Origin of the sequence: Domibacillus tundrae (assembly GCF_000970675.1) — a bacterium.
Classification (GTDB): Bacteria; Bacillota; Bacilli; order Bacillales; family Domibacillaceae; genus Domibacillus; species Domibacillus tundrae.
On the sequence record NZ_LAJA01000006.1, the window covers coordinates 1 to 115,343 of the forward strand.

General features: G+C 43.4%; 116 protein-coding genes and 6 pseudogenes. 28 read left to right on the forward strand and 94 right to left on the reverse strand.

Annotated elements, in window-relative coordinates; all coding sequences use genetic code 11:
- Window positions 1-500: 500 nt before the first annotated feature.
- The 5 genes and pseudogenes from VQ00_RS18055 to VQ00_RS18530 form a co-directional block, all read right to left on the reverse strand.
- A pseudogene (locus VQ00_RS18055) lies at window positions 501-1,152 on the reverse strand (cation transporting ATPase C-terminal domain-containing protein); the annotation flags it as partial.
- Window positions 1,143-1,274, reverse strand: a pseudogene (locus VQ00_RS19345) (cation-transporting P-type ATPase); the annotation flags it as partial. The pseudogenes VQ00_RS19345 and VQ00_RS18055, both read right to left, overlap by 10 nt.
- A gap of 227 nt (window positions 1,275-1,501) precedes the next feature.
- Window positions 1,502-2,008: a LysR family transcriptional regulator substrate-binding protein gene (locus tag VQ00_RS18520; RefSeq protein WP_156154002.1), complete on the reverse strand. Its 507-nt coding sequence runs from the start codon at window positions 2,006-2,008 to the stop codon at window positions 1,502-1,504.
- Between the two features lie 9 nt (window positions 2,009-2,017).
- Window positions 2,018-2,173: a hypothetical protein gene (locus tag VQ00_RS18525; RefSeq protein ID WP_156154003.1), complete on the reverse strand. Its 156-nt coding sequence runs from the start codon at window positions 2,171-2,173 to the stop codon at window positions 2,018-2,020.
- Between the two features lie 21 nt (window positions 2,174-2,194).
- The gene (locus VQ00_RS18530) at window positions 2,195-2,365 is read right to left on the reverse strand and encodes a LysR family transcriptional regulator (protein ID WP_156154004.1); all 171 of its coding nucleotides are present in this window, start codon (window positions 2,363-2,365) and stop codon (window positions 2,195-2,197) included.
- A gap of 119 nt (window positions 2,366-2,484) precedes the next feature.
- Between VQ00_RS18530 and VQ00_RS07020 the strand changes: the two genes are divergently transcribed.
- On the forward strand, window positions 2,485-3,207 hold the full coding sequence (locus VQ00_RS07020) for a class I SAM-dependent methyltransferase (protein WP_046179452.1): 723 nt from the start codon (window positions 2,485-2,487) through the stop codon (window positions 3,205-3,207).
- Window positions 3,208-3,251: 44 nt separating this feature from the next.
- On the opposite strand, the gene VQ00_RS07025 is transcribed toward VQ00_RS07020, so the two are convergent.
- From VQ00_RS07025 to melA, 30 genes and pseudogenes are all read right to left on the reverse strand, one after another.
- Window positions 3,252-4,418: an iron-containing alcohol dehydrogenase gene (locus VQ00_RS07025; protein ID WP_046179453.1), complete on the reverse strand. Its 1,167-nt coding sequence runs from the start codon at window positions 4,416-4,418 to the stop codon at window positions 3,252-3,254.
- Between the two features lie 291 nt (window positions 4,419-4,709).
- Window positions 4,710-5,167 (reverse strand): annotated as a pseudogene (locus VQ00_RS07030) (ABC transporter permease subunit); the annotation flags it as partial.
- A gap of 133 nt (window positions 5,168-5,300) precedes the next feature.
- Entirely contained in the window at window positions 5,301-5,486 is a 186-nt protein-coding gene (locus VQ00_RS07035; protein ID WP_046179454.1) for a hypothetical protein, read from the reverse strand.
- Between the two features lie 24 nt (window positions 5,487-5,510).
- On the reverse strand, window positions 5,511-7,016 hold the full coding sequence (gene arfA, locus VQ00_RS07040) for an arabinosylfuranosidase ArfA (protein WP_046179455.1): 1,506 nt from the start codon (window positions 7,014-7,016) through the stop codon (window positions 5,511-5,513).
- Between the two features lie 64 nt (window positions 7,017-7,080).
- A complete protein-coding gene (locus VQ00_RS07045) occupies window positions 7,081-7,746 on the reverse strand; it encodes a YesL family protein (protein ID WP_046179456.1) in 666 nt (221 codons plus the stop codon).
- Between the two features lie 18 nt (window positions 7,747-7,764).
- Complete coding sequence (locus tag VQ00_RS07050) at window positions 7,765-8,016, reverse strand: hypothetical protein (protein WP_046179457.1); 252 nt, start codon at window positions 8,014-8,016, stop codon at window positions 7,765-7,767.
- Entirely contained in the window at window positions 8,009-9,493 is a 1,485-nt protein-coding gene (locus tag VQ00_RS07055) for an alpha-N-arabinofuranosidase (RefSeq protein ID WP_046179458.1), read from the reverse strand. The genes VQ00_RS07050 and VQ00_RS07055 overlap by 8 nt, the downstream gene beginning before the upstream one ends.
- 29 nt (window positions 9,494-9,522) lie before the next feature.
- Window positions 9,523-10,359: a carbohydrate ABC transporter permease gene (locus VQ00_RS07060; RefSeq protein WP_046179459.1), complete on the reverse strand. Its 837-nt coding sequence runs from the start codon at window positions 10,357-10,359 to the stop codon at window positions 9,523-9,525.
- A 3-nt stretch (window positions 10,360-10,362) separates the two neighbouring features.
- Complete coding sequence (locus tag VQ00_RS07065; RefSeq protein ID WP_046179460.1) at window positions 10,363-11,295, reverse strand: carbohydrate ABC transporter permease; 933 nt, start codon at window positions 11,293-11,295, stop codon at window positions 10,363-10,365.
- Between the two features lie 69 nt (window positions 11,296-11,364).
- Complete coding sequence (locus tag VQ00_RS07070) at window positions 11,365-12,717, reverse strand: ABC transporter substrate-binding protein (protein WP_046179603.1); 1,353 nt, start codon at window positions 12,715-12,717, stop codon at window positions 11,365-11,367.
- 248 nt (window positions 12,718-12,965) lie between these two features.
- Window positions 12,966-13,952, reverse strand: coding sequence for a LacI family DNA-binding transcriptional regulator (locus VQ00_RS07075; protein WP_046179461.1), 987 nt, complete (start codon window positions 13,950-13,952; stop codon window positions 12,966-12,968).
- 142 nt (window positions 13,953-14,094) lie between these two features.
- Window positions 14,095-15,168: a sn-glycerol-1-phosphate dehydrogenase gene (locus VQ00_RS07080; protein WP_046179462.1), complete on the reverse strand. Its 1,074-nt coding sequence runs from the start codon at window positions 15,166-15,168 to the stop codon at window positions 14,095-14,097.
- A gap of 3 nt (window positions 15,169-15,171) precedes the next feature.
- Window positions 15,172-16,191, reverse strand: coding sequence for an aldose epimerase family protein (locus VQ00_RS07085; RefSeq protein WP_046179463.1), 1,020 nt, complete (start codon window positions 16,189-16,191; stop codon window positions 15,172-15,174).
- Window positions 16,192-16,254: 63 nt separating this feature from the next.
- Window positions 16,255-17,727 (reverse strand): L-arabinose isomerase, encoded by a 1,473-nt coding sequence (gene araA, locus VQ00_RS07090; RefSeq protein ID WP_046179464.1) that lies wholly within the window; start codon window positions 17,725-17,727, stop codon window positions 16,255-16,257.
- A 122-nt stretch (window positions 17,728-17,849) separates the two neighbouring features.
- Window positions 17,850-19,460, reverse strand: a complete 1,611-nt coding sequence (locus tag VQ00_RS07095; RefSeq protein ID WP_046179465.1) for a xylulokinase — start codon at window positions 19,458-19,460, stop codon at window positions 17,850-17,852.
- 68 nt (window positions 19,461-19,528) lie between these two features.
- Window positions 19,529-19,693: a hypothetical protein gene (locus VQ00_RS18535; RefSeq protein WP_156154006.1), complete on the reverse strand. Its 165-nt coding sequence runs from the start codon at window positions 19,691-19,693 to the stop codon at window positions 19,529-19,531.
- A gap of 6 nt (window positions 19,694-19,699) precedes the next feature.
- Entirely contained in the window at window positions 19,700-20,392 is a 693-nt protein-coding gene (gene araD, locus VQ00_RS07100) for an L-ribulose-5-phosphate 4-epimerase (RefSeq protein WP_046179466.1), read from the reverse strand.
- Window positions 20,393-20,529: 137 nt separating this feature from the next.
- Window positions 20,530-21,660, reverse strand: a complete 1,131-nt coding sequence (locus VQ00_RS07105) for a GntR family transcriptional regulator (RefSeq protein ID WP_046179467.1) — start codon at window positions 21,658-21,660, stop codon at window positions 20,530-20,532.
- A 231-nt stretch (window positions 21,661-21,891) separates the two neighbouring features.
- The gene (mmsB, locus tag VQ00_RS07110) at window positions 21,892-23,055 is read right to left on the reverse strand and encodes a multiple monosaccharide ABC transporter permease (RefSeq protein WP_046179468.1); all 1,164 of its coding nucleotides are present in this window, start codon (window positions 23,053-23,055) and stop codon (window positions 21,892-21,894) included.
- Window positions 23,056-23,060: 5 nt separating this feature from the next.
- Complete coding sequence (mmsA, locus tag VQ00_RS07115; protein ID WP_046179469.1) at window positions 23,061-24,590, reverse strand: multiple monosaccharide ABC transporter ATP-binding protein; 1,530 nt, start codon at window positions 24,588-24,590, stop codon at window positions 23,061-23,063.
- An 86-nt stretch (window positions 24,591-24,676) separates the two neighbouring features.
- A complete protein-coding gene (gene chvE / locus VQ00_RS07120; RefSeq protein ID WP_046179470.1) occupies window positions 24,677-25,762 on the reverse strand; it encodes a multiple monosaccharide ABC transporter substrate-binding protein in 1,086 nt (361 codons plus the stop codon).
- A 250-nt stretch (window positions 25,763-26,012) separates the two neighbouring features.
- Complete coding sequence (locus VQ00_RS07125) at window positions 26,013-27,218, reverse strand: response regulator transcription factor (protein ID WP_046179471.1); 1,206 nt, start codon at window positions 27,216-27,218, stop codon at window positions 26,013-26,015.
- Window positions 27,219-27,224: 6 nt separating this feature from the next.
- A complete protein-coding gene (locus VQ00_RS07130) occupies window positions 27,225-29,039 on the reverse strand; it encodes a cache domain-containing sensor histidine kinase (protein ID WP_046179604.1) in 1,815 nt (604 codons plus the stop codon).
- Window positions 29,029-30,024 (reverse strand): substrate-binding domain-containing protein, encoded by a 996-nt coding sequence (locus VQ00_RS07135; protein ID WP_046179472.1) that lies wholly within the window; start codon window positions 30,022-30,024, stop codon window positions 29,029-29,031. Before VQ00_RS07135 ends, VQ00_RS07130 begins: the two co-directional genes overlap by 11 nt.
- 335 nt (window positions 30,025-30,359) lie before the next feature.
- The gene (locus VQ00_RS07140) at window positions 30,360-31,274 is read right to left on the reverse strand and encodes an aldo/keto reductase (RefSeq protein ID WP_046179473.1); all 915 of its coding nucleotides are present in this window, start codon (window positions 31,272-31,274) and stop codon (window positions 30,360-30,362) included.
- Between the two features lie 207 nt (window positions 31,275-31,481).
- On the reverse strand, window positions 31,482-32,312 hold the full coding sequence (locus tag VQ00_RS07145; RefSeq protein ID WP_046179474.1) for a carbohydrate ABC transporter permease: 831 nt from the start codon (window positions 32,310-32,312) through the stop codon (window positions 31,482-31,484).
- Window positions 32,312-33,241: a carbohydrate ABC transporter permease gene (locus VQ00_RS07150; RefSeq protein WP_046179475.1), complete on the reverse strand. Its 930-nt coding sequence runs from the start codon at window positions 33,239-33,241 to the stop codon at window positions 32,312-32,314. Before VQ00_RS07150 ends, VQ00_RS07145 begins: the two co-directional genes overlap by 1 nt.
- Window positions 33,242-33,307: 66 nt before the next feature.
- Window positions 33,308-34,570 carry an ABC transporter substrate-binding protein gene (locus tag VQ00_RS07155; protein ID WP_046179476.1) on the reverse strand — a complete coding sequence of 421 codons (1,263 nt, stop codon included), beginning with the start codon at window positions 34,568-34,570 and terminating at the stop codon, window positions 33,308-33,310.
- Window positions 34,571-34,616: 46 nt separating this feature from the next.
- Window positions 34,617-35,675 (reverse strand): LacI family DNA-binding transcriptional regulator, encoded by a 1,059-nt coding sequence (locus VQ00_RS07160; RefSeq protein ID WP_046179477.1) that lies wholly within the window; start codon window positions 35,673-35,675, stop codon window positions 34,617-34,619.
- A gap of 103 nt (window positions 35,676-35,778) precedes the next feature.
- The gene (gene melA / locus VQ00_RS07165; protein WP_046179478.1) at window positions 35,779-37,104 is read right to left on the reverse strand and encodes an alpha-glucosidase/alpha-galactosidase; all 1,326 of its coding nucleotides are present in this window, start codon (window positions 37,102-37,104) and stop codon (window positions 35,779-35,781) included.
- A 129-nt stretch (window positions 37,105-37,233) separates the two neighbouring features.
- Here melA and VQ00_RS07170 point away from each other — a divergent pair, with 129 nt between their 5' ends.
- Window positions 37,234-38,127, forward strand: a complete 894-nt coding sequence (locus tag VQ00_RS07170; RefSeq protein WP_052728398.1) for an AraC family transcriptional regulator — start codon at window positions 37,234-37,236, stop codon at window positions 38,125-38,127.
- Window positions 38,128-38,164: 37 nt separating this feature from the next.
- Here VQ00_RS07170 and VQ00_RS07175 read toward each other — a convergent pair whose 3' ends face one another.
- Together VQ00_RS07175 and VQ00_RS07180 are read right to left on the reverse strand one after the other, a co-directional pair.
- Window positions 38,165-40,822: an MMPL family transporter gene (locus VQ00_RS07175; RefSeq protein ID WP_046179480.1), complete on the reverse strand. Its 2,658-nt coding sequence runs from the start codon at window positions 40,820-40,822 to the stop codon at window positions 38,165-38,167.
- The gene (locus tag VQ00_RS07180) at window positions 40,819-41,271 is read right to left on the reverse strand and encodes a MarR family winged helix-turn-helix transcriptional regulator (protein WP_046179481.1); all 453 of its coding nucleotides are present in this window, start codon (window positions 41,269-41,271) and stop codon (window positions 40,819-40,821) included. The genes VQ00_RS07175 and VQ00_RS07180 overlap by 4 nt, the downstream gene beginning before the upstream one ends.
- Window positions 41,272-41,365: 94 nt before the next feature.
- Here VQ00_RS07180 and VQ00_RS07185 point away from each other — a divergent pair, with 94 nt between their 5' ends.
- The 3 genes from VQ00_RS07185 to VQ00_RS07195 all read left to right on the forward strand — a co-directional run bounded on the left by VQ00_RS07185 (window position 41,366) and on the right by VQ00_RS07195 (window position 44,061).
- Window positions 41,366-41,956, forward strand: a complete 591-nt coding sequence (locus VQ00_RS07185) for a uridine kinase family protein (RefSeq protein WP_046179482.1) — start codon at window positions 41,366-41,368, stop codon at window positions 41,954-41,956.
- Between the two features lie 87 nt (window positions 41,957-42,043).
- Window positions 42,044-42,838 (forward strand): TIGR00266 family protein, encoded by a 795-nt coding sequence (locus tag VQ00_RS07190; protein WP_046179483.1) that lies wholly within the window; start codon window positions 42,044-42,046, stop codon window positions 42,836-42,838.
- A gap of 269 nt (window positions 42,839-43,107) precedes the next feature.
- Window positions 43,108-44,061: an L-lactate dehydrogenase gene (locus VQ00_RS07195; protein WP_046179484.1), complete on the forward strand. Its 954-nt coding sequence runs from the start codon at window positions 43,108-43,110 to the stop codon at window positions 44,059-44,061.
- An 83-nt stretch (window positions 44,062-44,144) separates the two neighbouring features.
- Here VQ00_RS07195 and VQ00_RS18540 read toward each other — a convergent pair whose 3' ends face one another.
- From VQ00_RS18540 to VQ00_RS07205, 3 genes are all read right to left on the reverse strand, one after another.
- The gene (locus VQ00_RS18540) at window positions 44,145-44,306 is read right to left on the reverse strand and encodes a hypothetical protein (protein ID WP_156154007.1); all 162 of its coding nucleotides are present in this window, start codon (window positions 44,304-44,306) and stop codon (window positions 44,145-44,147) included.
- A 144-nt stretch (window positions 44,307-44,450) separates the two neighbouring features.
- Window positions 44,451-44,642 carry a YwbE family protein gene (locus tag VQ00_RS07200; RefSeq protein ID WP_046179485.1) on the reverse strand — a complete coding sequence of 64 codons (192 nt, stop codon included), beginning with the start codon at window positions 44,640-44,642 and terminating at the stop codon, window positions 44,451-44,453.
- Window positions 44,643-44,743: 101 nt separating this feature from the next.
- Window positions 44,744-45,355, reverse strand: coding sequence for a flavin reductase family protein (locus VQ00_RS07205; protein ID WP_046179486.1), 612 nt, complete (start codon window positions 45,353-45,355; stop codon window positions 44,744-44,746).
- A 204-nt stretch (window positions 45,356-45,559) separates the two neighbouring features.
- Between VQ00_RS07205 and VQ00_RS07210 the strand changes: the two genes are divergently transcribed.
- Window positions 45,560-45,832, forward strand: coding sequence for an acylphosphatase (locus VQ00_RS07210; RefSeq protein WP_046179487.1), 273 nt, complete (start codon window positions 45,560-45,562; stop codon window positions 45,830-45,832).
- A gap of 29 nt (window positions 45,833-45,861) precedes the next feature.
- Here VQ00_RS07210 and VQ00_RS07215 read toward each other — a convergent pair whose 3' ends face one another.
- Both VQ00_RS07215 and VQ00_RS07220 read right to left on the reverse strand, forming a co-directional pair.
- On the reverse strand, window positions 45,862-46,251 hold the full coding sequence (locus VQ00_RS07215) for a sporulation protein (RefSeq protein ID WP_046179488.1): 390 nt from the start codon (window positions 46,249-46,251) through the stop codon (window positions 45,862-45,864).
- Between the two features lie 269 nt (window positions 46,252-46,520).
- A complete protein-coding gene (locus VQ00_RS07220; RefSeq protein ID WP_046179489.1) occupies window positions 46,521-47,834 on the reverse strand; it encodes an NAD-dependent malic enzyme in 1,314 nt (437 codons plus the stop codon).
- A gap of 184 nt (window positions 47,835-48,018) precedes the next feature.
- On the opposite strand from VQ00_RS07220, the gene VQ00_RS07225 reads away from it, so the two are divergent.
- The gene (locus VQ00_RS07225) at window positions 48,019-49,125 is read left to right on the forward strand and encodes a CAP domain-containing protein (RefSeq protein ID WP_046179490.1); all 1,107 of its coding nucleotides are present in this window, start codon (window positions 48,019-48,021) and stop codon (window positions 49,123-49,125) included.
- Between the two features lie 217 nt (window positions 49,126-49,342).
- On the opposite strand, the gene VQ00_RS07230 is transcribed toward VQ00_RS07225, so the two are convergent.
- From VQ00_RS07230 to VQ00_RS07270, 9 genes are all read right to left on the reverse strand, one after another.
- On the reverse strand, window positions 49,343-49,543 hold the full coding sequence (locus VQ00_RS07230) for a cold-shock protein (protein ID WP_018395257.1): 201 nt from the start codon (window positions 49,541-49,543) through the stop codon (window positions 49,343-49,345).
- Window positions 49,544-49,711: 168 nt separating this feature from the next.
- The gene (locus VQ00_RS07235; RefSeq protein ID WP_046179491.1) at window positions 49,712-50,584 is read right to left on the reverse strand and encodes a DMT family transporter; all 873 of its coding nucleotides are present in this window, start codon (window positions 50,582-50,584) and stop codon (window positions 49,712-49,714) included.
- Between the two features lie 194 nt (window positions 50,585-50,778).
- On the reverse strand, window positions 50,779-51,015 hold the full coding sequence (locus tag VQ00_RS07240; RefSeq protein ID WP_046179492.1) for a ferredoxin: 237 nt from the start codon (window positions 51,013-51,015) through the stop codon (window positions 50,779-50,781).
- Window positions 51,016-51,066: 51 nt separating this feature from the next.
- Window positions 51,067-52,455: a UbiD family decarboxylase gene (locus VQ00_RS07245; RefSeq protein ID WP_046179493.1), complete on the reverse strand. Its 1,389-nt coding sequence runs from the start codon at window positions 52,453-52,455 to the stop codon at window positions 51,067-51,069.
- Window positions 52,456-52,472: 17 nt separating this feature from the next.
- Window positions 52,473-53,324 carry a R2-like ligand-binding oxidase gene (locus VQ00_RS07250; protein ID WP_046179494.1) on the reverse strand — a complete coding sequence of 284 codons (852 nt, stop codon included), beginning with the start codon at window positions 53,322-53,324 and terminating at the stop codon, window positions 52,473-52,475.
- Between the two features lie 56 nt (window positions 53,325-53,380).
- Complete coding sequence (locus VQ00_RS07255; RefSeq protein WP_046179495.1) at window positions 53,381-54,532, reverse strand: iron-containing alcohol dehydrogenase; 1,152 nt, start codon at window positions 54,530-54,532, stop codon at window positions 53,381-53,383.
- Window positions 54,533-54,552: 20 nt separating this feature from the next.
- Window positions 54,553-56,010 carry an aldehyde dehydrogenase family protein gene (locus VQ00_RS07260; RefSeq protein ID WP_156154008.1) on the reverse strand — a complete coding sequence of 486 codons (1,458 nt, stop codon included), beginning with the start codon at window positions 56,008-56,010 and terminating at the stop codon, window positions 54,553-54,555.
- A 15-nt stretch (window positions 56,011-56,025) separates the two neighbouring features.
- Entirely contained in the window at window positions 56,026-57,375 is a 1,350-nt protein-coding gene (locus VQ00_RS07265) for an MFS transporter (RefSeq protein WP_082091502.1), read from the reverse strand.
- A 93-nt stretch (window positions 57,376-57,468) separates the two neighbouring features.
- Complete coding sequence (locus VQ00_RS07270; RefSeq protein ID WP_046179496.1) at window positions 57,469-58,056, reverse strand: UbiX family flavin prenyltransferase; 588 nt, start codon at window positions 58,054-58,056, stop codon at window positions 57,469-57,471.
- 467 nt (window positions 58,057-58,523) lie between these two features.
- On the opposite strand from VQ00_RS07270, the gene VQ00_RS07275 reads away from it, so the two are divergent.
- The 3 genes from VQ00_RS07275 (at window position 58,524) to VQ00_RS07285 (ending at window position 61,895) form a co-directional block, all read left to right on the forward strand.
- Entirely contained in the window at window positions 58,524-59,936 is a 1,413-nt protein-coding gene (locus VQ00_RS07275; protein WP_052728399.1) for a sigma 54-interacting transcriptional regulator, read from the forward strand.
- A 75-nt stretch (window positions 59,937-60,011) separates the two neighbouring features.
- Entirely contained in the window at window positions 60,012-61,409 is a 1,398-nt protein-coding gene (locus tag VQ00_RS07280; RefSeq protein WP_052728400.1) for a sigma-54 interaction domain-containing protein, read from the forward strand.
- A 24-nt stretch (window positions 61,410-61,433) separates the two neighbouring features.
- A complete protein-coding gene (locus VQ00_RS07285) occupies window positions 61,434-61,895 on the forward strand; it encodes a hypothetical protein (RefSeq protein WP_046179497.1) in 462 nt (153 codons plus the stop codon).
- 111 nt (window positions 61,896-62,006) lie between these two features.
- On the opposite strand, the gene VQ00_RS07290 is transcribed toward VQ00_RS07285, so the two are convergent.
- From VQ00_RS07290 to VQ00_RS07310, 5 genes are all read right to left on the reverse strand, one after another.
- Window positions 62,007-62,834 (reverse strand): STAS domain-containing protein, encoded by an 828-nt coding sequence (locus tag VQ00_RS07290; protein WP_046179498.1) that lies wholly within the window; start codon window positions 62,832-62,834, stop codon window positions 62,007-62,009.
- A gap of 119 nt (window positions 62,835-62,953) precedes the next feature.
- Window positions 62,954-63,580, reverse strand: coding sequence for an FMN-dependent NADH-azoreductase (locus tag VQ00_RS07295; protein WP_046179499.1), 627 nt, complete (start codon window positions 63,578-63,580; stop codon window positions 62,954-62,956).
- A 92-nt stretch (window positions 63,581-63,672) separates the two neighbouring features.
- The gene (locus VQ00_RS07300) at window positions 63,673-64,098 is read right to left on the reverse strand and encodes a MarR family winged helix-turn-helix transcriptional regulator (RefSeq protein WP_046179500.1); all 426 of its coding nucleotides are present in this window, start codon (window positions 64,096-64,098) and stop codon (window positions 63,673-63,675) included.
- Between the two features lie 28 nt (window positions 64,099-64,126).
- A complete protein-coding gene (locus tag VQ00_RS07305; RefSeq protein ID WP_046179501.1) occupies window positions 64,127-65,965 on the reverse strand; it encodes an adenylate/guanylate cyclase domain-containing protein in 1,839 nt (612 codons plus the stop codon).
- A 26-nt stretch (window positions 65,966-65,991) separates the two neighbouring features.
- Window positions 65,992-67,116: an HD-GYP domain-containing protein gene (locus tag VQ00_RS07310; protein ID WP_046179502.1), complete on the reverse strand. Its 1,125-nt coding sequence runs from the start codon at window positions 67,114-67,116 to the stop codon at window positions 65,992-65,994.
- 116 nt (window positions 67,117-67,232) lie between these two features.
- Between VQ00_RS07310 and VQ00_RS07315 the strand changes: the two genes are divergently transcribed.
- Window positions 67,233-67,577: a DUF3307 domain-containing protein gene (locus VQ00_RS07315; protein ID WP_046179503.1), complete on the forward strand. Its 345-nt coding sequence runs from the start codon at window positions 67,233-67,235 to the stop codon at window positions 67,575-67,577.
- A 31-nt stretch (window positions 67,578-67,608) separates the two neighbouring features.
- Here the strand turns inward: VQ00_RS07315 and VQ00_RS07320 are convergent, their stop codons facing one another.
- The 13 genes and pseudogenes from VQ00_RS07320 to VQ00_RS19350 form a co-directional block, all read right to left on the reverse strand.
- Entirely contained in the window at window positions 67,609-67,884 is a 276-nt protein-coding gene (locus VQ00_RS07320) for a hypothetical protein (RefSeq protein WP_046179504.1), read from the reverse strand.
- Between the two features lie 69 nt (window positions 67,885-67,953).
- Window positions 67,954-68,496: an MFS transporter gene (locus VQ00_RS07325; protein ID WP_046179505.1), complete on the reverse strand. Its 543-nt coding sequence runs from the start codon at window positions 68,494-68,496 to the stop codon at window positions 67,954-67,956.
- Window positions 68,493-69,923 carry an FAD-binding oxidoreductase gene (locus VQ00_RS07330; RefSeq protein ID WP_046179506.1) on the reverse strand — a complete coding sequence of 477 codons (1,431 nt, stop codon included), beginning with the start codon at window positions 69,921-69,923 and terminating at the stop codon, window positions 68,493-68,495. Before VQ00_RS07330 ends, VQ00_RS07325 begins: the two co-directional genes overlap by 4 nt.
- A 100-nt stretch (window positions 69,924-70,023) precedes the next feature.
- Complete coding sequence (locus tag VQ00_RS07335) at window positions 70,024-70,347, reverse strand: MGMT family protein (RefSeq protein ID WP_046179507.1); 324 nt, start codon at window positions 70,345-70,347, stop codon at window positions 70,024-70,026.
- Complete coding sequence (gene ade, locus VQ00_RS07340; protein WP_046179508.1) at window positions 70,344-72,068, reverse strand: adenine deaminase; 1,725 nt, start codon at window positions 72,066-72,068, stop codon at window positions 70,344-70,346. Before ade ends, VQ00_RS07335 begins: the two co-directional genes overlap by 4 nt.
- Window positions 72,069-72,259: 191 nt before the next feature.
- The gene (locus tag VQ00_RS18060) at window positions 72,260-72,436 is read right to left on the reverse strand and encodes an SDR family NAD(P)-dependent oxidoreductase (RefSeq protein ID WP_082091504.1); all 177 of its coding nucleotides are present in this window, start codon (window positions 72,434-72,436) and stop codon (window positions 72,260-72,262) included.
- A 17-nt stretch (window positions 72,437-72,453) separates the two neighbouring features.
- Window positions 72,454-73,282, reverse strand: a pseudogene (locus VQ00_RS07345) (FAD-dependent oxidoreductase).
- A gap of 156 nt (window positions 73,283-73,438) precedes the next feature.
- The gene (locus VQ00_RS07350; protein ID WP_046179509.1) at window positions 73,439-73,660 is read right to left on the reverse strand and encodes a hypothetical protein; all 222 of its coding nucleotides are present in this window, start codon (window positions 73,658-73,660) and stop codon (window positions 73,439-73,441) included.
- A gap of 98 nt (window positions 73,661-73,758) precedes the next feature.
- Window positions 73,759-74,148, reverse strand: a complete 390-nt coding sequence (locus tag VQ00_RS07355) for a tautomerase family protein (protein ID WP_046179510.1) — start codon at window positions 74,146-74,148, stop codon at window positions 73,759-73,761.
- Window positions 74,149-74,395: 247 nt separating this feature from the next.
- Window positions 74,396-74,542, reverse strand: a complete 147-nt coding sequence (locus VQ00_RS18805) for a hypothetical protein (protein WP_172645550.1) — start codon at window positions 74,540-74,542, stop codon at window positions 74,396-74,398.
- Window positions 74,543-75,035: 493 nt separating this feature from the next.
- A pseudogene (locus tag VQ00_RS19505) lies at window positions 75,036-75,267 on the reverse strand (hypothetical protein); the annotation flags it as partial.
- A 2-nt stretch (window positions 75,268-75,269) separates the two neighbouring features.
- A complete protein-coding gene (locus VQ00_RS07360; RefSeq protein WP_046179511.1) occupies window positions 75,270-75,830 on the reverse strand; it encodes a maltose acetyltransferase domain-containing protein in 561 nt (186 codons plus the stop codon).
- Between the two features lie 46 nt (window positions 75,831-75,876).
- A complete protein-coding gene (locus VQ00_RS19350; protein WP_281175911.1) occupies window positions 75,877-76,005 on the reverse strand; it encodes a hypothetical protein in 129 nt (42 codons plus the stop codon).
- Window positions 76,006-76,121: 116 nt separating this feature from the next.
- Between VQ00_RS19350 and VQ00_RS07365 the strand changes: the two genes are divergently transcribed.
- The gene (locus VQ00_RS07365) at window positions 76,122-77,264 is read left to right on the forward strand and encodes an MFS transporter (RefSeq protein ID WP_046179512.1); all 1,143 of its coding nucleotides are present in this window, start codon (window positions 76,122-76,124) and stop codon (window positions 77,262-77,264) included.
- A 23-nt stretch (window positions 77,265-77,287) separates the two neighbouring features.
- On the opposite strand, the gene VQ00_RS07370 is transcribed toward VQ00_RS07365, so the two are convergent.
- Window positions 77,288-78,253: an EAL domain-containing protein gene (locus VQ00_RS07370; RefSeq protein WP_046179513.1), complete on the reverse strand. Its 966-nt coding sequence runs from the start codon at window positions 78,251-78,253 to the stop codon at window positions 77,288-77,290.
- A gap of 219 nt (window positions 78,254-78,472) precedes the next feature.
- Between VQ00_RS07370 and VQ00_RS07375 the strand changes: the two genes are divergently transcribed.
- On the forward strand, window positions 78,473-78,865 hold the full coding sequence (locus VQ00_RS07375) for a thiol-disulfide oxidoreductase DCC family protein (protein ID WP_046179514.1): 393 nt from the start codon (window positions 78,473-78,475) through the stop codon (window positions 78,863-78,865).
- Between the two features lie 23 nt (window positions 78,866-78,888).
- On the opposite strand, the gene VQ00_RS18810 is transcribed toward VQ00_RS07375, so the two are convergent.
- Window positions 78,889-79,101 (reverse strand): hypothetical protein, encoded by a 213-nt coding sequence (locus VQ00_RS18810; protein ID WP_046179515.1) that lies wholly within the window; start codon window positions 79,099-79,101, stop codon window positions 78,889-78,891.
- A 122-nt stretch (window positions 79,102-79,223) separates the two neighbouring features.
- Between VQ00_RS18810 and chrS the strand changes: the two genes are divergently transcribed.
- Window positions 79,224-79,700: a chromate efflux transcriptional regulator ChrS gene (chrS, locus tag VQ00_RS07385; RefSeq protein ID WP_046179516.1), complete on the forward strand. Its 477-nt coding sequence runs from the start codon at window positions 79,224-79,226 to the stop codon at window positions 79,698-79,700.
- A gap of 121 nt (window positions 79,701-79,821) precedes the next feature.
- Here chrS and ggt read toward each other — a convergent pair whose 3' ends face one another.
- Together ggt and VQ00_RS07395 are read right to left on the reverse strand one after the other, a co-directional pair.
- Window positions 79,822-81,402, reverse strand: coding sequence for a gamma-glutamyltransferase (ggt, locus tag VQ00_RS07390; protein WP_046179517.1), 1,581 nt, complete (start codon window positions 81,400-81,402; stop codon window positions 79,822-79,824).
- Window positions 81,399-82,631, reverse strand: a complete 1,233-nt coding sequence (locus tag VQ00_RS07395; protein WP_046179518.1) for an MFS transporter — start codon at window positions 82,629-82,631, stop codon at window positions 81,399-81,401. Before VQ00_RS07395 ends, ggt begins: the two co-directional genes overlap by 4 nt.
- Before the next feature lie 236 nt (window positions 82,632-82,867).
- On the opposite strand from VQ00_RS07395, the gene VQ00_RS07400 reads away from it, so the two are divergent.
- Together VQ00_RS07400 and VQ00_RS07405 are read left to right on the forward strand one after the other, a co-directional pair.
- On the forward strand, window positions 82,868-83,437 hold the full coding sequence (locus tag VQ00_RS07400; protein ID WP_046179519.1) for a chromate transporter: 570 nt from the start codon (window positions 82,868-82,870) through the stop codon (window positions 83,435-83,437).
- On the forward strand, window positions 83,434-83,964 hold the full coding sequence (locus tag VQ00_RS07405; protein ID WP_046179520.1) for a chromate transporter: 531 nt from the start codon (window positions 83,434-83,436) through the stop codon (window positions 83,962-83,964). Before VQ00_RS07400 ends, VQ00_RS07405 begins: the two co-directional genes overlap by 4 nt.
- Window positions 83,965-84,195: 231 nt before the next feature.
- On the opposite strand, the gene VQ00_RS07410 is transcribed toward VQ00_RS07405, so the two are convergent.
- Window positions 84,196-84,414, reverse strand: a complete 219-nt coding sequence (locus VQ00_RS07410) for a hypothetical protein (protein WP_046179521.1) — start codon at window positions 84,412-84,414, stop codon at window positions 84,196-84,198.
- Between the two features lie 95 nt (window positions 84,415-84,509).
- Between VQ00_RS07410 and VQ00_RS07415 the strand changes: the two genes are divergently transcribed.
- From VQ00_RS07415 to VQ00_RS07430, 4 genes are read left to right on the forward strand one after another with little or no spacing between them, the layout of a single operon-like run.
- Complete coding sequence (locus tag VQ00_RS07415) at window positions 84,510-85,319, forward strand: formate/nitrite transporter family protein (protein ID WP_046179522.1); 810 nt, start codon at window positions 84,510-84,512, stop codon at window positions 85,317-85,319.
- A gap of 32 nt (window positions 85,320-85,351) precedes the next feature.
- Window positions 85,352-88,342, forward strand: a complete 2,991-nt coding sequence (fdhF, locus tag VQ00_RS07420) for a formate dehydrogenase subunit alpha (protein WP_046179523.1) — start codon at window positions 85,352-85,354, stop codon at window positions 88,340-88,342.
- Window positions 88,302-88,811: a helical membrane plugin domain-containing protein gene (locus VQ00_RS07425; RefSeq protein WP_046179524.1), complete on the forward strand. Its 510-nt coding sequence runs from the start codon at window positions 88,302-88,304 to the stop codon at window positions 88,809-88,811. The genes fdhF and VQ00_RS07425 overlap by 41 nt, the downstream gene beginning before the upstream one ends.
- 5 nt (window positions 88,812-88,816) lie before the next feature.
- Window positions 88,817-89,080: a heavy-metal-associated domain-containing protein gene (locus VQ00_RS07430; protein ID WP_046179525.1), complete on the forward strand. Its 264-nt coding sequence runs from the start codon at window positions 88,817-88,819 to the stop codon at window positions 89,078-89,080.
- A 322-nt stretch (window positions 89,081-89,402) separates the two neighbouring features.
- Here VQ00_RS07430 and VQ00_RS07435 read toward each other — a convergent pair whose 3' ends face one another.
- The 5 genes and pseudogenes from VQ00_RS07435 to VQ00_RS07455 all read right to left on the reverse strand — a co-directional run bounded on the left by VQ00_RS07435 (window position 89,403) and on the right by VQ00_RS07455 (window position 93,504).
- Complete coding sequence (locus VQ00_RS07435; RefSeq protein ID WP_046179526.1) at window positions 89,403-89,825, reverse strand: DUF1801 domain-containing protein; 423 nt, start codon at window positions 89,823-89,825, stop codon at window positions 89,403-89,405.
- Between the two features lie 379 nt (window positions 89,826-90,204).
- Window positions 90,205-91,050 (reverse strand): Cof-type HAD-IIB family hydrolase, encoded by an 846-nt coding sequence (locus tag VQ00_RS07440; protein WP_046179527.1) that lies wholly within the window; start codon window positions 91,048-91,050, stop codon window positions 90,205-90,207.
- Between the two features lie 117 nt (window positions 91,051-91,167).
- Window positions 91,168-92,112, reverse strand: a pseudogene (locus VQ00_RS19425) (sugar phosphate isomerase/epimerase family protein).
- Window positions 92,113-92,114: 2 nt separating this feature from the next.
- Window positions 92,115-93,125: a Gfo/Idh/MocA family protein gene (locus VQ00_RS07450; RefSeq protein WP_046179528.1), complete on the reverse strand. Its 1,011-nt coding sequence runs from the start codon at window positions 93,123-93,125 to the stop codon at window positions 92,115-92,117.
- 13 nt (window positions 93,126-93,138) lie between these two features.
- Window positions 93,139-93,504 carry a Gfo/Idh/MocA family oxidoreductase gene (locus tag VQ00_RS07455; RefSeq protein WP_052728404.1) on the reverse strand — a complete coding sequence of 122 codons (366 nt, stop codon included), beginning with the start codon at window positions 93,502-93,504 and terminating at the stop codon, window positions 93,139-93,141.
- Window positions 93,505-93,583: 79 nt separating this feature from the next.
- Between VQ00_RS07455 and VQ00_RS19510 the strand changes: the two genes are divergently transcribed.
- Complete coding sequence (locus VQ00_RS19510; RefSeq protein ID WP_245618083.1) at window positions 93,584-94,321, forward strand: helix-turn-helix transcriptional regulator; 738 nt, start codon at window positions 93,584-93,586, stop codon at window positions 94,319-94,321.
- A 173-nt stretch (window positions 94,322-94,494) separates the two neighbouring features.
- On the opposite strand, the gene VQ00_RS07465 is transcribed toward VQ00_RS19510, so the two are convergent.
- The 5 genes from VQ00_RS07465 to VQ00_RS07485 all read right to left on the reverse strand — a co-directional run bounded on the left by VQ00_RS07465 (window position 94,495) and on the right by VQ00_RS07485 (window position 99,941).
- Window positions 94,495-95,787 (reverse strand): ABC transporter substrate-binding protein, encoded by a 1,293-nt coding sequence (locus VQ00_RS07465; RefSeq protein WP_046179530.1) that lies wholly within the window; start codon window positions 95,785-95,787, stop codon window positions 94,495-94,497.
- A 15-nt stretch (window positions 95,788-95,802) separates the two neighbouring features.
- Complete coding sequence (locus tag VQ00_RS07470; protein ID WP_172645551.1) at window positions 95,803-97,479, reverse strand: alpha-glucosidase; 1,677 nt, start codon at window positions 97,477-97,479, stop codon at window positions 95,803-95,805.
- A 182-nt stretch (window positions 97,480-97,661) separates the two neighbouring features.
- Complete coding sequence (locus VQ00_RS07475; RefSeq protein WP_046179532.1) at window positions 97,662-98,654, reverse strand: LacI family DNA-binding transcriptional regulator; 993 nt, start codon at window positions 98,652-98,654, stop codon at window positions 97,662-97,664.
- Between the two features lie 127 nt (window positions 98,655-98,781).
- Window positions 98,782-99,153, reverse strand: coding sequence for a hypothetical protein (locus VQ00_RS07480; RefSeq protein WP_046179533.1), 372 nt, complete (start codon window positions 99,151-99,153; stop codon window positions 98,782-98,784).
- Between the two features lie 17 nt (window positions 99,154-99,170).
- The gene (locus VQ00_RS07485; RefSeq protein WP_046179609.1) at window positions 99,171-99,941 is read right to left on the reverse strand and encodes an alpha/beta hydrolase; all 771 of its coding nucleotides are present in this window, start codon (window positions 99,939-99,941) and stop codon (window positions 99,171-99,173) included.
- 193 nt (window positions 99,942-100,134) lie between these two features.
- Between VQ00_RS07485 and VQ00_RS07490 the strand changes: the two genes are divergently transcribed.
- Both VQ00_RS07490 and VQ00_RS07495 read left to right on the forward strand, forming a co-directional pair.
- Window positions 100,135-100,599, forward strand: a complete 465-nt coding sequence (locus VQ00_RS07490; protein ID WP_046179534.1) for a DUF2243 domain-containing protein — start codon at window positions 100,135-100,137, stop codon at window positions 100,597-100,599.
- Window positions 100,589-101,371 (forward strand): cytochrome c oxidase assembly protein, encoded by a 783-nt coding sequence (locus tag VQ00_RS07495; RefSeq protein ID WP_046179535.1) that lies wholly within the window; start codon window positions 100,589-100,591, stop codon window positions 101,369-101,371. Before VQ00_RS07490 ends, VQ00_RS07495 begins: the two co-directional genes overlap by 11 nt.
- 212 nt (window positions 101,372-101,583) lie before the next feature.
- Here VQ00_RS07495 and VQ00_RS07500 read toward each other — a convergent pair whose 3' ends face one another.
- The 7 genes from VQ00_RS07500 to VQ00_RS07530 all read right to left on the reverse strand — a co-directional run bounded on the left by VQ00_RS07500 (window position 101,584) and on the right by VQ00_RS07530 (window position 108,360).
- Window positions 101,584-103,998 (reverse strand): heavy metal translocating P-type ATPase, encoded by a 2,415-nt coding sequence (locus VQ00_RS07500; protein ID WP_046179536.1) that lies wholly within the window; start codon window positions 103,996-103,998, stop codon window positions 101,584-101,586.
- Window positions 103,999-104,078: 80 nt separating this feature from the next.
- Complete coding sequence (gene copZ / locus VQ00_RS07505; protein ID WP_046179537.1) at window positions 104,079-104,285, reverse strand: copper chaperone CopZ; 207 nt, start codon at window positions 104,283-104,285, stop codon at window positions 104,079-104,081.
- 17 nt (window positions 104,286-104,302) lie between these two features.
- Window positions 104,303-104,623 carry a metal-sensitive transcriptional regulator gene (locus tag VQ00_RS07510; RefSeq protein ID WP_046179538.1) on the reverse strand — a complete coding sequence of 107 codons (321 nt, stop codon included), beginning with the start codon at window positions 104,621-104,623 and terminating at the stop codon, window positions 104,303-104,305.
- A gap of 60 nt (window positions 104,624-104,683) precedes the next feature.
- Complete coding sequence (locus tag VQ00_RS07515) at window positions 104,684-104,896, reverse strand: hypothetical protein (protein WP_156154009.1); 213 nt, start codon at window positions 104,894-104,896, stop codon at window positions 104,684-104,686.
- On the reverse strand, window positions 104,883-106,292 hold the full coding sequence (locus tag VQ00_RS07520; RefSeq protein WP_046179540.1) for a sensor histidine kinase: 1,410 nt from the start codon (window positions 106,290-106,292) through the stop codon (window positions 104,883-104,885). Before VQ00_RS07520 ends, VQ00_RS07515 begins: the two co-directional genes overlap by 14 nt.
- On the reverse strand, window positions 106,289-106,993 hold the full coding sequence (locus VQ00_RS07525) for a response regulator transcription factor (protein WP_046179541.1): 705 nt from the start codon (window positions 106,991-106,993) through the stop codon (window positions 106,289-106,291). The genes VQ00_RS07520 and VQ00_RS07525 overlap by 4 nt, the downstream gene beginning before the upstream one ends.
- A 77-nt stretch (window positions 106,994-107,070) precedes the next feature.
- Window positions 107,071-108,360, reverse strand: a complete 1,290-nt coding sequence (locus VQ00_RS07530; RefSeq protein ID WP_046179542.1) for a cell wall-binding repeat-containing protein — start codon at window positions 108,358-108,360, stop codon at window positions 107,071-107,073.
- 122 nt (window positions 108,361-108,482) lie between these two features.
- Here VQ00_RS07530 and VQ00_RS18065 point away from each other — a divergent pair, with 122 nt between their 5' ends.
- Entirely contained in the window at window positions 108,483-108,587 is a 105-nt protein-coding gene (locus VQ00_RS18065) for a four-helix bundle copper-binding protein (protein ID WP_082091505.1), read from the forward strand.
- 42 nt (window positions 108,588-108,629) lie between these two features.
- Here the strand turns inward: VQ00_RS18065 and VQ00_RS07535 are convergent, their stop codons facing one another.
- Window positions 108,630-108,944: a YnfA family protein gene (locus VQ00_RS07535; protein ID WP_216595826.1), complete on the reverse strand. Its 315-nt coding sequence runs from the start codon at window positions 108,942-108,944 to the stop codon at window positions 108,630-108,632.
- A 27-nt stretch (window positions 108,945-108,971) separates the two neighbouring features.
- Complete coding sequence (locus VQ00_RS07540) at window positions 108,972-109,868, reverse strand: cation diffusion facilitator family transporter (protein ID WP_046179543.1); 897 nt, start codon at window positions 109,866-109,868, stop codon at window positions 108,972-108,974.
- Between the two features lie 132 nt (window positions 109,869-110,000).
- On the opposite strand from VQ00_RS07540, the gene VQ00_RS07545 reads away from it, so the two are divergent.
- The 4 genes from VQ00_RS07545 to VQ00_RS07560 all read left to right on the forward strand — a co-directional run bounded on the left by VQ00_RS07545 (window position 110,001) and on the right by VQ00_RS07560 (window position 114,027).
- A complete protein-coding gene (locus tag VQ00_RS07545; RefSeq protein WP_046179544.1) occupies window positions 110,001-110,369 on the forward strand; it encodes an ArsR/SmtB family transcription factor in 369 nt (122 codons plus the stop codon).
- A complete protein-coding gene (locus VQ00_RS07550) occupies window positions 110,366-112,480 on the forward strand; it encodes a heavy metal translocating P-type ATPase (RefSeq protein WP_046179545.1) in 2,115 nt (704 codons plus the stop codon). The genes VQ00_RS07545 and VQ00_RS07550 overlap by 4 nt, the downstream gene beginning before the upstream one ends.
- A gap of 99 nt (window positions 112,481-112,579) precedes the next feature.
- Window positions 112,580-113,491 carry a superoxide dismutase gene (locus tag VQ00_RS07555; RefSeq protein ID WP_052728405.1) on the forward strand — a complete coding sequence of 304 codons (912 nt, stop codon included), beginning with the start codon at window positions 112,580-112,582 and terminating at the stop codon, window positions 113,489-113,491.
- Between the two features lie 233 nt (window positions 113,492-113,724).
- Window positions 113,725-114,027: a DUF3817 domain-containing protein gene (locus tag VQ00_RS07560; protein WP_046179546.1), complete on the forward strand. Its 303-nt coding sequence runs from the start codon at window positions 113,725-113,727 to the stop codon at window positions 114,025-114,027.
- Between the two features lie 38 nt (window positions 114,028-114,065).
- Here the strand turns inward: VQ00_RS07560 and VQ00_RS07565 are convergent, their stop codons facing one another.
- Entirely contained in the window at window positions 114,066-115,271 is a 1,206-nt protein-coding gene (locus VQ00_RS07565; protein ID WP_046179547.1) for an MFS transporter, read from the reverse strand.
- Between the last annotated feature and the right edge of the window lie 72 nt (window positions 115,272-115,343).

Genomic DNA, 115,343 nt, shown 5'->3' on the forward strand with positions numbered 1-115,343 from the left:
ATTGTTTCTATGTAAGATGACAAGCATCTCACATGGAAGTTTCTTGCTTAAAACGTTGACGTTTTTATTGATTTTGTTCAGTTTTCAATGTTCAATTGGCTATTCCGTCTCTTCGACAGCTATAACATCATATCATTAATGCAGTTAAGATGTCAACAGCTTTTCGGAAAATGTTTTTTTCGAAAAGTTCGCTTCCAGATCTCTTCTCTTCCACTTCTTCATTCCAAATGAAGCAGCTTCTTAATGACAGGATTTTAATATATCACGCTTCTCAAAAGCAAGTCAATGTTTTTTTAAACAAAATTATTAATGTAATTCGTTTCAAAAATCATTATGACTTTCGCTTGTTGTTTCAGCGACGTTTACTAATATATCATCCTTGTGCGCTAAAGGTCAACACTTTTTTGAAAAAAGCCAAAAATTTTTTTCGGAATGATTTTTAAAGTTGGAACCGTCATAGGAATCCTTCCTTGAATAAAAACAACTTGGCCAAGTTGTTCTTATCTTTTATTTTGAAGAAGCTTTATCCCCTCCATCATGACAACCGATGCAAATGCAAAACCTGTCGCGATAAGCCATTCACTCAAGCCAAACGAAGCAGGGATAGAAAAAATGCTTCTAACGCCTGGCAGCACAGCAAAACCACATAGTAAAAAGCATAGACCGACAGCGCCGAGGAAGTATTTGTGTCTGAAAAGTCCTGCTCCGACTACGGTTTGTGTATTAAGCGAGCTGCAAAGGTTCGAAGTGTACGGGTAAGGATCAGCGTCGTGAACGCCGTTGCAATCCCCGTTTCTTCTGATATTTGCAATCCCATGTAATGAGAGATAATAACAGCTGTCCCGATGAGCAATCCCCGCGTGACGACTGCTTTTAATGTCTCTCCTGAAAAGATGCCTTCTTTTAAGTCGCTTGGCACCCTCTTCATCACGCCCGGTTCTTCTTTTCCATTCCAAGAGCCAGCGCCGGAAGCGAGCCGTTAATTAAATTAATAAACAACAGCTGCAGCGCAGTGAACGGATTTGGAAAATTGAAGAAAACAGCAAATAAAATGGCGATAATTGTGCCGAGATTTCCAGCGAATAAATAATCGATTGCTTTTTTAATGTTGTTAAATACGGTACGACCAACGCCGACTGCATTTATAATAGAAGAACAAGAAAAATAATGATCGATTCAACAACTTCGCCAAACCCGAACTGGATGCCCGCTGCCACAAGCAGCACGATCACCATAGCGTCTTTAAACGCAGCTAAAAAAGCTTCCAAAGCGGATCCTTTTTCTTTCCTTCAAGCTCATTGTAGCCGTGCTCCCTACACGTTTTTGCGCTTCCGAGCCCTTAATCCTTGTCTGGAGGTTTGAAGTTCTTCCGTAACAGCGTCTGTGCTTTTACGGTCTGTTTCCAATGAATCATCCCCCTTCTTTTATTTGTATCCCTTCCTTTATCCCCCTAAAAGCTAGGGTAAATAGTCAGCATTCTCCCTTTTTTGTTCCCAACTGATCAATCTTTTTCATCGTGCTGTAGAAAAAAACGTTTAAATAATTTTGCTTCATCTGTTACTACCTTCTCAATTAAATAGGTGGTAGACATTTGCTTTTTAGCCGCCGCAGATGGGTAGATGTTTAGTTTTCTATTAAGAAGCTCTCCCTGCACCATCGATTTTGGCAAATATGAAATACCGAGTCCCGCTTCAATAAACCGTTTTGTTACTTCGATCTGACTGACTGTCATCGTTTTTAAATGCGAATTTTCCTGTTTTAATTTTTTTAACAGGGCTTCCCAATAGCCCGGATGATTGTGCGTAAGGAGGCGGTAGTTTGCCAGAAGGAATGCTTCGTCTGCCCTCTCCACAATCGGACCTGCAAGCACAATGGGTTCTTCATCGACGACGATGCTGGCTGTATTCGCGTAAGCAGATGGCATTCGCGCAAGACCGATGTCGACAATACCACTGCTTACTTTTTCGCCAATATCGTATGACTTGGCAATATCAACATGAACATCAATATGGGGGAATTAGCTTACAAACCGATTAAGCAGCTGTGGCAAAAAAGATGATGCAATTTGCGGAGCGCAGGCAATGGACAGCTTTTTTGTGCCGCCCTGCTTCCATGCATTAAAATCTTCCATGTTGCGATCAAACGAATCGATTATCTCTTTCGCACTCGGCAAAAAGAACAAGCCGGCTGGCGTTCATTTCACTGATTTTCCTGTACGCTCAAATAATTGAATATTGAGCTCGTCTTCAAGCCGCTGAATATGTTTTGTGACTGCCGGCTGAGTGATATACAGCACTTCTGAAGCTTGTCGAAAATTTTCCGTTTCGGCGGCTTTTATAAATGTTTTAAGCCAATGTATATTCATTCCGCATCCCCTTATTCCGTTTCGTTATCAATATTTTTCATTATTTGTTAATTTTAATTATATATAAACAACACTATAATGACTAAGAGGAGGGGAAAATAATGAATTGAAATGCGCAATTGTACGATGGAAAACACCGATTCGTATCAGAATTCGGGCAGGATGTGGTAAAGCTGCTGGCTCCATCTGCTGAAGAGCGGATTTTAGATATAGGCTGCGGCACGGGTGACTTGGCATCTGCTTTATTTCACGAAGGAGTGCATGCTGTTGGCGTGGATCAGTCAGCATCAATGATCGACGAGGCAAAACAAAAATATCCGGATGTCCCTTTTTTCGTACGGGATGCACACGATTTGCAATATGAAGAAGAATTTGACGCTGTTTTTTCAAATGCGGCCATTCATTGGATGAAGCAGCCGGATCACGTATTAAAAAGTATTTGGAAAAGCTTGAAACCCGGAGGCCGGTTTGTAGCGGAGTTTGGCGGAAAAGGAAATGTCGCGTTTATTTCCCAGGCAATTATTCATCAAATCGATGGTTATGATACTAGTACATATCCATGGTATTTTCCGTCAATCGGTGAATATACGTCATTAATGGAGCAGATAGGATTCCACGTTTCGTTTGCGGAGCACTTTGAACGGCCTACTCGCCTGGATGGTGTGGATGGAATGCGAAACTGGATTAAGATGTTCGGCGATGTTGTCATGGGTGAGCAGACACCCGGAGAAAAAGAGCGGATTACAAACGGTGCGGTGAACGAATTGAAAGAAGTATGTTTTAATGGGGATCATTGGATTGCAGATTACTGGCGGATTCGTGTGGCCGGGATCAAGAAATAAAAAAAACGGGATTCCTGTTGTTAAACATGAAATCCCGTTTTTTATTAGAATGTTACTTTTTCTCCGTTGAAAGCAGCGATATAAAGCTTTTTCATTTCCTCTACAGATACTTCACGTGGATTCGATGGCGTACAAGGGTCTTCTATTGCACCTGCAGCCATTTGATCGAGCTGGCGGTTAAATTCCTGCTCATTAACGCCGAATTCCTTCAATGTTAATGGAAGATTTAGTGATTTATTTAATCGGCGAAGCAAATCAGTTAACGCATCGGTAAGTTCGTCTTCCGTATTTCCGGCAAGTCCAAGCATTTTCGCGATTTCTGCAAATCGGGAGCTGTCCGCTTTTTTATTAAAATCAATAACGTACGGCAAATACAACGCATTCGCAAGACCGTGTGGAATATTAAAAATCGCGCCACTCTTATGGGATAAGCTGTGAACAATCCCTAAAAACCCGTTTGAGAACGCCATACCTGCAATGGCCTGGGCATAATGCATATCTGCTCTTGCCTGCTTGTCGCCGGTAACTGATTTTTCGATATTGTCTACAGCCATTTTAACCGACTGCAGCGCAAGAGGATCGGTGAATACGTTGTGCATTGTTGATACGTATGCTTCGATTCCGTGCGTCAGCGCATCCATTCCTGTATAAGCCACAATGTCAGCCGGCATTGAATAAGTGAGCTCCGGATCGATAATTGCGACATCCGGGGTAATGTCGTAACCGAATACCGGATACTTTGTGCCCGTTTCATGATCTGTGATGACCGAGAATGGTGATACGTCCGTCCCTGTACCGCTTGTAGTGGAAATGGCCACAAAACGTGCTTTTTTGCGTAACACAGGCAATGCATTCGGTGCTTTGATTTTGTCAAATGGCAAGTCAGGGTTTTCGTAAAAAATCCACATCAATTTAGCCGCGTCAATTGGTGAACCGCCGCCAGCTGAAATAATCCAGTCCGGCTGAAATTCCTCCATCTTTTTCGCGCCTTCTTTAGCTGTTTTAGCAGATGGGTCATTTTCAACTCCATCAATCAGCTGTATTTCAAAACCGGCTTCCTTCAAATACGATTCCATTTTATTTAAATAACCCGATTTTTTAATGGATTGACCTCCGATAACGATGGTGGCTTTTTTTCCTTCCAACGTTTTTAATGTTTCCAGGGCGCCTTCCCCATAATAAACATCTCTGGGAATTGTAAATCGATTCATTGTTGTATTCTCCTTTCAAAATAACGTTTCTTGCTGTAAATCAAGCTAGTTGGTGATTTATTGCTCGGATGTCTATTATAGTGCCCCGCTTTGTTTTCATTAATCGGTTTGCACTAAACTGCACATAAAACATTTATCACTTTAGGTATATATTAAACACTTAAAAACAAAATTAAAAGTACGCACTTTTTTATCATATAGTGTATAAAAGTATACTGTTATAAAATTGAACAATAAAAAAGCTGCCTTAAAAGCTAAATTCCATTAGCTTTTCAAGGCAGTTTTTTCTTATTAACCCACTTTATTTTTATTGTAAATATCGAATGCAACCGCAGCGAGAAGGACGAGTCCTTTAATGCCCTGCTGCCAATCAATGCCAAGGCCCAGAAGCTACATACCATTATTCATGATCCCCATAACTAAGCCGCCAATGATTATTGCACCCGGCACGGTACCAATGCCCCCGTATGCAGATGCGCCGCCGATAAAGCAGGCCGCGATGGCGTCAAGCTCGAACAGGTTGCCGGCTTTTGGTGTTGCGGCGTTCAGGCGTGCTGCAAAAATCAATCCGGACAGCGCAGATAGAACACCCATGTTGACGAACACCCAGAACGTCATTTGCTTTGTTTTAATATCAGACAGCTGGGCTGCTTTTTCGTTGCCGCCAATCGCATAATGTGCCGGCCGGCTTTTGTTTTCCTCATCACGTACGTATAGACAATAATTAAAATCCCAAGCAAAATCAATACGTTCATACATGCGATGCTGGAATGTTTTATGTTCCGGATGCGCCGCTTCACTCGGCGCTGCGGCAAAATAGATGTACCACTTTTCTTCTATATAATGCAGCTCCGGCGCCCAAATAAGGCTGCTTAACGGACCTTATTTGGACTTGGCCCAGATCGTTATAGCTTGCGCTTCCCGGAGGCCATCAATGGTTTTTGCACGGCGCAGGTCAATCCGGTCAAACTCTGGGGCGGAGGCGTTAAAGTAATAAAAGCCGTCTGTATGCTTATAAATAAATGGATCTGCTTGCTTTAAAAGCAACGGGTTATGGTAAGGTGCCATATGCGCATCCTTCCTTTTTTATTTTTACGCTTTTGCGAGACGGATCACGTTCCAGGATAATTTCGGCAATTGAGCAGATAATTGTCCATTGTCCACTTTTGCATCTCCGTTATTATGAGGAACAACATTTGAACGATTATGTTGATTTGTCGCTTTTACATTATCGTTTTCAAGAACGATATGCTCTTTTACTGTGTAACCTTCAAAACTCCTTACGTCGGCATCAAGACTTAGCGCTTCTTCTTGATGACGATTTACTGCAAAAATGGTAACCGTTTCTTCTTCTTCGTTGTACACAGAAACTGTATCTAAATAAGGGACGTCGGTAAAATCCTTACAGTCATACTTCGGAGAAGATACATTCGCATGCAATGCTGTTCCTCTTCCAAAAACAGATGCATGCATATATGGATAAAAAATCGGCTGCTTCCAAGCTTCCCCGCCTTTTTCTGTCATGATCGGTGCAATGACATTAACAAGCTGAGCAAGGCAGGCAATTTTTACACGGTCTGCACGGCGCAGCATAGAGATTAGCATGCTTCCAACCAGCAAGGCATCTTCAAATGTATAAATATCTTCAAGCTGTGGCGGCGCAATCGACCATGGTTCAATCTGCTTATCCGCTTCATTAGAGTGAAACCAGACGTTCCATTCATCAAATGACAGATTGATTGTTTTCTTGCTGCGCTTTTTCGCTTTAATATAATCGGCAATGGAAATAACGGAATAAATAAATTGATCCATATCCATTGATTGCGCTAGATAATTCGCTAAATCACCATCACGATTTCCATAATAAGTATGGAGAGAGATGTAATCGACATGCTCATACGTATGGTCTAAAACAGTTGCTTCCCATTCAGCAAATGTAGGCATATGGCGGTTTGAACTTCCGCAGGCAACTAGTTCAATAGAAGAATCTACCCATTTCATTGATTTTGCTGTTTCAGCAGCAAGACGTCCATATTCATGAGCTGTCTTATGGCCAATTTGCCACGGACCGTCCATTTCATTTCCTAAGCACCACGTCTTAATTTTATGCGGCTCTTTGTACCCATGGGAAATACGCAAGTCACTCCAGTAAGAACCTGATGTATGGTTGCAGTACTCTACCAGATTGCGTGCTGCATCAATACCACGTGTACCTAAATTAACCGCCATGTTTACTTCAGCGTTAATTTTTTTCGCCCAGTCCATAAATTCATTTGTGCCGATTTCATTCGTTTCCGTCGTCCGCCAGGCAAGGTCAAGCCGACGCGGTCGTTCTGCAACAGGCCCTACCCCGTCTTCCCAATTATATCCTGAGACAAAATTGCCTCCTGGATAGCGGACAAGCGGCACTTTCAACTCTTTTACGAGTTCAATAACATCTGTCCGGAATCCTTGTTCATCAGCAGACGGGTGATCCGGCTCGTAAATTCCTTCATAGACAGCACGCCCTAAATGTTCAATAAATGATCCATAAATACGCTCATCGATTTGGCCGATTACAAATTCTTTATCAATTGTCATTTTCGCTTTTTGTGTCATAATTATTTTCTCCTTTATCGTGTACGTACACGTTTTTTTATAAGGGAATCCGTAACTTCCGGATTCACGCAGTATATGTTTTATGGACAGGCGGTGCGGCTTTTTTTGCTCTCAATGCTTCAGCTTTTCTTTCTACTCGGTTAAATGAATGCTGCACAAGCCAAAGCTGAATCATCACCAGTATGCTGCTAAGAAAAAAAAGCGCCGCTGAAGGATATGAAAAAAGCAAATAATAAATAGCAGATTGACTAACGAGAACAGCAATCGCAATAGGCAGATTCACGATACTCATAATAAAAGCTGTTTTCCATGTATGAAGAAATGACTCTTTTCTCACTACATACAATGGCAATAGATGTGTGCCTGTTATAGCCAGAAAGAACACAGCCAGATAAAATGCCGCAATCATAGCAAGCCCGGCTCCGTTTTCCTGAATCACTAGAAAGTTTAAATATAAAACGAGTGCCGCCACCATATAGGCAAGACCTATTTGATTGGAAGATAAAAATGATGAACGATAGGAAGCCCAAAATAAACGGAATACTGGCACGCTTTCTTCTCCATCAAGCCACTTTCTGCAGACCGTCATTAAAGCAGCTGTTGCCGGAAAAATACCAAAAACAACAAGACCTGCCGCGCTAAAAAGCATCCAAAGAAAGTGGACATAAGCTAATTTGGCCGTCCAGGAAAAAACGTTTGTCAGCTTTTCCATAAATAAACTGGGTTTCATGTTGATTCCTCCTGTGCTTCACCATTTTGTTTCTGCCGGGTGCGGACATTTTGCTTCTATTAAGCCTGCACGGTATGAAACAAGCATGCCTGATTGGCCACATGTTGTTCCATATTGCAAAAACTCACATTTCGTGCAAAATTCAAGGCGCCTTTTTCGTCTCAATAATTCTTCTTTTTCTAACAAGGAATCATCTGTAAAGAAAACGTGCGGCTGCTTTTCTACTGATACACTTCCCGTACATCCTTTACAAGAAGAAATCTTACTCATTTTCTTTCAGTTCAAGAACAACAACGGACATTGGCGGCATTTTCACAGTTAATGACGTGCCTAAGAGAGAGAAGTCTTGAAACGATGCCGGTTTTACATGATCCGGCTGATCAAATGTGTTATGGGCATCCATTTGTTCTCCTGTCAAAATGGTTCCTGTCACGTGAAGAGATTCAACAGCCATTCCACGTAAATCAACAGCGACCTCCGCTTCGTTTCCATAGTCAATGTTGCACAAGCTGATGTGAATCGCTCCTTCTGTATTTTTTGAAGCAGACAGGCTGACCTGGGGCATTGACTCATAGTCTCCCACATTGGCTTCAAGTGACAATTTCACAGCATCGTGATGCACTTTAAACAAATCAAACACGTGGTACGTAGGCGTTAAAATCATGTCACTTCCTTCTGTTAAAATCATTGCCTGAAGCACGTTAACTGTCTGGGCGATGTTCGCCATCTGTACCCGCTCGTGGTGATCCTGAAAAATGTGAAAATGGATTGCTGCGACAAGCGCATCGCGAATCGTGTTTTGCTGGTATAGAAACCCTGGATTGGTTCCCGGCTCTACATCAAACCACGTGCCCCATTCATCCACAATAATCGCCACTTTTTTCTCCGGATCATATTTATCCATTATGGTGCTGTGCTTTGTCAGCAATTCGTTCATACGATACGCTTTTTGCATTGTGATGGCCCACTCATCTTCCGGAAAACCAGTTGCAGCTCCTTTGCCCGTCCAAAATTCACCTGGAATCGTGTAATAATGTAAGCTTAATCCATCCATAAAGCGGGCTGATTCTCTCATCAGCACTTCTGTCCAATTGTAATCATCTATATTTGCGCCGCCGGCAATTTTGTAAATTTGGTTGCCATCATAGTTACGCACATATGTCTGATAGCGACGGTATAAATCAGAATAATATTCGGGACGCATATTACCGCCGCAGCCCCAGTTTTCATTTCCAACACCAAAGTATTTTAGTTCCCACGGCTCGTCCCTTCCATTTTCCCGGCGCCAGTCTGCCATCGGAGATTCACCTTTAAACGTCATGTATTCAACCCATTCAGACATTTCTTGAACCGTTCCACTGCCAACGTTGCCGCATATATAAGGCTCGCACTCCAGCATTTCACAAAGCATCATAAATTCATGCGTGCCAAAGTGATTGTTTTCCACAACTCCGCCCCAATGGGTATTCACCATATGCTTGCGGTTTTCACGCGGCCCAATGCCGTCTTTCCAATGATATTCATCGGCAAAACAGCCGCCCGGCCAGCGGAGAACCGGCACTTGAACGTTTTTCAGCGCTTCAAGCACATCTGTCCGAATGCCTTTTTCATTCGGGATCGGTGAATCTTCCCCTACCCAAATGCCTTCGTAAATACAGCGGCCTAAATGCTCGGCGAAGTGACCGTAAATGTTCTTGTTAATTTTTCCTTGCTCAATATCAGTATTTAATACAGCTGTATGCTTCACTTTATCATTCCTTTATCAATAAATTTTCCTTATCCTTTTACGCCGCCTACTGTCAATCCTTCGATAAAGTAACGCTGGAAGAACAAGAACAGGATGACAACAGGAAGAATCGTCATAACAGATCCCGCAATTAAAATATCATAGTTATTACCATATGGCGTTAAAAGAGTTGCTAAGCCGACCGGGAGGGTAAACATCGTATTAGAACGAAGCACAACGAGCGGCCATAAGAAATTATTCCAGCTCGAAAGCCCTTGCAAAATCGCCATTGCCGCAAACGATGGCAGCATAAGCGGTGCCATAATGCGAAAGAAAATCCCGTATTCTGTACATCCATCCATTCTGGCTGATTCCATAAGATCTTTCGGCAGGCCTGATGCATACTGGCGAAAGAAAAAAACGGCAATCGGCGCCACCATCATCGGTAAAATGACCGCTAAATACGTATCAATCATTTGCAGCCCAACCATCAGCTGGTACAGCGGAAGCATCAATATTTCAAATGGAACCATGAGGATCAGTAAAACAAGGATAAAGATAAAACGGTTCCCTTTAAACTCGTAAACAGCCAGAGCATATCCGACCATCGAAGAGAAAAACAGGCAAAGGATAATACTCGCTGCGGAAATCAAAATACTGTTTATATACCAGCTCCAATAATTTCCAGCTTCCGTAAAAATATACGTATAGTTGCTGAAATTCAATTGTTCAAACGGTATAGAAAGCGTAATCCCGTTTCTCATTAACTCTGAAGACGGCCGTAAAGAAGAGATCATGAGAGAAAACAACGGGAAGAGAGCCAAAATCGCAATAAGTGCGATAACGATCGTGATAATAATTGTGAAAAACTTGTCTCGTGCTAACATGTTTTACTCTCCTTTCTTTAACGTGCCAGACAGTGCAAGCTGAAGAATACTAATAATGAAGATAATCAGCATTAACACAACACCGATTGCTGCACCAAAACCAAGATCATTCATACGGAAACCTTGCTGGTATATGTAGCCGACAATTGTTAAACCAATATTACCCGGTGAACCTTCAGGCCAGAATACGTATGACTCTTCATACATCCGGAAGCCGGCAATAATCGTGATCGTTACAACATACACTGTAATCGGTTTCAGCATTGGAAGTGTAATATGGCGGAACTTGTGAATAATACCCGCTCCATCCATTTCTGCTGCCTCATATAACTCTCTTGGTACATTTGCAAGGCCCGCCATAAAGTAGAGAATGTTCACACCGAGCCACTTCCACGTAGCAAGAAGCACCATTAAAAACATCCCTGTTGCTGCCCCAAACTTCCATTCCAGCGGTTCAATACCGAAAAACCCGACAACGGTATTTGCAAGAGAAGCCTCAGATTCTCCAAACATGAGCCTGAACACAACACCCGCTACAATAGTGGATGTCAATGCTGGAATAAATAAGGAAGCACGAAACACATTGGAGAAACGGACAAACTTAGAATTGAGCATCGTTGCCAAGATCATGGGCAGTATCGTTAAAATGACAGTCGTCAAAATAACATAAACCGTTGTATTAGACAACGCTTTAAAAAAAGTTGGATTCAAAATGCGTTCGTAATTGCTTGCCCCAACAAACGTTGTCTGGCCGGGCAATATGGTTTGAAAGCTCATGATAAAGCCGCTGATGAGCGGATACAAAAACAAAAGCAGGAAAGAAATAATGAAAGGCGATACAAAAACGTAGGGAACCACTTTTCTCGACAGAAAGAAGTCTTTTATGGACCGTTTCGACCGACTGCTATCGGTTGTTGATACAGCGCGTTCACTCATAACAATCCCCTTTCTTTTCACTTATTTGTATAGAAGGCAGGAATTTCTCATCCTGCCTTCCTATTACGATTAATTGTTTTTGATAGCAGCTTCCGCTTCTTTCAACGCTTCTTCTGCCGACTGGGATTGAGATCGTAAGACATTATTAAATACATTTGTTGACAGCTGTTCCTGCACAAGCGGATTTTTCTCCGTAATATTGATCGAATCAATTTCTTCTCTTATACTAAGGAGCGTATCAAAAATGTCTGTTCCGAAATATTGATAATATTTATTGTCTTCTCGAATTTCAGGTTTTTCCCAAACTGTCCACATCGGCGGATCAAATCCCATTACTCTCCACAAGGCTATGTTTCCTTCTTCAGATAATTTTGCGTAGGCAAGAAACTCTTTTGCTAATTCAGGATGCTCGGTTTGATTGGTTACGGCTGTACCTGTACCTCCCGCTCCTGCTGAACGGTTTCCATCTTCTGTCCATTTCGGCATTGGACGGATCACCATTTTCCCTTTTAAATCTGGCATGTAGTCTGTGAAACGCCCCATGTACCACAATGGCATTATTACAGATGCAGCACCGCCGTCGTTCATAAATCCGTAGTATTCTTCTTCGTGATGTCCGCCGCCTGGTGTAATCTCAGCAATTTTTTCGTCATAAATTAAGCTGCGCATAAATTCAAGTGTTTCAACGTTTGTCTCATTTGAAATGGTAACCTCACCATTTTCATCAAAAAAATCAGAACCTTGCTGCTTAATCAATGGCCAATAAGACCAATAATCATTCGTTTCCAGTGTCGTCATAGTAGCGTCTGTGTTTTCCACTACTTTTTTGCCAGCTGCTACATAATCGTCCCATGTTTGAATAGAATCGATGTCTACGCCTGCTGCATCCATGATTTCTTTGTTGTAATAAGCAACGGTTGCCCCAACGTGAGTCGGAAGACCGTAATTTTTTCCATCTTTCGAATAAATATCAAAACGCGATTCAATAAATTTATCCTTAACAGGCTCCACATATTCATTCATCGGAAGAAGCTGTGGCTCTCCCTGCAAATAGTTTGGAAAACGTCCCAGCTCAATATCAACAATATCAGGCGCTCCGGTGCCGGATTGCAGCGCTAACAGCAAATTATTGTGCATGTTATCGTAAGGATATGCTTCTGCTTTCAATTTAATTGGGCGATCAGGAAACTCTTCGTTCCAGCGACTAACGGCATCTTTGTAAATATCAATGTGGAGTGCATTAAATGTCCAAAATTTCAATTCTGTAGCATCTTTAGATTCGCTTCCGATTACCTCTACAGCTTCCGCGCCTTCAGCATCCTCTGAACCGTCTCCGCCTCCGCCTCCGCCGCCTTTTCCGCATGCTGCCAGAATGACAAACAACATACTAAAAAGCATGACGTACAAGCTTCTTTTTTTCATTTCCTTCTCCCCTTTGCTTAAATAGTTTTCAAGCAGAACATTCATCAACACTGTTGTTGAACCTTTTCCGTGTACGCACACGGAAAGACTAAATAAGATAACCTTTCTATTCGTGTACGTACACGTCCTTACTTAAGAAAGACCTTTTAAGATAACGCTTACATTTAGTTCAGCAACACTGTTGATAAATTAAATTTTATCACCCTCAACTTGTACGGTCAACCTATTTTTTAGAATATTCGGTTAAATTATATGGATTCTCCTCTAATAATCTCGTGACCTAAAAGCGGTATGGATATATAGGCATCTCCCTCAATTTTATTCACGATACTTTCAACCGCTTTTTCTCCAATTTGCACAATCGGATATTTCACCGTCGTTAGGCGCGGCGAAATGTACTTTAGCATATCAATATCATCAAATCCCATGACTCCTGCCTGTTCTGGAATTGCAATGTTTCTTTCTTTTAACAAATTCATCACTTCCAGCGCATACAAATCTGTAGAACAGACAATGGCTGTTTTTTCAGCCGGATCAAACGAATAAGTTTTCAGTTTTTCTAAATAATCCGCGTCTTTTAATACGAGGGGGATAAGGGCTTTATTCAATTGGATACCTTCCATAAATCCAATAAAACGCTCTTCTTGTGTGTAAATATTTGATTTTCCCGCGTATGCCAGAGGAGGACTTACATAAACGAATTGTTTATACCTCTTTGATACAATATAATCAACCGCTTCTTTCATCGCTTGGCGCTCACGAATTCCGACATATTCCCAATTACTTGATATGTAATTGAAAATGGTCACGATCGGTGTATGAAACTTGCTTAAATAAGTGTCAAACTCTTTTCCCTGATTTACTGTAAATAAAATGATTCCATCCACTTTGCGATTGACTAAATATTCAATACACGTCCGCTCATTTTCAGGGTTTTTATCCGTTAGTGTAATATAAACAAAATAACCAAGCTCCCTCGCTTTCTGTTCAATGGCATTCATAAGCTGGGCGAATGAACGATTGTACAAATCAAATAACACAACACCAAGTGTCATTGTTTTTCCCATGACAAGGCTTCTCGCGGTAAAGTCCGGCTGATAATTCATTTCCTCCGCCACTTTTAGTACTTTGTTTCTGGTTTTTTCACTAATGCCTGTCCGGTTATTAAGCGCTCTATCTACAGTACCGGCAGAAACGCCGCAAATGGCTGCAATATCTTTAATCGTAACGCGCATTTTTTATTCCCCCTTCGACTGATGCTTTACTTCAATTGTAATAAAGATTTCTAATACTTTATTATACTTCACTTGAACGGTCAAATTGTATCTTTTTGGTTTATAAAAGAAAACATGGATGCGAATTGCACCCATGTTTTCTTTAAATCCCTTGTTCATTTATGTAGCGAAGCATTGTATATCGGTCTCGCAGCGTATGTGCTTCACGCAAACTTGTTTCTACCAATTCAGACCCAATGCCCAAGTCTGCCGGCGCAATAGGGGCACCAACTTTTTTAAGAAGCCTGGTGATTTCAGCGGGATCCGGAATGAATTCAATACCAGCTTGAGTTGGAAGTTGCGCTGCTTTCTCCTTGTACGTACGAGCAATAAGAGCAGTAGCCGCTGCCACTTTAGCACCATGGAGTACTTGAGGACGCCCTTCTCGAATAAAGTTCATTTCCCAATAATGAGAAAGATGGTGCTCTCCTCCAGAAGCCGGATGTGACTGTCCGAACATGAGCATAGCGATGCCCGATTCAATAAGCGCATCCATTAAAATACGGATACCTTCTTCTTCTTTTCCAGAAATTTGGTCGACATTTTCAACGCACTGATTCAGCACACGCTCAGTGATAGCAGCTGCTTCTTCTGAATATGGCTCTCCGGCCGTCGCATGGCCAAATTTCCAATCTGCCAGTGAAGTGAACTTAGCCAGCATATCACCAAATCCGGCTGCGATCATCTCATCCGGCGCATTCATTAAAACAGATATATCCGCAAATAAAGCATGCGGGGACACAGCTTTAAACGTTTTCTTCATCCCACGTACAATAAGGGGTGCCCCGACAGAGGTGAAACCGTCCACGGATGGAGCCGTCGGAATTGAAACAAACGGAATGCCGGTCTTGTCACTGCAAAAGCGAGTAATATCATGAATAGTGCCGGAGCCGACCGCAATTAAAACGTCCGTTTCTTTGTTGATATCAATCAATGCCTGCATGATGGACACTTCGTCCGCTTTTACATCTCCGTTCTGGTCAGGTTCAATCAAGCATGTGCGAACTGCAAGAGATTTTGCATGTAATTGCTCGGTTAATGAATCTCCAGCTGCCTTTTGTGTTTTTTCGTCAGCAACAATTAGGATGTTTTCCCATTTTTTATCCGCAGCATAATTCGCGCATTGCTTAAAAGCGTCCCGTTCAATGATGATCTTTTCAATAGCAGAATAAGTCATTTCTCATTCACCTTTCCTTGTCGAAAATCGGTATACAGTCCTTGATACGTATCGTTCGTCTTTTGTGAGAGTGCTTTGCGGAAATTGCGGATGATGAATGGAATCCGGCAGCCCTTGTGTTTCAAGACATAGTCCGGCATATTTATAGGACTCTCCTCCATTTAGCGGCACACCTTCTGTGATCTGTGTTCCAGCATATAAAACGACACAGTTCTGATCTGTTTTGATGCTGAGTACACGGCCGCTCGGTTCATCTGACAGCGTAATGTCTCCGTTTCCGCTCAAGACAAATGGATGGTCGTATCCTTCGCCTGCCAGCTTGTTTTGCGGGTCATCAGATTCCACACCTGTTTGAATAGGCTGGCCGCGCCGGAAATCAAAGGATGTGCCTTCAACAGGCTGAAGCGTGCCTGTCGGCAGAAGCTGATCATTTAGTTCCGCGTACTGATCGCTGTCGATCTGAAGTACGTGATCTGTAATGTCCCATTTTAAGCCGCCGCTTAAATTAAAGTACGTATGATTTGTCATATTTAAAAGAGTCGGCGCATCCGACACGGCTTCGTACTGAATGGCAAACTCATTTTCATCGTTTAATGTATACGTGACAGCTACTTTCACATTTCCGGGATATCCGCCGTCTCCATCCGGGCTTTCATAGGTAAACCGAACACCGCCAGCGATGCATTCAGATTGCCAGATGGCCTTATCAAACCCTGTTTTTCCGCCGTGCAGGTGATTGTTTCCATCATTTTGTTCAAGTGCATACGTTTGGCCGTCCAGCTCAAATGAACCACCGCTAATCCGCCCGGCAAAGCGGCCAATGACGGCACCCAAATACCAAGGATTGTCTGCATATTGATCAATGTTTTCATAACCGAGTACAACATTTTCAAGATGCCCTTCACGATCCGGCACGATGATTTTTGTAATAATGCATCCGTAATCAAGAAAAGACACTTCCATGCCATTTTTGTTTCTTAAAGTAAATTCTTTAATATTTGTTCCATTTATCTTTCCTGCCATATTCTCCACTCCTTTTAGTAGAAGAAAAGGCCGGCTCACGAATGAGACAGCCTTTTCCATTGATTATTTCCAGATTGCTTCTCCCCACTTCAATTCGTTACGCAGCTGGGACGTTTTCGTGTCGTTATCAATAATGACACATTCAATTCCCGCCATCTCCGCAAAGTCATACAGCTGTTCCGCACTGACGGCGAATGACAGAACCGTATGATGAGCCCCTCCGGCATAAATCCATGATTCTGTTGCGGTTTTTAAAGACGGCTGCGGTTTCCAGAGCACTTTAGCAACCGGAAGATTTGGTGTTTCTTTCGGTGACTCAACCGCGTCAACCACATTCACAATTAATCGGTAGCGCCCGCCCATTTCCACAAGAGACGCATTGACAGCTTGTCCGCTCATGCCGTCAAACACAAGACGTGCCGGATCTGCTTTGCCGCCGATTGACAGTGGATTAACGACGATACGCGGCTTAGAAGCAGCAACAGTCGGACACACTTCAAGCATATGCGAGCCGAGAATCATTTCGTTGCCTTCTTCTAAATGGTATGTGTAATCTTCCATAAATGACGTTTGCTTATTGCCGGCCGCGATTTTCATCATGCGAAGAAGTGCCGCTGTGCGCCAGTCGCCTTCACCCGCAAACCCGTAGCCATCTGCCATTAGGCGCTGCGCCGCAAGACCCGGCAGCTGCTTCATGCCGTGCAGATCTTCAAAATTTGTTGTAAAGGCGTTGTAGTCCCCTTTTTCCAAGAAAGAACGCAAACCGATTTCAATGCGCGCCTGCTCTTTAATGGCCGCACTGATTTCATCACTTTCTTCAAAATCATATTGTTGTTTGTATTCTGCATAGACAGACTCGACCTGGTCATCTGTGATCGCGTTCATTTCCTCAACAAGATCCCCAATGCCGTAATAGTCGACGACCCAGCCGAATTTAATTTGCGCTTCTACTTTATCGCCGTCTGTTACCGCAACGTTCCGCATGTTGTCACCAAAACGGGCGACTCGAATATTTGGTCCTTCCGTCACAGCAACAGCGACCTTCATCCAGTCGCTAATGTCTTTCTTGACGGATTCATTTTGCCAGTGGCCGACGATCACTTTGCGGCCGATCTGCATACGGGTGCCGATAAATCCGTACTCCCGGTCACCGTGCGCCGCCTGATTTAAGTTCATGAAATCCATATCAATGCTGCTCCACGGGATGTCACGGTTAAATTGTGTATGCAAATGAAGAAGCGGCTTTTGAAGGGCTTTTAAGCCGGCAATCCACATTTTCGCCGGTGAAAATGTATGCATCCATGTAATGACACCAGCACAATTTTCATCGCTGTTTGCCCGTTGCATAAGCTGATGAATATGAGCGGATGTTGTCAGTACTTCTTTAAACACGACCGGATAAGAAAGCGATCCTCCTTCATTTAAACCGTTCACGACTTCTTCTGAATTTTTTTGCACCTCTTTTAGTGTTTCTTCACCGTACAGGTGCTGGCTTCCTGTAACAAACCAAAATTCTTTCTTATCTGTTGTTAACATGCTTCTCACTCCCTTGATTTATTTCTGCCCATAATAGGCACTTTTACCATGTTTGGGTAATCCAAGCTTGGCTTGAAAAACTTCTTCTTTAATCCGTTCTAACAAAGCTGCTCTACCTTCTTCTAAATTATTAAACTATCAATAGCTGCTTGCTCGATTGTAAGTCCTTGTTTATAACGATTGATAAAGACTTCAAAGCCTTCAACATCTTTTTCGTCTGCATCTACTTTCACACCATCATTGTAAACAAATACCTTTTTATCAAGATATTCTTCCAATGATTCATTTTCTTCTCTATTGTTCATAAAGGATGCAAGCAAAGCAATCCCCCATGCACCGCCTTCACCAGCAGTTTCCATAACAGATACAGGCGCATTCATAGCTGCGGCCATTATCTTCTGTCCAGCACCTTTGGTCTTAAACAGACCTCCATGTCCCAATATTTTATCGATCTCAATATTTTCTTCATTTAACAGAATATCCATTCCGATTTTCAGAGCTCCAAGTGCTGAGAATAAATGTACGCGCATAAAGTTTGCAAGATTGAAATTACTTTCTGGTGAACGTACGAATAATGGCCGGCCTTCTCTCATCCCTGTAATATTCTCACCAGAATAATAGCCGTAAGACAATAGTCCTCCGCAATCCCTATCCCCTTCAAGAGCCTTATTGAATAAGATTTCAAATATTTTTTCTGTATTTACTTTACAACCCAGAACTTCTGAAAACTCACGGAAAAGCTTTATCCAAGCATTTATATCAGAGGAACAGTTATTCGCATGAACCATACCGACTAAACTTCCAGAAGGCGTGGTAACCAGATCGATTTCTGGATGAATCTTTTTCAATTCTTTTTCCAGCACGATCATAGCAAACACTGAAGTTCCTGCTGAAACATTTCCTGTACGTTCAGCAACGCTGTTGGTTGCGACCATACCAGTTCCTGCGTCGCCTTCTGGAGGACAAAGTGGAATGCCAGCTTGAAGGTTCCCGCTCACATCTAATAGCTTTGCTCCTTCTTCTGATAATTGCCCAGCTTCACCGCCAGCTAGTATAGCCTGTGGTAAAATCTCTTCTAATTCCCATGGATAATTCTTTTCACTGATCAAATCATCAAAATCTTGAATCATCCTTGTATCATAATTCTTTGTTTTCACATCAATTGGAAACATGCCGGAAGCATCTCCAACTCCTAAAACTTTTTTTCCAGATAACTTCCAGTGAATATAGCCAGCTAGTGTTGTGAAGAAATCAATATTTTCTACATGTTCTTCTTCATTTATAATTGCTTGATACAAATGAGCAATACTCCATCTTTGTGGGATATTATAATTGAAAAGCTCTGTTAATTTTTTTTCTGCTTGTTCAGTGATCGAATTCCTCCAGGTACGAAATGGAACCAACGACTCTCCATCTTTGTTAAACGCCATATAGCCGTGCATCATCGCACTAAAGCCAATTGCGCCAACCTTTTGAAGAGTTACACCATACTTTTCTTTCACTTCAGCTGCCATCTCTTGATAACTTATTTGCAGACCCTTCCAAATATCACCAAGAGAATATGTCCATATCCCCTCTTCCAAGCGATTCTCCCATTCGTAGCTTCCAGAAGCTATTGGTGAATGATCAGAATCGATCAAAACTGCCTTGATACGAGTAGAACCAAATTCAATACCTAAAGCTGTTCGACTGTTAGCGATATCAGCTTTTATTAGATCCAGCTTATTAGTCATTCAGCCACTTCCTTTTGATCAATAATTTATGATTCTTCATTATAATCTGCTCGATGCTGAAGCGCCCATTAATGGCCAAGCTTTACACTTGAACCTGGAAGCTCCTTATCAATGACGCCATGCCGGTAAGGTGTTACGTGGTCTGCGACTTCGCGTCCATCTTTTAATAACACAAGCACTGCACGTCCTGACTGCGTTCCATAGTCAACACCAATCGTATATTTTTCTGTCATATTGGTTTATCCTTTCTGCCCGTAATAGGCGTTCGCTCCGTGTTTCCGTAAATAATGCTTATCGAGTAAAAATTGATCAATCGGCTCAATACCTGCATTTAATTGGAAAGTATTTAAGCCCATTTTTGCGACTTCTTCTAAAACGACGGCGTTATGAACGGCTTCTTTCGGGTTTTTTCCCCAGTTAAACGGCGCATGTCCGTACACGAGAACACCTGGCAATGCCCGTGGATCAAGATTCATAAACGTTTCAACGATGACATTCCCTGTTTCCACTTCATAAGCCCGCTCAATTTCCTCTTTCGTAAGCGGACGGGTACATGGTACTTCACCATAATAATAGTCAGCGTGCGTTGTGCCGAGAGCCGGAATGGCACGTCCCGCCTGTGCCCAGCTCGTTGCCCACGGCGAATGCGTATGGACAACGCCGCCAATGCCGGAAAAATGCTTATATAAAATTAAGTGAGTGGCTGTGTCAGAAGACGGGTTTAAATGGCCTTCTATCAAATTCCCCTCCAGATCCACAACGACCATATCGTCTGCAGTCAGCTTGTCGTACGCCACACCGCTCGGTTTAATAACCACCAGCTGTTCTTTTTCATCGAAACCGCTTACATTCCCCCATGTAAAAGTCACGAGTCCGTATTCTGGGAGGGCAAGGTTCGCCTCTAAAACGTCTTGCTTTAATTGCTCCAGCATAAAAATCCTCCTCACTTCAACTTGTACGTATATTTAATCCTTAAAATAAATAATAGTATAATATGTACGTATAATCAATCATTATCACCACAAAATTAAAAATAACTTTTTCAGAGATAAAAAAGCTCATAAACAAGTTATTGTTTATGAGCTTCCGCCATCATTTTTACCGAAGACCGAATTCGAATATTCGGTTCGAACAAGATCGATTCCTGCTTTGTTTCTTTTTTGGCCGCCGAGCCTTTCTTTTCTTTAACGAGCTCCATAATAAGGCGAGCCGCCGTTTCTCCGAGGCCACTTTTCGGATGCTCGACAGTGGTCAGCTTTACTTCTGATACGTCCGCTAAAAACGAATCATCATATCCAACCATTGCGATATCGTCCGGCACACGAATGTTTTCGCTGCGTAAAATGTTCAGCAGGCTAAGCGCCATCTGGTCATTGTAACAAACGAGTGAATCCGGTACGTCTTTTTCCGGCAGCGCCAGCAATTCTTTTAATTCAAGAGCCGGTTTATCCGCTTTTTCTTCCGTGTAGTATGTAACAATATTTCGGGGTTCAATCGGAATGCCGTATTTCCGATGTGCTTTTAAAAATCCCTTCATTCGTTTCACACCTTGCAGGTCATCGGTTTTGAAAAAGCCGGCAATTTTTCGGTACCCTTGCTTAATTAAAAATTCCGTTTGCAAGAAACCGCCTTTTTCATCGTCCATGGCCACATAAAGTGGCTCGAGCTCATCATAATACGCATTGATCATGACATATGGGACGTTTTGCCGCTCTAAATTTAAATAATAATTAAGGTTTGGATTGCTGATGGCGCTTTTTGTCGGCTCTACAATGACTCCATCGAATGAACTTGATAATATCTTCTCAAGAATTTCCCGTTCTGTTTCGTGATTATTATTCGTGCTGAAAAGGGTCACATGGTATCCTTGTTCACTTAATACGGACTCTGCACCTCGAATAATAGAAGGGAAAATATAGTCTGAAATATACGTTGTAATAAGCGCGATGTTTTTTTGTGTACGTGTATCGGACGCTGAACCATTCGCCTGACGGTCGGCGCAAAACGTGCCGGCGCCCTGTTCACGGTAAAGCCATCCTTTGCTGACAAGGTCGCCGATTGCCAGCCGGACCGTGTGGCGGCTTACCCCAAACTCTTTCATCAGCTCACTCTCTGAGCTTATTTTTTGATGTGGCAAAAACGTGCCGTCTAATATGCGCGATTGGATTGCCTGCTTGACCATACTATGCTTTGTTTCCAATCGATCACCTCCTCCAAATCCCACTTATACGTATATATTATCATATTCGAAAACCAGACAAGCGGAATTGTGTACTAATTTTATTACAATACATAACAAAACATATTTTATAAACTCTATTAGTCTTTTTAGAAAATAAAAAAAGCTGTCCTATATTCAATAGGACAACCTTTTTAGAAAGTTTAATTACTACATTTTTCATGAAGATACATAATATATACAGTCCAGCAATTATAAAGCTTTATTTTTATTGTAAATGTCGAATGCAACAGCAGCTAAAAGAACAAGTCCTTTAATCGCCTGCTGCCAATCAATTCCCAAACCTATAATTGACATACCATTGTTCATTATTCCCATAACAAGCCCGCCGATAATGGCACCCGGCAACGTACCGATCCCACCATACGCTGAAGCTCCCCCAATAAAACATGCTGCAATGGCATCAAGCTCAAAAAGGTTGCCTGCTCTTGGTGTAGCCGCATTAAGACGAGCAGCAAAAATTAATCCTGATAGTGCAGAAAGAACGCCCATGTTAACAAAAACCAAGAAAGTGACCTTTTTTGTTTTAACACCCGACAATTGAGCAGCTTTTTCGTTCCCGCCAATTGCATAGATATGACGTCCAACGACTGTTTTTCTCATTACAAATGTATAAACGATAATTAATATACCTAAAATAATTAAAATATTTGGAATTCCTTCGTATAAAGCAAGAATATACGCAAATACATTTATAATTGCAAAAAATGCAATTAATTTTGTTATAAAAATACCTGACGGCGTCACTTCAAAACCATACTTCAATTGTGTTCTTCTATTTTTCACTTCATTAAAAATAAGAATAAGCGATAACAATAACCCAATTATTATGGTTAAAATATGCAGCGAACCACCTGCAGAAATATCTGGGATAAAGCCTGAACTCATTTTTTTGAAACTTTCAGGAAACGGCGCAATAGACTGCCCTTCAAGCACAATCATGGTTAATCCTCTGAATAATAACATTCCTGCCAGTGTAACAATAAATGCTGGAATTTTGACATATGCAATCCAAAAGCCTTGCCATGCACCAATTAAGGCGCCAATAAGCAAAGAAATAATAACAGCCAAAAATGTTGGCACATTATATGTTACCATCAGCATCCCTGAAATTGCTCCTACAAAAGCAGCGATGGACCCTACAGACAAGTCAATATGCCCTGTAATAATGACCAGCACCATGCCAATTGCCAAAACTAAAATATAGCTGTTCTGCAAAATGATATTCGTGATATTCAATGGTTCTAATAATATTCCATCTGTTAAAACTTGAAACAGCAACATGATAAAAACTAATGCAATAATCATACTGTATTGTCTCATGTTATTCCTAGCCATATTCATTAATGTCTGCATTCCACTTACCCCCTGCTCTTTGTCATATACTTCATTAAATTCTCTTGGGTGGCATCTTTTCTGTCAACTTCTCCGGTTATTCTGCCTTCGCTCATTACATACGTACGATCACAAATTCCGAGTATCTCAGGAAGTTCAGATGAAATAACTAAAACACCTTTTCCTTCATTCGCTAACTGATTAATGATTGTATAGATTTCGAATTTTGCTCCTACATCAATTCCGCGTGTGGGTTCATCTAAAATCAAAATCTCCGGACCAGAAAAAATCCATTTGCTTAGAACAACCTTTTGTTGATTGCCTCCACTTAAGTTTCCTACTATCTGCCAAACGCTTGGTGTTTTAATATTCAGTTTTTTCCGGAAACTTTCTGCTTCTATAATTTCTTGATTGTCATTAATAACATTATTTTTAGATATTTTCGGCAGGCTTGGGAGAGAGATATTCTTTCTGATGTCGTCCATTAAAATGAGACCATTTCCTTTTCGATCTTCTGACACGTAGGCAAGCCCGTTGCGAATAGCCTGACTCACATCATTCAGCTGTACTTCTTTTCCATTAATCTTGACAGTACCAGTAATTTTTTGTCCATACACTTTTCCGAAAATACTCATAGCCAGTTCAGTTCTTCCTGCACCCATCAAGCCAGCTATACCGACAATCTCGCCTTTTTTAATATGCAGATTGATATTATCAAGCATTTTCCGCTCTCTATGCTGCGGATGATACACATTCCAATCCTCTACTTCAAAAATCACATCACCAATCTTTGGTGTTCTTGATGGATACCGATTTGTCAAATCACGCCCTACCATTCCCTTGATAATTCGATCTTCATTAATATCACCTGAATGTACATCCAGCGTTTCGATAGTTTGGCCATCCCGTAAAATCGTTATGGAATCTGCTACTTTTATAATCTCATTTAATTTATGTGAAATAATGATTGCTGTCATTCCTTGATTTTTCAATTCAATAAGGAGATTCAACAAATTTTCACTGTCGTTTTCATTTAAAGCCGCTGTCGGTTCGTCCAGAATAAGTAACTTTACTTGTTTGGATAAAGCTTTCGCTATCTCAACCAATTGTTGTTTACCTACTCCAATATTGGAGATTAATGTGGTGGGGGATTCCGTCAATCCTACTTGAGAAAGAAGTTTCGTTGTTTTATGAATTGTTTCGTTCCAGTTGATGAAGCCTTTTGGCGCTTGCTCATTTCCTAAAAAGATGTTCTCTGCAATGGATAAATCCGGCACTAATGCTAATTCCTGATGAATAATGACAATACCTAAATCTTCACTTTGCTTAATGTTTTTGAATTCACATACATTGTTTTCAAATAAAATGTCACCTGTATAAGTACCGATTGGATACACGCCGCTTAATACTTTCATTAAAGTCGATTTTCCCGCGCCATTTTCACCCATAAGCGCGTGAATTTCTCCTTTTTTCACTTTTAAATTTACATTTTCGAGTGCTTTTACTCCAGGAAATTCTTTTGTAATACTTTTCATTTCCAACAAAATTTCAGACATGATAACACCACACTTTCAGTAATGTAACAGATGATTTAGCTATTACTTTCGAAAGAATCACTAAATCATCTGTTTTATTCATTCAATTATTTAAGGTCGTCTTCTGTCCAATACCCGCCATCGACGATTACTTCTTTGTAATTTTCAATATCAACAGATACCGGTTCTAGAAGATAAGATGGAACTACTTTCACGCCGTTGTCATAGGTTTTTTCATCATTCACTTCCGCTTCTTCGTCTTTTAATACAGCGTCTGCCATTTCAACGGCTTTTTTCGCAAGTTCACGTGTATCTTTAAAAACGGTTTGTGTTTGCTCACCGGCGATAATAGATTTGATTGATGCTAATTCAGCATCCTGTCCAGTAATAATTGGAAGCGGCTTATCCGCTGAACCGTAGCCTACGCCTTTGAGTGAAGAAATAATTCCAATACTAATTCCATCATATGGCGACAATACTGCATCTACATTGTCAGACGTATAACTTGCACTTAACAAGTTATCCATTCTCGCCTGCGCTGCAGCTCCGTCCCATCTTAATGTTGCAGCCTGGTCAAATGACGTCTGGCCGCTTTTAATAACCAGCTTCCCACTATCAATATATGGTTGAAGGATAGACATGGCACCATCAAAGAAGAAATAGGCATTATTATCATCTGGCGACCCGGCAAATAGTTCGATATTAAATGGACCTTTTCCATCTTTCAACCCTAATTTTTCTTCAATATAAGATCCTTGCAAAACACCTACTTGAAAGTTATCAAACGTTGCATAGTATGTTACGTGGTCGGTATTTTTAATTAAACGGTCATAGGCAATAACCTTAATTTCCTGATTGTTTGCTTTATCCAGCACATCTGTCAGCGCTTCACCATCAATGGAAGCGACAACTAGTACATCAACGCCTTTTGTAATCATGTTTTCGATTTGAGCAATTTGATTTTCTACTACATCTTCAGCGTATTGTAAATCCGTTTTGTAACCTAATGCTTCAAATTCTTTTACCATATTATCCCCATCAAGCACCCATCGCTCAGAGGACTTTGTTGGCATCGCAATTCCTACAAAACCAGCCTCGCCACTGCCGCCGCTACTATCTTCCTCACCGCCGCTGCATGCTGTCAGAACAAACATTAAGATTAATCCTAAAAAAATTGATAGCACTTTCTTCATACAGTTGCACCTTCCCCTTTTTATTTAGTTTTTTAGCCCAGGCCATTGTTCCCTGTCTATATGTGAAATATATCATCATTAACATTCAGAGTCTTTTCAATAAAACAACTCTTTTTATAAAAATTTAACTTTTTTTAAAGCGCTTTCATTTTTTATGCATATGATCTTATGGAAGATTCGCTATTTTTATTGTAAAATTTTTCCTTTTCATTTTTTGAGTATTAAAAAAGCATGCAGATAGATATGCATGCTAGTTTATCATCCCTTTTCGATATTGATTTGGTGAAACGCCTACTGCTTTTTTAAAAGCTGTACTAAAATAATGCTGCGATTCATATCCAACTTGTTCAGCAACTTCATTTATCTTTAAACTTGTTGAATTCAACAGCTTGATCGCTTTTGTCATTCTCGTTTTCGTGAGTAACGTGACAAATGTTGTGCCGAGCTCCTTTTTGATCATTCTGCTTAAATATACAGGTGATACTTGGAGCAATTGCGCCAGTGATTCTAAAGTCAAATCCTGGTCTGCATAATGTTCTCTAATATAACTTCTTGAACGACGTACTAACGGGGAAATTTTTGCTTCTTCAGAAACTTTATGCTTGCAGTGAACATAAGCAGCATTCAAATTATTTATGCCACCTGTGACTTCTTCTGAGTAAACCGTTGCGGCTACATTCAAATAGTCTTGAATCAATCTTTCCATGATTGAAAAAGATTTTTCTCCTGCTTTTTCCCAAATTAAAATAAATAACAAACCTGAACGATCGGTGAAACTTACATTTTGACAATCACCGAATACTTCCAAGATGATATTCATCGCAGCAGAAGCAAATATTTCTTTATCGTTTTCTTCCATAAGTGGCTGCTTGATTTGAAACTCCCAGCTTCGAACGGCCACCAGCAACTGCGGCATTTTAACTGGAAGACTCAAAAACTGAAGCTGTTCTTTTATTTCTTCTTCTGTAAGCCTTCCTTCGACCCACTCTTTACAAAAGCGGTCTTGGATGATCAGCTTGTTTTGGTCAATATAACTTGAAGCAATTTGTTTATGCTTTATTTCCTGAGAATGCTCCGCAATTTTTCTTTTTGTTTTTTCGATTACATTAGTTAAATTTTGGGGATTTACAGGTTTAAGCAAATAGTCATCAACATCCAGCCTTAGCGCCTCTTGTGCATAACTAAATTCATCATAGCCTGTTATAATTATCACTCTGCAATCAGAAAGGCTTTCACGAATATGTTTGACTACTGTTAATCCATTCATAATGGGCATATTTAAGTCAACTAATAAAATATCAATCTGATGCTGTAAAGCTAGTTCCAGCGCTTCTTCCCCATCCTCTGCTTCCGCAACCACCGTCATTTCATACTTCTCCCACTGTACTGCATCACGGATTCCTTCCCGAATATTTGGCTCATCGTCTGCAATCAATACTTTTAATGGTTGCTGCACAAATCCTCATCCCCCTTGTTTGATCGGAAGCACAATTTTAACGGTTGTTCCCTTTTCTGCTTCACTTTTAATTGATAATCCGTATGGAGAGCCATAAGTCAATTTGATTCTCGCCTGTACATTCATTACACCATAGCCGACTTTATTTAGCGTCTTTAACTCTTCCATGCTGTTAAATGCAATAGAAAGACTCTCATTTAGCTTCATTAACGTTTCTTCATTCATTCCTTTTCCATCATCCACAACGTGAAGAACCAGCCGCCCGTTTTGCTTTTCTCCATTAATCTCAATACAGCCGGGTCCTCTCCGTTCTTTTATGCCGTGATAAATGGCATTTTCAATAATCGGCTGAAGAATCAGCTTTATAACAGAAACATTCCTTAATGTAGGATCTATCATTATTTGATAATTCAATTTGTCCTGGTACCGTGCTTTTTGAATCTTCAAATAACTTTCAATATGTTCTATCTCCTTATCCAGCAAAATCATATCATCGCCCTTACTCAAGCCAATTCGAAATAATTGTGACAATGACTCGACTACTTCTGCCACATCACTTGCTCCTTTTTTGCGTGCCATCCAATTAATTGTATCCAGTGTATTGTACAAAAAATGCGGCTTAATATGAGCTTGCAGAGCCTGCAGTTCAGCTTCTTTTTTTTGGCGTGCCTGCAGCTCCGTCAAATCCAGCAAATTATTGATTTGCGCCAGCATGGTATTAAAGCTTCCTCCAAGCATCCCGATTTCATCTTTTCGATCTCCTTTGTAACGGATCGTTAAATTGCCAGATTCGGCTTCTTTCATAAAAGAATTCAATTGTCCGATTGGACGTGACATTGAGTAAGATAAATAATAGGAAGCACCTAGGCCTACTAAGCAAACAATAAATAAAAAGCTTATGACAAAAAAGTGAACTTGTTTCACTTCTGCTAAAGATTCACCGGCCTTAAATATCCCAATGGTTGTCCAGTCAGAAAACGAAGATTTTTGGTAAATAAAGTGCAGTTTTGTTCCATCTTCCTCTTTAGAAAAGGTACCTGATGAATGGCCTTGAAAAGAATTTGAAGAAATCTCATCTATTAAAGCGTTTTTTGGAGAATAAACCGTGTCATCTTCAGCATCCAAGACCATTAAATAACCAGATTTGCCTAATCGAATGTCTCTAATGACTTCCGATATGACTCTTAGCTTCAAGTCGATCAGCACAACCCCTGCAACCTTTTGAGTTCTAGGATCAAAAATGGCTCGAACACTTGAAATAACTTCTTCATCTTTATAATTAATGTGTGATGCAATATTTCTCTCACTTGGAGTCCCTATCACTTTAAAAATCCCTTTATTCTCAACCGCTTCTTGATACCAATTTTCTTCCGTTAAAGGGCGCTTATTTCGTGTGTAAAGCTCATTGCTAATATAATCGCCATCACTGTTTACCACTAATATTCCAGCAATTTCAGGCGTAATAGATGTAAACCCTTGTAAATATTGTTTAATTTGGTAATGATCTGTTTCAGTTCCAGCCAAGTACTCATTTATTTCCCGATTAAAAGAAATTAAATAGGAAATACTTTCCATGTTTTCAATGTAAGAATCAAACGATTTGTTAGCCTGTTCGATTAACTGAAACGTGTTTTCTGCTTCTTTCTTTTCAACAATTCGATCAACTGTTACACTAATCAAAACGCTCAGGGCAATTGCAGGCAAAATACTAATGACTAAGAGTAGGGCAATAAGCTTATAGCGAATCGCAAGGTCATTCACTTTAAACGCTCTTGCTTTTCCCACTAACTGTTTTATCTTTGCTTCATGCTTAGTTTGCATAAAATTCATCTACATTCATTTTTGTTACGACCGATGTTCCAGTGTCCGTATTCATCTTCGTTATGAATCTTGAATTTTCTGCATTATTGTTTAGATAAAATAAATGTTGAAGAGACCAGTACCCCATGTTCCATGTTCCTTGCACAATCGTAGCGGATATCGTGCCTTCTTTGATCATATCCAATGTTTCCTTGTCCGTATCAAAACTTATTATTTTAACTTCTTTGTCTTTATTAAGGTAACGAACTGCATCCCCTAAACCTGCTCCTCCATTCGCTTCCGTTGCAAAAATACCCTTTAAGTCCTCATGGCTTCTCAGTATATCTATTGCTGCCTGCCGGGAAACCAGTTGGTCTCCTTTGCCATCTTTTATTTCAACAATTTCAATTCCAGGATACTCACTTTTAAGCGTTTCTTGAAATCCTGTTGATCTATCTATATGATTTGATTGATTAGGCAAGGTCACAATCGCCACTTTTCCCTTGTTATTCAAAAGCTCAGCCATTTTATGCGCAGCTGTCACACCTGCTTGATAATTATTCGTTCCCAAAAAAGCATACGCTTTGCTGTCAGGAGAATCTGAATCAAATAACACAACAGGAATTCCGGAATCAACCGCCTTGTTTATCGTGTCATTCAGCTTTTCAGAATGGATGGCAGATAAAGCAATTCCCGCTGGCTTTTTTGCAATAGCTTCTTCCAGTACTATTAATTGTTCATTGACATCATACTTTGTCGCTCCTTGATACTCAATTGCGATGTTGAGAGACTCTGCTGCGTCCTCGGCACCCTTTAAAATTCCCTTCCAATAGTCCATGCCAACTTGAAAGGTAACGAATACATATCTTTCGTCTCCCCTGCCCTCATTTTGAACTTTATTTTCATTCATGCTGAAGTTTAATGGGAACGTTTGAGCTTGAAAATGATATACATAAAGCAGGAAGCTCCCAATTAAAATGCTGTATACGAACAAGAGTATTTTCATAGTTGAAACCCCTTTCATTTATATCATCACAAATTTATCGGTGTTTCTTACTTAGCATAATGACTTTGCTACTATTTTACAATCTATTTTAAACTAAAAAAGGAATAATTTCACACAAAAAACCCACCTATACGCACAAGTAACTTGTACGTATAGGTGGGTCAAAAATACAAAAAACTTTTTTTAAATAAAAACTCGTATTAGAAGGAACAAAAAATGGAGCTAGATAACTCGCCAAAAAACGGCTTCTCTTTTTCCGGTCATTGCAATGAAAAGTCCAGTACATCCGAAAAAATATCAAGCCTGTTCTTTATAAAACTACCACTTAGCTTTTTTTATTCGGCCTCTTGCGGATGACCATCACTCACTAATTCAGCTGCCCGCGCATTGGACTCCACCTGCTCTACATTTTTGCAGCCGGGAATGACGCTTGTAACAGCAGGATGCTTCAAGCACCACGCCAGCGCCCACTCAGCCATGTTGACGCCTGAAGGTACTTCTTCTTTTTGAATCTGTTCAACCAGCCTCAGCATGTTTTCCTGCTCTTGTTTATCCCTGTTATGACGGACGTCGTTTTCACCGAATACAGAGCCAGGCTTGTATTTGCCGCTTAAAAAACCGCTCGCAAGCGGCACACGGGCTAGTACGCCAAGATTTTGCTCTTCACATGAAGGAAATACCTCTTTTTCCGGTACCCGGTCAAGGCGGTTATACACGACTTGAATGACTTCCGCGTTCACGTCGCTCGCTTTGCTCGTTTGATGAATGTTTGCATTACTGCCAATTGAAATACCTAGATGGCGGACTTTCCCCGCTTTCACTTGTTTGTCCAGCTCCGTCCAAAGATCGTCATTATCGAATGCGTCGTTGCTGCCGGAATGAAATTGATACAAATCCACATAATCGGTTTGAAGTGATTTTAACGACGCATCCAGCTGCTTAATAACTTCTTCCGCTGACCAATGATTGGTCCGTTCGAAATTGTTGTGGAAGTGGTGGCCGAATTTTGTTGCGACAATCCAGTCTTCTCTTTCATAACGAATCGCCTGTCCAATTAACGATTCAGACAAGTGATCACCATAGCACTCGGCGGTATCAATGAAATTAATGCCCATCTCTTTTGCTTTCTGTAAAATGGCATCGACCTCTTTTTGTTCGAAGTCTTTGCCCCACTCGCCTCCATATTGCCACGTGCCGATTCCAACTACAGATACATTCAGTCCGGTTTTTCCTAATGTACGGTATTTCACTTTACCACTCCTTTTTTGTAAGCGAATACAATTAGATTAATACATTAAACGGCAAACATCAATTTTCAAGAAAAAAGTATGCTTTTTGAACTCTGAAGACGGCGCGATACTCAACTTATTGCGCCGAAAATCCTGAGAAATGCGCCGGTTTAAAAAAGAGGTATCCTAAAAGTCAACATAGCTGACTTTTAGGATACCTCCACCTCATTAACCTTTCACACTGCCTGCTGCAAGTCCTTCGATAAAGTAGCGCTGCAGGAACAAAAAGACGATAACCATTGGAAGTGACGCCATAAGGGCGGCGGCCGCCACCAGGTTTAATTGGCTGGAGTTTTGCCCGAAGAAGCCTGCCAATGCAACCGTTAACGTTTGAACGCTTGAATCCTGCAGGAAGAAAATCGCAAACTGGTAGTCATTCCAAATGTACACAGATGAAATGATCAGAACGGTCGCTGTAATTGGTTTTAACAGCGGAAATACGATTTTGAAGAAAACGCCAAGTGTGCTGGCCCCATCGATTTTTGCCGCTTCTTCCAGTTCTTTCGGAATCGTCGAGCGGATAAAGCCTGCATACAAGAAAATCGTGAGCGGCATAAAGGCAGCCACGTTATTCAGGATCGCCACTAGATGAGTATTCATCATGCCAAAATCTACAACAAGCCTATATAAAGGCACGAGAGCGGTCAGCGGCGGAATCACCATGACGCCGACGAAAAGCATGTACACGTATTTATTCAGCTTCGTCGTCCGTCTCGCCAGTGCATACGCCGCCATTGATCCAAAAAAGATTAAAAGAACGGCAGCGAAGACAGTGATAATAGCCGTATTGATAAACGCATTGCCAAGGTTAGCCTGCTCCCAGGCAAGCGCAAAGTTTTCCGTATCGAAATTACTTGGAAACGCCCATTTCGATGTGAAATCCCCTGCTTTTTTAAGTGATGTTGTAATTAAAATGTAAAATGGGATGAGGTGAAACGCTGTAATCATAAGGGCTAGTCCGGTCAGCAGCCATTTTGTCCGTGATGATAACTGATCCATTATGCCTCAACCTCTTTCCGTTTAAAGTATAGAAGTGCCGCCATACTGATGATCAAAATGATAATCGCCATGAGAACACCCTGCGTCGCTGCATAACCCGCATCCTGACGCGCGAAGTACAAATTGTACATAAAGGTCGACATGGACTGTGAAGCATTGCCCGGTCCACCATTTGTGAGCGCGACGATGACATCAAACAGCTTCAATCCGCCGATGATGTTTAGCACCATGTTAATCGTGATCGACGGCATTAAAAGCGGAATGGTAATATTTTTAAACTTTTGCCAGCCGGTTGCGCCGTCAATATTCGCTGCTTCGTAATAATCCTTTGAAATACTTTGCAGCCCGGCCAAATAAATAATCATCGCGATTCCAACAAACTGGAATGTGTTAACGAAGACGATAATGTACGGATTCACTGCCGGATTGCCTAGCGCATTAATCGGATCTTTTCCGAATAAGAGGAAAATATCATTTAATGCTCCGCCTTGAAAAGCGAAGAAGAAGTACCAAATGTAGCCCATAATAAGCGGGCTGATAATAACCGGCAAGTAAATAATGGTCCGCGTAAACGAACGAACTTTTAAATTGTGATTCAGCAATAAAGCGTAGCCGAGTCCGGCAATGTTTTGCAAAATCGTACTGCCGATGCCATACAGCAATGTGTTTTTCACAACAAGCCATGTATCAGGATCAGCGAACATACGCTTATATTGATCAAGCCCAATGTAATCGTACGTTTGTGAAAATCCGTTCCAGTTTGTAAATGAAATGCGGATACCATCCAGGAACGGATAGATGATAAATAGAACCACAATGAGTACACTTGGCAGATACATCCACCATAACGACGATTCCCGGCGGCTTTTTTTCATTTTCCGACTCTTCGTTTTCGTTTTTTCAGATGCCTTTGTCAACGTTCCAGCCATTTTTCCAGCTCCTTTACTAAGTGATTGGAGAAAAGGAGCAGTTACCCGCTCCTTTTCTCCATGCTGTTATTCACCTCTTAAACGTGTGTACTCCTGTGCCATCTTTTCAGAAACCTGCTTCGGCGTCATCGTACCGGCAATAAGCTCTTGACCAGTTGCACCCATCGGATCCCACATACCGCTTGGCAAATATACTCGGTCAAAGTAAGGCTGGATTTGCGTTCCTTCGTACTGCTTATAAAACTCCGCAAAGTAGTTGTCTGCTTCTACATTTGTTAATGCGGCTGGAAGAGATGTACCTTCCGCGAATTTTTTTGCTACTTCCGGCTGGGCAATATACTCGATAAATTGCTTTGCTTCTTCAAGATGCTCGGATTTTTTCGCTACAGCAAGTGTCAGTCGTTCGCCGCCGATCCAGCTTGGTGAATCGCCTTCCTGGATGGCAGGCACAGGCATTGTGCCAACCTGCACTTCCGGATTCAGCCCTGTTACTTCACGGCCGACCGAACCGTTCAGCATCGTAAACGCAATTTTATTTTGCGCCATCAATTCAGCACCCTGGGTTACTTGGGCTGTCAGCACATCCTCGTTCAGCAATCCTTTATCATTCATTTCTTTTAGCTTTTCAGGAAGATATGTGTAGTTGGACCAGTCAAATGAACCGTCCAAAAGCTCTTCCTTATAGCTGTCTTCTTTATCGGTAATAAGGAGCGGCGTTGAGAATTCATCAAAATATTGACCGAATTGGCTTTTATCTGAGCCGCCCAGCCAGAATGGAACAACTTCTCCATTGCTTTTTTCTTTAACGGCTTCTAGCGCTGTCATAAATTCATCAAATGTTGACGGTGCTTCAATGCCGTATTCATCAAGCAATGTTTTATTGTATGACAATCCATCCAGCGCCTGGTTAATTGGATACGCGTGAAGTTTTCCTTCGTCATCTGTTAAAATCGGCTTCATCGCTTCGTCCAGGTTTGCAGCCCATTCCATATCACTTAAATCTTCCGTGTACTCCCCGTACCGGCTCTTCGCCCACCCATGTGTATCGAATAAATCCGGCATGTCGTCCGCCGCCATTTTAACTCGGGCTAAGTCTTCATAGCCGTCTCCCGGATACGTATCTTCAATATCAATCTCCGGATGCTCTTTTTCAAAATCCGTTACGATTTCTTTAAAAATATCCTGGTCCGCTTTTGTCGTTGCCGTTGACATCAGTGTCAGCTTCACTTGATCGCTGCTTCCGCCGCCATCCGCGCTGTCATTGCCGCAAGCAGCTAACGCCATCATCGCTGATAAAGAAAGTACAGATACTGTTATTCGTTTTTTCATGGGATTCCCTCCGATTTTAAGTGAGTTCTTAGTTTAGTAATTGAAATTACTGGCGCGATGTTCCGCAGCTTTCACGGATTGTTAAAGTCGTTGGCACCATGATTTTAATCGGCATTTCCCGGCCATCCAGCCGGTCAATCATCATTCTTACGCCCAGCCGCCCCATTTCTTCGGTTGGAATTTTCACCGTTGTCAGCGGCGGTGAGGTGAATTTAGCCATTTCGATATCATTAAAGCTGACGATGGCAACATCATCCGGCACCTGAATATTTGCTTCATGCAGAGCACGTAATGCGCCGATCGCCATTGAATCACTCGCAATAAAAAAGGCTTCTGGCAAATTCCCCTGCGCCATCGCTTCTTTCATTAAGTCGTAACCGGATTGGATCGAATACTCTTTGACAAATAGCAAGGTTGGCTCATCCGCACCATGCTGCTTCATTTTGCTTTCGTAAATGGTTTTTCTGGCATCGGGTGTGTAGATTTTTTTTAATGACTGTGCTTCTTCAACTGAAATTCGTTCGGTTCCCCCGATATAGCCGATCCGCTTATAACCACGTGCCAACAAATGGTCCATCGCCAGGCTGGCTGCTTTTTCATAATCAAAGATAATCGAATCGTACTCCTCTTCATTCGCATCTTGATTAATGAGAATAATGTTGCGGTTGTATTCGCGAATCGATTGAAGAATCGGATAATCGATTCGGCCGACAATAAGCAGGCCATCTAGTTCTGATAGTTCTTCCCGCGCCTTCACCATATGCTGAAGACGAATTAACTTTAATGAGCTAATGCCCTGGGCTGTGCATTCTTTTTCAATTCCTTCCCGAATGGACAGCCAATACGGATCACTTGCTTCTTCTTCTTTTGACTGAAGCAGTACCATTCCGATTTTTGTGTTTTCACGCTTGGCAATTTCAGTTGATTGAGTTTGGGTTTGCAGACGTCTGCTTTTGACCGTCCGGTAATTAAGCTCTTTTGCAGTATTAAAAATTTTCTGTTTCGTTTCCGGAGAAGCAGAAAGTGTTTCATCATAGTTCAATACACGCGATACGGTTGAAGCGGATACATTCGTGCGTTTGGCAATATCTTTTATCGTTACCATGAGACATCCCTCACTGATCTTTTTAGTAAATTTTACTTTATAAAACGATCATAGCACGAATGAAAAGCGCTTACAATTTTTCTTTTAAAACAATCAGACAGTGTTACTGTCTGACCGCTTCTTTCGCTGATTCATATTCTGGCAGCATATCGCCATGCGCTTCAATCAAGTCGTCGCACAGGCTGATAATGTCATCCATCGACAATTCCGCCGCCGTATGCGGGTCAAGCATGGCTGCCTGGTAAATCTTTTCTTTTGATTTCGTTATAGCCGCTTCAATTGTTACTAGCTGCGTATTAATATTCGAGCGGTTTAGGGCTGCAAGCTGTTCCGGAAGCTCACCCATGTACGCCGGTGTAATGCCATTCCGGTTCGCAATACACGGTACCTCCACAACTGCTTTTTCCGGCAGGTTGGAAATTAGTCCGCCTGTATTCAACACATTTCCGCCAAAAACAAACGGTTCATTTGTTTCCATCGCTTCAATGATACGTGATCCGTACTCATGAGAACGTTCATGCGTTAAATTTTGGTCATTCATGAGCTCTTCCTTCGTTTTCAGCCAGTTACTGATTTGTTCTTCACAGCGGCGTGGATATTCATCAAGCGGAATGTTAAAGCGCTCAATTAATTCCGGATACTTTTCTTTAATAAAAAATGGATGGTATTCTGCATTATGCTCAGAGGATTCCGTTACATAAAAACCGAACTTATCCATTAGCTCATAGCGGACCATATCGTGATGTTTTGTCTGTTGCTTTTCTTTCGCCCGCTTTTTAATTTCCGGGTACAAGTCTTTGCCGTTTGATTTAATCTCAAGCAGCCACGCCATGTGATTAATGCCGGCAATCCGTTCTTCAATGTTTTCATATGGAATATCAAGGTCTTTCAGTAAATCACTCGTGCACACTTGTACGCTGTGGCACAAACCAACCATTTTCACATTCGTGTAACGGGAAACCGCACCTGTCAGCGTCGCCATCGGATTTGTGTAGTTTAGAAGCCACGCATCCGGGCAGGCATCTTCCATATCTTTCGCGATCTCGAGCATGACTGGAATAGTACGCAGCGCCCGGAACAAGCCGCCAATACCGATCGTATCCGCAATCGTCTGACGAAGGCCATATTTTTTCGGGATTTCAAAATCAATGACTGTACTTGGCTTATAGCCGCCGACTTGAATGGCGTTAATCACATATTTTGCGCCGTTTAGCGCTTCTTTCCGATCCGTATACGTTTTAATTGTCACACCGGCGTTCAATGTGTTTTTTAAGGCATTTAGCAAGACTTTAGACTCGGATAGACGATCTGCATCAATATCGAACAGTGCAAACTCAAAATCTTGAAGAGCAGGAGACATCATGCAGTCACCTAAAACATTTTTCGTAAAAATGGTACTTCCTGCACCGATAAACGTAATTTTTTTCATTTGCCATCCTCCATTAAAAGTTATTGTTGAAATTTTAGTAAATTTTAATTAATATATTTCTTATAATCGATAATACAGCGCTTTCAATTTTCGGACAATGGTAAATAAAATCGGAAAAGGGGTAATATATTGTTTTCTCTCCCGGATGATACACATCATAGTTTTGTTTATTACCATTCAAAAGAGCCGTTAACAGAAGCTGCCCGAATTGTCTCTATCGGCTTTGAGAAACGGACATCGACCGATTATTATTGGGACGGCCGTATGCGAAAAAATGATCTCAATACGTATATCTTTCAATACACATTGAATGGGTATGGCAAAATTCAAGCAGGCGAACAAACATTAACCATTCGTCCAGGCGAAGCGTTTATTGTGAAAGTGCCGAGTGGCCATTGTTACTATTTGCCGGAGGAAAGTCCAGAATGGGAATTTCTTTTTATTACATTAGAAGGGTCAAAAGCGGAGGAATGCTGGGATTATTTAATTGATCAATTCGGGTTGCGCATAACATTGGAAGATGCGTCACCGTTAATTTTTTTGCTGCAAAAAATTTATCAATTTGCGGTCAAAGAAGGCATTGAGGATACATTTACTTCATCCGCCCGTGCGTATGAATTTATGATGGGGCTTTATCGTTTCGCAAAAGGACTTGATCACGTGAAAACCGAGATCCCTGAAGACATCCGCACAGCAATCCAATTTATGACGGCGCATTATCATGAGCCGCTTTCACTGGATGAGATTGCAGATCATGCCAGGCTGTCCAAATACTATTTTACGAATAAGTTCCAAAAACATATGAAGACAACACCGATTCAATTTTTAACGAAAATGCGCATGCAAAAAGCGATGGAACTGCTGACCACGACCAATAAAACACTCCATGAAATTGCAATGGAAACAGGATATGACAATTCAAATTACTTCAGCAAAGTGTTTAAAAAGATGATTGGCATGTCCGCTGACAGCTTCAGAAAAGACAAGAAAATGATGGATCTTCAGCATGTTATTATTGATTAAGACAAAAGCTGCCCCGCCTCACGCGGAGCAGCTTCGTTTATTTTCTTTTAAACGGCCACCATACGCCTTGATTAAACGACACTGTAACTGCTGGAATAAGCAAAGGCAGCACAATTAAGCCATATAACAAAAGACCGGTAAGGACAATTGTGGCAATTTGCACAAGACTGAGGACACCGGACGGCATCATCGCGCCAAATGTGCCGGCTAAAATAATCGCTGCGGTAATGATAACCGTACCCATTTTCGCCATCGATACCGTCATCGCCCGCTGAATACTGACTCCATCAACCGCTTCTTCCCTGAAACGATCAAGCAGGAAAATCGAATAATCAATGCCGAGTGCAACGAGCATCACAAAACCGAAAAACGGTACAGCCCAGCTCACGCCATCATAACCAAGTCCGTTCACGAAAATTAATTCAGCTACAGCGACCGATGTGTAATAGGTCAGCAGCAAGGAGCCGATCATGTAAAGCGGCATCATAACTGAACGAAACAGCAGTGTCAGCGCCACGAACAAGCTGACAAGCATAATGATCACCGTCCGGCTAAAGTCATTAGACGAGATCGTTTTCAAGTCGCTGTTTACACTCGAAATGCCGCTATAAGCAAATTCTGATTGTTCAAACGGCGTATCAATCACCGCTGTTTGGACCGTGTTTTTTACTTGTTCGACAATATCAATGGCTTCCGTAGAATACGGATCCTCTGTAAGGACCACTTCCAGTTTAATCCCTTTTTGATCATTGATTGTATAACGGTCCAGCACGTCCGCAAACTCTTCATTTTCAAGCGTGCCATCTGGGATATACATCCCTGTATCACGTACACTTGCCGACTGGCTCATCACCCGGGTCGTTTGTGCAGCACTTGTCAAGCCGCCTGCAATCTCACCTAAACCGTTATTCGCTTCTCCGACACCGGATGCAAGCTGTGCTAATCCGCCGCCAAGCTCACTAATTTGACCGGTCGTGCCTTCAAGCTCTCCGGCAGCGGTATTGATTCCCTGCCCAGCCTGAGTGAGCTGCTGCTGAACAGCACCAATCTGAGCGGCCGCTTGTGCGGTGTTGCCAGATTGCTGCATACCGCCTGAGATAAGGCCGAGCTGCTCATTAATTTGACTGATCCCGTCAGCTGCCTGCTGCAGCCCTTCCGCACCGGATGACGCTTCACTGCCTGCTGGAAGCTGCCCTTCCACCTGCGACAGTCCATTTTGAATCTCTGCCAATCCATCCTGTACATCCAGCAGTCCATTACGTGCTTCAACGAGACCGTCCGTTAACAGCCCCAGCTGCGTATCGACGTACAACTCATCAATTGCTTCTCCTGTCGGCCGCGTGATCGTGCGGACTGCTTCCACTCCGTCTACTTTTAAAATTTCTTGGCTGATGGCTTCCACATACGGAACGGTTTCTTCTGTTACAAGATCCTCTTCTCCACTCATAATGACAGTAACCGGCAGTGAATCACCTTTTCCAAATCCTTCTGAAATTGCATCAAGCCCTTTTACCGATTCGTACTCGTTACCGATTTCGTCTACTGTGTTAAACGATAATTCACCATCGTATGTAAACAGGAGTGGTACTGTGATCAGCGCAACTACAAGCATGGAGAGGAGCGGACGGTTCACCGATAATTTACTGAACCATGCCCACAGCTTGCTGTCATTATGAGAAGCCGATTTTTTGGACGGCCAAAAAAGCTTTTCTTTCAGTGTCACCATAAAAAACGGCACGATCGTAAACAACACAATCAACAAAATCGCAATGCCTACTGCGACGCCGACAGCTGATTTGAAAATTGGAAAATCAGCAAAACCGATCGCCGAAAAGCCGATAAAAACAGCAATACCGCTAATTAATAATGTACGCCCCGCCGTTTTGTATGTATTCACAATCGAATCTTCTACTGAGTGCCCTGCCTGCAATTCTTCTTTATATCGGCTGAGCAGCAGAATGCAATAATCCGTTCCGATTCCGAACAGCACTGCCACCAAGAAAATTTGCGTATAGTTGGAAACCGGGAAACCGAACCAATCAATAAAAAATGCAACGAGCGACTGGCTGAGTAAATACGTAAACCCAACGGCCGCCAGCGGGATAAGCGGTGTAACAATAGAACGGAAAACGGCCAGAAGCAGGACAAAAATGAGTCCGACTGTAATCAGCTCCGTCCGTTTCAGCCCTTCCTGCGAGCTTGTATTCACATCGTTATTGATGATCGCTTCACCTGTTACATAAGCAGTCAGATTATCCGGAAGCACATTTGCACGAATATCATCCGCGAGCATGTTAATTTCTTCCTGCGTCCCCTCTACTGTAACCGGCACAAGCACTGTTTTTTCGTCCTCAGAAACGAGCTGGCTTTCCATCTCTTCACTTTCAAACGGATTCAGCACACCTGTTATCGGTTCACCGATTTTCTGAAGAGACGTCACACTGTCGGCAATCGATTGACGTGCGCTGTCATTAAGTGTTTTATCTAATGTATAAACAAGTGAAATGGTTTCTTCTCCTGCTCCCGCTTGGGCTAAAATATCCGCTGCCCGCTGCGAGTCTGCATCTGCTGGAAGCTGGAACGATCCCGCTTCCTCAGCCTGCTCCGTCAAATTAGGCGCCAGCATAAATAAAGCCACTGTCAGCACAATCATGCCGATCAAAATGGGCCAGCGCCATTGAATGATTTTTCTCATCGTTCTTCTTCACCTAACTTCATAATTTCTTTTAACTTGCGAAACGTCTTCACAAACTGCTCGACTTCTTTTTCATCAATATGGTCAGACAAAAGCGAGGAAATAAAGCTGGACAAAATGGCTTTTGCTTTTTCAACAAAATCCGCTCCGTCATCTGTCAGCTCCACCCATTTTGACCGCTGATCACTGTCCGATTTTACTATTCGGACAAGGCCTTTTTCCTCGAGCTTTTTCAAACGGTTGGAAATGGCACTTTTATGAACACCCTGCATTACCGCAAGACTGCCCGCCGTGATCGGCCCATGCTTGCCGATAATTTTCATCATTTGAATCTGCTCGGGCGAATAGTCATGTATGATCGGATCGTCAATCGATTTTAGTACGCGTTCGGTTCCATATACCATTACTTCTTCAAACAATTCAACTGCTTCCTGCAGCTGCTTTTCCATAATCGTTTACCCCCTAAACCTTATTCTTTTAGTTTAGGGGGTAAACGATTAACCGTCAATAAATAAGGTATAATTTGTTTGGGAGGGATTTTCCATGAATATACAACAACTCATCGCAACGTTTTCAAAGCGAAACGATCACACTTTTTTAATCGCTATTGATGGCTGCGGTGGTGCCGGAAAAAGTACACTGGCTCGCGCAATGCAAAAAGCGCTCGGCAGTACAACAACCGTCGTTCACGCCGACGACTTTTATCAGCTTTCCGGCAAACGCACCAATGACATAGGCGGCAATTGGGATTTAGCCCGGATTGAAGAACAGGTATTAAAGCCGCTCAGCCAAAATGAGCCCGCCCGTTATGAAAGATATGACTGGGAAAACGATCAGCTCGCCGAAACACATAACATTCCGGCAGGCGGCTTTGTCATTGTGGAGGGCTGTTATACGATGATGGAGCAGCTTCTTCCTTATTATCATTTTAAAATTTGGGTGGACAGCCCGAGAGATGTGAGGCTTCAGCGCGGAATTGAGCGGGACGGTGAAGAAATGCGTTCTATGTGGGAAGACGTGTGGATGCTTGGGGAGCAAGCTTATATTCAAGCACAAAACCCCGCTCGTTCCGCAGACATCGTGATCAGCGGAACGAGCGGCGATTATGCACAAATCCTGCTGCCGGACAGCTAAAACGTTAAAGCTTTATTTTTTTCATTATTTCGAAACTTTTTTATGTGTAAATCGTACTTCTAATTGAAAATAAAGGAGGATAAATGAATGAACAACCATGAAATTGATTACAAATTATTTGGTGATGATATGCAGTTTGTGCAAGTAGAGCTTGATCCACAAGAAACGGTCATTGCAGAAGCCGGCAGCTTAATGATGATGGATGACGGCATTAAGATGGAAACAGTCTTTGGAGATGGATCGTCAAACCGCGGCGGTGGTCTAATGGGCAAGCTGTTTGGTGCCGGAAAGCGTGTTTTAACAGGTGAAAGCTTGTTTATGACGACCTTCACAAATGAAGGCAGCGGCAAAAAACATGTTTCATTTGCATCGCCTTACCCAGGCAAAATTGTTCCGATGGATTTGAGTGAGCATCAAGGCAAAATCATCTGTCAAAAAGACGCATTTCTTGCTGCTGCTAAAGGTGTATCGATTGGAATTGAATTGCAGCGTAAGCTCGGCACCGGCTTTTTCGGCGGTGAAGGTTTTATCATGCAAAAGCTTGAAGGCGACGGTCTGGCATTCGTTCACGCCGGCGGTACAATTTTTGAAAAAAAACTCGCACCAGGTGAACTGATCCGTTTGGATACAGGCTGTCTTGTCGCGATGACAGGTGATGTCGAATACAGCATTGAAGCGGTCGGCGGTGTTAAAACAGCATTATTTGGCGGCGAAGGATTGTTCCTTGCAACGCTTCGCGGACCAGGAACGGTTTGGGTGCAGTCGCTTCCATTCAGCCGTTTGGCGAGCCGTGTTTTTGCGGCGATGCCACAAAATGGCGGATCAAAAGGCGAAGGCGGCTTGGCCGGTATGTTTGACTTTATCGGCGGAGATGGGGATTAATGTCTCTGGCCGGATAATGAAAAAACAGACTCGATTCTTTTTAATCTAGACCGGAAAAATTTTTCCGGTCTAGATTTTTATTACGGCTCGGTGCTCCGATTAACATCGTTTAAACAGCGTTAATAAAATAGACATATTGCAAGCGGATTCTCTTTTTATTTCGTTCAAATACGGTTGCAAACTGCTTATCTACACTCTATAATAAGTTTGTGAATTATTTCACATTAACATTTTAACAATCTTACTTACTAAATAGAGGAGTGTTCAGGATGATCGAAATTAGAGGCAGCAAAGTCGTTCTTATCGGTACAGGTGCAGTTGGATCAAGCTACGCATTTTCCATGTTAAACCAGGGCGTGTGCGATGAGCTTGTATTAATTGATTTAAACGAACAAAAATCAATGGGCGATGTGATGGACTTGAACCACGGCGTCTTATACGCTCCTACTTCTACAAAAGTAAGCTTTGGTAAATATAAAGACTGTGCAGATGCAGCCCTTGTCGTCATTTGTGCGGGAGCGAACCAAAAGCCGGGGGAAACGCGCCTTGAGCTTGTTGAGAAAAACATGGCAATCTTTAAAAATATTGTCGGTCAAGTGATGGATTCCGGCTTTGACGGTATTTTCCTGATCGCGACAAATCCGGTTGATATTTTAACGTATGCAACATGGAAGTTTTCCGGCCTGCCGAAAGAGCGTGTCATCGGTTCCGGCACCATTTTGGATACAGCCCGCTTCCGTTATTTGCTCGGTGAAAACTTCGGTGTTGCACCGCATAGCGTCCACGCATGTATTATTGGTGAACACGGTGATACGGAAGTAGCGGTCTGGAGCAGCGCCAACGTTGCCGGGATTCCGCTGAAAGATTACCTGGCTAAAGATGAAAATGAGGATCCGGAAGAAAAAATGAAAGAAATTGCGGCGCAGGTTCGGGATGCCGCATATGAAATTATAGAAGCAAAAGGCTCTACGTACTATGGAATTGCTATGGGCCTTACTCGCATTTCCCGGGCAATTTTGCAAAATCAGGATGTCGTTTTAACCGTCTCCGCCCTCCTTGAAGGCGAATTTGGCCATAACGATGTATATATTGGTGTACCAGCCGTTGTTAACCGCCAGGGCGTTCGGGACGTAGTAGAAATCCCACTCAGTGATCGTGAAAAAGAATTGTTTGACCACAGTGTCAATACGATAAAAAAAGTCCAAGAGCCTTTTTGGAAATAAACCAGAAAAGCGCAAGGCGCCCGTTTATCGGGGACAAGCATAAGACGAGCACTGCCGGAGGCGCCTTTTGCCTCCAGAAGGGCTTATGGAACAAAAGCTAAGAACGCAGCTTCCTGCTGCAACGCTTTTGTGACCCACATCGTGTGGGCCTCGATGACGCCTGGAACTGGACCCCCAAAAAAAGCGAAAGCCTCAAAATAAATGGAGGCTTTCGCTTTTTTATATTGAATTGAGCTTTTGTACATGACACGACCACACTGATCGTCTTTCTTTTAAAACGTCCATGCTCCGGCGTTACACTGACAATTTACGAGCAGCCTCACAGATGCTCACATTCTCTCTTTTAACAACCTGTGGTTCAAACGTTCCTTTGCCCAGGAAAACAAGCTTCATAAAATATCACACACACGGCCGACTTGACCGTCTTCAAGCCGTACTTTTATCCCGTGCGGGTGAAAGCTGGAATTCGTTAAAATATCTTTTACGGTGCCGCGAGTTTTCACTCCGGTACGCTGATCTTTTTTCAAAATTACATTTACTTCAATGCCTGGTTTAATATCACTTCTATTTTGTCCGTTCATTATAAAACCCCTTTTTCTATTTACGATAGTACTAGTATAATGGTTTTCCTCCCAATAATCGAAAGAAAACGGTTTGAGCTGCGTCCCTTATAAAAAAACGGTTATGTCGGTCTTTTCAGTTCAAATACGTCACCCAGCTTTGCGTAAAAATTCCCCGCCAGCCGGCTGACCGGGGCAAGTCCTTTTGCATCGATACGGCCATCTTCATACAAGTCCTCCCGAATGTGATACTGAACGACACGCCCGATCAGCAAGTCACAGGACGGTCCTTCCTCTGTTTCGCCGAGTGTCACTTTTCGTTCAAGTACACATTCCATCCGAATTTTCGCTTCTTTTATGCCCGGTACGTTTATTTTCTCACTATTTACCGGCGTTAAATTCGTTAAGCTGATTTCACTTTCCTCCGGCGGAAGCGGTTTGGCTGTCGCATTCAGTTCCTTCACATACGATTCATCTGAAATATGCACAACAAATGACGATTGCGCCTCCGCGTTTCGTGCAGTATCTTTCATATTGCCGTGTTGACGCTGAATGGAGACAGAAATCATCGGCGGATTGGATGAAACAATATTAAAATAGCTGAATGGCGCCGCATTCAAAATCCCTTTTTCAGACAGCGTGGTTACAAACGCGACAGGGCGTGGAATAATGCTCCCGGTTAAAAACTTGTAATTTTCCCGTTCACTCAACGCCGCCGGGTCAAGTTTTTTCATACTATATCCCCCTATTTTGAAATAGATTTTTTCTTTGTATCTTTTTATAATAAAGCAGGAACGTAAAAAATTCCGTGTTCAGCTTTGTTGCTTTACCGCTTGTAAACACTTCTTCGTGCATCTGCACCACTCAAACAAACTTTGATACTTATTCCCTTAGTTGAGCAGTGACAAACGAATCTATGAAGAAGGAAGTGAAAAAGTGTGAAACAAGCCCGGCATTTAACCGTTTCCGGAAAAGTACAAGGCGTTGGTTTTCGCTATTTTGCACAAATGACCGCCACTGATCATCAAATAACCGGCTGGACAAAAAACCTTGAAAACGGATCAGTCGCGATTCAAGCGGAAGGAACAGCAGAACAACTCAATTCCTTTATTTCAGTGCTGAAAAAAGGCAATCATTTCGCCAAGGTGCACCATATTAAAGAGGAACCCGCAGCAATGGAACAATACACGTCATTCCGAATCAAGTATTAAAAACAGCGCGCCTGAAGAGACGCGCTGCTTTACACAACAATTTTAATCCAGTCCTGATCGACGCTTTCTGTTCCCTGGTCAAAGGTCAGCTTCGTTTTAAAGCGGTACGACTCATCTCGTTCCAGCACTGGCACAACTTCCGGCAGACGGAATGTAAATGGTACTTTGTTTAATTCTTCCGCCGCAATGGTGCGTGTCGATAAAATCGTGCGTGTTTCAATGGTTTTGCTCGTTTCTTCCGCATGATTTTCAAGTACAAGATCACATTCAATCCGAATAATCTGCTGATCCACTGTACCACCTTGAATTAAAAAGCACGCCTGAATTTGTTCCCCCGGCCTGTACGTTTCTTTCGGCAAAATTAAATCAATTTTAGCTGAACCAATCCCTAACAGTGACATATATTTTCGTAACATCATGATCATGTTCCTCCACCCTTTTGTTTGTGATTAGTATGGACAAATAAACCAGAAAAAAACCTTTGCTGAATTCGGCAAAGGTTTTTTTCATAAAGAAAGACCTTTACCAGTTGGTAAAGGTCTCGCTAACAGCGTCATGCTGCCAGAAAAGCCGAGAGTTGAGACTCTGAAATGACGACTAATCCGTTAAAGCTACTCCCCTTTAGGAGTGTACGTTTAATTTGTACTTTCACTATACTTGATTTTCTTTAAATTTGTCAATTCGTTTTTTATTTAGCCGCACTTGCTGCTTTTTCGACTGCTTCCGCTACCCGTTCATGAACCGTCCGATCGAGCGGCTGCGGTACAAGATCGCCTGCTTTTGTACAAGACGCTATCGCTTCAGCTGCCGCAACAAGCATCGGATGCGTCACTTTATCGGCCTGTGCATTTAACACGCCTCTGAAAATACCTGGGAAGCCGAGAACATTGTTGACAGAGCGGCCATCTGCCGCATATGCTGCACCGGCTGCAAGCGCGTCCGCTGACTCGATTTCCGGCCTCGGATTCGAAAGCGCCAAAATAATTTGTCCTTTGCGCACCCATTCTTTTTTGATCAAGCCTTGAACGCCTGTTGTCGCAATGACGATATCGCACTGGCCCATCAATTCTTCAAGTTCATCAATCGGTGTGCCGCCGTAATTTTCCAACCGTTCTTTCGCTTCCGATGACCGGTCCGCACCAAGAACCGATTTTGCCCCGTAAGCCATAAGCATACGGCAAATCGCAAGACCTGCCGCGCCGAGACCAATTTGTCCGACCGTGGCTTCCTTCAAATCTACGCCAGCACTTTTACAAGCAGAAATAACTGCTGCCAGCGTCACAACCGCTGTTCCGTGCTGATCATCATGCATAACCGGAATATCGAGTTCTGCCTTCAGCCGCTCTTCTACTTCAAAGCAATGAGGAGAGCCGATGTCTTCAAGCAAAATGCCACTGAATCCTGGCGCGATATGCTTGACCGTTGCCACAATTTCATCTGGATTTTTCGTATCAAGCAAAATTGGAATGCCGTTGATGCCAACTAACTGGTCAAAGAGTGCCGATTTCCCTTCCATTACCGGCATTCCTGCTACCGGCCCAATATCACCCAGTCCTAAAATAGCTGTTCCATCGGTAACGATTGCGACACTATTACCGATATTGGTGTAAATTTTCGCTTTTTCCGGTTCCGCTTCAATCACTTTACACACATCCGCCACACCCGGCGTATACACGCGGCTTAAGTCAGCGAGTGATTGAATCGGCATCTTGCTTTTCATCTGCACCTTGCCGCCTTCATGCGCGCGAAGCACTTCATCTGACACCGTCTGTACACGGAAGCCTTCAAGTTTATTAATGCTCCCGATAATATTAACGAGTTGTTCTTCATTTTCAATTTGAACGGTAATATTCCGCTGCGTATAAGCAGGACCTACTTTAATCGTTTCTACTTCCCCAATGTCACCGCCGCTTAGCCCAATCGCTGTTGCTGCTTTGCCTAGGCTGCCCGGGACGGATGGGATTTCAATCATTAACGTTCGAATTAATTTATTATATGCCATTACATATGTACCTCCATTAAAAGTCTCTCTCTCTATCATAGCGCTTTCAATCATATTTTCCGAATAAAAAATTTAAAAAACTTAAAAAACTATGTGAATTGGTGCATTTTTTGTTCAAAACAGCCCTTACGTGAAAAATTAGTGCATTTCCGGTAAAATAAAAGATAGAACGGAGTGTGAATGATTGAAAAAAATAGTCTATTTTGTTTTGCTGCTTGTTGTAGCCTTTAATACACGGCCGCTCTGGGAAGAATATGCCGAACCATATGTGAATTTGGCGTTTATGGATATTATCAATGAACAAATGGAAGAAGTCCGTGAAAGCCCTATTGTAATCAATTCGGTTGATAAAGTAACCAGTGAAGTGAAAAGTCTGGTCGGTCTTACACCGGATCCTGTTGAGCAGGCGGAAAAACCAGCGCTCGCCGCACCGGAGGCCCAGACGTTTTCCGTTTATAACATACAAATTGGTGATGGGCGTGCAGATGTAGAAAAGGAAGTCGGCGCACCGAAACGCCAGTCTCAAAACGAATATGGAACTGATTGGTATGCGTACCATGAAAATTACCAAAACTTTTTAATGGTGTCTTATGATGAAGAAAATCGTGTGAATGGCCTATATACGAGTCATGACTTAATCTCATCAAACGTCGGCATCGCGCTGAACACACCGAAAGAAACGGTACGCGCTCAGCTTGGTGATCCGATGGATAGAATGCGCAAAGGCTTGACCTATTATATTTTAAACGAAACGAATGAACACGATTATTACCAAATGGATAACAGCTTTGTCACGGTTTTTTATGATGTGCACGAGCAAAACACAGTGACAGCCATTCAAATTTTGAATGAAGATCTCGAAGCGGAGAAAAAAGGCATGTATGCGGAAAACAGCGCGGCACTCCGGGAAGGATTTGAATATCAGCTATTTGACGTAACCAATGCCACACGCGTCACCCATGGACTGCCAGTATTGACATGGGATGACCGCGTAAGCGAAACGGCACGCGGTCATAGTATAGACATGGCGACAAATTCCTATTTTGATCATACAAACTTGGAAGGCCAATCGCCGTTTGATCGAATGGAAGAAGACGGCACCCATTTTATGGCTGCTGGCGAAAACCTTGCTTATGGCCAATTTAGCAGCATCTTTGCTCATGAAGGTCTTATGAACTCAGCCGGCCACCGAAAAAACATTGTCAACGATGATTTTGCCTATTTAGGTGTGGGTGTTGCATTGAATGACGAAGACCAGCCATATTTCACAGAGAACTTTTTTGATAATTAAGCCTGACCGCCAACGAAGTGCGGCAGGCGTTGGTCATTCGGTGACTGGTCATGAAACAAGACAGTTGGCACGAAAATGGCCGATTGGACGCGAAACCAGATGGCTGGTCACGATACGAAGACGTTGCTCATGAACAGGATACCTTGGTTTATCACCAATAATGACATACCAAAAAGGCAGTCTCAGCGAGACTGCCTTTTTACGGTGTTATATAGGATTATGCTTTTTGTACGTTAGTTGCTTGTGGACCACGTTGGCCTTGTTCAACTTCGAATGTTACTTCTTGACCTTCGTCAAGAGATTTGTAGCCTTCGCCTTGAATTGCTGAGAAATGAACGAATACGTCGTCTCCAGCTTCGCGCTCGATAAAACCAAAACCTTTTTCTGCGTTAAACCATTTTACTTTACCTTGTTCCATGTATGTTGCCTCCCGTTGTGCAGTTGCACAATATAATACTATTCCTGCTCAAAGCAATATCAAGACAATAAGCTTTACAGCACTTGTACTTTTCGAACAAAAATAATTCTTTATTATCATAACAGCTTTATTAAAAATAAGCAAGGGATTCAAAAAAAGAAAATGTTTTCATTTCTTTTTTATGGAAGAACCACTTCGCCAATTTACAAGGAAAATACCGATAAAAATAAGTGCCCCCCCTGTTAAAACGTAAAGGTGAAGCTGCTCCTCCAAAAAAATCCAGCCGCTTAAAACGCCAAAAAAAGGTGCTAAAAATAAAAAAGCACTTGTCTTCCCTGGATCGCCAGTTTGGAGCAAATAAAACCAGCCGGCAAACTGAACGATCGAAGCCATAAAGGCGAGCCAGACTAATATCCCCATCGAAACTGTATTTACTTCAATAAACGGGTCTTCAAATAAAAAGCTCGCCGCAAATAAAAACAAGCCGCCAAACAGCATTTGGTACGCGGTCAAAACCCATGTATCAAGCCGGTGCCCCCAGGATTTGATCAACAGTGTGGCAATCGCCCACGAGACCGCTGACATAAATCCTAAAAACGTACCGGTTTCGATATTGAGCTGGCCGCCCATCGTAATAAACACGCCGGCCATTCCAAGCAGCACACCTGCCCATTGAACAATCCGGTATCGAACCCGCAAAAAGATCGTGCCGAACACAACGACAAGAAGCGGATTCGTAAAGGTTAAAATCGCAGACTCACCCGATGTAATGGTCCGCAAGCTTAAAAAGATGCAGCCCATCACAGCCGCAGTTTGAAAAAAGCCGACGGCCGCCATCTGGAGCCACTGTTTTACTTTTTGCGGGTGCGGGCGTTTCAAGGCTTTCACGATAACCGCCATAACTATACCTGCGATTGTGAAGCGAAGAGCAACGAGCAGCAACGGGGAAAAATAAGTCAGTCCTATTTTTCCAATAGCAAATGCCGATCCCATTAACCCCGTCGTCAGCACAACAAGCAGACTGAAAACAATTTTATTCATTATGTATTTATCCCCTATACCATCATTCTAAAAACGTTCATCCCCTTCCTATTATACAAAATAATGCACCAACATCCGTATAAAAAGACAAATTGTGGACTGAGCGACAAAAAAGTGCCAGTAAAAACAATAACACTGCCTGTTCCTTTTATCCCTTAGGAACAGGCAGTCTATAACACTTATTTATTCACATTCTAATTCAATACATGAAAAGGGGTATCCCCTATTTTAATCGAATCTGTCGGACAGCCGTCACAAGCATCCACCAAGTCACTGTGAAGCCCTTCCGGGATTTGGGAAGTACCTTGATTATTGTCAAGTATTACATATGAAATTCCTTCATCGTCATAATCAAATATTTCTGGAGCAGCAGAACCGCATGCACCGCAGGCTATACAGGTTTCTTTGTCAACTATCGTGTATTTTGACATTTTAAACCATCCTAACTATTTATTTGACGGACTTAGGCAATGCAGATATGTTTAAAATTTTTCCAGGTGAAGGGATTGAATGGACTTATCGAGATTTATATATTCATCCAGGCTGCACTCATCATACCCGGGAATTCGAATTCGCAAGTATTGCATTGGTTCACTATTTAAAGGAACCGTACAGTCAAACCCCATTTTAGATCCAACTCCATCACGGGTGGACGGATCAAGCTTTGAACCCTGGGCTTCATGAATGACAACCAAATCTTTATCCGCCTGATAGCGGGTAGCGATCGCCCATTCAACCTCCTCCATATTGAAAATGTCCACATCTTCGTCTGTCACAACAACATGTTTAATATCGAAGCTGTTGGCAAGAGCGGCTAAAATCACATTTTTCGCTTCACCATCATTTCGCTTTTTTATTGAAACAATGGCATGGTAGCGGCAAGTGCCTCCGGGACTCATATGCACCGCTTTAACGGATGGGACCGTCTGCAGAATGCTTTGAAACAGACTTGCTTCACGGGGAATGCCCCCCAGTAAAAGGTGCTCATATCCTGCTGCGACAATCGTATAAAAAATGGGGTTGTTCCGATGATTGACCGCTGTAATCTCAATGACCTCTTTGTCAGTACGTGGTCCATAGTACTTCGGAAACTCGCCGAACGGTCCTTCTGGTTCACGGATATGCGGAAGGATCTTTCCTTCCAACACAATTTCTGCACATGCTGGCACATCAATATCAACGGTTTCACATCGAACCAATTCCAGCGGTTCATCGCGAAGTGCACTGGCGATTTCAAGTTCATCCACCCCAAACGGTGTGCTTGCTTGCGAAGCAAGAAGTGTCACTGGATCAACGCCAATTGCAATGGCACATTCAAGCGGCCTGCCTGCTTCTTCAGCCTGTTTGTATAAATGAAATGTATGACGAGGCAACAGTAAAACCCCGATCTTGTTTTTCCCAGAAATTTGAAGTCGATGAATCGAAACGTTCTGCTTACGGGTGACTGGATCACGAACAATAAATAATCCAGCGGTAATGTAATTGCCGGAGTCTTTGTCATGATGGACCGGAATGGGAAACATCTTCATCAAATCAATATCCTCTAAAATAATATTTTCCTTAACCGGTGCTTCCTGTTTCGTTATCAGCCGGCAAGGAGCCGGTGCAGCCACAGCTTCGGAAAATTTCGAAATAACCCCATACTGATCCGTGCCCAATGCTTCTGCAAAATCTTCACGCGTCGAGCAAATGCCAGAAACAACCGGCACATCGTATTCTTCCACATTTGTAAAATAGGATGCTTTTTTTCCATCTAATTTTTTTGCCACCATAGCGACTTCATATTGCAAACTAACTTTCCGGTCAATGACTGCGAGACGATCTGTCTTCTGAAGATGCTCAAGCCACGTGCGAAACGTCTTTGCCTTCATCACAAAAATCCTCCCCCTTAAACAGCGGCTGTTGCACCTAATATATCTTTTAATCTGCGCTCAAACATTTTCGTTACCCGCTCACGTCCCCGTACTTCAGGCGGCGTTGGATATTCCTTGCCATCTACAATAACCGGCTGATCGTAACGAACTAAAATGAGAGGAAGATACTCTTCGTATAGTGCGCGAATTCTTTTCGCGTGTTCAGGATTACGCGCATAAAGCTTAAGCATTCGAAGTCCAAATCCGACATGGCGCCCTTCGTCTTCTTTAATGCGGGCATATCCTTCGCCTAATCCCGGAAACAGCCCTTTACTTCCGTATACCGCTTCAAACACATCATATCCAGTCATCGCCTGAACGCCTTCAATAATTCCCTGGTAATGAGTAAGCCCTTCCACAAGTGCCGCTTCACGTTCCTCCTCCGATTGTTCAAGAGCCGCCAGCATTGTTTTCACACGATCATCGAGTTTTTGCTGCACCATATTTTTTACCGAAGGAATTCGCTCTCGTCCAATGACTTCTTTGAAATAGCGCATAAAAAATTCTGTATGTTTAAATTCTTCGAGCAGCTGCGTACTAAGAAATGCTTGCTGCTCTGTAGAAGAGCCCAACATAATCCATGGACAAAACTTTAATGCGACATTTTCTTCAGCGTCGAGAAATCCGGTACAAAAATGAATCAGGTATCCTTTTAGGTCCTCGTCAAGCGCATCAAAATCTTTTTTATCCTGACTAAGATCGATCGCAGCAGGATCCCATGTTCCAAAGCGAATTGCTTTACGATATAAATCCCAAGCTACTTCGTCAGTCGTCTTATCTACACTCGGCATTAATTCTTCATTCTTGCTTGTATTATTTTCCGTCATCACAATTCCCTCCTAATGGTTAAATGTGTATAATCGTCACACGACTTTTAATCTTATTAAAAAAGGTCCTGGAGCATATTTAAAATCTCCTCTTCTGATGCCTGCCTCGGATTAAATTTCCACATTCCGCTTTTAATAGAATCAGCTGCAATCGCCTTAAGCTGATCTTCTTCCACTCCTACTTGCTGCAATCTTTGCGGCAGACCCACATCGTTACGCAGTCGGGTTACATCTTCGATTAATTGGTCTATGCTTTTCCATTCTGGCATTGACAGGTCAACCTCACGAAAAACCCGGGCCATTTCCACGTGCTTATCCAGCTGTGAGATCGAATTGTAACGCATCACCGCCGGCAGCAGAAGACCAATTGCGACACCGTGACTAACATGGGCATGCCCACTTAACGCACTCCCAATCGCATGCGTTAAGCCAAGATAAGACTGATTAAATGCCATCCCCGCCAGTAAGCTGGCTTCCGCCATTTTAACCCGCGCCTCTACATCCCCCCCATTGTAAACGGCACGACGAAGGTATTTATGCACCGTACGCATAGCTGAAAGGGCAAGAGCATCACTGGCAGGCTGAGATGCACGTGAAACAAATGTCTCAGCAGCATGTGCGTAAGCATCAAAGCCGGATGCAGCTGTAATTCTCGGAGGTGCAGTCATCGTCATTTTCGGGTCAACGATACTTATATCCGGCGCAAGAGCCGGGCTTGTTACCGTCACCTTTCGATTTTCTTCCCAATCTGAAAAAACGGCAAAAATGGTTACTTCACTTCCGGTACCCGACGTGGTAGGTATTGCAATAAGCGGGATGCTGGATGATTGTTTGACGAGATTCACCCCTGCATAATCTCGTATACTCCCTCCATTGCTGGCGATAACACGAACACCTTTTGCCGTATCGATCGGACTCCCGCCGCCAATCGCAATTAAAGCGTCTCCTTCCTCCTGCTGAAACACCTCGGCCACTTTGTCAACCGTTTCAACACTCGGGTCTGGTTCCACTTCATCATAAATAACATAGGCTGTCGCATTCTTTTCCAATATCTTTGTCACTTGTTCAACCAGACCGGAATTCAACACTCCTTTATCGGTTACAATGAAGGCACGATTAACGTTTGAAAGCTGCTGGTCAAGCTGCTCAATTTTGTTTAAGCCAAAATGTATTTTTGTCGGAAGATGAAATTCAAATGAAGAATACATAATAACCGTCCTCCTCTCCTTTACTCCTCAATCTCGATGTTGATATGTTTTGTCTCGGTATATTCCAGTAATCCTTCGATGCCTCTTGTGCGCCCAATCCCGCTCTCTTTATAGCCTCCAAATTCAGTTTGCGGGTAATTTTTGTTGTACGTGTTGATCCAAACCGTTCCAGCTTGCACTCTTTTCGCTACACGCATCGCTCTGTTCACATCTTTTGTCCAGACTCCGGCAGCTAATCCAAAAATTGTCCCATTAGCAAGTTCGACTGCCTCTTCTTCATCCTTAAAAACTTGAACAACGAGGACAGGTCCAAAAATTTCTTCCTGTGCAATTTTTGATTCGATGGGAACCTGGTCAAAAATCGTCGGCTCAATAAAAAAGCCATTATCATACATTTCACCGGTCAGCCTATTTCCCCCGGTTACCAGCTTCGCATCCTGCCGGCCGATTTCACAATATTCTAAAATAGTATTAAGCTGGTCTTCTGAAATGACCGGCCCCATATCGGTCGATTCATCCATTCCATTGCCTACTTTCAATTTTTCAGCTTCTTTCCGCAGCTCTTCTACCACCTGTTCGTGTATGGATTCATGAATAAGTACTCTAGAACCCGCAAAACACATTTGCCCGGACGTAATAAAGGCTGACTTTGCTACTGCTGGAATCGCTTTCTCTAAATTCGCGTCAGGAAATAAAATGTTTGGAGATTTCCCACCGAGTTCCAATGCCAGCTTCTTCACCTTTTCTGCCGCTTTTTTCATTAAATTTTTCCCAGTACTTGTATCCCCAGTAAAACTGATTGCATGAACATCCGGGTTTGTGGTCATTTCATCCCCGATCAATCTGCCGGGACCTGTTACAATATTGACAATTCCAGGCGGAAAATACTCGTTATCTTCTATCAGCTTCACAATAGCGGTGCTTACGATCGGTGTACGGCTTGCCGGTTTTAGCACGACTGCATTTCCAGCAGCGAGTGCAGGGGCAGCTTCCCGAATCATCAGCATCGCCGGCCAGTTCCATGGCGAAATAATCCCTACAACGCCGATCGGCTCTTTATCAATAATTCCGTATGAAGTGGCCGATAAGTTTATCGATCTCCCAAATACACTGCGTGCCATTCCGCCGAAGTATTTAAGGGTATCTATACAAGCATTCAATTCGATTCGTGATTCTTTCAGCGGCTTTCCATTTTCGAGCGTAAGAATTTTGGCGATGTCTTCTTTGTTTTCTTCCAGCTTATAGGCCCATTGCATTAAAGCATCGGAACGCCGCGTTGAATTGGAACGCCAGTCGGATTTTTCAAAGGCTGTTTTAGCATTTTCAATAGCCAGTTTAATATCTTCCACACCTGATTTTTGCGATTCCCCTATTGTTTCAGAAGTAGCAGGATTGACGGATTCCATCGTATCCCCCGTTTTCGCTTCTTGCCATTCACCATTAATATAGTTTCCTGTAAGATTCATTTTTGTCACCATTATTTATCCTCCTGTTTATTTCAGATTTCCTTTTGTCTCAGGGACGATGAGTGCACCAATAAGATAAACTGCGAAAATGACAATTGAAAAATACATAAGCGTGTGAGGTATGTTTTCAATTGTGCCACTCGACAATGTGACGAACGTTGGCATCATGCCGCCAATGGCAAATCCTATATTCCACGACAGTCCGGTACCTGTAGACCGGATGGATGTTGGGAAACGCTCATTAAGAAAAATAAGAGCAGGTGCATATGCGGCATTGCCAAGAAAGACAAGGCCCATCGTGTTCAAATAGATAGAAAGGGTAGTAGCTGAATCTCCCAAAGCCAGATAAAAGTACGGAAGTCCAATAATGTTTAATACTCCAACGAGAATAAACGTTTTCTTTCTCCCGATTACTTCACTAAGATGGCCAAACAATAAAGCTGAAATGACTGTCACAATACTTGATGCAATCAATACACCCGACACAACTTCCGGAGCAGCTTCATTTACTACTTTTAGGAACGTAGGGATAAAACCAGATGTCAGGTAATAAGCTGAACCGCCTCCTGCAATGATCATGACATTTATCAACAATACACGCGGATAACTGGTGAAGAGCGTCTTGACAGGCGATTTCTGCACGACGATAGTCTTTTGGTCCGATTCTTTCTTTTCTTCACGCAATTGTGCCCATAGCGGGGACTCGCTAAGAGATCGAAAGACAAAAAGCCCTGCTACAGCGCCCAAAATCCCTGTAAAAAACATGACACGCCAGCCCCACTCGTTAAAGGACTCACCGGGAAACAAAGCTGAAACAACAGCAAAGGTGATCGAAGCGAACAAAGCCCCTAAGCCAGCTCCTCCACCGCCAATAAGGCCGGACATTAAACCGCGATATTTAGGCGGGGCTGATTCTGTTCCGATTGTGTGTGTAGATGCCACAACGCCGCCGACAAAAACACCCTGAACAAGTCGCAAAATAAGGAAAATGACTGCGGCCATAAACCCGATTTGCGGCACCGTCGGCAACAGACCAAAAGCGGCTGTACTCACCCCAACCCCTACGACAGAAACAATCATCGCTCTCTTTCTTCCGTTTTTATCTGCATAAGAGCCAAATATGGCAGATCCGAGCGGCCTCATCAGAAGTGTCACGGCAAACGACGCATATACCGCAGCGAGAGAAAGCGTCGGACTGCTTGTTGGAAAAAACAGCAAGCTAATGGTTGGCGCCACAAAAAGAAGAAGGAAAAGATCATAAAGATCAAACGACCACCCTAATAACGACGCAAGCATTGCAGATCGAAACTGCTTTTTTGTTACTCCCATAGTTCCTTGTTCAACAGGCTCTACATGAGTTATCGCATCATTTGACATTTGATTTCCCCCTATTATTTATTTTTTGTAGTGATCTGCTTCTAATGGTATAAAACAAAAAATAATTACTAGAAACATACTTACTGAATCATTTTATGAATGCTTTACCCCTTCATTTGCAGGAAGCCCTTCCCAGCGGTCAAAGAGCTGCGCATCAATTCCAAATTGATCAAGCGCCTTTCCAACACTTTGATTGACAATATCATCGATAGAAGCTGGTTTATGATAAAAGCTGGGCACCGGCGGCAGGATCACAGCGCCCATTTCAGCGGCAGACTGCATAAGCCGTAAATGCCCCAAATGAAAAGGGGTTTCACGAACCATTAATACCAACTTCCTTCTTTCCTTTAACGTGACATCAGCCGCTCTGCTGATTAAATTATCATTAAAGCTATTGGCAATGGACGACAGTGTTTTGATCGAACAAGGGGCTACGATCATTCCGTCTACTCGGAAGGACCCACTTGCAATGCTTGCCCCGATGTCTTTCAAGTCATATAGGTACGTACATAAAGATTTAACTTGTTCCATAGTGTAATCTGTTTCATATTCGATCGTTTTTTCCGCCGCAGTACTGATAGCTACGTGACTCTCAATTCCCAGCTTATTTAACGTTTCAAGACAACGGATTCCATAAATCGCTCCACTGGCACCTGATATACCGACCACAATTTTTTTCATTTCTGCCCTCCTATTGAAAGCGTTATCAATTGTAAGTAGTTTTGCAAAATTTTAAAGAAGCAGCCTTCTTCCTCTACGCTTAGAACAGCTGAACTTTGGCTGTTTTTACTCCTCCTCTCATGCCCGCAAACCTGAATGGCTGTCCTCGCATTAGTTATTGCAAAATTCATGCCAATTAAAAATTTCTTTTAAATTCAATCATTTCCGGTATATCATGTATTAAAATGGAACGACTGGCGTTACAGATGGAACGTACGCAGTTCCAAAAAAATTTTAAAAAACAAATAGATCAGCTTCTATATATATTAGAAAACCTATAAAGTTTTATTGGATAAATAATATTTTAAATATATACTTTTGCTTCGTATGGTATATTTCATTAATGATAGCGCTTACTTTTATGTCGCTTTGTTTTTATTTATTTCACTGATTTGGACATGAAAATTGATAAAGAAGGTGACGCGTTTATGAAATGGCTCGATCATGTAGAAAAAACAGTGCCTGTTATTCAGATAACCGAGCCTGTATGGAAAGCCGTTAACTGTATGAAGGCAGCAAGTTTGAATGAACTCCCTGTTTTGTCTGGACAGACATTTTCAGGCATTCTTCACGCAAAGGATTTACTGAATAGCGATCCGAATAATAGCATTAAAGAGTACATCGACAAAGATTGCTGTACGATCAATGGCCCAGAAGAACTTTACTTTCTGCCATTCTACAATCATCAGCTGCTTCCCGTTATAAATAACGGAATTTATCACGGCTGTATCAGTCGGAATACACTCCACAGGCTTTTTTATAACGAGTTAAGCCAGATGATACTTTCCGGCGGTTCCTCCCGAGACGGATTGACTGCCCCCCAAAAAACGAACAACACAAAAAGAAGCAGCAAAGTCATTGGTCACAGCCAGAAAATGAAGGAAATCTTTGACATTGTCCACTATGTGGCACCGTCAGACTCAACCGTGCTTTTATTAGGGGCATCCGGTGTTGGAAAAGAAGTCATTGCCAAAATGCTTCACGAAAACAGCTGCCGAAAAAAAGAATTGTTCATGAAAGTCAATTGTGGAGCAATTCCCCCTCACCTTTTGGAATCTGAATTATTCGGATATGAACAGGGCGCATTTACAGGTGCGAAAAGAGGCGGCAAACTGGGAATATTTGAAATGGCCAGCGGCGGCACCCTGTTCTTGGATGAGATTGGGGATTTGCCCTTGGATATGCAGGTAAAATTGCTGCGTGTCCTGCAAGAACAGGAAATCATGCGTGTAGGCGGGCTGCAAATTATTAATGTCAACGTACGTATTATCGCTGCCACCAACCGGAATTTAGAGAGAATGGTTGAAGAAGGAACATTCCGGACAGACCTTTATTATCGCTTAAATATAGTGCCTATTAAGATTCCTTTATTAAGAGAAAGAAAGGACGATATTATTCCGCTGCTGAACTACTTTTTAATGGAGTTCAACGCGAAGTATAACAGTACAAAGCGATTCTCAAAACAAGCGGTTCAACAACTGATGTCATATCCTTTCCCAGGAAATGTTCGGGAATTGTCAAACATCGTAGAGAGGCTTGTACTGACCTCACGAAGCGATGTAATCGAATCCTGCCAACTGCCCAAACAGGTACTTACTTGTTTAAAAACGGAAAGCGGACCGCCAGATCAGGAGAATAAATCAATGGATACGCTCGCCCTGCACTGGAACACGTTCGGGCAAGGAGACAACCTGTTTGACTATCTTGAAAAGGAAGCGCTGATTCGAACGCTGAAAAAGTACGGATCGGTTCGAAAAGCAGGAACAGCCATAGGTGTTCCTCATACGACCGTTTTTCAAAAAATGAAAAAGTACGGTGTTACCCTCAAAGCAATACGTTAGAATCGGCATATGTATCTAGTCTCCTGAAAATTTTTCAATGATCTTCAGACTATTCATTACAGGAGGAGCATACGGATGATCCCTGACTTAGAGTTATACCGAATGATTGTAGAAAATTTTCAAGACGGAATTTTAGTAATAGATAATAATGGCCGCATTATATTGGCCAATCAGGCCATGGTTAAATTAAGCAGCCTGCCTATAGAGGCTTATGCTGGGAAAACAATGCAGGATATCGTTGGAAGAGGACTATTCCAAAAACCCTCGGTTACGTTAAAAGCATTAAAGGAAAAGCGGACCATCACTGATTTTCAACAGTACGAAAACGGTGTGGATGTTCTCGTTACAGCCATCCCGATGTTTGATGAAAATAAACAATTAGTACGGATGCTGTCTATCACACACGATATATCTGAATTGATTACGATGAAAAAGAAAGTAGAAGAGATTGAAAAGCTTTCAGCCAAATATTACACAGAACTCCTCACACTCCGCCAGCATCATGCTAAGCGGGGCATTATCACAGCAAATCGGAAAATGAAGGAAATTATTGAGCTGATTCATCATATCGGACAAACGGACTCAATTGTCCTTTTGCTCGGTGAATCCGGTGTAGGAAAGGATGTACTTGCCAGAGAAATTCATGAAACGAGCAGGCGTAAAGATTCCGGCGCCTTTATTAAAGTGAACTGCGGTGCGATCCCGAAGGACCTTCTGGAATCCGAATTTTTCGGCTATGATACTGGTGCTTTTACCGGTGCGAAAAAAGAAGGAAAACCCGGTTTATTTGAATTGGCAGATCAAGGAACGCTATTTTTGGATGAAATCGGTGAACTCCCTCTTCACCTTCAAGCAAAACTATTAAGAGTGCTTCAAGACCAGCAGTTTACCCGGGTAGGCGGTACAAAGCTGATACAGGTAGATGCAAGAATTGTCACGGCGACTAATCGGGATTTAGAATCCATGGTGGTCCGAGGGGAGTTTCGTGAAGATCTTTATTATCGGTTGAATGTTATTCCGATTCATATCCCGCCATTGAGGAAGAGAAAAGATGATATTCCCTTATTAATAGGCCATTTCCTTCAACATTTTAATGAGGAATATACAAAAAACAAATCACTTTCCACAGCCGCTTCTGACATTCTTTATGACTATCACTGGCCGGGCAATATTAGAGAACTGTCTAATATTATTGAGCGGCTCGTTCTTACCATCAAAAACGATGTTATAGAACCTCAAGAACTCCCCGTTTCCAAGCAGCATTCGGATGTACGGTTGTCTGAATTATTAAAAAATAAGCATAATGGGATAAATTTATTCGATTCGGTGGAAAAGAATTTGATCAAGAGTATAATCGAGCGTGAAGGAACCATCCGGAAAGCTGCGAAGGTATTGGGTGTTTCACATACAACTTTAATCCGTAAAATGAAAAAGCACGATCTAAAAGTCAGTGAAATCTGTAAAAACAAATAAGGTATTGAAGGGAAGTGAAGCCAGATGATTCAGCCCGGCATGCCAGAAGATATAGTAAATCTGCTGAATGGGAAAGACTTAAAGACAAAGCAGAAAGAAGCAATGATGCTGCTTTCTGTAGGTGAAGACATGTGGCCCCATACTGCCATGATTAGTGTCGGTGAAATCATCTCGCTTAATCATACAGAAGTGAGGCTTGCGCTATGGCCCGGCACCGCCACAACATCTAATATTTTACGTACCGGCAAAGCAACACTCGTCGTTGTTTTAGCAGAACAAGTTCACTATTTACGTCTTTCACTTCAAAAATTGCCGTTAATTGATCACGCAAAACACGTACGGGAACGGTTTTCCGGAACCATTCTTTTTGTTAAAACAGATAAAGCCAAATATGCTGACATCACATCCGGCATCAAAATTCAATTAAAGGATTCACACCATGTGATACAGCGCTGGAATGAAGTTCTGGATGAATTAGTCAAGTAAGCTTATCGTATCGAAGAATGAAACAAACAAAAAAACACCCGTTTATAGTTAATATGATTCTTAACTAAGGTGATACGCGAGGTGTTTTTCTTTATTTTCTACCGGTTCTTTTTATTCTTTTAATGCCTGCGCAAGATTTCCGGTAATATCAAGCTTATTAAAGTCTAATCCAAGCTGAATCGATGTCACAGCCACCTCTGGGCGAATGCCGGACAGTGTTGTTTTTACACCAATCAGTTTTAGCGCGTCAATGAGACGAAAAATTTGCAAGGCGACCATTGTATCAACAATAATCAAACCTGAAAGATCAATAAACAAGTGGTTAATGCCTTTTTCTGCGCATTGCACAAGGGTTTTTTCAAGCAAATGCCGAGCACGAGCCGTGTCCACTGCACCGATAATAGGCAGGAGCCCTTTTTTATTCTGAAGAGTAATAACGGGTGCACTTAATTCGTAGATGACTTCCTGCTGGCTTTTTAACTTTAATTGTGCGAATTTATGATTTTCTTCCACAAATTTGCTCATTACTTGTCCAAATATTTTAATGAGCACCCGTTTCCAGCGGGTAATTTCCTCATATGTATATTTATCTTGGTGCTGATGTATAAATTGGTCAATATAATCGAGATACTGTTCCTGAACATTTAGAAATTCACCTAAGATAATATGAACTGGCGTATTTAAATGTTCAGTGTCAGTTGCCACCTCCATAATCCAATCGATAAAATCTTCAAAAAAGGCTGTTTCTTCTTTTATATACACTTCACATAAATGTTCATGAAAGGCAAAATTTTGCTGCTTTAACTTTCGAATCACATCTGGATCGGTTGATGCATACACGCCCTCTGCCTCTGATTTATCCAGCGCAGCATACCATTCTTCGGTTAAATTTCTGGCCTTACTTAATAGAAATTGATGCAATTCTGGATTTCTATGCACTTATCTACCGCCTCAGCTTTCAAATTGGTCTTATCTTTTTATTTTATCTGAGGGGTTATGTCCTGTCGATTTTTACGTATAAAAAAAGCTGCCCCAATATGTGGGACAGCTTTGAATAATTAAAATGTAAGAGCTGCTTCTTTCGCTGTATCAAGACCTGCTTGAACAATTTCAGCTGAACGGTCTGGGAATTGGTTGTGCCCTTCGATAACAATCGTTTGAACATCTTCAACGCCCCAGAATGCCATAACAGCTTTCACATAGTTCACTGCCATTTCCAAAGACTGCATCGGTCCTTCTGAATATACGCCGCCGCGTGCATTCAATAATGTCACTTTTTTGTTTTTCAACAAACCGACCGGACCCTCTGGCGTGTAACTGAATGTTTTGCCAGCTTGGTTTAAGTAGTCAAGGTACGTGTGAAGCGCTGCTGGAATCGTGAAGTTCCAAAGCGGGAAAGCAAAGACCACTTTGTCCGCTTCCAAAAATTGATTCAAGTATTTTGTTACAAGATCCGTCGCCGCTTTTTCCTCTGCTGTTAACTCCATGCCACGCGCCAGCTTAAACATGCCGTTAATTTTATCAGTATCATAATACGGAAGGTTTTCTGCAAAAAGATCCAGTTCGGTAATGTTGTCTGATGGATTTTCGGCACGATATGTTTCCAAGAATGCATTATATAATTGGACACTGACCGCCTGCTCGGCCGGACGTGAGTTTGCTTTTACAAATAAAACGTTTGTCATTTTTTGTTTCCTCCAGTTAGTTAGTTACTTTTTATCACTGATAGAATTGTATCATATACTTAGTTGCTACAGCAACTATTAAATAAATTTTTTTATTTTATATTTTCGCGCATTTTCGACAAAACTCTCCGCACAATCGCCAGCTCTTCTTCCGTCACCCCTGACGTAACAGTACGATGAAACTCATCTGTCAACGGAATAACATCGCATTCGAGTGCCTTTCCTTCCTCTGTTAAAAAAACACGGGTTGAACGGCGGTCGTAAGTTTCGATTACGCGTTTGACGAACCCCTTTTGCTCCAGACTTGAAAGCATGCGAGTAATATTTGTTTTGTCCTTTTCCAATTGTTCTGACAACTCTTGCTGGTTCCGTCCATCCCGTTCCCAGAGCAGCATCATAATTAAATTTTGCTCGGGTGCGAGGTTGAACGGGGCGAGCCGCTCCTTTACACAACCCGTTATTTTTAAATCTGTTTGGTGGATAAAGATGCTGATGTAGTCTTTTAATGCGATGTTCATTGCCAGTCTTCCCCTTTTCTTCAGAGTGTCAGACAGCGAGGCTGCCTGATACTGAAATGTGTGTTAACTGTACAAGATTGACTTCATTTTGAATGCCGGATAATTTTTTATACGAGCGGCTGACTTCAAATTCATATCCTTCCGCCGCATGTGCGAAAGACTCACGTTCCCACTCTTCGGCACTGATCATAATGTCACCGCCTTCACTTTGCTGCTGAACGCGGGCGGCCATGTTCACAGTATGTCCAAAATAATCAAGCAGTTCATTTGCATTAACTGCGATTGTTGGACCGGTAAATAAACCGATCTTAATGATAACTTCCATGCCTTGTGACTCGTTAAATACGGCGCTTTCCGACTGAATCGCCAGAGCCGCACGGAGCGCATCATCCGGTTTATAAAAAGCGGCCATGACCGAATCACCAATCGTTTTAACGATAGCGCCGTTGTGCGCCGCAATATAGCGGCGCAGAAAATCGAAATGACGGTGTACGTGCCGGTACGCTTTCGCATCCCCTACTCGCTCATACATAGCTGTCGAACCGCGCAAGTCGCTGAATAAAATCGTCAGCGATTCGACGCCAATTTGCTGATCCAGCGCAAGCACCTCTTTTGAAAAAAGGTCGCGGAACAACTGTGAAGTAGTCGCATCCGCCGCTGTTAATGCTTCCGCGTCCCATGCCGTCGTTTCAAAGACAACAACTCGTTCTTCATCATTATCATTATGCAGCCCAATTATTCCGCCATTTGGTGAAAGACCAGCCGATTGATTCGTCCACCCCTTTGATGAATACGTCAATGTCTGATTGACTCCAGACGTAATGTCCATCGCATGATTGGTTTTAAGCGTCCGAATGCGCGAGCCGGGAGGAAGAGGTGGATAATATACCTGCTGGGACATATAAGGCTTCAGGCGATATTGAGCAAAAATATGCGGTGATCTTAAAGGACCCGCCACACAATACGTCTGATCTGTTGCTTGACGTACAGAAGGGTGGACCGAAAAACGCATTTCCACATAGCGGTCGAAATTCATATCGTATCCGACTCCACACAGGTCACAATGTACCTGGCCTCCCACTTCCGACAGCGACGAAACCGTCTGTTTCGGTACACGGCAGTTTGGACACATTAAATTCCAGCTTTGCGTGAGAAGACCGATTTTTGTGGCATGCAAAAAAAGATCAAGCACTTCCTGGCGTGCATAGCCCCATTTGGCTGCTAAACGATACGGCTTCATATGAAGAACTTCGTCATCACCTGTCATCGTTAAATGATTTTCAAGACAGTCCGCAAGTCCTTCATGCGGATACACAGTACGTAATTGATCAAGTAATCGGCTGAAACGTTCGTGATATACAATATAGGATGTTTTTTCCTGCGGCAGTTCCTTCACAACACGATTCGTATTGTCTTTTATATAATGATCCAAATAATTCATGATGATTTTTTTCAGCGAAGGCAGAGCGATTAAAGAGATTGCCGCTTGTCCAAGAATATTTCGTTTCGTAAAATGGGCTGTTCCCGTTACCTCCGTTGCTGTCTGTCCATCCATCAAAACATCTTTGCACTCGATCGTCCAGAGCACCCGTTCAAGCGGGCCGCCTTCATAAACGCGCTCTACCGAATACCGTTCTTCCTTTATCCATTCAAATGGGTATTCACGCCATTTAAGCGGTATAAAGCCAAGCGCTCTCGCCTCCGCATATCGAAACATAGACTGATCCTTAAACTGCGCATCGGTAAACTGAACTGGGAAAAGACCTGTCACCCGGTTTAAGTGGTCCGTATCAGATAAAAGCTTCCATACTTCAGCCCGTGGAAGCGAATATACTTTTTGAAATCGATATGTTTTTTCTTTCGGCATCGCTATTCCGCCTTTTTTATAATGAATTAAAAAGAATCTTTGTACTGCTTCTGGATTGCAGTGAAAACATCCAGATTCTCCAAAAATAAATTGACAAGGTTCGGGTCAAAGTGACGTCCCCGTCCTTCATCAATGAACTGGATAATTTGATTAAGCGGCCATGCCTTTTTGTACACACGGTCACTTCCTAAAGCATCAAACACATCTGCTATCGCTGTAATCCGCGCATATAAGTGGATCTCTTCTCCTTTTAACCCGCGCGGATAGCCGGTGCCGTCCCATTTTTCATGGTGCTCATATGCAATGACAGCGGCTGCTTTAAAAATACGGCGGGTTGAGCTCTTGAAAATATTGTAGCCCTCTGTTGTATGTGTCTGCATGGCGGCATATTCCTCCGCCGTCAGCTTACCCGGCTTTTTTAAAATTCGATCCGGAATCGCCACTTTGCCGATGTCGTGCATAGGTGATGCAAGCTCGAGCATTTGCGCCTCCGGTTCCAGCAGCCCGGACAGCTTTGCCAGCGCGCGTGAATACTTTGCGACCCGCTTAACATGCTGGCCTGTTTCCCGTGAACGGCTCTCGCTCACTTCACCAATTTTAAAAATAATTTCCCGCTGCGTTTCCACAAGCTCCGAATGCAAGATAGCGGCTTGAATAGATTTCCCCGTGTAGGTGGAAGCCAATGACAATTTTTTTGCATCCTTTTCCGAAAACCAGTCGAGCCCTTTATGGATGGCCTGATAGACGCCGATTATTTCCTGATCAAAACTGCGAATTGGTATACAGAGCACCGATCGTGTCCGATAATTTGTTTTTTTGTCGATAGCCTGGTTGAAACGATCATCTTTATAAGCATCTTTTACAAGCACGGTTTCGCCTGTTTGAATAGAATGCCCCGCGAGGCCGCTGTCAGCCGGCATGTCAACACGATCAATCCCCTGTGCCACTTTTGTCCATAGGCGATTTTTTTCATGATCAACAAGCCAGAGGGTACACCGATCAGCCCTTACAAGCTCGCGGCCCATCTCAGCCATTAAAATGAGCAGAGTATCCAAATCATTTTCACCCGAAATTTTCGCGGCATAATTCAATATAATTTCAAGCATTTCTTCTGCCGAAAGCTCGCGCTGAACGGACCCGTTGTCCCCCATAGTATTCACCTCATTTATAAAAAAGTTCCTATGACCCAAAACGATAGTATGATATTTTTAATATATCATAATTTTACCAGCACATAGAGATCTATTTTAGAAGACGAGGTGAATCAATGGAGCCGTTTAGCTTTTTGCTTTTAGCGCATTTAATAGGTGATTATTTGTTTCAAACAAGCTGGATGGCGCAATATAAAGCGTCCAGGTGGGTACCGCTTTTCACTCACTGTTTCGTGTATACACTGATCGTTGCCTTTTTTGCCTGGCTGACTTTTGGCGGTCTTTCCCCTCTTGCGGTGGTCTTTGTTTTTATTACACACGTCATCATCGACCGTCGCACATTCGTTGCCTGGTGGGTGCGAACAATCATGACCGCACGCGGACCGGAAGCGCGCTGGCTCGGGATTGTCGCCGACCAAATTTTTCATTTACTCGTTCTTGCTGCAGCCTTATACATATAAAAAAGCTTCCTCTCAAAGAGAAAGCTTTTTCTTATTTCGTCATTTCAGACGGCTTAGATTCTTGATTGTATGCGTCGATGGCTGTAACGTAATATCGATGATTTTCTGCCTCCGGGTCGGTATAGCTTTTCCGTTCAAACTCTGCCGCACCTTCTTTGCCATACACGGCCGCAACCGCAGGTGTCATATCCACTCCATTCTGGTCAAGCGCTTTGTTAGCTGCTTCCGTATTGGCTGATGCTATACCGGGCACAAGCAGCGTTAACCCCATGATGGGAATGAGCATTTTTTTGAAGGTTTTCTTCACTGTCTTCATCTTCTTTTATTTAGTTGTTCGAATAGCTAACGGACCAAAAAAGCAGATGGATCAATTTTTTTATAAAATTGATTTTTTCTTTTGCCACATAATGAACCCGCTTACCGCATAAAGGAGAGATGCCACATAAAAAATTGTGGCAATCGTCAAGAAATCAACAAGATAACCAGTGACGATGATCGCTCCCGCTGCAGCAATCGACGTCCAAAAGTGGTAGCGGCCCATATCAGCGCCAGCTTGCTTTTTGTCAGTCCGCCGGGTCAAAGCCGCTTTTTCTGTGTTTTTTTGTACAGCCCCTAAGATCCCCATGACGATTTGCAGCACGTACACTTGCCATACACTCGTCACGAGCGGAAACAATAGAAGAATGACCGACATCGCCAGCGAATAAAAAAGAAGCAGCGCCCTGTCTCCGAACTGATCCGCCCATTTGCCAATAACCGGATATGCAAGAGCAGACGTTAATGCAAAAAGACCGTATGCCCAGCCGAACTGCGAGTAGCTGTCCCCAATATTCCGGAGCAACAGGACATAAAACGGGAAAATCATACTGCTTGCCATAAAGATGATGCTCTGAGATAAAACAAACTGACGATAATTCATTCGTTATACTCCTCGTAAAAATGGTTTGTAAACCGCAAATCAGGATCAAACTGCTGCTTTTTTCTAAAGAATTCATCGATACGCGGATACGCTGTTTCCAGCTGTTCTTTTGAAGGATAAGAGTAATATGGCAAATAATAGCTGCCTTGATGGTCCAGTGTGACATCAATCATCTTTCGTATAACTGCTTTCGATTTCTTTACTTCTTCCTCTGATCTGCCTTGATTAATTAAAAGAACAAGCGCAAACATGTCTTCCTTTGCATACGAAAGAACGGCCTGATCACTTTTTTCAACATAGCGGATTGTAATGTTTAATAAATTAAATTCATCTTCTTTTTCGAGCACACGCCGCAGGTCATCTATATAATCAGCGAATTCATTCACAGGCAAAAAATATTCCTGCAATACTTCTGTTTTCGTGCCGCTTTCATACGCCATAAAATCTGTTTCAGAGCGCATGACGTTGTTTCTTGATTCGTAAGAACCGTTGTCTTCAAGCATATACTGCTTTTGAATGTCCCAAAATGCATCCTTCCCCCAGCCACTGTAGCGGGACAAGCCAAGGAAAAACTTAGGCAATGCCACAATCCGCTCTTTTTTCAATGTTTCATAGTCTTTCAGCAGCTGCTGATCTTCAACTGTTACATAATCCGTTACATACATTTCGCGTAAAAAAGAAGATGGCGCAACTGAGAGGCGGGCAAGATGCATTTTAACGGCTGGATTTTCTTTTACTTCTTTTTGAAAATAATCGCTGTACTCACTGTAATCGAATTCCTTCGTGTTCTTTTGGTACAATTCATCGTCCGTTAAAGAAAGCGTCACATCTAAAATAATGCCGAATAAGCCGTAGCCACCGATCACATATGGAAAAAGGTCTGCGTTTTCTGTCCGGCTGACGCGAATGATTGTGCCGTCTGGTTTTAACAGCCGAAATGACTGCACCGTATCGATCAGCGATTCATGACGAATATCCCGGCCGTGTACATTTACACTTAACGAGCCGCCAATCGTAAAAATATTTTGCGACTGCATAACTTTCACGGCAAGGCCATACGGATTCACGTGCTTCTGAATATCATCCCAGGTCGCCCCGCTTTGAACGGTAATGACTTTTTTCTCCGGCTGGAAATCAATCACTTGATTAAATGGCTTCATATCAATCATGACCGCTCCCGGATAATACGTCTGCCCGCCTTGACTGTGCTGCATCCCGGCAATAGTAAGACGGCTCCCCGTACGATTTGCCTGTTTGACGATCTCTTTTAACGTTTCTTCACCATCCGCCTGTGCAATCTCTTTTACTTGAGCAGGCAAAAGGCGTCCAGCATCTTCCACTGTTGGATTTGAATAAAATTGATTGTATGTATAAAAGGAAGCCGCAAATAAAACGCCATATACACAAATAAACAGTCCTGCTTTCATATAATTATCCACCTTTATGAAAAAACCATCTTTTCATAATTTTTACATATAATATATCAACAATGTTTGAACCTGTCGAACATCGACAAAAAAGCGCGACTCAGCTTTCGTTCTGCTGAGTCGCGCTTTTTACTTCTTTATTAAAATTGACGCGTCCATCCTTTGTAAATGAAACACCCTCTTCTATTAAAAGACGGCGTTGCTCCGCTCTGGACGCTTCATCCGGCACATTGATTTCCCCTTTAGCGTTGACAACCCGGTGCCATGGCAGATTGTGTTTTTCACTCATCGAATGTAAAATGCGGACGACTTGGCGGGCGGCCCTCGGACTTCCTGCAAGCCGTGCCACCTGGCCGTATGTTACGACAACGCCCGACGGTATGTCTCTTAAGACCCGGATTACGTCTTCTGTAAAAGGTGTCACTCCGGAATCCCCACTTCAATATGGCGGAATGAATCAACGTCAAACAAGCCTTTATCCGTCAGCTTCAAGCTCGGAATAACCGGCAGGCACAGGAATGATAAAATCATAAAAATATTTTGTGATTCTTCCGCCACAAGAGCCAGCTGTTCATGCAAGTGATGCAGTTCCTGAATCACTTCTTCATAAGGCTTTTCCGACATAATGCCGCCAACACGGAGTGGAACTGATGCCAAAACGCGCCCGCCCTCCACAATCGCAAGCCCGCCATGCATGTCTTCCACCGCTTCAATCGCCGCTAAAATGTCTTCATCATTCGTTCCGGCGACCACTAAATTATGCGAGTCATGGGCGACCGTTGATGCGATGGCGCCCCGTTTTAAACCCAGCCCGTTGACTATACCGGCTCCGATACTGCCGCTCGCATGATGCCGCTCGCAAACAACGATTTTCAGCTGATCCCGCTCAACATCGGGCACAAAAAATCCACCCTTTGTTTTCACATCAGCCACAATTTTATTCGTAATAATCCGTCCCGGCACAACGCCGATCACCATAGCTTTTTGTCCATCTTCAAGCGGAATTTGGAGCGCTTCTTTCGTGACTTTCTTTATATTAATGGAGGATTTTACGGACTCCGGCACGAGCGCCCGCTCGCTTTTTACATTGTTTATATCCACGATCCGGCCGTTTTTAATAATCGTCTCGGGCTGCAGCGTTTCTATATTTTCCACGATTAACAAATCTGCTTGATAACCGGGGGCGACAGCTCCTTTATCTTGCAGACCATGGCAAGCCGCGTTATTGATCGTCGCCATTTGAATCGCGATAAGCGGATTAAGGCCGTGCTCCATCGCTAAACGCGCGGCGTAATTTACTGTGCCTTCTTCCGCCAATTCATCCAAATGCTTGTCATCGGTGCAAAACGAAAACCGGCTGCTGTTCCGCTCATGGATGGCTGGCAAAATCGCCAGCAAATCTTTAGCCGCTGAGCCTTCCCGTACTAAAACGTGAATGCCCCGCCGGACACGCGCTTTCGCTTCCTCCGCCGTCACCGCTTCATGATCATTGCGGATACCTGCCGTGCTGTATACATTCAGTGCTGTATCCGAAAGGCCCGCCGCATGACCGTCTACTGTTAATCCGGCATCTATTGTCATCTCAATTTTCGCCAGCATCCCGTCGTCCGCATTTAAAACCGATGGATAATCCATTACTTCCGCCAGTCCAATCACCTTTTCATGAGACAAATAAGGATGAAGGTCATCTGCAGTTAATGTCGCCCCGTTTTGTTCAAACGGCGTTGCCGGCACGCAGGAAGGCAGTTTCATTAAAATATCAATGCCTGTATGAGACGCGTCTTCAAGCATATAGTCAATACCTGTTGTACCCGCTACGTTAGCAATTTCATGCGGATCGGTGACAACGGTTGTGACTCCGTGCTTGATCAGCGCCCTTGAAAACTCGGATGGTGTGACCATTGTGGATTCAATATGGATATGGCCGTCAATAAAACCGGGCATCACATATTTCCCTGAAGCATCCAATACCTTTTTCCCTTGCGGATACGTGCCAATGCCGATAATGCAGCCATCCTTAATTGCGACATCGGCCAGAAACGTTTCGAGCGAAAAGACGTCGACAATCATGCCGTTTTGAATAATCAAATCCGCTTCTTCCGGGTGCTGCGCCGTATGAATCAACCTCTTTATCGCATCTGTCATGCCACTTCCCCCTTTATCTTTTTTGTAAGCCGTCGGTGTTTGTGAACTGTCTCACTAGTTTTTCATATTTTACTCGAAAAGGTTCGGGTTGCAAACTATTTTTGTTTAAAAACAAAAAGGCCTGTTCTCATCATCTTTGATGGAAAAGGCCTGTTCTTCCTTCTTCTATTGAATTTGTGACTGATTTTCTTTTAAGAGAAAATAATGCCTCCGTCAATCAAAACAGATTGTCCTGTCATAGTTTCCTGCACAGCTTCTTCGTTTATGTCATTAATAACAGCATTAATCCCATCCTGGGCTAATCGAAGCGCAATGGCTTTCCCAATTCCTCTACCTGATCCGGTAACAATCGCTATTTTTTCTTTCATGACGTTTCCTCCTTCAATTATTGATGAAGTGCCTGTCCGTCTGCATCAAGCAATGCTTCATGAATCGCTTCTGATAATGTCGGATGGGCGGCGATAAAATCATGCAAAATATCCGCGGTCAGCTCCGCATGAATCATTAATGTCCCTTGCCCAATCAGCTCTGTCGCATGCGGACCAACAATCGATAATCCGACAATTCCATCCACTTCCGGCTCCACAATCACCTTCACTTTTCCGGCAGGTTTACCGGTGATCAGCGCTTTTCCATTCGCCGCAAACGAAAACTCGCCAATCCGGATATCGTCTCCATATTGCGCACGCGCCTGCGATTCTGTTAAGCCAACTGAGGCTATTTCCGGCGATGTATACACGCAGCGCGGCGACGGTTCCTTCATGAAACGCAACGTGCGCCAGCTGCACCGGCTCTGATCCTGAAGCGATAATAAACTTGTCCGCTTGAAGCGTTTCTTTCTCGCCGCCATTTCGAATGAGAATTGAATGAGAATTCAAAAAGGAAGCGCTCCCTTTTTTAACTGTAATTTTGTTCTTTTTCATTAAGTATCCGATACCGCCGACAAGCTGCTTCACAATTTGTCCTTTTCTTCCCTGGACGTTTTCCCAATTAATCACTGTTTGTCCGTCCGGCAGTTCGATCCCGAATGTTGAGGCTTTTTTTACCTTTTCAGCGCTCTCAAGCAGCGCTTTCGTCGGGACACAGCCGACGTTTAAACACGTACCGCCTAAATCCTTTTCCTCAATCAATGTGACCTGGCTGCCGCTTTGAACCGCCGCGGTCGCCGCAACATATCCAGCCGGGCCGCCGCCAATAATCGCAATATGTGCCATTCCCCCGCACCGCCTTTCATCTTTTCACTTTTTTAATGCAAGCTGTGTGCCAACAAAAAAAAGCGGCAGGACTGCATTTTTGCGTCCTGCCGTTTCTAAAAATGAGACGCTGTCTCATTTTGTCTAACGTTGTGAAACCGATTGAACACGGTCTACCTACTGTTTCGCTTCCAAAAGCCCTAAACCCGTTTTTTCACGCACATACTTAACAGTACGGACTATCGTTTGCCTTTGTCGAAGCATATCCGCTACTTCTTGATCCAGCGCTTCATCCGGCTGAACGACAATCTGCCAATTCACGCGCGCCAGCCGCTCTCTTAAGACAACAATGTGGAGAACGAGCATAACAATGATGAAAAATGATGTGAGCTGTGTCATCGTCTCTTCCTTTCTCCTTGTTTCAAAAAGGATAACGTGAAAAAGAAGATAATTCTAGAAAAAAGCCATTTCAGAATGTCCCTGAAATGGCTTTTGAATTAAAGATCCCCTGTTAAAAACTGCGCTTTGCCGAATCCGAAGCTCCAGTCGGCATCTCCGTTGATCGCGATAGAAATCATCACATCTTTCGGGTCAATGCCGCAGCTTTCCTGAAGTTCCTCGACGATATACTGATACAACTTTTGTTTTTGTTTTTCAGTTCTTTGCTTGCTTGTGATGCTGATCAACACAACATCTTTTGAGCGTTCAAAGCCAAGACCTGTGTCTTCAACAATCATTTCGTGCGCCGGGTGCTGGTGCACGATTTGATAACGGTCGCGTTCCGGAACTTCAAACGCCTTGAGCATTCCGCGGTGCGCCGCATCAAGCAGCTGCTTTAATTCTTCCTCTGTTCTTCCTTCAATAACATCAAAACGCAATAATGGCATAAATAAGTTCCCCCAATCCTATGTATGCCTTTACTGTATCACCATTGTTATTTTATCACAATATTCTTTCAATTTAATCTTATGGCAACTAGCTGTAACAACCTGCCTTCATTCATCTCATATTGCCATGGGTTTTTCATCCATTTTAATGAAAATGAATAAGAGATTTTTTTATTGAACGACAAGTAAAGACACATTCTATTGAAGGAGGATTTTTTTATTTTCTGTCATCAGAAATAATTATAGTTTATGGAATCAAATCAATTGCTTGTTTTAACAGCCTAATGTCTTTTGCTATCTCTTTTTTAATATCGCCGTCACCACAGCGCATATAATCCATATATAGTAACTTGAGCTCCTGCTTAAAAATACATCGATCTGCTGTGAGTCCCATGATGGACACATCCTTTGCCAACTTTTCTTTTTAACATCATAGTAATATTTACCCACTCCCATGAAATATATTCCTAATTTCAGAAACTCTTTATTTTCAGAAAATGCCGAATAAAAAGAACGTTTCTTTCATTGGTTAAACACACTTTTTTTCAAAAGAACATGTCCGCATGAACTGGCTCTTTCATGCGCTGCTTTTATAGAAGCAGCAGCGTTGGGCTCGCGACAAGGACTCCTGCGGCACTAGCAGGCAATGAAGGAAGCCATATCGTCAGCTTTACAAATAACAAACAGTGCATTCTGGCCAAAATGTCCGAAATAAATATTATGTACTACATAACAAAAGAACGTTATCCATATACGCCTATCACTACTCAATTGCCTGTGCTTTACTACATTGAGGCTATTGCCCGGGAAATGCCTTCTTTTTCAAACGAAATACGCACACACAATAAAAACTCCTGCTGTCGCAAGAGTTTTTATGGTTAATTTACTTATGTTTTCTTTAAAAATAGATAGTAATTCACATTTAAAGCCGGCTCATCAGAATATGTCACCTGCGTCGATCTGTTTTCAGCTGAACATACATAGTTTTCAATCCGCCAAATGTCGTCAATGTCCGGGTAAAACGAGATTTTTCAACGTTTCTTCATCCCCGCGGTTCTTGGCATCCATGACAATCGCCAACTTCAAGTAAATGTTTGCCCAGGCCTTAGACAATCCTTCCATTAAGTATCAATATTTTTGATCACTCTTGCTGGATTACCGCCTATCACAACATTGTCAGGAACATCCTTCGTCACAACCGCCCCTGACGCGACCACAACGTTATCACCGATCGTCACACCGGGATTTACAATCGAGGCACCGCCAAACCAGACGTTATCGCCAATCGTCACAGGCTTGGAAAATTCGCGTCCTGAATTACGTTCGTCCGGGTGGAGGGGGTGTGTCGCCGTATAGATGTGAACGCCCGGCGCCATCATGCAATTTTTCCCGATTTTCACTTCACATACATCCAGGATGACGCAGTCAAAATTAGCAAAAAAGTTTTCACCGACGTGAATGTTGTATCCATAGTCGCAGCGGAACGTCGGCTCAATGTATACGTGCTCTCCCGTCGAGCCGAACCATTCCTTCAGCATGGTGATGCGAAGTTCTCCTTCTTCTTCGGTTGTGGCGTTGTATAGTCTTGTTTTTTTACGGGCATCAGCTCGATCCTTCATTAGTTCGGTGTCCTGAGGATCATACATCTCGCCCGCCAGCATTTTTTCTTTTTCGGTTTTCATGCTTCCACTCCTTTGCAAACGATTTCTTTTATCCTATCATCTTTGATTAATTCCACCATTTTATAAGAGCTCGGACGCCATACAAAATGGCTTCCCCGCCGTATGAAATAACGTCAATTAACACATCAGCCAAATACCAGTTGTCCTCATGTTTCTTTTTTCTTTTTCGGCCCATTGTGTCCACCCCTTGTTTTCCTTTTTCATACGAATGAATGGCAGAATTTGTTTCATTTTCTTTTCCTTCCTGACGCGTGCTATAGTAAAGATAATTATTGAACGGAGGCGGCCAGAATGCGGGCGTTTGTTTACGTTATCGTCTTTTTTTCTTTTTTTGATTTATTTACACAGCTGCCGATTATGAGCCCGTTTGCGGAATCGCTCGGGGCGACGCCGTTTTTAATGGGGCTTGTTGTTGGGATGTATTCTTTTTCAAATACGATTGGCAATGTGTTGTCGGGATTTTGGACAGATAAAAAAGGGCCGTTTCGTGTTCTTGTGACGGGCCTTTTTGCTACGGGCGCCGCTCTTTTCATGTATCAGGCGGCAGCGGATGCGGGATCATTGCTGCTGATCCGGTTCGTTCATGGTTTGCTGGCCGGCTTGATTACACCTGCCGCATTTACCTATTTAGCGAATCATGCGTCGAATGAGAAAAAAGGCAAAGGCGCAGCGATTTCGGGGGCTTTTGTCGGTATGGCGGCGATCATTGGACCAGCCTTCAGCGGGATTATGGCGAACCGGACGAACGAAGCGGCCGTCCTTGGCGTAACAGCGGCTGCTATGATCGTACTTGGGTGCATGGCGCTTCTTTTGTTAAAAAAACAGCCTGACCATGTCTTATCTGTTCAGAAAGAAACGACATCGCTGCGTGATTTTTTCCGAAACACCAGCGTGCTCAAAGCATTTACTGGCGCTTTTCTGCTCATGTTTTCACAGGGAGTTCTTGCATACATGCTTCCTTTAAAAGTAATCCGGCTCGGCTATGATATCCAGACGAGCGGCCTTCTGCTAAGCACATTTGGAATTGTCGCCATTTTTGTTTTTCTCTCACCTTTAAATCGTCTGTTTGACCGGCTGCGACCGGAAGTAACGTTTACATTCGGAATTTTGACGATGGGAATCAGTCTGGCGCTTCTCAGTCAGGTGGAGTCATCTGCCCTTCTTTACGTAATCATGGGATTATATGGAGCTGGTTTTGCCTTCTTATTTCCTTCCATTAATTCATTGCTCGTCAGCACCGTTTCACCGGAGAGCCTGGGAAAAGCATATGGCTATTTTTATGCGTTTTTCTCGCTTGGCGTTGTGGCGGGATCGACGGTTACCGGCGGACTATCTTTAACGCCGCCTCAAGGACTGTTATTCACTGGAGTGCTGCTTTGCAGTGCCGGACTATTTGTCATAATTCGTCACCTGAAAAAAGCATCCGTCAAATAAGATCGGATGCTTTTTCTTTATGTTTAAGCGTGCTGAATACTTTCCACCGGTTGGGCAGAAGGCTTTCCAAAGTAATAGCCTTGCGCAAGCGGAATGCCGGCCTCACGGCAATAGTCATATTCTTCTTTGCGTTCAATGCCTTCTGCCAGTGTTTTGATGCCAAGGTTTGAGGCAGTCGCGAGCGCTTTATTGATAAATGATTGCTTTGTTTCATCCTGATCACAGAATGAGACGTACGACCGGTCAATTTTAATATAGTCCGGCTGTAATTGCTCCAGCATTTCAATGGTGGAAAAACCTGCACCGACGTCGTCCAGTGCTACTTTAATGCCTTCTCTTTTGTACACATTCAGCACTTCTTTCAAATGCTCTACATCTTCTATTTTTTCCGTTTCAACCACTTCAAAAACAAGATCATCCGGATCTACATTATATTTTTCAATAATATTGAACGTGTGCTTTAAGCAAAATTCCGGATTATAGATGGTGGAAGGCAAAAAGTTAATAAAGCTCTTTTGACCGTCCTGAATATGTTGTTTTCGCGCAATAATAGCGCTTTCTCGGGCCTGCTTGTCAAGATACGAATGCATACCCAGTTTTTGAGCAGTATCAAATAGTCTTCCCGGTGGAATTGCCGCTTCTTTATTTGTTCTAAGGAGGGACTCATACCCGTAGACACTGCCAGAAGCTGTTTCCACAATCGGCTGCAGAAAACTGACAAACTGCCCTTTTTCGATCACACGGATGACCTCTTGATGTGAAAACCAGTCCACTACATCACGAAGCGGTGCAGTCCGAGCCGGCGTCTTGTCACCAGGCCTGCCGATCCCCCCAATTAATCCATTGTCCTGAATAAGTTCAAGCTTCCCCTCGGCTTCTTTTATCGTTTGAAAATCAATAAAAGACCAGTCATCTTCGTTTGAAATAAATAAACGTCCCGGCTCGTAAAATCGAATCGGAATCCGGCATTCAATACAGCTTTCCGCCATGTGCTCATACCCCTTTTTATAAAATAAATACCCCGAACATAGTGAACATTACCTTAGTCCCCCTTTCAGGGGACAAATAAACTTTTTTCCACCATAATATATAAGTAATTTTCACTAGTCTATCATTTTGAAATGAAGGGGTTCAAGCTGGGTTGTTTGAAATTAAACAAAAGTGGTTAAACTAGTAAGACATAACTCTTCGTAAGGAGGAATTTTAACATGACTGCAATTGTTTTGTTTGATGGTGATTGCAACTTTTGTGATGCCAGTGTTCAATTTATTATAGAGCGCGATTCCAAAGGATATTTTAATTATGCGTCCTTACAAAGTGACGTCGGACAAAAGCTTTTAAAAGAGCACAATATGCCAGACGATTTGGACAGCTTTATGCTTGTGGAAGATGGGGTAGCGTATATTAAGTCTGCCGCCGCGCTCCGCATTACCCGCCACTTGGATGGTGCCTGGAAGCTGCTATACGCACTTATTGTCCTTCCGGCGCCGCTTCGTAATTTTGTATATGACTATGTCGCCGCCAACCGGTACAAATGGTTCGGCAAAAAAGACGATCATTGTATGCTTCCATCACCGGAAGTACGTCAAAGATTTTTATAATAAGAAAAGCGCAAGGTAGCCGTTCAGGCCCGGCAGGCGTAAGACGGGCCAGCAGGGTGGCGCTCTTTGCCACGCAGCTGTGACGGCTTATGACCGAGGGATTGGCTGCCTGGAGCTGGACAACGTCCAAAAATATATACTTTCTGATCTTTTGATAGGAGGACCTGCTTATACGGCAGGTTCTTTTTTTGGGCAGAAAACCAGTCAAGCCGGTATCTTCCTTTTGTTTGTTCCATTATGATAATAGCTAGTGTCGCCGTGATATTTTGATTAGCCGTTTATACATAAAGGCGGATCGTGATACACTAGATTTACATCATTTTTCACAACGGAAAACTACTAATGGAGCTGACGCGTTATGTTATCGAAATATAGCATCCCGAATCTTGGCATCGACGAAATCGACAAGCAAATTTTGTCCTTGCTGCATGAAAACAGCCGCATTTCTTATACGGATATCGCCAAGCAGGTTGATCTCTCCCGTGTCGCTGTGCAGGCCCGAATCAATAATTTAACCGAGCAAGGCGTGATCGAAAAATTCACAACGGTGATCAACCCCGCCAAAATCGGCATTCATGTGTCGGCTTTTTTTAACGTGGAAGTAGAGCCTCAATTTTTAGAGCAGGTCGCCACCCACCTTGAAACCGAGGCTGCGGTTACGAGTTTGTATCATATGACCGGCCCAAGCAAGCTCCATATGCACGGGATATTCACCGACAATCAGGAAATGGAACGCTTTTTGGCAGAAAAGCTGTATCCGCTCCAAGGCGTCGTCAGCGTTGACTGCCAAATTTTAATTAAGCGGTACAAAAGCCGGATGGGAATGAAATTGTAATACTGCGCTTGGGGCGGTATATGCAAATTTAGAGCGGTATTTGTACTGCCTGGGGCGGAAAAATGTTTTACCGCCCCAGGCGCAGCACATACCGCCCTAAAAGAAAATATATCGCCCATTATTAGCGGCCGATTGCCGCCCCGTCCCCGCGCGGATCAACACCTCCATGCAGAAATCCTTGTTCATCACGCACAATCGCATTGGCGTGGCCCATGATTTTGTCTATTTCTTCTACGCGATTCACAATATGGCCTGCAGCTGAAAGCTTCTCTGTTATTTGTTCCTGCACTCTGCTTTCAATCTTCAGCTCCTGCGTATCCTCTCCCCACGTTCTTCCCCAAACAAAACGAGGTTCACTGATCGCCTGCTGCGGGTTCATTCCATAATCAATCATTCTTGTAATAATGGCGGTTTGGGTCTGAGGCTGCCCTTCGCCTCCCTGCGTTCCGTATAAAATCGCCGGTTTACCACTCTTCATCGCCATCGCCGGCATCAGCGTATGGAATGATCTCTTTTTTGGCTCCAGACAGTTCACATGATCAGGATCTAATGAAAAAAATGATCCCCTGTTTTGCATCGTAATGCCCGTGTCACCAGCCACAATCCCTGAGCCAAATTCAAAATAAAGACTTTGAATAAATGATACCGCATTTCCTTCCTCATCCACGACCGCCGCATGCGCCGTATCGCTGCCAACCGGCTGCGTCACTGTGTCACTTGCCTGATTCAGGCGGATTTCTTTTGCCATTTCTTTTGCGTAGGACTTGCTCAACAATTTTTGGAGCGGAATATCATGAAAATCAGGATCTGTCAGAAACGCATTACGGTCTTGAAAACTTCTTTTTAACGCTTCAACAAGCAAATGGTAATATTCATACGAGCCATGCGGAATATCTGCCAAATCGAAATTTTCCAAAATATTAAGAGCCATCAAGCCAACGAACCCTTGTGAATTGGGCGGGACTTGATGCATCGTGTAGCCGCGGTAGGTTGTCTCTAAAGGCTCCTCCCAGCTGCCTTTATGAGCGGAAAAGTCTTCAAGCGTCAGCAATCCGCCTTTTTCCTGTAGAGAGGAAACTATTTTTCCGGCCATTTCTCCTTTGTAAAAGTCATCCCGTCCTTTTTCGACAAGCTGCTGAAGTGTTTGCGCTAAGTGTAACTGGATAAATCGCTCATTTATCTCCGGTACGCGGTTTTCCGGCAGAAAAACAGCGGCCGTATCTTTATCTTGTTTTAACACATCCACATTTTTCACCGTGTTCACATGATGATCTTCTGAGAGCGGAAATCCACCGGATGCATATTCAATTGCAGGTGCAAGAACGTCTGCCAAAGACATTTTCCCATACTTTTTCAATACGGCATCCCAGCTGTCTACCATTCCTGGAACGGTAATCACACTTTGAATGCCGCGAAATGGGATGGACTTGTATCCTTCATATTGATCTCTTGTAACACCGGCGCCTGTGCGGCCGCTGCCATTATAGGAGTTGACTTCATTATTTTCCGCGCTATATGCAAGCCAGAATGAATCACCGCCAAGACCTGTCATATGCGGATACACAACCGCCAGGCAGGCACTGACCGCTACAGCCGCATCAAAGGCATTTCCTCCTTTTTCAAGAATCGCATTACCCGCCTTTGATGCTAAATAATGAGGACTCACGACCATCGTTTTTGTGCCAACAACTGCTTTGTTCATATCACTTTCTCCCCCTCTAAATAATCTTCTGTTTCTTCAACATAGCCTTTATTATCTGTGAACATGAATAGAATCGCTCCAAAAATCAGCAGTGTACCCGATAAATAAAAGCCAAATTCCAATTTTCCAGTCGCATCCGCGAAAAAGCCCGTAATGTATGGCGCAAAGATAGAAGACAGCATACCGCTGAAGTTAAAAAAGCCATACACTTTTGAATACATGGAAGGCGGTGTAATATCTGCCAGGTAAGAAATTAAGACAGGATCAAGTGCCAATTTTCCAAGGAGCCCGTATAACGCTAAACCAACAAGCAAAAGCGAATAATTTTCCGTATAAGGAATAGCAAACTGACATATTGCTCCTGCTAGTGCCAGTGAAATGATCAATGGCTTTCTGTTTTTTATTTTATCAGATAAAAAGCCGAATAAAATAGCTCCCGGGATTGAAGCCCATGGTACAAGCGATGCAATGATACCTGTTTGTGAAGCTTCCACTCCTCTAACCGTCTGCAAGTAATAAGGAAGCCATGTCAGCATACCGAAAAATCCATAAAGCGAGCAGAAAATCAGCACATACACAAGGATATGATTTTTCGTAAACAATTTTTTCATATCAAGCTTTTCTGTTTTTCCGGCCGCCTTTGCAGCTGCTTTCTTCTTGTGCGTATCATCTCGAACAAAGACAGCGATTAAAATAGCAACAATAATGGTGGGAATCGCAAACACATAAAAAGGATACTGCCACCCTTTATTTAACGTATAGGTAAAATAACTCGACGCCATAAACCCTAGTGAAATACCGAATGCCATCCCGCTATTAATGAGTGCAGAAACGAGACCACGATACTTTTGAGGGGTAATTGTAGACGAAATCCCGTATTGAGAGCCGTAATATGTACCTTCCCCAAGCCCTGTCAGCGCACGCATCATTAAAAACACAAGAAATGTTGTCGCCGTACCGCTTAAATAAGTCGCTAGGCCAAATACTAAATAACCGATAACGAGCACTTTGACACGACCGAACTTATCAGCTAAAAAGCCTGTCGGAATCTGCATCGCTGCATAAGCCGCAAAGAATACCGTTGACATTAACCCAAGCTGAGATTTATCAAGACTCCATTCTTCCCCGATGCTCCCCATAACAGGCGAGAGAATATTCCGATCCGCATACATAAAGACCCAGCCGAGGAAAAAGAGAAAAATAACAAAAGCAGGATGTGTGTTTTTCATATGATGAGCTCCTTCTCGTAGTTGATAGGAACATCATAAATAAAAAATTTGAATAAATACTCTTTTTTGACAGATAATCTTACATATATTTTTTCGAAACGTAACCATTTTATCTTTTTTTATTACCATTCGAATGTTAAAATGTACATAAAGATACAATTAGTATGAAAGTACTGAATGCGTTCTCATTTTCATTCTGTTTTGGTTAAACTATTTATTATAGAAAGGATGATTTTATGAAGCAGCGGGACATTTTTATTGCGTTTTTTCGCAGCAGCATGCTGGGCTATGGCGGCGGCCCGACAACGATTCCGCTCGTTCAAAAAGAAGTGGTCGAGCGGTTTAAGTGGATGGACAATGAAGAATTCGGAGACATTTTAGCGATTGGCAACACGTTGCCCGGTCCCATTAATACAAAAATGGCTGGTTACATCGGGTATCGGATTGGCGGTATTCCAGGCACGATCAACGCAATTTTGGCCACCATTTTGCCAACAATTATTTTAATGATTGTTCTTTTAACAACCTTAAAGACGTTTAAAGACCTGGCTTGGGTACAGGGAATGACGAGGGGTGTTCTACCGGTGGTCGGAGTGATGCTGGCGGTTTTAACAAAAGATTTCCTGCAAAGCTCAGTCAAAGGGTTAAGATGGGCTACCGTGGCGCTTCATGTGATCGCCGCCCTTTTTCTTATTGAATTTCTTCACGTTCACCCTGCTATTATTATTGCGTCTCTTCTCTTATTTGCTTTCTTCAAACCGGTCAAAAAAGAAACGACGAATAAAAAGAAAGGACGGTCCTCATGATTTATTTACATATTTTCTGGGTGTTTTTCATGACAAACATGCTCGGCTACGGTGGCGGTCCGGCGACAATTCCGCTTATTCAAAAGGAAGTGGTGGACCATTATGGATGGATGACGGTGCAGGAATTCAATGAAGCATTTGCGATGGGGAATGCGCTGCCCGGCCCGATTGCGACGAAAATGGGCGGCTACATTGGTTTTCAGGAAGGCGGCTGGCTCGGTGCGTTTCTTGCTGTGCTTGCAACGGTTACACCGTCTCTTCTTTTAATGATCACGCTTATGGGCATTTTATATAAAAACCGGACGTCCCCGCGTGTCAAGCGGATGACCGCTTACGTAAAACCGACGATCGCTGTGCTGCTCGGTGTTATGGCGTTCCAGGCATTTTTCGATTCTTATGTTCAAATCAGTGTGGTTCACATTGTTATTTTGGCGGCCGGAAGCTACTGGCTGATGGAAAAAAGAAAAGTCCATCCCGGTCTCGTCGTCTTGTCTTCTCTTATTTACGGGGCTGTTCTCCTTTCCTGATCGACTAAGCGTGAATAAATTCCTCATTTTCTGTGGAACTTTATTCACGCTTGTTTTTTGTTAATCCGCTTGAAGATAAAAGCTTAAAGGGTTCCCCTTTAGGCTCCGGCTGTCGACAAAGTCGTCAGTCTTTTTTTGAAAGGGCGGCGGCGGGCTTGCAGCGAAGACTCCTGCGGGAAACAATCGCAGACCGTACGCTACCCTTCGCTTCCTTCTCCCATCTCTTTTTAGTTAAGACAAAAAATACACTTCATGATAAGGCGGCTCTTTCATCTTTGTTTGCTTTAAGCGCCCTTCCTTCACAAGTTCATTCAATCCTTGGTCAATTTCTTTTAACGAAGCGCCAAATAAATCCGCCATTTTCACTGTGGAGATAACCATATGTTTTGGTTTTTTTGTTGATGAAATAATCATGGTCTGGGCGCGTTGAAACAGTATTTCTTTATCCATTGGAACTCCTTCTTTCTTAAATAAAAGTAAAAACGTTAATAATTTTCCCCAAAAACGTAAACAATATTGCTTGAAAAGATTAGGAGGGTTTTCCAATGGGATATCAGCCCCCAAAGAAAATTGCAAATATAGCAGTAGAAGCAGGTAAAACAAAAGCAGAGCTCCCATTTCAAAGCATGCTCCTGCTGGGTTTTTTGGGAGGCGCCTTTATATCAATCGGCTTCCTTCTAACCATTAGGGTAACCGGTAATTTACCAGAGGACTGGGGGTCATTTGGGTCATTCTTAGGTGCAGCGGTTTTTCCACTTGGCCTTGTTTTAATCCTTATCGCAGGCGCTGAACTGTTAACGGGCAATATGGTGGCCGTCACAATCGCGTGCCTAAGCAAAAAAGTGACCGTCCAAAAATTGCTTTTCAATTGGTTCTGGATTACGATCAGCAATTTTATTGGTGCCGTTTTCGTGGCGTACGTTTTTGGGCATATTGTAGGTTTAACAGAAACTGGACCCTTTTTGGAGAAAACCGTTTCAGTGGCAGAAGCGAAATTAGAAGAAAGTTTTTGGCAGTGCTTTTTCTCCGCCATTGGCTGTAACTGGCTTGTAGGTCTTGCTGTATGGCAGTCCTACGGCGCAGAGGATATAGGCGGGAAAATTTTGGCCATCTGGTTTCCGATTATGGGGTTTGTCGCCATTGGCTTTCAGCACGTCGTTGCTAATATGTTTATCATTCCGGCGGCGATTTTTGCGGGACATGCTGACTGGACAGATTATATTCAAAACTTTATCCCTGTTTTTTTAGGAAATGCGGTCGGTGGATCTATATTCGTTGCCTCCATTTATTGGATGGCTTATTTAAAAGCTGATTCACCGACATTATCCAATGAAAAAGAAACATACAAAGCTTAATATTCTATAAAGAACGTAACGGAGGAAAAACGATGAATGAAGCTGGTTTTTCAATTGAGATTAATGGAAAGTCGTATAGTGCAAAGCCTGGGCAAACGATTTTGGATGTGGCCAGAGCGGGCGACTTGTTTATTCCCGGTCTTTGTTATACGCCTGACCTTGGCAGTATTCAAACATGTGATACCTGTTATGTAAACGCAGGCGGCGAATTAGTCAGGTCCTGTGTGACAAAAGCAGCACCCGGCATGGTCGTCGATACGGAATCCGAGCTTGTGCAGGAAGCGCAGTATGAGGGCATGTCACGCATTTTAAAAAACCATGAGCTATATTGTACGGTGTGTGACAACAATAATGGGAACTGTACGGTGCATAATACGGTCGAACATATGGGACTCGCCCATCAAAAATATCCGTTTGAAGCAAAGCCATACGCGCCTGATAACTCTCATCCCTTCTACCGATATGAACCGGATCAATGTATTCTCTGCGGCAGGTGCGTCGAAGCATGCCAGGACCTGCAGGTGAATGAAACGTTAACGATTGACTGGAGCCGAAAAGTGCCCCGGGTTATTTGGGATAATGATGTGCCGATTGACCAATCGTCTTGTGTGTCGTGCGGCCATTGCGTAAATGTATGTCCATGTAATGCATTAATGGAAAAATCTATGCTTGGAGAGGCCGGTTATTTAACCGCCATCCCACCAAAGGTTCTCGGGCCAATGATTGATATGACAAAAGAAGTAGAACCCGGATATAAAGAGATTTTTGCCATTTCAGAAGTCGAAGCAGCTATGAGAAAGTCCCGCATTAAACGTACGAAAACAGTGTGTACGTATTGCGGTGTTGGCTGCAGCTTTGAGGTATGGACAAAAAATAGAGAGATCTTGAAAATTCAGCCGCTGGAAGAAGCGCCTGCTAATGGCATTTCCACTTGTGTGAAAGGCAAATGGGGCTGGGATTACGTAAACAATGAAGACAGATTAACAAAACCTTTGATTCGTAAGGGCGACGAGTTTGTTGAAGCCACTTGGGACGAAGCACTTGACCTTATTGCAGAAAAACTGGGCGGTGTGAAAGAAAAATATGGAGCGGATTCCATCGGGTATATCGCCTCGTCCAAATGCTCTAATGAAGAAAATTATCTTTTTCAAAAGTTTGCACGCGGCATTATGGGAACCAATAATATTGATAACTGTTCACGCTACTGCCAATCTCCGGCAACAGCCGGGCTAATGAGAACAGTAGGACTCGGAGGAGACGCAGGAACAATCCATGACATATCGTCGGCTGAGCTTGTGATCGTCATTGGGGCAAACCCGGCTGAATCGCATCCAGTCCTCGCTACACGCGTCAAGCGTGCGCATAAACTTCATGGCCAAAAATTAATTGTCGCCGATTTAAGAGGAAATGAACTGGCCGAGCGGGCAGATTTATTTATTCATCCTAAACCAAGCACAGATCTTATCTGGATTAATGCTGTAACAAAATACATCCTCGATATGGGATGGGAAGACAAAAAGTTTCTTCAAAACAGAGTGAATGGTATGGACGAATACGTAAAGTCTTTAGAAAAATTTACATTAGCGTATGCCGAAGAAAAAACGGGGTTACCACAAGAGATTTTGATCCGAATTGCCACGATGATCCATGAAGCAAACTCGGTTTGTGCTCTGTGGGCAATGGGGATCACGCAGCACCAAGGTGCAACCGATGCAAGTACAGCGATTTCCAATCTTCTCTTGATCACAGGAAATTATGGACGCACGGGTACAGGAGCTTATCCGCTGCGTGGGCATAATAACGTTCAAGGTGCATGTGATTTTGGCACAATGCCGGCCTGGTTTCCGGGCTACGAACCGGTACAGGATCCAAAAGTCCGTGAGCGGTACGAAAAAGCATGGGGAACAACCATCCCATCAGAGCCGGGGCATGATAACCACCATATGGTTGAGGCCATGCATGAAGACAAATTAAAGGCTCTTTATTTGTTCGGAGAAGAAATGGCGCTTGTCGATGCTAACTCGAACTTTGTTCAATCCGCCTTTGAAGGCCTGGAGTTCTTTGTTGTTCAGGACATTTTCTTTAGTAAAACTGCGCAATATGCAGACGTCGTGCTGCCGGCTGCCCCTAGCCTTGAAAAGGATGGAACATTTGTGAATACAGAGCGGAGAATTCAGCGTTTTTATAAAGTTCTTGAGCCGCTGGGCGATTCAAAGCCTGATTGGGAAATTTTCCAGCTGATCGCAAACCGGTTTGGTGCCAATTGGAATTACAAGCATCCAAGTGAAATCATGGACGAAGCAGCTAGTCTTGCCCCACTGTTTGCTGGTGTAAGTTATGAGCGTCTGGAAGGATTTAAATCTCTTGTGTGGCCTGTTTCAGCTGATGGAAAAGATACACCGCTCCTTTATACGGAAAAGTTTGCTTTCCCGGATGGCAAAGCGAAACTCGTACCGGTTGATTGGACACCTCCGTTTGAAGCAGGTGACGACTACGACCTGCACTTAAACAATGGACGTATCCTTGAACACTTCCATGAAGGAAACATGACGTATCGAAATGAGGGTCTGACACATAAAGTACCGGAAGTATGGCTGGAGGTTTCACTGGAGCTTGCGAAAGAACGAAATCTAGAAGACGGAAGTTTGGTCGGTCTGACGTCACCTTACGGATATGTGGAGGTAAAAGTCGTTGTCACAGACCGGGTGAAAGGCAAGGAACTTTATTTGCCAATGAATACGCGTGAGGACAACGAAGCGGTCAACTATCTAACAAGCAGCTATCATGACTACATTACCCATACACCGGCCTACAAAGAAATGGGTGTAAAAATGGAAGTGCTTGAGCAAAAAGGCGAGCCGCCGCTGCCAAAGCATAATCACCGTTTCGGCAACAGGGTCCCGCAGATCAGTGTAAAAGTCGAAGAAAAATGGAACCGCTCAGACTTTACACCAATCCATGAAATGGTTAAGGAGGATGAACATGGCACAGGCGATCAGGCAAATCAAAAAAGAAGTTCCTAATCAACAGGAGGAACAGGCTCAAGCTTCAGCGGAGATCATGAAGGAATTGACGGAGAATAAAGAAGCTGTTATGGCATCCATTCAATTAATGAAGGGCCTGCATGAGATGGGGATTTACGATGCGCTGAGAGGGATGCTCGATAATCGGACAGAAGTCGGCGCTATTGCCATTCAGCAAATGAATCAGCCGATGATGCACAATGTCATTAAAAATGGCATGAATGGCGTTAAATTTCTTGGCTCTCTCCCCTCAGGCGAGACGGAGAAATTGATAGGAGGAATCGGTCTCGGACTTAAAAAAATGTCCGAGGCTGGGCAAAAAGAAGAAAGCCAAAGCTTGTGGAAAATGAGAAAAAAACTGGGGAGCCCGGAAATGAAAGCCTCCATAGCTGCCATGGCTGCATTTATGGAAGGAATGGGCACTGCTTTTGCGCAATCACCACATAAAGAACAAGACAGGAAAGGGTGAAAAACGTGCAATCCAGTAACATCGTTGTTAAAGATATGCACAGCATGAAAGATGCAGATGCCGTACTTAATGCCATTCTTGCTGTTTGGGGAATCAACCAGGCGGAAATCAATTTGGAAAAAAAGGAAGCCGTGTTTACGTATGATGAACGAATGGCTTCTTTCCATGATTTTGAGCAAGCCATTATCGATTCAGGTTTTCCTATCTACTCGGATGACCGTGATAAATTAAATGTGAAGGAAGGAAATGAATCTAATGAAAGTATGTGAAATCTGCGGCTCAATTAATGAAGCAACAGAGTTAGACAATGAAGAAAATCCTTCGAAAATTTTGCATATATGTGAAAATTGCAGAGAAGAAAGAAAAACGGCGCTCGATTAAAGAGCGCCGTTTTTCTTTTTTAATCAACAGGAAAAACAAACTCGCCACCGCACAAAAAACGCTCATGTGTACGAATTGAACATGTTAAACAACCCAGCTGTAATGAATTCGTTTCAAACCGTCACCTTCAATTTACATGGTTATTATATTGTAAAATAGCAGCTTTGCATTTTACAACAACCGTTTTGAAGAAGAAACATCACTGTATGCTTAATGATCCGGGTATGTTTCTTGTAAAAATGATATAGATTGATGAATTAACTCTTTTAAAACACCCACCTCAATATCCTCCACTTTATTAATATACACACAGGCTTTTCCAGTTGTATGTTTCCCAAAATTCTTTAACAGTTCCCCACGTTTTGCATCACCCGTCGCAAAATATAAACTGATTTTTGCTTTCCGAGGCGAAAAGCCGACCAGTGGCGCATCGCCCTCATGACCGGATTCATATTTATAATGATATGAACCGAATCCAATAATACTGGGACCCCACATCTTTGCCTCATAACCTGTTGTTTCTGTGAAAATATCCAGCAGCTTATAAGCATCCTCACGTTTCTTGGGGCTCTCAACCTGTTCAATAAACTCAATGACACTGTTATCCTTTTCTTTTGTCTTTAGCTCATACATGGTGGCAGGCTCCTTTTTTATAAAATAAAAACAGCCCAGTCCTCTTGAGGAGCATGGGCCTGATCACTTAAGATCATTTTATGATAACTGGTCTTTGTGATCAACATTCCAGCTGAATTTATCGACCAATTTAGTTCATCCTATCCATCGACTCCAGTTCAAGCAAAAAAAGTTTAACCGGCTCTTCGTAATGTATAGCGATCCAACTGGAATCGTCCGTTTTCTCGTTCCCATAACGTTCCCCTCTTCGTTTACTATACACCGAAATCTTTAAGATAAAGCAGGGAAAGAATGAAAAAGCAAGATACCGTAACTCCTTCAAACTAAAAAAACCGGTCCTCACGCGGAGACCGGGATTAAGCATTTAAACAATATATCTTCAGCCAAAAGTCTTCTTTAAAAAATGATACAATCCGTCCTCTTTATACGAAAACTCGGTTACTTCATCGGCTTGCTCTTTCACAAAGCCGGTCGCGTTTTTCATGGCGACACAGTGACCGACGAGCTTAAATAAAGGCAGGTCGTTTTCCCCGTCTCCAACCGCCATGATCTCTTCTTTTTTCAAGTTGAAACGATCCAGCAATTGAGTGATACCAGTCGCTTTTGACACCCCATCCACCGTTACTTCCACGTTATGATGCGTAGAAGAAGCGGTCGTGAAGGCAATGCGTTCTTTTACCTGTTCCAACTCCGCTTTCCATTGCTCCATCGCCTGTTTATCGCGGCTGAAAAAATAAATTTTTGCCACGTTTTCTGTTTGCAGCTCGTCTGTCCAGTGAATTTTTGACTGAACGGCTTCCTGACGCGAAAGCCATTCATTTTCATGCACCGTCTCCGGCTTTGGTTGTGTGGCGGCTTTCGTCATAAATGAACGATCAGTTTTCAATGCAATCCGACCTCCATCATTCGGGTGAATTTCGTAATAAATGCCCCACTCGCCTGCTTTTACCGCGAGCTTCTCCACCAAATCAGAAGAAAGTGCATGACCGGAAATTTGATCTTCTCCTAAAAAAGCAGACATCCCGTTTGCCGTTACCGTTCCATCAACATGAAAGTCTGACGGCAGTACATCTCTTGCTTCTTTTAATGTTCGGCCGGTCGCAATGAAAACAAGGACTCCGCGCTCTCGGAGTTCTTTTACATACTCTGTCAGTGTGTCGTTGACCGTATTAAATTCCGTCAGTGTTGTTCCGTCCAAATCCAGGACAATTGCTTTGTGCGTCATTAGATCACCTCGAAGTTATGTATTCCTTCTTTATTATGTACTTTTTATCTATAAGAATGTCTACTATTTTGATTTTTAAAAAATCCGCAGCTTAGTAAGCTGCGGACATCATTTCTTTTATTCAAAATCTCTCGGTATCGTTTCTTTTAATAACTGTGTTGATTTCCGAACCGCTGTTAAAGCCGGCATGGCGGCGTCTTCGTTCTCAAGGCTGATCGGCCCGTCGTAGCCGAGCATGTTGACGACAGCGAAAAATTCGCTCCACCAGTGGCGTTCATGTCCGTAACCAAGCGCGACGAAGTTCCATGAGCGCTCCGCAAAACGGTCGGTCATTTTCGTATCGAGCACACCGTCGATGCCGGCGAGGCCGCGCTCGATGCGGACGTCTTTCGCGTGAATATGATAGATGGCGTCGCCGAGTTCTCTTGCGGCTAAAATCGGATCGCCGCCCATCCAAAACAAGTGACTTGTGTCGAAATTGGCGCCGATTACTTTGCCAACCGTATTTCGTAATCTGTGCAGTGTCGACGGGTTGTATATGAGCTGGCTGCCGTGATTTTCAAGGGCAATTTGATCAATGCCATGTTCATTCGCTCTCTTTACGGTCTGCTCCCAATATGGAAAAGCCACCTCATTCCACTGACAATTCAGCATCTCTGTGTTAATTGGCGGCTAGCTGGTTGTAATCCAGTTAGGTGATGTGTCGTTTGGATTTCCTCCAGGCAGGCCGGACATCATAATGATTTTTTTGACATTCAGCTGTTCCGCCAGCTTGAGTGTTTTTTCCACAACAAGCTGATGGGCTTTCCCTTCTTCATTTGGCGCGAGCTGGCTGCCGGAGCAATTTAATGCTTCCAGCTGAAGCCCGGCTTTTTCCATCGTTTCTATAAATTCATTTCGCTTTTTTTCGCCTTCCAGCAGCGCGTCCAAGTCCAAATGCGGCGCGGTAGACCAGTTGCCGGTCGCGATTTCCACTGATTCATAGCCGAGCGATTTCGATGTGTGCAGCATCTCTTCAAATGGCAAAGCACCAAGCGAATCCGTCATTAAACATAAACGCATCGTCAGCCCTCCAAACGCGCAACGTCGACGAATGTTTTTTGTTTGACGGATTCAAAGCAGGCGTCAAGAACATTCATATTATGAATTGTATTTTCCATCACGCTCTCCCGCTGCTGTCCTTCCAGTACCCACTGAGAGAAAGACTCTACTTCAAGCGTGTATTGATGCCCGTAAAGATGCTCGGTCCGGTAGTCGCCTGATTCATTTGTGACAATTACATGCCCTTCGCCATTAAACATATGTGGTATATACGCACGCGGTACACGGATCGTCCCTTTTGTTCCGATTAATTCATATTCCCCGGTGCGTGTCCGGTTCATCGCCGTATCAAAGACAGCGGTCATACCGTTGTCAAACTCAAGAATTCCGGCCGCTGAAAGATCCACTTGATTGTTTGCATCGTTTTGAGTGGAGACAAACACGCGAGCAGGCTCGGCTCCAAGCAGATTTCGGATCGAATGAACACAGTAACAGCCAACGTCATACAAAGCACCGCCGCCGAGCGCTTGATTCATCCGAATGTTCTCTCCTTGATCACCAAGAAAAAAGGATAGGCTGACGCGCATTGACTTTACTTCGCCAATTTCACCGGAAGCGACAATCTCTTTTACCCGCTGGTGCTGCGGATGGAACTGATACATAAACGCTTCTAAAAACATCACATTATTCTCTTTGCACACATCAATCATTTCTTTTGCTTCTGCCGCTGTTAAAGCACCTGGCTTCTCACAAAAAACGCGCTTGCCTTTTTGTGCCGCTTTTTTCACCCATTCGGCGTGAAGCGCGTTTGGAAGCGGGATGTAGACCGCGTCAATGTCCGGATCATCGAGCAGCTCTTCATATGTGCTATACACGACCGGAATGTTAAATTTCTCTGCAATGCCGCTTACTTTCGGATTTGCGCTTGCGATCGCCGTCACATTTGCATTTTTTGCGTGTTTAAATGCCGGAAGCAATTCCTCCTGCGCAATTTGCGCCGTGCTTAAGATTCCCCAGCGAACGATTTTTGTCATCTAAAACACTCCTTTATTTTTGCACCAATGACGTGCCGTCTACTTGAAAAGCCTGACCGATTTTAAACGATTCTGTCGCGGCAATGGCCGTTGCGAGCGCTGCTTTACCATCTTCTTCACTGCAAGCGGATGGACTTCTCTGCTGGATGGAATTGATAAATTGAATAATTTCCGCCTTATACGACTCTACCATCGACGGCGGGAAATTTGGTCCGAGTTCATGTCTTCCGGAAGCGTTTAAAAGCAGCGCTTCACGTGAGCGGATCGATGGAATTTGAATCGCGCCTTCTGTTCCGATAATTTCACAGCCGATATCAAACCCATATGGGGAAGTCCGGCTGGATTCGATGTCTCCCGTCGCACCTGAATCAAATTCCATATACGTGATCGCCTGATCCGCATCGCCGTATTCATTTTTTGAATTTATTTATTGTGTTTCGGGAGAAATAGAGCAATGGATCAATGGCACAGCTTACATGTTAAAGCCGGGTGATTCGGTCATTGTAAAGCCGGATTTGTTTCATTCATCCTTCTCCTATCAAGATACGGAATATCTGGTTTTTCATTTTGAAGTAGAGATGAAGGAAATTCATTCCGTGTTTCAATTGGCAAAAGAACCTGTGATTCGATGTGAAGAACAAGACGCGATTGCCCACTGGGTGTCTGATTTCATCGCTTTCTTCAGCATACATCCGCAAAAAAAGAACCCTGACCTCGTGCAGGAAGATTATTTGAAAAACATGCATTCAGCAGTTAATACGCTCCGCCTGCACTCAAAAGTAATTGAGCTGATCAGCATCCTGGCCGAGCATTTTCTGTCTCACGGACGGCTCAACGAAACGGAGGTGGCACCTTCCCAAATGAAAGCCGCACATGAAGCAGCACATTGGCTGGAACAGCATGTAACAAGCATTGTAAAAATTGCCGATTTGGCAAAAGTATTAAATTTTCACCGGTCGTATTTGTCCCAATGCTTTAAAAAAACATATGGCATGTCTCCATCTGATTATCTAATTCGGATTCGCATTCGTGAAGCTCGACAGCTTTTATTAGAAACCGACCTGTCCATTGAAAGCATCAGCCAGCACTTGTCCTTTTCGTCAACCGGCCACTTCAGCCGGACATTTCGTACCATCATGAACACGTCTCCACTGCAGTTTCGGAAAAATAAGAAAGTGCATTATCAAATAAATTAGCATGCATTGTTTTAGCGCGATTTGGTAAAAGCTCGGCACAATAACTTATCTCTATGGCGTGATTCCACTGATACGGCGCTATAACCACTCGTTATCACGCCGTATTTCCGAGAAATGCACCGAAACAAAAAATCCCCGAAGTCAAAAGACTCCGGGATACTTCTCTCTCACTCTTATTGACGCGCTTTCGCCCATTCACTTTGCATATTTTTCACTACTTCATCCCATGTAGCTTCTTCTGCAAAATATTTCTGAATTTCAGCGCCAAGCTGATCACTCCAGCCGACAGGGTAGTTCGGGAATACCCAAGCAGAAGTGTTTCCATCTTGCGAGTATTGATAAATTTCTTTTGAAAGCGGATCGGCAATGCCTTCTGCGTCATAGCCTTCGTAAGCCGGAATAAATTTAAACTCGGACAGAACCGTTTCTTTTCCCACATCCGATGTGTACATCCAATCAATAAAGTCTTTTGCAGCTTGCTGCTGTTCTTCTTCTGATTTTTTATTCACAACATAATAGCTTGGTACGCCGACCGGCATTTTCGTTTCTCCATTCACCGGAATCGGCATAATGCCCATACCTGATTCCGCAAGTTCAGGATCCATGCCTTCAACAGTTGGATAAATCCAGTTGCCCTGCTGAATGATCGCCACGCGGCCAGTTGAAAATAGTTCTTCTACCTGCTGGGAGTAATCAAGGTTATTAACCGGCTGGACCGAATATTGATTTTGCAGGTCTAAATATTGTTTGAACTCGTCACCATGCCCGAACGGCACTTCTTTTGCTTCGTATGCCTTAAACGGGTCATTGTTAAAATCCGGTGCGAGAAACACATTGGAACCATGGTTGCCCGGTACCCATTTTTCTTTCGCCGCTAACGCAAACACTGCATCAAGACCCAGATCCTCTTTTTTACTGTCAATTTTTTTTGCTGCTTTTGCTAAATCATCCATTGTTTTAATAGAAGCTGCGTCTACGCCTGCTTCTTCAAATACGTTTTTATTATAAATGAGCCCGTAGCCTTCCAAGTTGACCGGCATCCCGAGTACTTCGCCGTCGCGCGTAACGCCGTCAAGCGTTCCGTCAAGTGCCAGACCAGCCGCTTCCGTATCATTCAAGTCCGTTAAACGGTCGCGGTATTGGTCAATGTCCACTTGTCCCGCTATCGTGTAAATCGTCGGCTCATCTCCTGAAGCAAATTTGGCTTTCAGTGTCCCTGCGTAGTCACTTCCGCCACCGACCGTTTCTACGTTAATATTCACATCAGGATTTTCTTCTTCATATGCCGCTGCCAATTCTTCAAATTGCGTTTTAAATTCTACTTTTCCTTGATACACATTTACGGTAATCTGATCTGTGTTCGCTGCATCATCTGATGAGCTTCCTTGATCAGTATTGCTCGTTGAACAGCCAGTGAGACCTAACAATAAAGCAGATGACAGCATGAATGTCTTTTTATTAAACATATAAATTCCCCCTTTTTAGTTAAGCAGTTCAAGCACAGCACATTCGTATGGCTTCAAGGCATCGAATTTTTCTGTAACTGAATCGTTCGTTAAGATGACGTTTTTCACTCCAAATGGAAGATCAATTTTTACATTCTTGTTTTTAAAATTGGCGATAACCGCTATGGATTTTGTTTCATCACGCCGGATGTACGCTATCGCGTCCGGATGATTCTCGAGTACTTCCTCATACTGCCCATATGTTAAAACATCGGCGTAGTCACTGTTTTTCCGGAGGTGGATGAGTTGCTGGTAGTAAGAAAAGACGGATTCCGGGTCGTTTCGGTGCTCTGCATTGACCACTGAATAATTGTCGTTAACAGCCAGCCAGGGCTTTTCTTTAGAAAATCCCGCATTTTCGGTATCATTCCACTGCATTGGCGTCCGCGCGTTGTCGCGGCTCCTATTTCCCACAGCTGTCAATGCATCCGCTTCCGAAAATCCTTCTTTTAAAGCGGAATGATATTGGTCAATGGACGCAAGGTCGTTAAATGATTCAACCGATGCAAATGCCGTGTTCGTCATCCCAAGCTCCTGCCCTTGATAAATAAATGGTGTTCCTTTTAACAAGAAATAAACGGTCGCCAGCATTTTTGCCGACACCGGCCCAATCCCATCCGGTTCGATAAACTTGCTGAGGGAACGCGGCTGATCATGGTTTTCTAAATAAAGTGCGCCCCATCCTTGCCGATTAAAAATCTTTTGGCTATTCGAAATGGCTTTTTTGAAATCACTTAATTCCCACTTTTTCGGCTTGAACCACAGTCCATCTTTTCCTAAATCAAGGTCCACATGATCGAATTCAAACAGCATGCTGAAATATCCGTCTTCCCCGACATAAGAAGATAATTGCTCAAGCGTTACACCAGGTGCTTCTGCCACCGTTAACAAATCATATGGGCGAAAGGATTGATTGCTTAACTCTGTTAAAAATGTCTGGACACCTTTCTGGTTTGCTTTCACGACACCCACTTCATGCCCGGCCGCATCAAACACTTTCTTGATAAATGTAATGGCGTCCACTCTAAAGCCGGCAATGCCTTTTTCTATCCACCAGTGAATCATGTCATAGACCGCCTGGCGAAGCTGTGGATTCTCCCAGTTTAAATCCGGCTGTTTTTTCGAAAACGTATGCATGTAATATTGATCTGTCACCGGTTCATATTCCCAGCAGGAGCCGCCGAAAACGGACTGCCATTGATTCGGCGGACCGCCATTCTCATTTCTGTCCTTCCATATATACCAATCCCGCTGTGGATGAAGCTTATTCGTTCTTGATTCGGCAAACCACGGGTGCTCATCGGATGTGTGATTCACAACCAGATCCATAATCAGTTTCATGCCGCGTCTGTCTGCTTCTGCAATAAGCTGCTCCATGTCTTCCATCGTTCCGAATTCTTCCGCGATCCCTTGATAATCAGAAATATCATAGCCGTTATCATCCATAGGGGACGTGTAAACCGGACTCAGCCAGATCACATCAATGCCGATTTCCTGCAAGTAATCCAACTTTTGAATGACGCCCTGTAAATCGCCAATACCATCCTGGTTGGAATCATAAAAGCTTTTCGGATAAATTTGATACACAATTGATTTTTCCCACCAACTTCTTTTTGTGGTCGTAAAGGCTTCCGCTATCGGTTGTTGAGCCATATGCATTCTCCTTATTCCTCGCGTGTGGTATCGATTCCATAAAGGGTTAAAAAAATTAACGCAGGATTTTTTCTATAAAATGTAAAAAGTTAATAATTAAGATTTAACTCATTATAATTCATATATGGTATCGGTTTCAACCCTAATTTTAAAAAATTGTGAGAAATATATTTCTCACAATTTCAGGTAGACTGCCGCACAATGACTTCAATTGGCAATTCATAGTGGCATATTTCAGCGTTTTCATCGTGCAGCCTGTTAATAATAACCTCTGCTGCTTTTTCCCCCATTTGATCGACCGGCTGTCTGACAGTTGTCAGTTTTGGACTGATTAACTCCGCAAGAGGCTGGTCGTCAAATCCTATAATCGCTATATCCCCTGGGATGTCTATCCCTTGCTCATTCGCTTCTGCGATCATCCCCGCGGCAATCTCGTCGCTGCCAGTGAAGACAGCTGTCGGCCGGTCATCCATTTCAAGTACGTTTTTAAGCACATGCTTACCATCTTCAATGGTGTGGCGATCAACGAAAATCCAATTTGGATTTACCGTAATTCCTGCTTCTCCCATCGCTTTTTGATAGCCGCGGTTACGGTCCTTGTCTTTCCCTTCTTCCGCAAAGAGACCGCCTGTACAATACGCAATTTTCCGATGCCCTTTTTCAATCAAATGTTTTATACCCAAATACGTTCCTTTAAATTGGTCAAGTCTAACAATCGGCACTGTGGGCTCATTGATGTATTCATTGCACAGTACAATCGGTCCGTACTTTGTAAAGGGTTCTACTGCTTTCCAGTCATTTTCGATCGCTGTCATAATGATTCCATCCACTTGTTTCGTTTTCAGCAAATTTAAAAAAGATAATTCTTTTGTCCGGTCTTCATTACTTTGAAAAATCATGACCTGATAGCCGTTTTTATAAGCAGCCTGCTCAATCGCATCCACTAAATAAGCGAAAAAAGGGTTGATGATTTTCGGAACGACGACCCCGATCGTTGTCGTCAATTGTCCTCTCAGCCTTCTGGCGGCCGGATTTGGATAATAATCCAGCTCCTCCATCGCTTTTAGCACAAGCGTCCGTTTTTCTTCTGATACGTATGCGTGATTGTTGATGACGCGTGATACCGTCGTTTTTGATAAGCCCGATAATTTGGCTACATCCATAATCGTCGCCATTCTTTTCACCCCTTCTCTTTATAAGATGTGAAACTGATTTCATACATTGTAGCGTTTAATCAAATTTAAACGCAAGCTTATTACGAAAAAAACAGCCAGAATAAGCTCCTGGCTGTTTGTCATACGATTATTCCGGTTCCGCTTCCGTCCGAAGCGCTTTAAAAAATTCGAGAATGTAGCGGTAGCTGTTGCCGAAGTCACCGAGCATCCCGTCTTTTGAGCAGTACACGTCAATCGCAGAGCGCATAGGTGTCAGCTTATAAATGGTCACAACCATTCCATACGGTCCTTTCGTGAGCATGATCTCACCGCGCGCCACATCTTCATTCTCTACAATCCACCCGCCAAGCTTGCCGTCCTGCACTACTTTTTTAATATCGTTGATCAGCGATTCCCGGCTTTTTCGGTAATAGCGGGTTTTGAGTGCCGGCTCTTTCGGTTTTTCATTCGTTTCTTCATGCTTTCTCCAAATTCCGGTTATAATTCGTATCGTTGACATATTGCCTCCCAAAGAATTTATTTTTTTAATGGCAGCCAGTTGAGCACATCTTGAATCTTTCGGTCCCAATAGCCCCACTCGTGCTCTCCTGATTCAAATTGAGTCGTTAATTCATATGCCGTCTTTTCGCCTGCTTCCTTAAAACGGACGTTATCTTCATAAAGAAAGTCCTCTGTACCGCAGCATTGATACAGCATCGGCTTTTGTTCAGCTTGCTGGGATTTTTCTATTAATTTAAACAGATCATGCTCTGTGCCGGAAATGTCCTCATCGCCGAATACAAGCTGGAAAACGCGATCGCGATCCCCTGCGCTTACTCTGCTTACAATATCTACCGCGCCGGACAAACTCGCTGCCGCGCTAAATTGCTCCGGCCGGGACAGCGCCCATTTGAACGCACCGTATCCTCCCATTGAAAGCCCTGCCACAAAATTATCTTCCCGTGCATCAGACAACGGGAAAAACGACCGCGCTACTGCCGGCAATTCTTCCGTTAAAAAAGTCCAATACCGATTTCCGTATTTCATATCGGCATAAAAGCTATGGTGCATTTGCGGCATCACGACAGCGAGCCCTAGCGGCGCCACATACCGTTCGATCGATGTCCGGCGCGTCCAAATCGTATCATCATCACTTAATCCATGAAGCAAATAGAGCGTCTGATGCTTATCACCAGCTTTTTTATTTTGCATTCCAATTTGTGAGTTGGTTTGCTGTGGAAGAATAACAGTCATGGACGTGCTTAAATTTAATACCTCAGAATAAAATTGACATTGAATAAGGGCCATTTTCTCCATCCTTTTACTACCTCATAATATTTCAGAATATTTCTATTATATCATTCTCTATTCATCATCCGAAGAAATACGTTCATTTGCGGAAAAAAGAATTTTTTCTTCATATTGGAATGCAACTTTCGGCTTGTGGGTAAAACAAAAGCATGTTTATTTAACTCATGGAGGGTCGAAAGGGGCGTGTACAATGATTGATAAAAATCAAATTCACTATCCGGCGCGTAATTTATGGTCTGGCTTTTTGTTTGGGGTTGGTTTTGTTGCTTTTTTTGATGAAACGGTCTTTCACCAATTGCTTCATTGGCATCATTTCTATGACAAATCCACAACTAACGCTGGACTCGTCTCAGATGGATTCTTTCATGCGTTTAGCTGGTTTGCAACAGTGGGCGGATTGTTTTTATTCGCGGATCTTCGGCGTCGAAATGCCCTTTGGCTGAAAAGATGGTTTGGCGGTTTACTGCTTGGGGCCGGTTTGTTTCAGCTATATGACGGAATTATCCAGCACAAATTAATGCGGCTTCATCAAATTCGCTATGTGGAAAATGTTTTGCTTTATGACCTTATCTGGAATATTAGTGCGGTCCTCTTGATCACGATCGGAGCCTTCATTGTGATCCGCACAAGAAAAGGTGATTCATATGAGCATTGACCATCAGACACATTCAGTTGCTGGAGATGCATCTTCGCTTTTATTAACAGCGCCTTTTTGGTTCGGATTGATTTTATATATTTGGGCTGCCGTTCGTTTCAGCCATCTTCATAAAGTATGGCCCATTTATCGTTCGGTTCTTTGGACAGCTGGTATTGCGTGCGCATTAATAGCAGTCGCCGGGCCTTTAGCTGAAAAAGCACACACTGATTTTACTGCTCATATGGCCGGCCACCTGCTGCTCGGTATGCTGGCACCGCTTTTAATGGTAGTGGCGGCGCCAATCACCCTCCTTTTACGGACCATTCCTGTCCGGCAGGCGCGGCTCCTCACACGTCTTTTAAAAAGCCGTCCAACCCGATTCTTGACTGATCCGGTTACTGCCTCTATCTTAAATGTCGGCGGACTATGGATTCTCTATACAACCAGTTTGTATACACTAATGCATGAAAGCCAACTATTTCATTTTCTTATTCATGTACACGTATTTTTAGCCGGTTACTTGTTTACCGCTTCAATTATGTATATCGATCCGGTCTCTCACCGCAGAAGTTTTCTTTACCGGACTATTGTGCTCGTTTTCACGCTGGCCGGACATGGCATTTTATCGAAATACCTTTACGTCCATCCGCCTGCAGGGGTGCCCGCCGTCCAAGCAGAAGCGGGCAGTATGCTTATGTATTATGGCGGGGATGCCATTGATCTTGTACTTATTGTTGTCTTTTGTTTTCAATGGTATAAGGCCGCCCGTCCAAGGACTGCCCTTGCTTAAGCACTCATCCGGCAATCCATCAGTAATTTACCGATAAATATGTTTATAAAAAAGAGCCTCAAACAGACAAACGGACCTGCGATGGCGCAATAACACATGTATCGCGCCATCTATTTCGGGAAATGAGCCGAAATTCTAGAAGATTACGCCGTTCTCATCAAAAAGGGTGTCCCGAAAGTCTGCAGAGCTGACTTTCGGGACACCCTTTTTCCTTATAACTTCACTTTTTGAAGCCGCAGTGCATTTAACACAACCGACACAGAGCTGAACGCCATTGCCGCTCCGGCAAGCCATGGAGCGAGGAATCCAAGTGCCGCGATCGGAATGCCGAGCGTGTTATAGCCGAACGCCCAAAACAAGTTTTGCTTCACGTTGCGGATCGTAATTTTGCTCATGTAAATCGCGTCGGCAATGCTGTTCAAGTCGCCGCGGATCAAGGTGATGTCCGCTGCCTCCATGGCAACGTCTGTTCCCGTGCCGATTGCCATACCGATATCAGCTGTCGCGAGTGCAGGCGCGTCGTTAATGCCATCACCGACCATAGCAACATGTTTGCCTTGTTCCTGCAGCTTTTTCACTTCATCTGCTTTTCCTTCAGGCAGCACTTCCGCAATGACGTGATCAATGCCGACCTGGCGGGCAATTGCCTGAGCAGTCTGTTCGTTATCGCCGGTCATCATGCTTACATGAAGACCCATGTCTTTCAAGCGGCGGACAGCTTCTTTTGACGTATCTTTCACTGTATCCGCTACCGCGACAATACCGGCGTACTGGCCGTCAATCGCCACCAGCATTGCGGTTTTCCCTTCTTTTTCAAACTCGTTCATTTGATTTTCCGCGCTAAGAATATCAATGCGCCATTCATTCATGAGCTTGCGTGTTCCCACCAGCACTTCTTTGCCTTCAACGACGGATTGAATGCCAAAGCCCGGAATCGCTTCGAATTGTTCGCTCTTTTTTAGCGTAATGCCCTTTTTCTGAATGCCCGTTACGATCGCTTCGGCAAGCGGGTGCTCAGACTGCTTTTCGGCCGCTCCGGTTAAAGCAAGAAGTTCTGCTTCCTCTATTTCGTTTGTAATCACATTTGTTAAAACCGGGGTGCCGTTTGTGACGGTACCTGTTTTATCAAGAATGATCGTATCCACTTTATGCGCCGTTTCTAAATGCTCGCCGCCTTTAAACAAAATGCCATATTCCGCCGCGCGTCCAGACCCTGCCATAATGGACGTTGGTGTTGCAAGTCCGAGCGCACACGGGCAGGCGATCACAAGAACCGCAATCATTTTTTCCAGTGCTTCGGCGAAATTACCCGGTTCGACGAGCAGGAACCAAACGAGAAATGTAACGAATGCGATACCGACGACAATTGGCACAAAAATGCCGGAAATTTGATCAGCAAGCCGCTGAATTGGCGCTTTCGATCCTTGTGCCTCTTCCACTGTTTTAATAATTTGCGCCAATGCTGTATCCCGGCCGACTTTTGTTGCTTCCATTTTCAAAAATCCATTTTTATTGATCGTAGCACCGATAACATCATCGCCATACTTTTTATCAATAGGAATACTTTCACCTGTCAGCATCGATTCATCCACTGCGGACTGCCCTTCGATGACACGGCCGTCGACAGGGATTTTTTCACCAGGCCGGACATGAACTATGTCACCTTCTAAAACCTGCTCAAGCGGCACTTCGATTTCTATGCCATCCCGCTCAACGATGGCTGTTTTGGCCTGCAAGCCCATCAATTTTTTAATCGCTTCCGACGACCGGCCTTTCGCTTTTGCTTCAAACAATTTCCCCAACAAAATAAGCGTAATCAAAATCGCACTCGTTTCATAATAAAGCTCAGGCGCATGACCGCTATGGCCAATTGACTGAAACGATAAGTACAAGCTGTAAAAGTAAGCGGCAGATGTGCCGAGCGCCACAAGCACGTCCATATTGGCGCTTTTATTTTTTAATGCTTTATATGCCCCGATATAAAACTGGCTGCCGATGATAAACTGAACCGGCGTCGCCAGCACCAGCTGCATCCACGGATTCATGAAGAGATCCGGTACGTACAGGCCGGACGTAAACTCAAAGTGTCCGGCCATCGCCCATAAAAGCGGCAGGGACAAAAGAGCAGAAATCGTAAACTTTGTCGTCTGCTTTTTAATTTCTATTTGCCGGTAATCAACGGATTCTTTGTCCCTGTCTTCTTTTAACAGCGCACCGTAGCCGAGCGAATCTACTTTCTTCATAATATCGACCGCCGATAAAACAGAAGAGTTGTATTCGACTGTCGCGCGTTCCAATGCAAGATTAACGTTGGCATTCGTCACGCCATCAAGCTTGTTTAATCCTTTTTCAATCCGCGTTGCGCACGCGGCACACGTCATGCCGGTAATCGAGAATTCATCTTTTTCCACCACGACGTCGTAGCCAAGATCGCTTATTTTCTTCTGTAAATCCGCTTCGCTTATTTTGGATGGATCATACGTAACGTTTGATTTTTCAAGCGCCAAATTGACCATTGCCTGCTCCACACCATTGAGCTTATTAAGCCCCTTTTCAATCCGGGTCGCACAAGCCGCGCATGTCATGCCGGAAATTTGCATATTTGTTTCTTTTGTTTGGGTACTCATATTAACCTCTCCCATACCCATATAGGGTATAAAATTGTTCGAAAAGAACGTGCTGATATCGATCAGCACGCTTTTGTTTTTTACACAACATCGTATCCTTGGTCATCAATCGTTTCTTTAATTTGATCGAGTGTTACTTTTGAGGCGTCGTATTGAACATCTACTTTATTTTCGTCCAGATGAACGCTCACAGACTGAACTCCATCCAGTTTGCCGACGCTTCCTTCTACCGCTTTTACACAATGTCCGCATGACATGCCCTGCACATTTAATATCGTTTGTTCCATTCCAATCGTTCCCTTCATTATTTTTTCATTAATCGCTGAATCGTCACAAGCAGTTCATCGATGATTTCTTCATCGCCTTCTTGAATGCGTTCGACGACACAGCTTTTCAAATGGCCTTCAAGCAATAGTTTCGCCACGCTGTTTAGTGCTGATTGTGTGGCGGAAATTTGCGTAATAATATCGTCACAGTAAACGTCTTTTTCAATTAATCCTTTAATGCCGCGGATTTGCCCTTCCACCCGGTTCAGCCGAGTCACCAAGTTTTTCTTCGTTGCCTCAGAATGATGGCTTTTCCGGTCAGACAGAGAACCGCAAGCGTAAAGGTCCATTTCTTCCATCCCATCCGCCTCCTTAACAACAATTTACTATACCCCCCTATCGTATGTAAAGCATTTTGCTTACGTCTCTATTCCTTTTTCGTTTTTTTCGAAAATCGCTTGAACAAAAAGGCCGGCATCACCGGTACAATCAAAAACAAACAAATACAGAGAAGCGATTCCATTCGATAATGCCCAAGATAACGGGTATGAAAAGCGGTGCTGGATAACGTCATACAGCCGATGCCCAGTAAAATAAAAAATGCGGGAAGCATCTTTTTCATTTTTCTTCACCTGCATTCCGTTCCAATGGAAAAGATAAAATAAATTCCGTTCCTTTCCCTATTTCACTTTCGACTTGAATATCCCCATTTAATCGCTCAACAAGATCTTTCACAATCGCAAGCCCAAGCCCTGTCCCTCCGGATGCGCGGGAACGGGATTTTTCCACCCGGTAAAACCGTTCAAAAATAAAAGGCATATCTTCTTCTTGAATCCCCATTCCTTCGTCCTTCACGAAAAGAATAAATCGGCTCTTTTTGGTACGCGTGTAGATGTGAATATTTGTTTCCACTTCACTGTACCGGATCGCATTTTCAACGATATTCAAAACGGCCTGTTCAAGCCGGATCGGATCAATGTGGAGCTTCAATAACTCACTGGAAGTGTCTAAAATAACATCGATCTTTTTTTCTGATGCCTTCAGTCTGGCTTTGGCGATAGCGCTTTTCAATACATCATCCACTTCAACCCATTCCGGATGCAGATCCAATTTTCCTTCTTCCATTTTGGCCAGCTCAAACAAATCATTAATCAGTGCTGTCAGTCGTTTTGACTCGTCTTCAATAATGGCCGCATACTGCTGTTTTTCCGCTTCGTTTTCTATCATGCCTTTTCTGAGCACTTCCGAATACCCTTTAATATACGAAATTGGTGTCCGCAGTTCATGTGAAATGTTGGCGAAAAACTCACTTCGGCTCGTCCTGTATTGCTTCAGCTCTCGTCCAAGGTCATTAATGGCAACAGCCAATGTGCCCACTTCATCTCTTGTCGTAACAGGCAGCACCGTCGATAATTTTCCGCGCGCCATGTCGCGTGCCGCTTTTTCCATTTGCAAAAGCGGTGAGGCCAGACGCCGCGAAATAAAATACGTGAAACCCACAGCGATCAACAGCGCGCCGACAGCAGAGACGAACAGCCATTTTCTGACTTCCTTAATCGATTGCTGCACACCGTCCATATTGGATGCAACAACCAGGCCGCCGTTCACTTCACCATCTATAACAATTGGTTTCCCGGCTAAAAAAAGCGGCTGTGCGGACGATGTATACTCAAGCCCGACAGACCGGTTTTGTGCGATCGGAGCAAATAATTCGGTCATGACACGGCTTCCTTCTTGAAAGGAGGCGCCTGCAGTTGAACGCAAAATGACCCCTTCTTTGTTAAAAATGAGGAAATCAGCATTGATTAAATCGGACAGCATATCAAACATATGGTACGAATTCACATCTTCCACGTCCGTAATCATTGCTGAATACTGGCCGGCAAAATATTCGGTCTGCTTTTGCTGCTGATTTGTGTAAAACGACGTAAATAGTTGATCAATCGTATACATAAGCGGAAGCAATACGACCAGAAACAGCACGATAATACTGCCCCCGAGCTTGACTGTAATACTGTTCCATTTCATGATGGCTGCCCCGGTTCTTGAAATTTATAGCCGACGCCCCATACGGTTTGAATCGGATCATATCGTGTGCCGGCCTCGCGAATTTTGGTCCGGATGTTTTTTACATGGCTGTCTACCGTCCGCGTATCACGGCGGTCCGCAAATCCCCACAAGCGGTCCAGCAGCATATCACGTGTAAATACGCGTTTCGGACTGAGGGCGAGCGTTTCAATAAATTCGTACTCTTTTGGCGTTAAATCCAGCTTTTCTCCATTTATGAATACTTCATAGCTTTGCCGGTTGATCGTAAAAAAACCATTGCCAAATGTAACCGGGCTGTCCTCTGAAAGCGGCGTTTGCACATCAGAGCGTCGAAGCAGGGCTTTCACTCTCGCCAACAGCTCTTCCGGATCAAAGGGCTTCACTAAATAATCATCCGCCCCGATTTCCAGTCCCCGTACTTTATCCTTCACTTCATTTCTCGCCGTCAGCATTAAAATCGGCATTGCATGGCGCTCTCTAATCACCCGGCACGTTTCCCAGCCGTCCATGTCCGGCATCATGACATCAAGCAAAATCAAGTCAACCGTCCGTTTTTGAATAACTAAAACGGCTTCTTTTCCGCTGGCACACTCTGTTACGTCGTACTCTTTTTTTAAGTGAATCGCAAGCAGGTTTCTCATTTCCCATTCATCATCGACAATCAAAATCGATTTTTTCATCTGTCCATACCCCTTATCGTGTACCGGTTACTACAAGTGTAGTACGATTCAAGCCTGCCTGCATAATCAGGTGCTTGTTAGTGACTGCCATGCCCTTCGCCGTCCGCCTGCACAATTTCCAGCTTATCATCCAGAATACCTTGTGTTTCAAATGAAATAGAATCCTGTCCGCCAGCAATAAATCCATGATTGTACGGACCCTGCGTCGGATCTTCTTCAAACGTTGGCTTGATCGTGGCAAGGAAGTCATAGACCGGTTCCGTTACTTTCCCTTCTTCAAGCCATAAAACCGGCGCATGTTTGCCTAAATGGGAAAATGGAGCGGCCGCCAGCGCTAAATCGGGTGTCGCGCTCGAAACAAACGATACACCGTGACCAGGCTCGGTTAATCCCCAGCCAAATGATGTTTCTTCATCTTTAAATTTGGCAAATTCAATGGAAGTTGATACCGGGTCTTCTCCTGCGATTCTCGTCACCTTCCCATATTCATTCAGTTCTGTTTCAATTTCTTTTGAAATAACTGAATCCGGTCCGAGTAAATAAAGCGACGCATTTTCACGCTGCCCAAGCGCTTGTTTTGTTGCTTCCGGAATCCCGCCTTTCGTCACGTACAGAACCGGCTCCGGCATATGGGCAATCCAGTTAATAGCAGGGATGGAGAAAGCTTTTGCTACTTCGTCCGCTGAGACGATAATTACGCTTTCCGGATACTTGTCTCCTGAAACGGATGCATATTTTTCATCAACAGCCGCCGCAAACTGGGCCGGGTCCGTTTCTTCTATCGCTTCTACTTGAAAGCCTTCAAGCTGGCTTTTTACCCCTTCCGATAAGTCGCCCATGATCATCACCTGCGTGCCTTCTTCATTGCCTTTTGGGTTAAGCCGCTTGATTTCATTTAATGTATCCGTTGATAATTCATTTTTATCGGTAACCAGTATAGGTCCGTTGTTTGGATGATGAATGAGGTCTGCCGCTGCCAAGGTTATTTGCCAGCTGTCATCCGGTACTAAAATAACCGTGCCCGGCTGGCTTTCTGTGTGTGTTGCCGGCCAAATCGTCTGCGATACAAGAACAGATGCCCGCACCGGGTCCTGTGCGTCAAGACGCGTTGTGTTTTTTGTATTCATGACCTGCACATTTTCCGCCGCGTTTTCGTTCATCGTCTCCGGCGCAGCCGCAAATTGAGCAAGCATATCATTGGAGACTTCAGTGCTTCCTTGCGAATTTCCCATATTTTTATCCGTGTTTTCATGATTCATATTTTCATGATCCATGCCGTCCATCTTGTCTGTTTCATCTTTGCTGCATGCTGCAAGCGCTGTTGAAAGTGCTGCGGTTAAAACCAGTCCTTTAAATGCTTTTTTCATGTTCATTTCCCCCATTCATGTAGGTGTTTTCTTTTACTGTACCTGGGAAATGTGCAGAATCTATGGATTTTGTTTTTTGTGTGTAAAGAAAAAGGAGACGGTTAAAAGAAGAAGGAATTGGGATGAACGAACAACATGTAAAAGAGTGTATTCAAGCTTGTCTGAAGTGCTTAGAAGCGTGCAACACATGTTTTGATCAATGCCTGCAGGAAGCAGATGTGAAATAGAAAAAAGCCGGAGGGATTTTTCTCCAGCTTTTTTTCTTTTTCTTAATGCCGCGGTGCCCAAAGCATAACTGCTACACCGACGAGGCAGATGCCTGCTCCAATCCAATCGTACAGATCCGGTGCTTTTTTGTCGACACCCCATCCCCATAAAACGGACAAAACAATAAACACACCGCCGTAAGCAGCGTAAACACGGCCAAATGAAGGAAATGTTTGAAACGTTGCAATGACCCCATATAATGCTAACGCGACACCGCCAACAATTCCCCACGTAAATGGCCTGCCTTCTCTGAGCCAAAGCCAGATAAGATAGCCACCGCCGATTTCCGCCAAGCCGGCTAATAAAAACATCATCATTGAATACAGCACTTTTCTCACACTTTCTTAATTGCAAGTTTCGCAGCCCGCGATTCCTTCTTTATCAATTTGAATGGTCACATGATGCAGCTCAAATTCATCGTGCAGCATTTTTTTTGCTTTTGAAAGAACCATCTGCTCGTCTTCACTTTCTTTTACGACCAAATGACAGCTGATCGCCGGAAAATCAGATGTAATAGACCAAATATGCAGGTCGTGAACACTTTGGACTTCATGTAATGAGAGAAGCTTCTCTTTTACGTTGTCGGAGTCGATATTAGACGGTGCCCCCTCCATCAAAATGTGAACTGAATCCCGTGCGACCCGACACCCGCTTATAATAATCAAAACGGCCACAATGATACTCGCGATCGGATCGGCGATATTCCAGCCGAAAAATAAAATAAGCAGCGCGGCCAAAATGGCGCCGACCGAACCAAGCAGATCGCCTAACACATGAAGAAAAGCGCTTCTGACATTAAGGTTTTCATCTTTATCCCCTCTCATCAGGATAAATGCCGCTGCGATATTCACGACCAGTCCAAGTGTCGAAATAACGAGCATTCCTGTACTAACCACTTCCGGGGGATTCATAAGCCGCTGGTATGCTTCAAAAAAGATATAAACCGAGATGGCGATTAATGTGATTCCATTAATAAACGCCGCTAAAATTTCAAACCGCTTGTAGCCGTATGTTTTTTTGCTGGAGGCTGCCTTTTCACCTAATGTCATCGCCGCATAGCTGAGACCAAGCGCTGCGGCATCGCTCAGCATATGCCCCGCATCGGACATGAGCGCCAAACTGTTTGTTAAAATACCGCCAATGACCTCGACAATCATAAAAGAAGCAATTAGGAAAAACGCCCATTTTAACGCTGATTTATTATTGCTTCCATGGTGATGATGATCATGAGAATGTCCCATCACATTTCACACTCCTTTTGGCCTTTCTTTATTTATATTCAAATAATCATTTGAATGTGTGATTGACTTTTTTTCACCCCCATCATACACTAAATATAGACAATCAAACAACTATTTGAATGAGGTGGCGGAATGACCGTAAAACCCGTTAATGATACATGTGAAACCAATTGTTTTAACGAAGATGTAGTCGGACGTGTTCAGTCGAAAATAGAAGATGTAAGCGGCGTTGAATTGCTTTTTAAAGCCTTATCGGACGCAACCCGCTTGAAAATTGTTTACGCGCTGACGATTGAAGAGGAACTTTGTGTGTGTGATGTGGCCGAAATTATTGGCTCCACCACAGCAACGGCTTCTCACCATTTGCGCCTGCTCCGCAACATGGGGCTTGCTAAGTACCGAAAAGAAGGAAAAATGGTTTATTACTCTGTAAAAGACAATCATGTTCACCAGCTGGTCAGCATTGCACTTGAGCATGCCAGAGAGGACTGGAGGCGATGAGTGAAGAAACAAAGCATGTTTACCGGCTTCAAGGCTTGTCGTGTGCCAATTGCGCTGCCAAGTTTGAAAAAAATATTCGCGATATCCAAACGGTTGAAGATGTCCAGCTGAATTTTGGTGCATCAAAAGTTGCGATCGTCGGCGATGCATCTGTTGAACAACTCGAAGCCGCCGGCGCGTTTGACGGCATTAAAGTGTACCCAGAGCGTGAAAAATTCAACGAAGAAAAAGTTCCGTTCTGGCAAAAGCGCGAAAACAAAAACACAATGGTCTCGCTGTTTTTTCTAATCTTTGGCTATATTTCCACCTTTTCTGCCGGCGAAAGCAGCCTTGTGACAATCACGATCTTTGCGCTTTCGATTTTAATTGGCGGCTATGATTTATTTAAAGTCGGCTTGAAAAACTTAGTACGATTTGAATTTGATATGAAAACGCTTATGACGGTCGCCATTATCGGTGCGGCGATCATCGGAGAATGGGGAGAAGGCGCTGTTGTCGTTTTTCTGTTTGCGTTAAGCGAAACGCTCGAAGGCTACTCAATGGACAAAGCCCGCCAGTCGATCCGCTCCCTCATGGACATTGCGCCGGATACCGCCCTTATTAAACGGGGCAATCAGGAGTTCCAGATTGCCGTCGAAGACATTCAAGTTGGCGACACGATGATCATTAAACCCGGTCAGAAAGTGGCGATGGATGGCGAAGTGATCAAAGGCCAGTCATCCATTAACCAAGCAGCTATTACAGGTGAATCGATCCCCGTTCATAAAAAAACAGGCGATGAAGTGTTTGCTGGGTCGCTTAATGAAGAAGGATTTTTAGAAGTGCGTGTCACAAAGCTTGCTGAAGACACAACCATTGCAAAAATCATTCACTTAGTCGAAGAGGCACAGGCAGAACGCGCTCCGTCTCAAGCATTCGTCGACCGCTTCGCGAAATATTATACACCCGCTATTATGGGTATCGCCCTTCTCGTTGCGGTTCTTCCTCCTCTTTTCATAGGAGGCGGCTGGTCTGAATGGATTTATCGCGGCCTTGCCGTTCTCGTTGTCGGCTGTCCGTGCGCCCTTGTTATTTCAACACCCGTCGCCATTGTAACAGCGATCGGAAACGCAGCTAAAAATGGCGTCTTGATTAAAGGCGGTATTCATTTGGAGGAAACAGGCCGTTTGAAGGTTGTCGCATTTGATAAAACGGGCACGTTAACAGAAGGAAAACCGGAAGTGACGGATATTGCTTCATTGTCTGATATGACCGAACATGAACTTTTGTCCGTTGCTGCGGCGCTTGAGACGTTTTCCCAGCACCCGCTCGCATCCGCCATTCTCCGGAAAGCGGCTGCGGAAAAAGCAATGCTGTACACAGCTGATGATTTCCAGTCGTTAACCGGCAAAGGAGCCAAAGCGGCTATTAATGGCACAGTCTATTATATCGGCAGCCCAAAATTATTCGAAGACATGCTGGCTATTCCCGAACATGTACAGCAGAGCGTTTCTCAGCTGCAGGCGCAAGGAAAAACAGTCATGCTGATTGGAACCGGCGAAGAAATAAAAGGCTATACAGCCGTAGCGGACCAAGTGCGCGACAGCAGCTTATCGATTATCCAAAAGCTAAAAAAAATCGGCATCGAAAAAACGGTCATGCTGACAGGCGACAACAAAGCGGCCGGTGCCTCCATTGGCAAACAGCTTGGACTAACCGACGTGCAGGCAGAGCTCATGCCCCAAGATAAACTGGACGTGATCAAATCACTGCGAGCGCAACACGGACATGTCGCAATGGTCGGTGACGGCATTAACGATGCCCCGGCATTAGCCAGTGCCTCTGTCGGCATCGCCATGGGCGGCGCGGGAACAGACACCGCACTTGAAACGGCCGATATTGCCCTCATGGCCGATGATTTGGAGAAGCTTCCTTATACGATCGCGCTCAGCCGAAAAACATTACACGTCATCAAGCAGAACATCGCGTTTGCATTCGGCCTGAAGCTCCTGGCGCTGCTGCTTATTATCCCGGGCTGGCTCACTCTTTGGATGGCGGTTTTTGCTGACGTTGGCTCCACGTTAATTGTCGTCTTGAATTCAATGCGGTTAATGAAAACCAAATATAAATAAAGAAAAAATCAAGCGATCCACACTTCCTCCATGCTTTTTTTAACACTAATCATCTTTAGCTCATAACCTGTTAAAAGGCACATGGAGGAGGTAAAATAAGTGTTTTCACATGAAAAAGCGTATCAGATATCTTTATTGAATTGGTGTAAAGAGGTTGAGCACCACTGGAAATCCGTACGGGAAAAAGCAGGTCATGTTGACGAAAAGGCTTTACAGCAATGGGAAAAGACATTCTCTTCATTAAAAAAAGAAGTAGAAAAAGAAAATCCGAAACTGGGTTACCAAGCACTAGGCAATAAGGCAGCAGCTTTATATGCTCAGCTCAATCTCTTATTACGTCCGTCTGAATTAGCGCCCACTCAGAAGAAAAGTAAAAAACATCAAGTCGTTCCAATCGGAGGGCACCGCCTGCCTCCACTTCCTTATGCATATAATGCCTTAGAGCCTGTAATCTCAGAAGAAATTATGAAGCTTCATCACGATAAGCACCACCAAAGCTACGTAGACGGACTTAATAAAGCAGAGCTGGAAATGCAAAAAGCACGTAAAAGCGGCGATTTCAGCTTAATTAAACATTGGGAACGAGAAGCAGCGTTTCACGGTGCCGGTCATTACCTGCACACGATTTTTTGGACAGTTATGAGCCCGAATGGCGGAGGCAACCCATCAGGTGACCTCAACAGAGCAATAACTGAAGCTTTTGGAAGCTTTGAGCAGTTTAAAAAGCACTTCTCAGAAGCAGCAAAAAATGTAGAAGGTGCCGGTTGGGCGATTCTCGTTTGGTCTCCCCGTTCTCATCGTTTAGAGATTTTAACGGCTGAAAAACATCAGAACCTGACTCAATGGGATGTTATTCCACTACTTGTTTTAGATGTTTGGGAACACGCCTATTATCTGCAATATAAAAACGAGCGCGCTAAATATGTTGATGCCTGGTGGAAGATTGTCAATTGGAAAGAAGTTGAACGGCGGTTTAATAAAGCAAAAGAGATTATGTGGCATCCTTATTAAAGTAAAAAGACGGAGAGATAGCTTTTCTTTCCGTCTTTTTGCATGCAAATAGGAGACTTCTCTTCTTTGCCTTTTTCTTGTTCTAGAAATTTAGTAAGACAATCAATTTTCCCGGTTGAAGTTGAACTTTTGAAAAAAGACTGACAATCTCGTGAACAGTCAATGAAAAACGTGAATTCTGTCCATGCATCCGCTATCCTTAAAGAAACGATATCCCTATATTGGAGGCATTTATGTTAAAAACAACTGTTGGCAAGCTGCGGTTTGCGGGCTATTTTGAAGGAATCTCGCTGCTTGTTCTTTTATTTATTGCGATGCCGATGAAATACTGGTTTGATATTCCGGAAGCAGTCCGCATCGTCGGGTCCATACACGGCGCACTATTTATTACGTACTGTATCATCATTGCCTATGTGACTTTGAAAACGCGCTGGAACCTCATTTGGCCGATTCTAGCTGTCATTGTGGCGTTTATTCCATTTGGCAATTTTATTTTGGACAAAAAGCTGCATCAGCTTGAAAAAGTACATGGATAAAAACAGAGTCCGGACATAAATCCGGACTCTGTTTTTTATTATTCTTTTTCTAATTTGGACGATAGAGCGGTTAAGAGAATCGCTCCCATAACCATTATCCCGCCAACCCACGGCGTATGGACCAAACCGATGGAATCAACGACAAGTCCGCCGATCGTTGCACCGGCTGCGATGCCAATGTTGAATGCAGCAATGTTTAACGCGGAAGCAACGTCCACTGCGGAAGGGACATATTTCTCTGCCAGCTGAACAACGTATAACTGAAGGCCGGGCACATTCATAAATGCGAGGAGCCCCATTAAGATTACCCCAATAAGCCCGGCAATTTTAAACGGAATCAGGAAAGACATAATTACAAGAATGGCCGCCTGCGCGATAAACATCCAAAAAAGTGCATGAACTGGATTGTGATTGGCAAGCCTGCCGCCGACTTCATTGCCGATCGCCACTGCAACCCCGTATACAAGCAGAACAATGCTGATCATTCCAGGTTTCAAGCCCGTTACATCCTGCAAAATCGGTGTTAAATACGTAAACGCCACGAATGTGCCGCCGTACCCGAGTGCAGTAATCGCGAGCCCTATTACTATATTTTTATTTGTCATAAGACGGAACATATCCGAAAACTTAGCCGGCGGTGACTGTTTTAAATTTTTTGGCATTAACAGGGCAACTGCCACAATTGATATAACACCAAGCAGCGCCACACCCCAGAACGTTGCCCGCCAGCCGAATGTCTGACCAATAAACGTGCCGAGTGGAACACCTGTGACGGTGGCAACAGTCAAGCCGGTAAACATTAACGCAATTGCGCTCGCTTTTTTATGAGGAGGCACAAGCTGCACCGCAATCGTTGCTCCAATGGAAAAAAAGACACCGTGTGAAAACGCGGTAATAAAGCGGGCAATAATTAATATTTCAAACGAAGCAGCTGTTGCTGCCACGATATTTCCGACAATAAAGACAGCCATTAATGACATAAGCAGCGATTTCCGGCTCATCCGGTTCGTTAAGGCAGTCAGCACAGGTGCCCCAACGGCAACACCGACCGCATAGCCGGAAATTAACAGCCCAGCCATTGTAATCCCAATATTTAAATCGTCCGCAATGGAAGCAAGCAGTCCAACCGGAACAAATTCGGTTGTTCCAATTCCAAATGCACTGATTGCTAGTGCCCATAAGGCGAGTGTACTTTTTGATGAAGCATTTTCTTGAGTAGAAGATGCATGAAGTGTTTGACTCATTTTTTATTCCTCCTTGTTTTTAGAGCGGCGGGCCCTTGCCGTCTCTTCGTAAAGATCATTATGAATGGTAAA

Bases quoted from the DNA above. Each gene is read 5' to 3' on its own strand.
- araA (WP_046179464.1), bottom strand. From the start codon at position 17,727: ATGTTAACAACAGATAAGAAAGAATTTTGGTTTGTTACAGGAAGCCAG.
- VQ00_RS07550 (WP_046179545.1), top strand. From the start codon at position 110,366: ATGAGTGAAGAAACAAAGCATGTTTACCGGCTTCAAGGCTTGTCGTGT.
- VQ00_RS07280 (WP_052728400.1), top strand. From the start codon at position 60,012: ATGATCCCTGACTTAGAGTTATACCGAATGATTGTAGAAAATTTTCAA.
- VQ00_RS07240 (WP_046179492.1), bottom strand. From the start codon at position 51,015: ATGTCAAAATACACGATAGTTGACAAAGAAACCTGTATAGCCTGCGGT.
- VQ00_RS07260 (WP_156154008.1), bottom strand. From the start codon at position 56,010: ATGGTGACAAAAATGAATCTTACAGGAAACTATATTAATGGTGAATGG.
- VQ00_RS07060 (WP_046179459.1), bottom strand. From the start codon at position 10,359: ATGTTAGCACGAGACAAGTTTTTCACAATTATTATCACGATCGTTATC.
- VQ00_RS07255 (WP_046179495.1), bottom strand. From the start codon at position 54,532: ATGTATTCTTCATTTGAATTTCATCTTCCGACAAAAATACATTTTGGC.
- VQ00_RS07370 (WP_046179513.1), bottom strand. From the start codon at position 78,253: ATGGCGGAAAGCTGTATTGAATGCCGGATTCCGATTCGATTTTACGAG.
- VQ00_RS07305 (WP_046179501.1), bottom strand. From the start codon at position 65,965: ATGCCGAAAGAAAAAACATATCGATTTCAAAAAGTATATTCGCTTCCA.
- VQ00_RS07085 (WP_046179463.1), bottom strand. From the start codon at position 16,191: ATGGCAGGAAAGATAAATGGAACAAATATTAAAGAATTTACTTTAAGA.
- VQ00_RS07185 (WP_046179482.1), top strand. From the start codon at position 41,366: ATGAATATACAACAACTCATCGCAACGTTTTCAAAGCGAAACGATCAC.
- VQ00_RS07450 (WP_046179528.1), bottom strand. From the start codon at position 93,125: ATGACAAAAATCGTTCGCTGGGGAATCTTAAGCACGGCGCAAATTGCG.
- mmsB (WP_046179468.1), bottom strand. From the start codon at position 23,055: ATGCAGACATTAATGAATATGGCTAGGAATAACATGAGACAATACAGT.
- fdhF (WP_046179523.1), top strand. From the start codon at position 85,352: ATGAATGAAGCTGGTTTTTCAATTGAGATTAATGGAAAGTCGTATAGT.
- VQ00_RS07405 (WP_046179520.1), top strand. From the start codon at position 83,434: ATGATTTATTTACATATTTTCTGGGTGTTTTTCATGACAAACATGCTC.
- VQ00_RS07045 (WP_046179456.1), bottom strand. From the start codon at position 7,746: ATGAAACCCAGTTTATTTATGGAAAAGCTGACAAACGTTTTTTCCTGG.
- VQ00_RS07465 (WP_046179530.1), bottom strand. From the start codon at position 95,787: ATGTTTAATAAAAAGACATTCATGCTGTCATCTGCTTTATTGTTAGGT.
- copZ (WP_046179537.1), bottom strand. From the start codon at position 104,285: ATGGAACAAACGATATTAAATGTGCAGGGCATGTCATGCGGACATTGT.
- VQ00_RS18535 (WP_156154006.1), bottom strand. From the start codon at position 19,693: ATGACAGAAAAATATACGATTGGTGTTGACTATGGAACGCAGTCAGGA.
- VQ00_RS07435 (WP_046179526.1), bottom strand. From the start codon at position 89,825: ATGTATGAGCTAAAGACAAAAGAAAAGGATAACAGTGTCATTGAGTTT.
- VQ00_RS07355 (WP_046179510.1), bottom strand. From the start codon at position 74,148: ATGCCATTATTGCGTTTTGATGTTATTGAAGGAAGAACAGAGGAAGAA.
- VQ00_RS07065 (WP_046179460.1), bottom strand. From the start codon at position 11,295: ATGAGTGAACGCGCTGTATCAACAACCGATAGCAGTCGGTCGAAACGG.
- VQ00_RS07490 (WP_046179534.1), top strand. From the start codon at position 100,135: ATGATTGATAAAAATCAAATTCACTATCCGGCGCGTAATTTATGGTCT.
- VQ00_RS07325 (WP_046179505.1), bottom strand. From the start codon at position 68,496: ATGAATTATCGTCAGTTTGTTTTATCTCAGAGCATCATCTTTATGGCA.
- VQ00_RS07205 (WP_046179486.1), bottom strand. From the start codon at position 45,355: ATGAAAAAACTTGACCCGGCGGCGTTGAGTGAACGGGAAAATTACAAG.
- VQ00_RS07250 (WP_046179494.1), bottom strand. From the start codon at position 53,324: ATGACGGAAAATAATACAAGCAAGAATGAAGAATTAATGCCGAGTGTA.
- VQ00_RS07300 (WP_046179500.1), bottom strand. From the start codon at position 64,098: ATGAACATCGCATTAAAAGACTACATCAGCATCTTTATCCACCAAACA.
- VQ00_RS07440 (WP_046179527.1), bottom strand. From the start codon at position 91,050: ATGACGCACAAAGCAATTGTCCTGGATTTGGACGGAACAACACTGACG.
- VQ00_RS07480 (WP_046179533.1), bottom strand. From the start codon at position 99,153: ATGTCAACGATACGAATTATAACCGGAATTTGGAGAAAGCATGAAGAA.
- VQ00_RS07095 (WP_046179465.1), bottom strand. From the start codon at position 19,460: ATGACTAATAAGCTGGATCTAATAAAAGCTGATATCGCTAACAGTCGA.
- VQ00_RS07230 (WP_018395257.1), bottom strand. From the start codon at position 49,543: ATGGAACAAGGTAAAGTAAAATGGTTTAACGCAGAAAAAGGTTTTGGT.
- arfA (WP_046179455.1), bottom strand. From the start codon at position 7,016: ATGACACAAAAAGCGAAAATGACAATTGATAAAGAATTTGTAATCGGC.
- VQ00_RS07270 (WP_046179496.1), bottom strand. From the start codon at position 58,056: ATGAAAAAAATTGTGGTCGGTATATCAGGTGCCAGTGGAGCGATTTAT.
- VQ00_RS07535 (WP_216595826.1), bottom strand. From the start codon at position 108,944: ATGATGATGTTTTTATTAGCCGGCTTGGCGGAAATCGGCGGTGGCTAT.
- VQ00_RS07295 (WP_046179499.1), bottom strand. From the start codon at position 63,580: ATGACAAACGTTTTATTTGTAAAAGCAAACTCACGTCCGGCCGAGCAG.
- VQ00_RS07425 (WP_046179524.1), top strand. From the start codon at position 88,302: ATGGCACAGGCGATCAGGCAAATCAAAAAAGAAGTTCCTAATCAACAG.
- VQ00_RS07485 (WP_046179609.1), bottom strand. From the start codon at position 99,941: ATGGCCCTTATTCAATGTCAATTTTATTCTGAGGTATTAAATTTAAGC.
- VQ00_RS07315 (WP_046179503.1), top strand. From the start codon at position 67,233: ATGGAGCCGTTTAGCTTTTTGCTTTTAGCGCATTTAATAGGTGATTAT.
- VQ00_RS07180 (WP_046179481.1), bottom strand. From the start codon at position 41,271: ATGGAAAAGCAGCTGCAGGAAGCAGTTGAATTGTTTGAAGAAGTAATG.
- VQ00_RS07330 (WP_046179506.1), bottom strand. From the start codon at position 69,923: ATGAAAGCAGGACTGTTTATTTGTGTATATGGCGTTTTATTTGCGGCT.
- mmsA (WP_046179469.1), bottom strand. From the start codon at position 24,590: ATGTCTGAAATTTTGTTGGAAATGAAAAGTATTACAAAAGAATTTCCT.
- VQ00_RS07285 (WP_046179497.1), top strand. From the start codon at position 61,434: ATGATTCAGCCCGGCATGCCAGAAGATATAGTAAATCTGCTGAATGGG.
- VQ00_RS07530 (WP_046179542.1), bottom strand. From the start codon at position 108,360: ATGAAAAAAGCATTTAAAGGACTGGTTTTAACCGCAGCACTTTCAACA.
- melA (WP_046179478.1), bottom strand. From the start codon at position 37,104: ATGAAAAAAATTACGTTTATCGGTGCAGGAAGTACCATTTTTACGAAA.
- VQ00_RS07365 (WP_046179512.1), top strand. From the start codon at position 76,122: ATGCGGGCGTTTGTTTACGTTATCGTCTTTTTTTCTTTTTTTGATTTA.
- VQ00_RS07150 (WP_046179475.1), bottom strand. From the start codon at position 33,241: ATGGCTGGAACGTTGACAAAGGCATCTGAAAAAACGAAAACGAAGAGT.
- VQ00_RS07245 (WP_046179493.1), bottom strand. From the start codon at position 52,455: ATGAAGGCAAAGACGTTTCGCACGTGGCTTGAGCATCTTCAGAAGACA.
- VQ00_RS18805 (WP_172645550.1), bottom strand. From the start codon at position 74,542: ATGGGACTCACAGCAGATCGATGTATTTTTAAGCAGGAGCTCAAGTTA.
- VQ00_RS07275 (WP_052728399.1), top strand. From the start codon at position 58,524: ATGAAATGGCTCGATCATGTAGAAAAAACAGTGCCTGTTATTCAGATA.
- VQ00_RS07520 (WP_046179540.1), bottom strand. From the start codon at position 106,292: ATGAAATGGAACAGTATTACAGTCAAGCTCGGGGGCAGTATTATCGTG.
- VQ00_RS07050 (WP_046179457.1), bottom strand. From the start codon at position 8,016: ATGAGTAAGATTTCTTCTTGTAAAGGATGTACGGGAAGTGTATCAGTA.
- VQ00_RS07160 (WP_046179477.1), bottom strand. From the start codon at position 35,675: ATGGTAACGATAAAAGATATTGCCAAACGCACGAATGTATCCGCTTCA.
- chrS (WP_046179516.1), top strand. From the start codon at position 79,224: ATGTTATCGAAATATAGCATCCCGAATCTTGGCATCGACGAAATCGAC.
- VQ00_RS07200 (WP_046179485.1), bottom strand. From the start codon at position 44,642: ATGAACGGACAAAATAGAAGTGATATTAAACCAGGCATTGAAGTAAAT.
- VQ00_RS07540 (WP_046179543.1), bottom strand. From the start codon at position 109,868: ATGGGACATTCTCATGATCATCATCACCATGGAAGCAATAATAAATCA.
- VQ00_RS07025 (WP_046179453.1), bottom strand. From the start codon at position 4,418: ATGAATCGATTTACAATTCCCAGAGATGTTTATTATGGGGAAGGCGCC.
- VQ00_RS18065 (WP_082091505.1), top strand. From the start codon at position 108,483: ATGAACGAACAACATGTAAAAGAGTGTATTCAAGCTTGTCTGAAGTGC.
- VQ00_RS07080 (WP_046179462.1), bottom strand. From the start codon at position 15,168: ATGACTTATTCTGCTATTGAAAAGATCATCATTGAACGGGACGCTTTT.
- VQ00_RS07265 (WP_082091502.1), bottom strand. From the start codon at position 57,375: ATGTCAAATGATGCGATAACTCATGTAGAGCCTGTTGAACAAGGAACT.
- VQ00_RS07375 (WP_046179514.1), top strand. From the start codon at position 78,473: ATGACTGCAATTGTTTTGTTTGATGGTGATTGCAACTTTTGTGATGCC.
- VQ00_RS07220 (WP_046179489.1), bottom strand. From the start codon at position 47,834: ATGGCATATAATAAATTAATTCGAACGTTAATGATTGAAATCCCATCC.
- VQ00_RS07070 (WP_046179603.1), bottom strand. From the start codon at position 12,717: ATGAAAAAAAGAAGCTTGTACGTCATGCTTTTTAGTATGTTGTTTGTC.
- VQ00_RS07545 (WP_046179544.1), top strand. From the start codon at position 110,001: ATGACCGTAAAACCCGTTAATGATACATGTGAAACCAATTGTTTTAAC.
- ade (WP_046179508.1), bottom strand. From the start codon at position 72,068: ATGACAGATGCGATAAAGAGGTTGATTCATACGGCGCAGCACCCGGAA.
- VQ00_RS07510 (WP_046179538.1), bottom strand. From the start codon at position 104,623: ATGGAAGAAATGGACCTTTACGCTTGCGGTTCTCTGTCTGACCGGAAA.
- VQ00_RS18540 (WP_156154007.1), bottom strand. From the start codon at position 44,306: ATGTACAAAAGCTCAATTCAATATAAAAAAGCGAAAGCCTCCATTTAT.
- VQ00_RS07470 (WP_172645551.1), bottom strand. From the start codon at position 97,479: ATGGCTCAACAACCGATAGCGGAAGCCTTTACGACCACAAAAAGAAGT.
- VQ00_RS07155 (WP_046179476.1), bottom strand. From the start codon at position 34,570: ATGAAAAAACGAATAACAGTATCTGTACTTTCTTTATCAGCGATGATG.
- chvE (WP_046179470.1), bottom strand. From the start codon at position 25,762: ATGAAGAAAGTGCTATCAATTTTTTTAGGATTAATCTTAATGTTTGTT.
- VQ00_RS07565 (WP_046179547.1), bottom strand. From the start codon at position 115,271: ATGAGTCAAACACTTCATGCATCTTCTACTCAAGAAAATGCTTCATCA.
- VQ00_RS07145 (WP_046179474.1), bottom strand. From the start codon at position 32,312: ATGGATCAGTTATCATCACGGACAAAATGGCTGCTGACCGGACTAGCC.
- VQ00_RS07495 (WP_046179535.1), top strand. From the start codon at position 100,589: ATGAGCATTGACCATCAGACACATTCAGTTGCTGGAGATGCATCTTCG.
- VQ00_RS07560 (WP_046179546.1), top strand. From the start codon at position 113,725: ATGTTAAAAACAACTGTTGGCAAGCTGCGGTTTGCGGGCTATTTTGAA.
- VQ00_RS07175 (WP_046179480.1), bottom strand. From the start codon at position 40,822: ATGAGAAAAATCATTCAATGGCGCTGGCCCATTTTGATCGGCATGATT.
- VQ00_RS07415 (WP_046179522.1), top strand. From the start codon at position 84,510: ATGGGATATCAGCCCCCAAAGAAAATTGCAAATATAGCAGTAGAAGCA.
- ggt (WP_046179517.1), bottom strand. From the start codon at position 81,402: ATGAACAAAGCAGTTGTTGGCACAAAAACGATGGTCGTGAGTCCTCAT.
- VQ00_RS07475 (WP_046179532.1), bottom strand. From the start codon at position 98,654: ATGGCGACGATTATGGATGTAGCCAAATTATCGGGCTTATCAAAAACG.
- VQ00_RS18060 (WP_082091504.1), bottom strand. From the start codon at position 72,436: ATGAAAGAAAAAATAGCGATTGTTACCGGATCAGGTAGAGGAATTGGG.
- VQ00_RS07135 (WP_046179472.1), bottom strand. From the start codon at position 30,024: ATGAAAATACTCTTGTTCGTATACAGCATTTTAATTGGGAGCTTCCTG.
- VQ00_RS18810 (WP_046179515.1), bottom strand. From the start codon at position 79,101: ATGGAACAAACAAAAGGAAGATACCGGCTTGACTGGTTTTCTGCCCAA.
- araD (WP_046179466.1), bottom strand. From the start codon at position 20,392: ATGCTGGAGCAATTAAAGCAAGACGTTTTAGAGGCGAACCTTGCCCTC.
- VQ00_RS18530 (WP_156154004.1), bottom strand. From the start codon at position 2,365: ATGAATATACATTGGCTTAAAACATTTATAAAAGCCGCCGAAACGGAA.
- VQ00_RS07235 (WP_046179491.1), bottom strand. From the start codon at position 50,584: ATGAATAAAATTGTTTTCAGTCTGCTTGTTGTGCTGACGACGGGGTTA.
- VQ00_RS07130 (WP_046179604.1), bottom strand. From the start codon at position 29,039: ATGCAAACTAAGCATGAAGCAAAGATAAAACAGTTAGTGGGAAAAGCA.
- VQ00_RS07350 (WP_046179509.1), bottom strand. From the start codon at position 73,660: ATGACACAGCTCACATCATTTTTCATCATTGTTATGCTCGTTCTCCAC.
- VQ00_RS19350 (WP_281175911.1), bottom strand. From the start codon at position 76,005: ATGGGCCGAAAAAGAAAAAAGAAACATGAGGACAACTGGTATTTGGCT.
- VQ00_RS07310 (WP_046179502.1), bottom strand. From the start codon at position 67,116: ATGGGGGACAACGGGTCCGTTCAGCGCGAGCTTTCGGCAGAAGAAATG.
- VQ00_RS07410 (WP_046179521.1), bottom strand. From the start codon at position 84,414: ATGGATAAAGAAATACTGTTTCAACGCGCCCAGACCATGATTATTTCA.
- VQ00_RS07455 (WP_052728404.1), bottom strand. From the start codon at position 93,504: ATGGAATTTGATTCAGGTGCGACGGGAGACATCGAATCCAGCCGGACT.
- VQ00_RS07400 (WP_046179519.1), top strand. From the start codon at position 82,868: ATGAAGCAGCGGGACATTTTTATTGCGTTTTTTCGCAGCAGCATGCTG.
- VQ00_RS07075 (WP_046179461.1), bottom strand. From the start codon at position 13,952: ATGCGCGTTACGATTAAAGATATTGCAGCCATTTGCGGCGTTTCTGCC.
- VQ00_RS07215 (WP_046179488.1), bottom strand. From the start codon at position 46,251: ATGATGTTACGAAAATATATGTCACTGTTAGGGATTGGTTCAGCTAAA.
- VQ00_RS07525 (WP_046179541.1), bottom strand. From the start codon at position 106,993: ATGAAAAAATCGATTTTGATTGTCGATGATGAATGGGAAATGAGAAAC.
- VQ00_RS07500 (WP_046179536.1), bottom strand. From the start codon at position 103,998: ATGAGTACCCAAACAAAAGAAACAAATATGCAAATTTCCGGCATGACA.
- VQ00_RS07360 (WP_046179511.1), bottom strand. From the start codon at position 75,830: ATGAAAACCGAAAAAGAAAAAATGCTGGCGGGCGAGATGTATGATCCT.
- VQ00_RS07395 (WP_046179518.1), bottom strand. From the start codon at position 82,631: ATGAAAAACACACATCCTGCTTTTGTTATTTTTCTCTTTTTCCTCGGC.
- VQ00_RS07035 (WP_046179454.1), bottom strand. From the start codon at position 5,486: ATGGCACCTTACCATAACCCGTTGCTTTTAAAGCAAGCAGATCCATTT.
- VQ00_RS07190 (WP_046179483.1), top strand. From the start codon at position 42,044: ATGAACAACCATGAAATTGATTACAAATTATTTGGTGATGATATGCAG.
- VQ00_RS07195 (WP_046179484.1), top strand. From the start codon at position 43,108: ATGATCGAAATTAGAGGCAGCAAAGTCGTTCTTATCGGTACAGGTGCA.